The sequence below is a fragment of the Desulfurobacterium pacificum genome (assembly GCF_900182835.1).
Taxonomy (GTDB): Bacteria; Aquificota; Aquificia; order Desulfurobacteriales; family Desulfurobacteriaceae; genus Desulfurobacterium_B; species Desulfurobacterium_B pacificum.
This window is the reverse complement of record NZ_FXUB01000004.1, coordinates 1-114,524: the sequence shown is the minus strand read 5'-3', so window position 1 is coordinate 114,524 and position 114,524 is coordinate 1. Positions and strand designations below refer to the sequence as shown.

The following is a 114,524-nucleotide window of genomic DNA, read 5'->3' as shown; positions in this document are numbered from 1 at the left end:
ATCCTCAATCTCCAAACCCATATATATCTTTTTCAACAACTGAATTAAGTTATTTTGCTGTTGTAGGTCCTGCATCTACTGAAGTTTCTTCAATAACTGTTCCAGAGATTGAAATAAGCAATGTAACAGATAACCAGGTACAAATGAGTGTTTCTCTGCCTGGTATAGGAGAAAGAGAAATAACGGTGAGCGTGGAAGGAGCATCTATTCCATCGGTAACTTCTATAATCACTAATTCTACGTCAATAGAGGAGTTTGCCAAAGATAACAAGCTTTCTGTTATTCTTGTTCCTCCAGTAGAGCTTGAGCCAGATACAAATGCTACGTCTATTACAGTAAATTTTGAGAACGTTCCTCTTCAAGTAGCTGGAGATGTCGAACCTATTGCTGTGAGGGATGGTGAAAAATTGCCTTATAAAATAGTTTCTAAAGAAGAATCTGCATTAACGGTTTCTTTTGATTTATCTTCAAGAAATCTGACTCGTGGAACCTCCACTATTACAGTGGCGCTTGGTATTCCGTCATCAAGTTATATAACAACTTCAACTAATACTGCTTCTGGTGGTGGAGGAGGATGTTCTCTTGCACCTGCAACAACTGCTTCTTCTGGACTGGCATCCTTTGGAGCTATGCTGTCTGGATTGTTGGGACTCATGTTTGGCAGAAGGAGAAAGAAAAAGCAATAGTTGAAATTTAGATGGTAATGTAAGGGGGCTTATTAAGCCCCCTTTTTTATTTTAATGGCTGAAGATTGCCATTATGTATACGGCAAATGCAAGCGCAAAGAGAAGGAGGATTAGATACCATACTGCTTTAAATATGGTTTTTGAACGATTTTCTTCTTTACTTTTTTCTCTGTAGTAGTCTCTGTCGTAAATTCCCATTTTAATCCCTCTTATAGATAGTTCCTGTTGGCAGGTCTTCCAAAGTTATTTCTAACTCTTTTAAACGGTCTCTTATCCTGTCTGCAACATCAAATAGTTTTCTTTTTCTCATTTCGCTTCTGACTTCTATGAGAAGTTTTATCAATTCGTCTTCTATTTGATTGGATTTTTCTTTCTCAAGTTTGAAGCCTAAAGTTTTTAGAGCTTCTTTTACGAGACTCAAGCTATCTAAGATGAATGATTTTCCAGCTTTACTGATTTTCCTGTTTTTGACAGCTTTGTCTTTTAGTGTGTTGGCTTCCTTTACCAGTTCAAACAAAATACCTAACGCTTTTGCTGTATTGAAATCGTCGTCCATTGCTTCTTCAAAGGCTTTTCTGTATTTGGATACTTGAGGTGTGGAAGTGGTTTCTTCTGATTCAGGTAAGGATTCAACTATGTTTTTGCTTTCTAAGAAATTCTGGATTCTTTTAAGGCTTCGTGAAGCGTCTTCAAGTCTTTCAAAGGAAAAATCTATAGGGCTTCTGTAATGGGTGGATAGCAGGAAAAATCTGAGAACGTCGGGATTAAACTTTTCAAGGATTTCCTTGATTGTGAAGAAGTTTCCTAAAGATTTGCTCATCTTTTCTTTGTTTACCATTACAAAACCGTTGTGAATCCAAAAGCGGGCAAACGGTTTACCTGTGTAGCTTTCCGATTGTGCTATTTCGTTTTCGTGATGGGGAAAAATCAGGTCAAGCCCACCGCCGTGTATATCCATCGTTTCGCCTAAGTATTTCATTGCCATTGCAGAGCATTCTATATGCCAGCCCGGTCTTCCAATTCCCCAGGGAGATTCCCAGCCAGGTTCACCTTCTTTTGAACGTTTCCAAAGGGCAAAGTCAAGTGGGTCTTCCTTATTCTCGCCGGGTTCTATCCTTGCACCTGCCAGCAGTTCTTCAATCTTCCTCTTTGATAACTTTCCGTATTCGGGGAATTTTTTGACTCTGAAGTAAACGTCTCCGCCCGATTCGTAGGCGTAACCTTTCTCTATAAGACCTTGAATTAGTTCTATGATTTCTCTTATGTGCTCTGTTACCTTAGGTTTGAATGTCGGTTCTTTAACGTTGAGTGCTTTCATATCTTCTTCGTAAGAGGTGATGTATTTGGCAGCAACTTCGTTCCAGGGGATACCTTCCTCTTTTGAACGTTTTATTATTTTATCGTCAACGTCAGTATAGTTTCTTACGTATATTACCTTGTAACCTTTGTATTCAAACCATCTTCTTATAACGTCAAAGACAACGGCGCTTCTTGCGTGTCCTATGTGTGCGTGGTCGTAAACGGTGGGACCGCAGACGTACATTTTTACCGTGTTTTCTTCTAACGGTTTGAACTCTTGCTTTTCGCCTGTCAGGGTATCAAAAACTTTCATTTTGCACCTCTCATTCTTTTTTCCATCTGTAGCGGTATAGTCTAACTTTTATACCGCCGTTGGAAAAGTTTGTTATCCCTTCTACGTTTTCTGAAACCGATTTTGCAAAGTTTACCTTATCGGTTATGAAGTAAGCTTCGCATTCTGAGAAGTTGTTTCTTATCCAATCGCCTAAATGGACGTATAAAAGCTTTGTTCTGTGTGTTTTTAGTCTTTCCCCGTAAGGTGGATTTGTAATTACTGTTGCTTTTTCAATTGGTAGTGGGGGAAAGGAAGCTTGCTTGAATTCTATGTATTTTGAAACACCGGCAGCTTCGGCATTTTCTTCTGCTGCTTTTATGGCTTCAGGGTCTATGTCAAATCCCAATATGGGAATAGTGATTTCTTTTCTTTTGCTTTCTGCTTCTTTTTTTATCTCTTCCCACAAGGTGAGGTCAAAGTTTTTCCATTTCATAAAGGCAAAGGTTCTGTTTATTCCTGGCGGGATATTGGCAGCTAAGAGAGCTGCTTCTATGGGGATAGTTCCAGAGCCGCAAAAAGGGTCTATTAAAGGCGTTTCTTTATTCCAGTTTGAGAGTATAATCATTGCTGCTGCTATGTTTTCCCTTATAGGGGCTTCTGTTTCTACTACTCTGTAGCCTCTTTTGTGAAGCATAGCGCCGGAAGTGTTTATGCTTATAGTGCAGATGTCGTTTTCAAAGCGAACAATTACGCTCGTTCCTTCGTCTTCATACTTGGCTGTTTTTGGTTGAAATCCTAACTTTTCTGCAATGGCTTTTAGAATGCGTTCTTCTATTGCTTTTGTGTGGTAGAGTTTGGATTTCTTTGAAGTTACCCTCACTTTTATGGGTAATTCAGGGGTTATATAGTTTTCCCAGTTGCACTTTGCTGCTTTTCGCACTAATTCGCCGAAGTGTTTTGCACGGAAAGAGCAGAGCCTCAGCAGGATTCTGTTTGCCGTTCTTAACCACAAGTTTGTTAGATAAATTTCTCTTAGGTCGCCTTCAAACTCAACGCCGCCGGGAACGAGATTTCCGTCTATGTTCAGTTCTTTCAGTTCTCTGTAGGTGGCTTTTTCAAGTCCTGGCTGAGCAACGGCGAACAATTTCATTGCAGTTCTCTCTTTATTTCATCGGCTAAAGTTTTAAGAGCGTTTCCGCGCAGTTGTGAAGTAACTCTTTCTTTGAGAGTTTTTAACATCGTTTCTCTATTTTCTATAACGTTTGCGAACGATTTCTGAATTTTGTCTTTTCTGGCGTCACTCTGTAAAAGTTCAGGAACGATTTTTTCACCAGCAATTATGTTGGGTAGTGAAACGAAAGGAACTTTTACAACTCTTTTAGCTATAAGGTAGGTGAGCGGGTTGAGTTTGTAAAGAACTACGTGGGGAAGCCCGGCGATTGCTGCTTCTAAAGAGGCAGTTCCTGAAGCTATTATGCCTGCTTCTGAATGAAAGAGGAGGTTGTACCTTTCGCTTTCAGGTAGTAACAGAACGTCAGGTTTTATTTTTTTAACTGTTTCTTCTATCTGCTTTCTGTTTACCGATGAAGCTACGGGTATTGCGAACGTTCCTTTTAAATTTTTGACGGCTTCTAACATTGGTTTTAAGAGGTAATTTATCTCTGTCTGTCTGCTTCCGGGCAGCAGGGCGTAGAGGGGCGGTTTGATGGAAAACTCTCTGTAGAACGCTTCTTTTTCTTTTGATGGTTTGACTATATCGACTAATGGGTTGCCTACATAGGTTACGTTCATTCCCCATTTTCTGTAAAAGTCAACTTCAAATGGGAATATGACAAACATTCTGTCAACGTTTTTCTTGACTTTTTTTACTCTACCTTCTCCCCAAGCCCAGAATTTTGGCGATATGAAATAAAGAACTTTGATGCCGATGTTTTTCGCTATCTCTGCAATTTTGAGGTTGAAGCCTGGAAAATCCACCAACAAAACCGCATCCACCTTCTCTTTCTTCAAAAAATCAGCAATTTCCCCTTTCGCTTTTATGAGAGATGGTAGTTTCAACAGAGACTCAAAAAGCCCGAAGGCTATCAACTCTTTTGAATCTATTACTCTCTCTGCGCCGGGTATATCGTCTAAAAACGCTCCGTATATTTTGAATTCATCCTTTAAATACGGAATGAGAGCTTTTGCGTAGTTAAACGCCGACAGCTCTCCGGTAACGATGAAAATCTTCTTCACTGTTAATCCTGCTTAAATGAGGTTAAGGAAATTTTCTATTATTTTTATGCCATCTTCTGTAAGTATAGATTCCGGATGAAACTGAACGCCGTAAATGGGAAGTTTTTTATGCTTTATCCCCATTATCTCTCTGTCGTCTTCGCTCTCTGCCGTTATTTCAAAAACTTCCGGGAGCGTTTCTCTTTCTATTACAAGCGAGTGATAGCGAATGGCGGAAAAGGGGTTTTTCATTCCTTCAAAAAGGTCTTTTTCGTTGTGAATTATATTTGAAGCCTTGCCGTGCATGAGCTTTTTTGCTCTGACGATTTTCGCACCGAAAGCGTATCCTATTGATTGGTGACCGAGGCAGATGCCGAATATGGGGATTTTGCCTGCAAAGTGTTTTATAGCTTCAACGGATATTCCCGCCTCTTTTGGAGTGCAGGGTCCCGGTGATATTACGAGAGCTTCAGGCTTCTTCTTTTCTATTTCATCTATCGTTATCTTATCGTTCCGATAAACTTCAATGTCTGCACCTAACTTTCCGAAATACTGAACTACGTTGTAGGTGAAGGAATCGTAGTTGTCTATCATCAAAATCATCTTACTGCTCCTTTAGAGCGTTGCATATTTCCTCACCCCAGTGAGAAAGGGCGATTACGTAATCTTCATCTGGTAGTGGGTTCATTATGAGCACTTTTGCTCCGACTTCTTTTGCTATGAGCTTTGGAACTTTTTTGTCTGCGAAGGTTTCACCTATTACTAACCTTGCGTGTTTCTCTTTTGCTTCCTTTATGACTTCCTGGAGTCTTGCAGGCGTTATCTGTTCCTCTGGCGTTCTTGCTACTTCTATAACGTTCATTCCAAAGGTTTTAAGTAAAGGTTCCCATACCGGATGGTAGATGACAACCGTTGAATGCTTCGCGCTTCCCAGGCACTTAGAGATTCTTCCTAAGAGCTGGTCTATCATCGCTGCGTAGTCTTCTGCTCTTTTGTCGTAATAGGTTTGGCGGTTTGGATAAAACTTTACCAGCCTGTGTGCCACTTCAAAGTAAACGTCTTCCATAAGAACTGGATTCATCCATATGTGGTATCCGGGTTTTTTGAGGAATGGATATTTCTTTTCAAAGAGTTTCCCGATGTTAAAGACTTTGTTTTTATCAACGTTTTTAATAGCCCAGTTATCAAGTCCAAGTCCGTGGATGATTACTAAGTTGGCTTCCTGCAGCTTTTTCACGTCGGAAGGTTTGGGTTCGTAACCGTGAGGTGATTCGCCGCCTTTAAGGATGGAAAAGTATCTGAAATCGCCACCACCAATGTATTTTGCAACGCTTTTCCATACAGGAATGGAGCTGACTATTAAAGGTTTGTGTTCATCTGATTTGAAACAGGAGAAAACAAAAATTGCCACGGCGATTAGAGCTGCTATTTTTTTCATTGTTCTGACCTCCTTTAAAACAAGGATATTCTATATCAATCTTGGTTTTGAGGCAAATTGATATTGCGCTGTAACGTGGCTATGGGGAAGTTGCTAAAATATTGTGCTGTATGTGGGGAGGTTTTGAGCTTGGACAGAGAAGAAAAGAAAATAGAAGCTTTAAAAGAACGTTTAAAACTTTATTCAGAGATATTGAGGAATTTGGTTATCTTGCTTATTGCTGTTGCAGGTGGAACTGTTGGTTTACTATTTAAATTTTCCAACCCTGTAGTTATTCTTCGGGGATACTGTTTGGAATATTTCGTTTGGTAATTACCATAAAAGAGTGTTTGCAGGAGTTAGAGAAATGGGAAAGGAGCTGATTGTTTCAGTTGTAGTCTCAGTCATTTTAGGAATTACTGTTCTTTTGACTGTTTATGCCCTTGTTTGGATAACTAAGGAAAGTTCTGTTAGTAGAAGCAAATAAGTTGTTTAATGTTAGAATTTCCATTACATAATCTTTTCTTGGGAGAGTTCTTATGCTTAACAGAAAGCCTGCCATTTTAGCCCTTGAGGATGGGACTTACTATAAAGGTTACAGCTTTGGTGCTGAAGGTGAAACTGGCGGAGAGGTTGTTTTTACGACTTCTATGACGGGATATCAGGAGATAATTACAGACCCATCGTTTAAAGGACAGATAGTTACGATGACCTGCCCGCTGATAGGAAACGTCGGTGCGAACAGAGAGGACGTTGAATCTGACGGACCGAAAGCGGAAGGTTTTATAGTGAAAGAGATTTCCGAAATTTATTCCAACTGGCGAGCAGGGAAATCCTTTGAAGACTATTTAAAAGAATACGGCGTTGTAGGGATATGTGAAATAGATACGAGAGAATTGACTAAAAAGCTCCGCTCTGCAGGAACGATGAGGGGCGTTATATCTACAGTTGACTTGGACGTTGACAGCTTGATAGATAAAGCCCGTTCTCTGCCTAAAATGGAAGGGTTAAACCTTGTTGATGAAGTAACCTGCAAAGAACCTTACGAGTGGGAGCTTGGAACGTGGCAGTTGGGAGAAGGTTATCCTGAAAGGGAAAATCTCAAGTATTCTGTTGTCGTTCTTGACTTTGGCATCAGATATAACATTCTGCGCAATTTAGTAGATGTGGGAATAAAACCGATAGTTGTTCCTGCACATACTCCACCTGAAGAGATTTTGAAGATGAACCCTGATGGGATTTTCCTTTCCTGCGGTCCGGGAGATCCTGCTGCTGTTACCTATGCCATTGAAACCATCAGATATTTGATTGCAACTTACAGAAAGCCGATATTTGGGATATGTTTGGGTCATCAGTTAACGGCTTTGGCTTTGGGGGCTTCAACGTATAAGTTGAAGTTCGGACACAGGGGAGCCAACCAGCCTGTGAAAAACAAGAAGACTGGTAGAGTTGAGATAACCGCCCAGAATCACGGTTTTGCCGTTGATGAGGCGACGCTTCCTGATGACCTTGAAGTAACCCACTACTCTTTAAACGATGGAACGGTTGAGGGGTTAAAGCATAAAACCAAACCGTTGTTTACCGTTCAATATCACCCGGAAAGTTCGCCGGGTCCTCACGATTCAAGGTATCTCTTTAGAGAGTTTGCGAAACTCATTTCCGATTACAGGGGGAGATAGTTTTTGAATGATTTATGACGTTATAGTTTCCGGCGTTGGTCCTGCCGGTGCTGCGTTTTTGAAGCAGTTAGAGGGTAGCGGTCTTAAAGTTTTGGCGCTGGAAAAGGAAAGGTTTCCGAGAAAGAAGCTCTGTGCAGGTGGTTTAACTCCTAAAGCTTATGCGCTTATCAATAATCTATTTGGCGGCGTTGATAGAGTTGTCAGGTGTAAAGTTTTCTCTTTTCATCTTTTCAACGGAAGCGATGAGGTAGTTGTCAGCAGTTCTCAGCCCCTTACCTATCTGACCGACAGGGAAGAGCTTGATAACTTCCTCTTTGAAAAAGCAAGCGGTATTTTTGAGATTCATACCGGTGAACCTGTTGTTGACGTTGAGTTAGAAGAAGATATGGTAAAGGTAATTACTGATAGAGGTAGTTATTGGTGCAGATGCCTGATTGCTGCTGACGGCGCAAACAGCAGGATTGCCAGAAAATTGAAAGTAAAGAGGAAGTTCGGATTTACGTATGAGGGTGATTTTGATTGTAAGTGGAATAAAGAGATAGTTATAGACTTTACCGATTTTGAGTGGGGGTATTACTGGCTTTTTCCTAAGGGTGATTTCGTTACTGCAGGATTGGGAGAGTTTAAAAATTACAGGGACTTAAGGAAGCGATTTGCGTTTTTTAACAGGAAGCACGGCATAAAAGATAATTCTTTTTATGAGGGTGGATTTCCTATTCCCGTTGGTCAGAAGAAGAACGACGTTTTAAGGAATAGGGTAATTTTTTTGGGTGATGCAGGAGGTCTTGTTGACCCGCTTACGGGGGAAGGGATTTACTACGCTGTAAAGAGCGGCGTTTACGCTGCTGAAGTTGTTAAGAAGGTTTTTGAAGACGGGAAGTTTGAGAATTTGTCAGTTTATAAGCGGTTGATTGATAAGGATATGGGAAGTGAGTTCTGGTGGGCGAAAGTGGTGGGGGGGATTTTTTTCCACTTTAAAGGACTAAATTTTTACCTTGTGCGAAAGAGCAGGGAGATAGGGGAATTAACCGCCAAACTGCTTTCAGGTAAGATAGGGTATAAGGAAGCAGTTAAAACGTTTTTCAGGCTTGCTCCTAAAGTTTTATTGAGGTGATAGATGCTACAGGTTTCAATTAAAAGAGGTAGAGAAAAAAGGATAAGAGGGTTTCACCCGTGGGTTTATAAGAACGATATTCTTTCATTTTCCAGGAAACCAAAACCCGGTGAACTTTGCGTTGTTAGAGATTATAAGGGTGCTTTCTTAGCAAAGGGTTATATAAATCCTGACAGTTACATCGCCATCAGAATACTTACGTATAAGAAAGATGAAGAGATTGATTTAGAGTTCTTTAAAAAGAGAATAAGGGAAGCGTTTGAGTATAGAAAGAGCTTGATTCCTGAAGATACTACGGCTTTCAGGCTTGTCCATTCTGAAGGTGATTACCTTCCCGGTTTGATAGTTGACAGTTACGACGGTTATTTGGTTATTCAGGTTACCACGTTGGGGATGGAAGTTTTAAAACCTTTTGTTGTAAAGGCTTTGGTTGAAGAAGTAAAACCCAAAGGAATTTACGAAAAATCCACCGTCCCCACCCGCCAGCTTGAAGGTCTTCCGTTGGTTGAACAAACCCTCTACGGAGACATACCGGAAAGAGTCGTTATCAAAGAGAACGGCATAAAGTTTAACGTTCAGATTATCGGCGGTCAAAAGACCGGTTACTTCCTTGACCAGAGAGAGAACAAGCTTCTCTTTGCCAGAGAGTTTGTAAAAGAGGGAGACAGGGTTTTAGATGCATTTTGTCACTTAGGTGGATTTGGAATTCACGCTGCCGTGATAGGAAAGGCAGGAGAAGTTGTTGCCGTTGATAGCTCTCAGCTTGCGCTTGACCTTGCGAAAGAGAACGCCGAGCTAAACGGCGTGGGAGATAGGTTTAAGTTCGTTAAAGGCGATGCTTTCAAAGTTTTAAAAGAGATGCAGCTTTCAGGGGAAAAGTTTGATTCCATAGTCATAGACCCACCAGCTTTTGCAAAGAGCAAAACGGTTGTTGAGCAGGCAAAGAGGGGCTACAAAGAGCTGTTTTTAAGAGGCTTAAAGATGCTCAAACCCGGCGGCAGAATAGTTGTCTGTTCCTGTTCTCACCACATAACGCCGCCGATTTTAGAAGAGATTCTTCTATCTGCAGCTTACGATACCAGAACGCCTCTGAGGGTTCTATATACAACTTACCAGTCAAAGGACCATCCTTTTGTCCTTCAGATACCAGAGTCGCGATACCTGAAATGCATATTCGCCAAATCGTTTGAGTGGCAGGTGTAGGAGGAAAGATGATAAGAAAGGCAGTAATTCCCGTAGCGGGGCTTGGAACGAGATTTTTACCGGCGACAAAGGCGCAGCCTAAAGAGATGCTTCCTTTGGTTGATAAGCCTGTAATTCAATACATAGTTGAAGAAGCGGTAGAAGCGGGGATAAAGCAGATAATTTTCGTTACCGGAAGGCATAAGAGAGCGATAGAAGACCACTTTGACAGAAACTTAGAGCTTGAGAGGGCTTTAGAGGAAAAGGGTAAGCTTGAACTGTTGAAAATGGTAAAAGAGATTTCTGAATTAGCTGACATTATCTATATACGTCAGAAAGAGCCGCTGGGACTGGGGCATGCCATTCTAACGGCGGAACCGGCGGTTGGTAACGAGCCGTTTGCCGTTCTTTTAGGTGACGACGTTATGGTTTCTGAACCGCCTGCCATAAAGCAGCTTATGGATGTCTTTGAAAGGTATAGATGTTCCGTTTTAGGCGTCCAGGAAGTTGCGAAGGAAGATGTCAGCAAGTATGGAATTATTGGCGGCAGAGAGATAGAAAGCGGAACGTTCAAGGTTGATACGCTGATAGAGAAACCGGCTGTTGAAGAAGCGCCTTCCTGCTTTGCCATTACCGGTAGATACATACTCACGCCAGGCATATTTGACGCTCTGAGGAGAACACCTAAAGGCAGGGGCGGAGAGATTCAGCTTACAGATGGTATAAATATCTTAGGTGAAAGGGAAGCTATATATGCCAAAGTTATGGAAGGCAGGAGATACGATACAGGTAATAAGCTCGGATTTTTAGAGGCTACCGTTGACTTTGCACTTGAAAGGGAAGATTTAAGGGAACCGTTCCTTGAGCTATTGAAGAGAAAACTAAAAGAACAGGAGTAAAAACGATGGGAGAAATGGTTCAAAATAAACAGATGGGAGAGATGAAGTTTCCTGAAGAGCTTCCTGTTCTTCCTTTGAGGGATGTCGTTGTTTTTCCGATGATGATTGCGCCTCTTTTCGTTGGAAGACCGTTCTCCCTCAACGCGATAGAAGAAGCTTTGAAGGAGCATAAACTCATCTTTTTAGTGACCCAGAAGGACAAAGAGATTGAAGAGCCTACAAGGGAAGACCTTTACGACGTTGGAACTGTTGCCGTCATTTTAAAAGCGATGAAGATGGGCGACGGCAGGGTAAAGATTCTGGTTCAGGGTCTGGGAAGGGCAAGGTTAAAAGAGCTGAAGTTTGAAGATAACCACTTTAAAGCTGTGGTTGAACACCTTTTGGAGGGCGAATACGTTCCTCAGACTCTGGAGGAAGAAGCCTTAGTTAAGTTGGTTAAAGACCAGATAGAAAGAGTAGTTGCCTTAGGTAAGCAGATTCCACCTGATATGGTAGCGATACTCCGTTCTATAGAAGACCCCGGCAGACTTGCAGACCTTATAGCCGGTCAGCTTGACCTTTCTACGGAAGAGGCAATAGACATTCTTTCAACCGTTGACCCTATTGAGAGACTAAAGAAGATAAGCGAGAAATTGGAGCATGAGATAAAAGTTCTTGAGATTCAGGAGCTTATAAGGACAAAAGCCCGCGAATCTATGGAAAAAGAGCAGCGGGAATATTTCTTACGCCAGCAACTCAGAGCTATCAGGAAAGAGTTAGGAGAAGAGGAGGAAAAGAGCAAGGAGATTGAGGAGTATAGAGAAAAAATTAAAAAGGCGAAGATGCCGAAAGAGGTTGAAGAGTCTGTTTTAAAGGAACTTTCGCGACTTGAGAAGATGCACCCTGAATCTGCAGAGGCTGCCGTTTTAAGAACCTGGATTGAATGGATGATAGAGCTTCCGTGGAATAAGAGAACGAGAGATAAGCTTGATATAGAAAGAGCCAAGAAGATACTTGATGAAGACCACTACGACCTTGAAAAGTTAAAAGACAGAATTCTTGAATACCTTGCCGTTAAATCTCTCATAAAGAAGAGGAGAAAGAAATCTCGCGAGGTTAAACAGCCTACGATTTGTTTTGTGGGACCCCCGGGTGTCGGTAAAACCTCTCTTGCCCGCTCTATTGCGAGGGCTTTAGGCAGGAAGTTTGTGAGGATTTCCTTGGGCGGCGTGAGGGATGAAGCTGAGATAAGAGGTCACAGGAGAACTTACGTTGGTGCTATGCCCGGCAAAATCATTCAGGCTTTGAGAAAGGCAGGAACGAAGAATCCTGTAATACTTCTTGATGAAATAGACAAGATGGCATCTGACTTCAGGGGTGACCCTGCAGCAGCGCTGCTTGAAGTTCTTGACCCTGAACAGAACAGAGAATTCGTTGATAACTACATCAACCATCCTTTTGACCTTTCAGAAGTTCTGTTCATCGCAACAGCCAATACGCCTCATACTATACCTGAACCTCTGTTTGACAGGTTAGAAGTTCTTAACATCCCCGGCTATACGGAACAGGAAAAGCTTCAGATAGCTCTGCGCTACATAGTTCCAAAACAGATGAAGAATCACGCTTTGACGGAAAAGGATATAGAGTTTACGGAATCCGGTATTCTTCACATTATCAGGCACTATACCCGTGAAGCGGGAGTCAGAAACTTAGACAGGAAGATAGCTGCCATCTGCAGAAAGGTGGCGCTGTGGATAAGTGAGGGTAAGGAGAAAAAGTATAAGGTAACGAAAAAGCTTGTAGAGAAAGTTTTAGGAGCGCCGAAGTTTATTCCTGAACTTGAACTCGGCGAGGACGAAGTTGGTGTAGCTACGGGGCTTGCCTGGACGCCTGTTGGCGGTGACGTTCTGTTTATAGAGGCTGTTGTCACGAAAGGGACGGGAAGGTTAATCCTGACGGGGCGTTTGGGCGACGTGATGAAGGAGTCTGCACAGGCTGCGCTGGGCTTTATTAAAGCTAACGCTTCTAAGTATGGGGTAAAGAAGGACTTTTCAAAGATAGACATTCACGTTCACGTTCCTGCCGGTGCAATACCGAAAGATGGACCTTCTGCTGGAATTACCATTGCAACTGCCATGCTCTCTGCACTTACCGGCAGAAAGGTTAAGAAAGAAGTGGCTATGACCGGTGAAATTACTTTAGGCGGCAAGGTGCTGCCTGTTGGTGGATTAAAAGAGAAAATATTGGCGGCGCTGCGTTACGGAGCTAAAACCGTTGTTCTTCCGGAGAAGAACAGGGCAGAAGTTATGGAAGAGCTGCCGGAAGAAGCCAAGAAAAAGGTTAAGTTAGTTTTCGTTGATAGGATTGAACCTGTTTTTGAACTTGCCCTTTATAAGAAGGGAAGCAGGAAGAAGTGAATGAGTTAGAAAGAACCGGTTTGAGAAAAGAATTAGTAGAGCAGATTGTTAAGGTTATTTTGAAACACGACAAACCGAAGAGGGTTATTCTTTTCGGGTCACGGGCGAGGGGGGATTTTTCATCTGTTTCGGATATAGATTTAGCTGTGGAGGGCGTTGAAAACGCTGCTTTGATTAGAGAAATTTTAGATGAAGAGGTTGATACGTTATTAAAGTTTGACGTTGTTGATTTGAATAAGGTTCCTGATTATCTGAAGGAAAAGATAGAAAAAGAAGGGATAGTCCTTTATGATGAGGAAAGAGAAAAAGTTTAAGAATTTTTCCGATGCGCTTGAGAGGTTGAGAGAAGCGGTTGAGAGTGCCGAAACGGAGCTTGAGATAGATGGAGCCATTCAACGTTTTGAGTTTACCTTTGAACAGGCTTGGAAGGCGCTAAAAGCATTTTTGGAAGATGAGGGGATTGAGTGCAGGTCGCCAAAGGGTTGTTTAAAGGAAGCTTACGCTGCCGAGTTGGTAGAGAATGAAAAACTCTGGCTTCAAATGTTGTCAGACAGGAATACCTCTTCTCGTCTTTATAGTTTTGAAACTTCCAGAGAAATTTTTGAAAGGGTGAAAAGGTTTTATTTGGGGGCTTTTGAAAGGCTTTTTCAGACTCTTGCCGATAGGGTTGGAGATTGACTGTAAGAATTGTAAAGACAGAGGATGGTTCCTTAACGTTTTTCTCTGAGAAGTTTAAAGAGCCGTATCATTCCGTTACTGCCGGAGCTTTCAGGGAGGCTGTAGAAAAGTTTTGCGTTCCTGCTAAAGTTTCTGAAAAAGTAAAGGATAGGGGGCGTTTTAACCTTTTTGATTTCTGTTTTGGGTTGAGTTACAACACCGTTGCTTTTTTGGATACGGTTTTTAGAGAAAATCCTGAAGCAAGGGTAAGAATAGTTGGAGTTGAAAGAGATATAAGGGTTATAGAGAATTCTCTGAAAATCCCCTGGCACCGCTTTGAGAAGTGGAAGTGGGTTTTAAGGGAAATTTTGAAGAACAGGAAGGTGGAGGGTGGATTTTTAACGCTAAACTGTTTTATTCCACAGGTTTCCGTAAAAGTCTTTGTGGGTGAAGCAAGAGATTTCCTGAAACGTTTTGCTCAGCGATATATTGAGTTCGCAGACGCCATCTTTCACGACCCATTTTCACCCAAAGTAAATCCAGAACTGTGGACCTACGAGGTTTTTCTTTTAGAAAGAAAAATCTGTAAAGAAGACGGAATATTAGTTACCTATTCAACCTCTTCAGCGGTTAGAAGAGCTTTAATGATGGCAGGTTTCGGTGTGAGGAACGGCGTTGTTTTAGGTAGAAAGACACCTTCTACTGTTGCTTCTCCACTTTTTGAAACAGAAGAAAAAATAAAAAGGAAAAAAGCAGTTCCGTATAGAGACCCAGATTTACGTGATTCTCCTGACCTGATAAAGAACAGAAAAAAGGGATGTGAATATCTTATTGGAAAACAAGCAGTTTTTGAATGCCTATTCTGAAAATCTGGCGGAAAAGACCTAAATTAAAAAGTAGAAAATAAACAACATGGAGGAAACTATGGGAGGATACGTTCCCGCAGGCAGAAAAGAATACGTTTGGGAGAGTGATAACCCTTACTACGAAAAGAAGAAATACCCAGAACCAACTGTGTGTGAAGAGTGTGGAGCTGTTTTTAAGAACGGTAGATGGCAGTGGCCCGAGCAGTTAAAAGAGCCGCTTTCTAAAGAGGTTAATAAGGCTTTATGCCCTGCATGTAGACGTAAAAGGGATAAGTATCCGAGTGGTTTTGTATATCTTTCCGGTAAGTTCTTTGAAGAACATAAAGAGGAAATTCTTAACAGAATAAAGAACGTTGTTGATGAGGTTATGTCTTTAAGACCGCTTCAGAGGATTTTATGGATAGAGGAGAAAGAAGATGGAACAACCGAAATAGCAACTACCAGTGAACACCTTGCAAGGCATATAGGAGAAGCAGTTAATAAAGCATTTAAAGGAGAGTTTGAAGTTAAGTATAACGAAGGTGAAAAGTTAGCAAGAGTTTTCTGGCATAGAGATTGAAATAAAAAAAACGGGCAGGTTCGCAAACCTGCCCGCCAATTCTCTTCTGTAAGAATTAACCAGCAAGTGGGTTAGCGTAGAGAAGGATAAGTGCGATAACGAGACCGTAAATAGCAAGAGCTTCAATAATAGCCAGACCGATAAACATTGTAGTTGTTAACTTACCAGCCATTTGTGGGTTTCTTGCCATTCCTTCACAAGCACCTCTTACAGCTTGACCCTGTCCAGCACCTGCACCACCTGCTGCAGGACCAATAGCAAGACCAGCACCAATGGCGGAAAGACCAAGAATGAGTGCTTTTCCGGATTCACCGCCTTCTCCAGCTAATGCTGGTAAAGCTCCAACTGCAAGAAGGAAAAGTGTGAAGAGAATGCTCTTCAAAGAAGCCTTCTTCATCAGTAACCTCCTGTTTCTCTATTTTAATAACCTACGTGCTCCTCTTCGTGTTCTTCTATTGCTGTAGCGATGTAAACTACTGTAAGGATACAGAAGATAAACGTTTGCAGGATACTGTTAGCGAATACTATGAACTCACCTGCTACTGGAACTAAGAATGGAACAAGCATAAGAGCAACTAAAACGACCATTTCGTCGCCAAACATGTTTCCGAACAAACGGAAAGAGAGCGATAATATACGTGAAAGGTGAGAAACGACTTCTATTGGGAACATTATCGGTGCCATCCATGGAACTGGACCTGCAAAGTGCTTGATATAGTTGATGAGCCCATGTTTTTTGATACCCTCGTAGTTGTAGACCAAGAAAGAAATAATAGCTAATGCCAGCGTCGTGTTGAGGTTAGCTGTAGGCTGAACGAAACCAGGTATAAGTCCCATTAAGTTACCGATTAAGATGAACATGGCAAGTCCAGCTATGAGAGGGAAGAACTTTCTTCCGTAGCTTCCCATTGCATCTTCAAGGGTATATACGATGAATGAGGTTAAAGATTCAAAGACAAATTGGATTCTGTCTGGGAATTTACGTAAATTTCTGCCTAATATGTACGCGAAAACTAAAACAACAGCCATCATAAGCCAGGTCATAGTAACGAAATCAGGTACACCAACAATCTTTATGATGCTTCCTTCCATTCTCCTCTCTCCCTGCTGTGTTTTAGAGTTGCAATAAAAAGCCCTACTGTAGCTGTTACGACCGCCAGAATTATAGCAAAGAAGTTTATACGAGTAAATAAAGAAATGCTTATTAAAAGTAATCCCGTTATTATCAAAAAGCGCCACAGAAAGCCGGTTTTCGGATAAATTCCTTTTAAAACGTGATAAGGTACTGATTTGGAATACTTCATCAACAAGTAATAGTCAATAACAGATAGTAGAAAACCTACTATAAAGGATAGTAAGAACGTTTTGTCAAAATTTAGTATGAATAAAAAGAGAAAAACTGCTGAAAATAGAAAAAGTTCTATCCATATTAGCTTCTTAATGAAACGTTCAAAATAGCTTAAATCTACTTCTTTCACTTTGCTACCTTTTTAAGTTCCCTGTAAAGGTTTTTCAGTCCTGCAGCAAATCCTATCAGCAACCAAAATATTGTCATTAGAGGGAAAGTTTTCAACCACTTGTCAAGATAATAGCCAATTACTAATCCAATAATGATGGAGAGGGCGAACTGCACCCCCACCATCATGTAAGAAGTTCTTTCTATGTAGTCTTTAAGTTTACCCACGCTTTTTGTCCTCTTTTAAAGCAAATTAGCAGCTTCTTTGAAAGCAACTTCTGCAGCTTTGATGGTCTTTTCTATATCCTCTTCTGTGTGGGCTGTTGACATAAATGCAACTTCAAACTGAGAAGGTGCAAGGTAAACGCCCTGTTCTAACATCTTTCTGAAAAAGACGGCGTAGGCTTCGGTATTTGAGGTTAAGGCATCTTGATAGTTCTTGACGTCCTTATTGGTGAAGTAAACGATAGAGATACTTTCTATCTGTTTGAAGCAGAGTTTGTCGTAAATGCCTGCTTTCTTTGCGGCTTCCTTTAAACCTTCAGATAGTTTGTTTGTTTTTTCTCTGAGGCTTTCGTATACACCTGGCTTTTGCAGTTCTTCAAGAGTTTTGATACCTGCAATCATTGCAAGAGGGTTACCTGATAGCGTTCCTGCTTGATAAACAGGTCCTTCCGGTGCGAGATAGTCCATTATTTCCTTCTTTCCACCAAAAGCACCTACTGGTAGTCCACCACCGATAATTTTTCCAAAGCAGGAGAGGTCTGGAGTAATATTGAAGTACTGTTGAGCGCCACCGGGGGAGAGTCTAAATCCGGTTATTACTTCGTCAAATATGAGGACTATGCCTTTTTCTGCAGTCAGTTCTCTAACTTTTTCAAGATAACCTTCTTCTGGAATTATAAGTCCTGCATTTGCCATCACCGGTTCCATGATAACAGCTGCAACATCATTACCGACTTCATCTATAACTTTTTTTAGAGCGTCAATATCGTTGAATGGAACGGTAATTGTGTGTTTTGCAAAATCTTCTGGAATGCCAGGACTTGTAGGAACGCCGAAAGTTGTAAGACCAGAACCGGCTTTTACAAGGAGAGCGTCAACGTGACCGTGGTAACCGCCTTCAAACTTTATGACTTTATTTCTTCCTGTATATCCTCTTGCCAATCTGATAGCTGACATTGTTGCTTCGGTTCCTGAGTTGACCATTCTCACCTTTTCAACGGAAGGAACCATTTCAACAATCATTTTTGCTAATTTAACTTCTAATTCTGTGGGGGCGCCGTAGCTTGTTCCTTTTTCAGCCTGTTCTTTTATGCCTTCAACTACAGACGGGTGTGCGTGCCCTAAAATCATTGGTCCCCAGGAGCAGACGTAATCTATGTATTCGTTGCCGTCAACGTCCCAGATGTGAGAACCTTTCGCTTTTGCTATAAATCTGGGGGTATCACCTACAGATTTAAACGCTCTTACAGGACTGTTAACTCCACCTGGTATGTACTTTTTCGCTTCTTCAAAGAGTTCTTTTGAGCGTCTAACGTTCATTGATTTCCTCCTGTATTATAGATTTCCTTTAGTTGAAGGGATTCCGGTTTCTCTGCTGTTTATTTCAACAGCCATTCTTAGAGCTCTTGCAACGCATTTAAAGGTTCCTTCAGCCATGTGGTGAAGGTTTAGTCCGTAGTGGCAGTTAATGTGTAGGTTGCACATGCAGGAAAAGGCAAAAGATTTCCAGAATTCTCTGAAAAGGTCAAACTCTATTCCATTGAGGGTTGCATTTTGAGGGAAGCCTTTATAAACGAAGTAGGGTCTTCCGGAAAGGTCAACGGCAGATGCAATTAGGGTTTCATCCATAGGTAGAGTGAAAAAGCCGTAGCGGTTAATTCCCTTTTTATCGCCTAATGCTTTTTTAAAAGCTTCTCCTAAAACGATGCCAACGTCTTCTATTAGATGGTGGTGGTCAACGTCTACATCTCCTGTGGCTTCTACCTCAAGGTTGAATAGGGAGTGTTTTGAGAATAGTTCAAGCATGTGAGTGAGGAACGGAATGTCGGTTTTTATTTCATAAACGCCGTTGCCGTCCAAGTTTATCAGTATTTTCACAGAAGTTTCCTTTGTTGTCCTTTCTATAACGGCTTCTCTCAATTTTTCCTCCGCTATTACTCTTTAAAACCTGCAGGATAAGAGCCTAAAATTTTGAAGAAACTGCAGTGTTCTTTGAGTTCATCAAGAGCTTTGGCTACTCTGTCTTCTTTTCTATGACCTTCTATGTCAACGAAGAATACGTATTCCCAGGGTTTTTTCTTTGTAGGACGGGATTCTATCTTTGACAGGTTAACGTCGTATACAGCAAAAGGCTGTAAGGCTTTAAAAAGAGCGCCTGCAACGTGTTTTGTGCTGAACATTACGGACGTTTTGTCTCTTCCTGAGGGGAATTCTGAATCGTTCTTTCCTATAACTAAAAATCGGGTATAGTTTTTTGAAAGTTCTTGAATGTTTTTGGCTAAGATGTTGAGGTCGTAGAGGAGAGCAGCTGCTTCACTTGCTATTGCTGCAGTTCCTTCCTCTTTGCTTGCTATTTCTGCAGCTTTTGCTGTACTTGAAACCTCTTCTATTTCTACGTGGGGTAGATTTTCAGATAACCACTTTCTCGCCTGTGCTATAGCGTGGCGGTGGGAAAGAACTCTTTTTATTTTAGATAATTCGGGTTCTTTGCTCATAAGGTGTAAGTTTACTGAAACGAAGATTTCGCCGCTTATTTTAAGGTCTGTGTCTAAAAACATATCTATTGTGTAGTTTACGATACCTTCTATAGAGTTTTCTATTGGGACAACGCCGTAGTCAACTCTTCCTTTATCAACTTCGTCAAAAACTTCGTTTATAGAGTCCATTGGTCTTAAATCTGAAGATGTTCCGAAGTGGCGTAATGCTGCTAAGTGGGTGAAGGTCGCTTGAGGTCCTAAAAATGCAACCTTTGTTGGTTCTTCTAAAGCTCTGCAGGCGGAGATTATTTCTCTAAATATTGCTCTTATGCTTTCTGGTGGTAGAGGTCCCTGATTGAGTTCTTCAAGGTGGGAAAGAATTTTGGCTTCTCTACCTGGAACGTAAAAAGGGAGTCCTTTTTTCTTTTTAATTTCGCCTACTTCTTGGGCTAATTTTGCCCTTCTATTTAAAAGGATTAACAGCTCTTTATCTATTCTGTCTATTTCTTCTCGTAGTTCTGAGAGGTTTTTCATTTTTTCTCCGAGAGGGTTTGGTGTTAATAATTATAGGGAATTTTACTTTCTTTTAAGGATTTTCTTGAGTTTTTCTGAGATAGTGTCTACGGCTTTGACTATTTCTGGGTCAAAAAGTTTGTCTTTCCCAGCGTTTTCTTTCAAATAGGAAAGAACATCTTCAAAAGAGTAGGCTTTTTTGTAAGGTCTTTCTGTCGTCATGGCTTCTATAACGTCGGCTACGGCTACAATTTTTGCGGGTAGAGGTATTTCGTCACACTTTAAGCCTTCTGGATATCCGGAGCCATTACACCTTTCATGGTGATATAAAACTATAGGGAGAACGTCACGGAGTTCTTGTATTGGGCTGAGAATTTTGTAGCCAATTATTGGGTGTTGTTTTATTTTTTCGTACTCTTCGGGAGTTAGGGGTTCTGGTTTGTTTAGTATGGAACAGGGAATACCTAATTTGCCTATGTCGTGTAAAATGCCGCCGATTTGCAGGTTTCTTATCGTTTCTTCTGGTAATCCGAGCGTTTCACCGATTTCTACTGCTATTTTGGCTACTCTTTCGCTGTGACCTTTTGTCCATGGAGACATAGCGTCTATAGCGTTTGCAAGGGCAAGTATTGTGGACATAAAGAGGTGTTCACCTTTTTTCCTTTCGGTTACAGATAATAGGGCGGAGTCAATGATGTTTTTTACAATGTCTTTTATCTCGTTCCAGCAGGGGACGTCACCTTCAAGGACGATGTAGGTGTGGGGATTTTCCTTTAGTTTTATAACCTTTTGACCTTTTTTGATGGGAGGTGGGGTATAGTCTCTGACGAATTTGACGTAATCTAACTTTAATTCGTTTTTGAGTATAGAAGATACTTCATTGAAGAAATCAAGGACACCAGAAGAGTTTGCAGAAGCTTTTAGTATTTTTGTTGTTAGGTTTAGGAGTAATCTATCTATTTTTCTTTCTTTCTCTATTTCATCGTACATCTCTTTTATTGAGTCTGTAAGAGAGGTGAGTTCATCATTTTCTGTTTGTGTTGTGAGCGTTTTGATGCCTTCCTTTTTCCAGGACTTTACAGAAGAGACAATGAATTTAATTCTGCTTTTTAATAAGTGAATATTGAGTAAAACAAGGAGAATCATAGCTATAAAGAGAACGAGTTCAAACTCCAGGAAAGTTTCTTTTATATTCTTTAGCTTTGTATATAGTCTTTCTGTGGAGTAAGCAATTTCAAGATTTAAAGGTACAGGGTTGGTTTTTATAAGTTCTTTTTTCGTTAGTATACATGGTCTTTCTAAGAAGTCTTTTGTGCACCAAGGTAGTTTATTCCAGTTTTCCTTTTCTGCTTTTATCAATGGAGATGATGGGGAGAATTCGTATATACGTAGATAGAGAGCGTCAGGTTCTTTTTGCAAAAAGTAAGAAAAGAATTTATATAGATAGAAGTAATCGTAGTCTTTTATTTCTACATTGCTTGTTCCTTTTATTAACTGAAATTCCGCATTTACTCTAATTAAAAATTCTGTTTTAAGTTGTTGTTTGAAGAGTTGAGTTACGTATGTTCCAAGTATAACGAAAATTAAGATTGTAATTAGTGTAAAGAATAAAAAAACCTTACCTGATATGGATTTAACGGGAAATTGCATTAGAAAGCTCCACAAGCCTTGAACGATGGGTTATTTCTCTATTTAAGAAAAACTGAAAATCATCTCGGTACTTTGAGGATTCTTTTAAATCTAAGATTTGTTGGTATAGTCTTATGGCTGCTTCTTCTCCACTTATATCTTCTTCTAACAACTGTTTTAGATTTTTACCTGTTTGAGGTGGCCACATGGCCACTGTTGGAGTCGCCCCTTCTTTTATAAGAATTTCAGTTATCCTTCTTGCGTGGTATATCTCATCTCTCATGTTTGAGAGTAGAACATTTTTAATTTTTTTCTGATTGATTAACCCAGCGTGATTAATGTATTGGATAATTGCTCCGTATTCGTGGGAAATTGCTAAATTACAAAGGTTAATGAAAGTTGTAGTATTAAATATCTGTTCGGCAGGGGCTTTTACGGGTATTACAAAAGAAGTTAGGCTACCAAAAAGGATTTTTAAGATTTCTCTTCTTTTCATTTTCCCCTCCATTACCAGGAAGAACACTTAGGTACGTAGTTAAATTTTATTATATTGCAACTCTAAACGGATAGGTTATATTTCTGCTTTGATAGTGAAAGTTCAATTTGAGAGGAGGAATAATATGCCAATATATGAATTTAAGTGTGAGGATTGTGGGAAAGAGTTTGAAAAATTTGTTGTTTCTTTCTCTCAGATTGATTCTGTGAAGTGTCCTGAATGTGGTTCTAGTAACGTTAAGAAGAAGGTTTCTGCCTGTTCTGTGGGAGGTTCTTCCACTTCTGCTGGAAGCTGTACAGCGTTTGGCTGAGGCATTTAGTCAGGCGGAGTTTCCGCCTTCTTTATCTCTTCCAACAGCCTTTTTTCTTCTTCTGTTAACTTTCCCTCTTTAAGAAGGTTCTCAATAACTTGGGGTTTTTTCTTTAGCGTTCTTTTGAGAGATTCTCTCTTTCTCCACTCCTCTATCTTCTTGTGGTGTCCTGAAAGCAGAACTTCGGGAACCTTTAGTCCTCTGTATTCTGCAGGTCTTGTGTAGTTGGGGTAACCCAACAATCCTCTGTCCATAAAAGAATCTGCTTTCAAACTTTCTTTATTCCCCAAAACTTCTGGTATGAGCCTTATTATTGCGTCCATCATTACCATTGCAGGAAGCTCGCCGCCGGTAAGAACGTAATCTCCTATGGAAACTTCTTTGTCCACGATTGTTTTTACTCTTTCGTCAACGCCTTCGTACCTTCCGCAGATTATCAAAAGGTGTTCTTTTTTTGAGAGTTCTACTGCCATTTCCTGATTGAAGGTTTCTCCCCAGGGTTCTGTGAGGATTACAAAAGGTTTTCCGAATTTTTTAGAAATATCGTCGTAAGCTCTGAAAATGGGTTCTGGCTTTAAAACCATTCCGGGACCGCCGCCGTAAGGAACGTCGTCAACCACTTTGTGTTTATCGTAGGCGTAATCTCGGATGTTTATAACATTTACCTTGACCTTTTCAGACTGAACGGCTTTGCCGATTATTCCTTCTTTGAGAAAACAGTCAAAAAGTCCGGGAAGAACTGTGAGAACGGAAATTCTCATTCTTCCATACCTTCAAGCAGGGAAACGACTATCTTCTTGTTTTTCAAGTCTATCTCTTTTACAAACTGCTCTATAAACGGAATCAGGATTCTTTTTCCATCAGTTTTTTCTACTTCTAATACGTGACTTGCAGGCTGTTCAAGTATCTCGGCAATCTTACCTATTTCTCTTCCATCTTCTGTTATAACTTTGCAGCCTAAAAGGTCGGAGAAATAGTATTCGCCTTCTTCTAACTCTACCTGGTTGCTTTTATCTATCCAGATTTCGCTTCCGATTCTCTCTTCTGCAGCTGTTCTGTCGTTTACCCCTTCAAACTTTATTATGTAGAGGTCTTTGTAGGGTTTCATTGATTCTATCTTGAGGTTTTCTTTCTTTGTTCCTCTGTAAATAGGTATCTCTTTTAGCGATTCCATTTGCCTTTCAAATACATCGGATTCTGGTTTAACTTTTACGTCTCCCTTTACGCCGTGAACGCCAACGACTTTTCCTATGAGGACGTCGTTTTTGTGGTCAAAAACTCTCTTAACGCGCCTTTCAAGGATTGCTTTAACGCCTTTCTTTTTCATCGTTCCCCTTTTAATCCCCCCGAGAGGGGGGAGAGGTTACTTGTAGTTTTCAATGGCTTTTTTAATCATCTCTTTGGCAACGTCGCTGCCTTTGAACTCTTTGACCTTTACCCACTTACCGGGTTCTAAGTCTTTGTAGTGTTCAAAGAAATGTTTTATCTCGTTTAGTGTGGCTTCCGGTAAATCGTTTATTTCTTTAACGTTTGTGAATGTAAGGTCAAGCTTGTCAACGGGAACTGCCAATATTTTTTCGTCCTGTCCGCTCTCATCTTCCATCACTAAAACGCCGATGGGTCTGCATCTAATTACGCTTCCCGGAACTACAGGCTGTCTTGAGATTACTAAAACGTCAATGGGGTCGCCGTCATCTGCTAAAGTGTTTGGAACGAAACCGTAGTTTGCTGGATAGAACATTGGTGTGAAGAGGAATCTATCTACGAAGATAGCGCCGCTCTCTTTATCTACTTCATACTTGATGTTAGAACCCTGTGGGATTTCTATTACTGCGTAGATATCTTCTGGTGGGTTTTTGCCGGGGGGGATTTTTTTTACGTCCATAACCTTCCTCCTAATGAAAAATTTTATGTTGCTATTATACTCTAACAACTTATGAGGAGTTTTTATGGCGGTTCGGGAGGAAGGTAATTAGTGGCGGGGACGACGGGACTCGAACCCGCGACCTCCGGCGTGACAGGCCGGCGTTCTAACCAGAGCTGAACTACGTCCCCGAAAAGTGGTGGGCGGAACAGGGATCGAACCTGTGACCTCCAGCTTGTAAGGCTGGCGCTCTCCCAGCTGAGCTATCCGCCCAATTGACGATTGGAAATATAGGAAATACCATTTTTATTGTCAAGACTTCAGAACGTTATTGGAGAAGAAAAATGGAGAGAGTTGAAGCTTTGAAAAAAATCCCCCTCCTCTCCCCCCTCACCGACTCCCAGCTCTCAAAAATTGCATCTATTTCAGTTGAAAAGCTGTATCCTGCCGGCAGTGTCATATTTACTCCTGGAGAATCTGCAGAAGGTTTTTACGTTTTAAAGAAAGGAAAAGTAAAAATTTTCAAAACTCAGAGAGGCAAAGAGCAGATAATAAAGATATTTTCAGAACCTGCCTTTTTCGGGGAAGCAGCAAGCTTTACAGGGGGTAAATTCCCCGCTTGGGCGGAAGCTATAGAGGACTCAGAAGTTATATTTATTCCAAGAAGTGCGTTTATCTCCATAATGAAAGAAGACCCCGATATAACCTTGAAACTTATGTCCGTAATGGCGAATAGGCTGCTCTACCTTACTAATTTAATAGAGAGTTTATCGTTGAAGAACGCCCTTTCAAAGGTGGCTGCGTACATACTGAGAAATCAGAACGATGGAAAATTAACCTTTAAAACGAACCTTGCAGCTCTTGAGTTGGGTTTGACTAAAGAAACGGTTTCCAGAATGCTTTCTAAACTTAAATCAATGGGGGCGATAGAGAAAGACGGTAACGTTATCAAAATAAAAAACCTTCAACTGCTACGGGAAGTTGAGTAGAAGAAACGTTCTTTTAATTCGTGTCTTAACCAGTCTAACGGCGCGTAAACAATCATTCTTGGACCGCTGAACTTCATTACTTCTTTAATTTTTCTTCTCATCGTTTCTTCGTAACAATGAACGGGACATTTTTTACAGGAGGGTTTCTGTTCACCAAAAGGACATAAATCCAATCGTTTATAGGCGTAGCTGAGTAACTCTGCACAATCCTTACAAAGATTTCCCCTTTCTCTTCCATGTTTTTTCCAGCAGTAGATTTCAATCATCTTTTTTATTGTCTCTTTCTCTTTTTCTATCTTTGATGGCATTATTCCTCCGTTGAAACAGAAAAAGCCCCCCTAAGGGGGCGGAAATTAAATTCCTAACTCTTCTCTCTTCTTCAAGATGTGAGCTTCTATGCCGTTTGCAGCTTCAACAGGGTCATCGCCTACTGCAATTTTGCCGCCGGTAAGACCTTCAACTTCTTCAGTTAAAAGTTTAACAACTTTGTCAGAACCTGTTACAGGAGGAACTGGAGATACGTGGGTGTAAAGCCCCATTGCTACTGCAGAAAAGCCGTCTATCACTGCTTTCTGCTCCATATATTCAGGAGCTGTAACTGCAACTGGTAACTGTGACGGGTCAACGCCTAAAGCGTTTGCTATTGCAACAACCGTCATGATAATCCTTCCTGTATCGGTACAGGTTCCAAAAGATAGAACTGGTGGAATACCTAAAGCTTTGCAAACTCCAGCTAATTTAGAACCTGCATACTTATCAACGGCTTCCATCGTTTCAAGTCCTGCTTTTTGAAGACCTGCGTTTCCGCAACCTGCACCGATTACTAAGATATCTCTCTTTATTAATTCTTTGGCAATTTTTACCGTCATGCTGTCCTGAGGACCGTTTGCAAGAGATGTACAGTTAACCAGTGCAACAACGCCTTTAATGTCGCCACTCTTTATAACTTCAAGTAGCGGAGTTAAACTGCCGCCTAAAGCTTTTACGATTGCCTCTGCGGAAAATCCAACCACAGCCTTCTGCTTGAACTTAGAAACGTCAGTTTTAGGAGCGTTCTTCCTTTCCTTAAAGTTTTCAATAGCTTTCTTAATGATTTCTTCTGCTATCTTTTCTTCGTTTCCAGGCTTATACTCAAGCCTTTCTGCTCCCGGAACGCCGATGATGTTGGAAACTGCAATAAGTTTAAACTTATACTTATCTGCATACTCCTTGAGGTTTGCGAGAGAGCAGTTCATATCCATAACGAAAGCGTCAACTGCTCCCGTTGAGAGGAAGTATTCAAGAGAAATCCAGTTTGACGTTAAACCTGCAAAAACGTCATCGCAGTTGAGCCTTGCCATCATTTCTTGTCCGGTTTCTATTGAACCGACAATTTTCAAGCCTTTTGCTCCAGCTTCTTTACCCATCTGCTGGAACTTAGGGTCTTTAGCTAACTTAACCAAAGCCATTCCTACAAAAGGCTCATGACCGTTTGGAAGGATGTTTACGTAGTCAGGGTCTAAAACACCAAAGTCAACCTGACACTCGTGAGGTTCAGGAGTACCGTAAAGCGCGTCTTGAATCATTTCAAGCGGAACCAAGCTACCGAAAGCTGAAGCTACGCCGTTTCTCAACGCTGCCAAAGCTAAAGTGATGTAGTCGCCATCAATGTTCGTCATTGAACGAGTTACAGAGTCAACCAATTCATTCATTGGACCTTTAGGCATAATGCCAAGCTTCCTGAAAACTTCCTTTCTGCTTTCCGGAGCTAACTTTTCAACGAACACTGAGTAGTCGTTTTGGGAGAGACTTTCAAGAACTTTCTTTGCAACCTCTTCTGCTTTCTTTTCAAGTGGCAAGGAAGTATCAACTTCTAAAACTTCTGCCAAAAGGTCTATCTTTGAAGGGTCTTTAATTTCGTAAACTGTGTTGCCTTTAGCTGTTTCAAGGAGCGTTAAGGCTGCTTCTCTGCAGTGGTAGGTGTACGCTGCCAGTCCCATGTTTGCTTTTATCAGCAGGTTTCTCATTACTATTCCGTGAGCGTCTATCCCACATACGCCCCTTGGAGTTTGAGGGGTTATACGGCAGGGACCCATAGAGCAGAGCTGACAGGAAACGCCTTCTTTACAGAACTTACATCTAACCTTTTCCATGGCTTCAAATCTGTCGGCTACGTTTGAGAGACCTGCCTCTTTTACTTTTTGATACATGTAGTTAACGCTTTCGTGGAACGAAGGCATCTTGATTTCTACCTCTTTGCCTTCCTCTTTCTTGAAAAATCCGAACATCTGCGTCCTCCTCTTATAAAGTTTCTTGTTTATTAAGATTAGCAGGACCGAAACGAAATTGCCTTGACTTAAATCAACGAATGGACGATATTTGAGAAACCGATAGATTTGAAAATTACAATTTAATTTAATTAAGATACGCTCCAAGCTCCTTTCCGTAAGGGATGAGATACAGAGTGAACTGTTGCAGCATTGTTATTGACGAGTGTTAGTCCTGAATATAGAATGAGGGTATGGAATATAAACTGGATAGGAAGTTATAAAAATAGAATTATGGGGCGTACTTCATAGCAACAATTGGGTAGGTAAAACTGGAGGACGTAAAGAGATATGTCCAGAGTCAAAGAAGAAAGTAAATTCCTGCTCACCTATAAATTCAGAGCTTATCCTACTGTTCTGCAAGAGTATAAGTTAGAAAACTGGCTTTTTGTTTTATGCTGGCTCTACAACTATGCACTTGAAGAAAGGAAAAAAGTCTGGAAGGAAGAAGAGAGAACTGTAAGTTATTCAGAACAACAAAATAACCTACCAAAGCTTAAGAAAAAAGAACCGATACTAAAGTTTGTTCATTCTCAAGTCCTTCAAGATACGCTCAGGAGAGTAGATAAAGCATTTCAGAAGTTTTTCCACGATTTAGAGAGGAAGAAGAAAGGAGAGAAAATAAAGGTAGGTTATCCTAAAAAGAAACCGATAGCAAAATGCAAGTCTCTCACATTCCCGCAAGTTTGGATGAAACAAAAAGGAAAGTTAGTTCCGATAATCAAGTTAGAGAAGGAAAATAACCGATTTGCATATCTTCACTTACCTAAGATAGGAAAGCTCAAAATAAGACTCCATAGAGAGATAGACTGGACAAAAGCGAAAACAGTAACGGTAAAGAGAGAACCAAGCGGGAACTGGTATGTATGCGTAAGCGTAGAAGTTGACCTTGACCAGATACTCAAAGAGGTAGAAGAGAAAGTAGAAAAGAGAGCAAAAGCGGTAGGGATAGATTTAGGTGTAAAACACCTTGCGGTAACAAGCGAAAAGGAATTCATAGAGCATCCTAAGTTCTTACAAAAGCTGGAAAAGAGGCTCAAAAGAGAACAAAAAAAGCTCTCCAGAAAAGAAAAAGGAAGCATAAACTTTGAGAAGCGAAGGAAGAGAGTAGCTAAGATACATGAAAGGATAAAGAACGCAAGGAGAGATTTTCTCCATAAGCTATCAAAATACCTTGTTGACAACTATGACTTGATAACCTTTGAGAACCTTGACATACCAGCACTTATAGAGAACAACAGATTAGCTAAACTTATACTTGATGCAGGATGGGGAACACTCATCACCTTTGTCACCTATAAAGCTGTAATGGCGGGGGCAAGGGTAGTAAGAGTGAACCCTGCATACACAACTCAAATTTGTTCTGTATGCGGGCAGAAAGTTCCTAAAACATTAGCAGATAGAATACATAAGTGTCCGGTTTGTGGGACAGAACTTGATAGGGATTACAACGCAAGCGTAAACATACTCAGAAAGGGGTTCACCCACCTTACGGGTGGTAGGGTTGGAGCGACCCAAACTGAAGCCTGTGGAGAGGGCAATGGCGGGGCACTCCTAAAAGGGAGTGTTAGCTATCCCTCGTTGAAACAGGAATCCCCTTGCGGGTCTTCTGGATGGGGAGATAATCCTCTACCAGAAGTTCCGTCCGTAAGGGCGGAGTAGTTCACTCAATTTGGAGGATACTATGAGAGTGGCGGTGCCGATTTTAGAGACTGAGGTTAACGGCAGGAGGTTGGTCAATGCGCACTTTGGTAAGTCTAACCTTTTTGCCGTAGTTGATACAGAAACAGGAAAAGTTGAAGTGAAGGAAAATCCAGGACTTCACGTAGAGAGAGGAAGAGGTATCTATATTGCAGAAATGTTTAGGGAAAACGGAGTAGAAGCTGTATTGGTTAAAGAGATGGGACCTGGTGCTTTTGATAAGATAAGGAACCAGTTGGGAATAACCGTTTATTTAATTCCGCAAAACGTTAAGTTTTTAGATGAAGCGATTGAAATGTTTAAGAAAGGGGAGCTTGTGGAGCTTTTGGAGCCTAACGAAGAAGAGCATTGAGGTGTTTTATGAAGTGTCACAGGTGCATGAATCCTGAATGTTATAGAGAGGGAAAAGTTTGTTATCCTGGTGAGTCGGTTAAGGATTTAGATGAAAAAGACCAGAAGCTACTGAAAGTTGCCTGCGATATAGAGAGAGAGTTTTACGGGAAGTTAACGAGAATTGAAGAAATTGTGGAATTTGCAAAGCGGATGGGTTTTAAAAAGATTGGAATTGCTTTTTGCATAGGGCTTTTTGACGAGGCTAAAGTGATAGCGGAGGTTTTTGAAAGCGCCGGTTTTGAAGTTTACTCTGTAGTATGTAAAGTGGGTGCTGTGGATAAATCGGAGTTAAATGTTGAAAAGATGAGACCGGAAGAAAAAGAAGCCGTATGCAACCCGATAGCGCAGGCTGAAGTCCTTAATAGGAAAGGAACAGAACTTAACGTAGTTGTAGGTCTTTGCGTTGGTCATGACATTTTGTTTCAAAAGTATTCAAAGGCTCCTGTGACTACCTTGATAGTAAAGGATAGAGTTTTAGCCCATAACCCAGCGGGGGCTATCTATAGCAGATATTACAAGAGAAAGTTGTTGTCTAAGTAGAAATTATTTCTCTTGCGATGCTTTCGGCTGCCGCTTTTACTCTGTTTCCGTCTCTTGGGTCTATTACTTCAAACGGAATTTTCAGATTTTTAAGCGTAGCAAGGAGTGAAGAAGGGTTTTGTGCAGCATCAGGAAACGTAATAAATATTCTTTTTGCTGCTCCTTTATAGGCTGGTAGTTTTGAAAAGAAACCAACAATCTTTTCTAACTCTTCAGGTTTTTCGTAAGAAGGGTGTAGAAAAACGATTCCGTCAAAATTTCCGCCTGCTATCTCCCAGATGAAGTCAAACCTTTCCTGTCCGGGAACCCCCATAAACATGAACTCATACCCGTTGAGGGAGAGGAAGTTTACCTCCACTCCTACCGTTGTGGTTGTATCTTTTTCTAAAAGGGTTGAAAGGTCAATTTCGTTTACTTCTGTTCCGGTAAATTTTTCTGGATTGATGTTTTTGATAAAAGTTGTCTTTCCGGCGTTGTACTTGCCACAGACTATTATCTTCTTCAAGTTTCTACCTTCCTCCTCTCTTTTTGTTCTCTGTGTTCAACGAATACTTCAAAGTTGGGAAAGGTTTTGGCAACTTCTGTAGCTATCATTTCGGCTAACGCAACTGAGCGGTGTTGCCCTCCCGTGCACCCTACTGCATAAGTTATGTAGGATTTTCCCTCTTTTTCATAAAAAGGCAATGTGAATTTTACAAAATTCATTATATATTCAAGGGTCTTTCTTGTCTCTTCAAACTTTAAGAGGAATTCCTGAACTTCTCTGTCTGTTCCTGTTTTTGGTCTTAATTCGGGAACGAAGTGGGGATTGGGAAGAAACCTTACATCAAATACGTTGTCAGCAGATGCCGGTATGCCGTTTTTAAAGCCAAAGGAAAGAACGGTTACTTTCAGCTGGGGTTTCCCCGTTGATAGTATCTCTTTTAGCAATCTTTTAAGGTCGTGCGTGTTAAGGGAGGTTGTATCTATTACTTTGTCTGCAATCTCTTTTACAGGTGTCAGGACTTCCTTCTCTTGTTCTATAAGTTCTTCCAGACTTTTACCAGGAGAATACCTTTCAAAAGGGTGTGGTCTTCTCGTTTCGCTGAACCTTTTTATCAGTTCCTCTTTGTTGGCTGTGAAAAACCAGAGTTTTACCTGCGGGAAATCTCTTTTCACGTTCTTTAGAATCTCTGCTGCATTGCTACGGAAGGAAGGATTGCGGATGTCCATTACCAAAACGGCTTTTTCTATCTCTGCGTTGTCGTCAATGAGCCTTATGAGGTTTCTTAATAAGTCTGGGGGGACGTTATCTATGCAGTAAAAACCTAAGTCTTCAAGGTGGCGCATGGCGGAGGATTTTCCGGAACCCGATTCGCCTGTAAGGATAATTATCTCTTTCATCTTACTTTACCTTGAAGATTTCAACTTTATTTGCACTGAACTCGGGTACGAAAAGTTTACCGTCGCAGTATCCTATATCCGCAGGGGTTATAAGTCCAGATTTTAAAATCTTTATTTTTCCGTTTTTAAATGCGTAGATTTTCCCTCCTGAAAAGCTTGAGAAAAGGATAGTTCCATCGTTTAAAACCACAACGCCGTCTAAGAATCCGCTAACTTGGGTGAGGACTTTTAAGGATTTGTCTCTATTTATCTGGAAAACTTTTCCGCTGCCGTAACTAACCACTATCATCGTGCCATTTGGGGTAAACGCTATGCCGTTTGGTCCTTCAAGCTCGTTGTTCTGAAGGAATACTTTTACAGAGTAATTTGAAGGGTCTACCTGGTAAATCGTGTTGGTTAAAGTGTCGGAAACGTAGACGTACTTTCCGTTAAATGCTGTGTCGTTTAGGAAGCGGGCGCCGGGGGCGGGGATTTTGCGGAGAATTTTTCCAGATTGTGGGTCTATCACTACTACCGTATCTATGTCTGCAACGAACAGTTTTCCTTTTGCAAAGGTTATTCCTTTCGGAGCGTTTAAACCTTTCGTGAATTTTGTTTTAATTATTTTCCCGTCGAGAGATGCTAAAGTTATATATCCATCTCCATCTTTACTATCCGGCGGTAAATTTCCAATGTTGGAAATGTAAAGCTTGCCTCTGTAGCACTGGCTGCTTTCTGGCGTTTTTAAACCACCGGAAAGAGAATTTAAAAGAATTAACGTGAGCGTTAATGCACCTGCAGCTGCTGTAATTATCCCCATTTCAATTTCTCCCTTAAGGTTTGATAGTAGGATTTTTCCGGGTCTCTCAGTATTAAAAGGTCGTAAGGAGACCTGGTTATTTCTATAATATCGCCCTCTCTTAACTCTATTCCTTCCTGCCCGTCAAATATAACCATAACTGTTTCACTTTCCGTTTTTAGCCTTGCTGTGAGACAGACCTCTCCGGGAATAATAAGAGGTCTCAAAGTTAGCGTGTGGGGGCATATGGGAGTAAGAAGCATAACGTTAAGTGTGGGTATCGTTATCGGTCCTCCGGCTGAGAGAGAATACGCCGTTGAACCGGTTGGTGTTGCGACTATAAGTCCATCACCTCTAAACGTAGTAACGTAAGAGCCGTCGGCTTTTACTTCTACTTCTATTATTCTTGCCAGCGTATCTCTTTTTATTACAACTTCGTTAACGCACCTGTATATGGATATGTGTCCGTTCTTTCTTATAACTTTTACTCTTATAACGGGTCTGTTTTCCTGCTTAAACTTGCCGTTCATAAGTTTGTCAAGGCTCGTATCTATCTCATCTATAGAGATTTCTGTTAGGAAGCCGAGTCTTCCGAAGTTTATTCCCAAGAGTGGAACAGGTTTTTTATCTACTAACTTTGCAACCGTCAGGAATGTTCCATCTCCGCCTAAAACCAGAATGACATCTACTTTGTCGGGAAGCGTCAATCTATCAACTACTTTGACGTTTTCTCTGCAGCCTTTTCCAGTTAAACGGCACGTTTCTTCGTCAGTGTATATTTCAACGTCGTATTTCTTCAGCTTTTCTATTATTTTCCTGACGCCTTTTCCGCTTTCCGTTTTTATTGGATTTGCAACTATGCCGATTCTTTTAAAGAGTATCTGTCTTTCTCTTGTCATCGCCTTCCACCTTTATAATCTTGCACATTTCATGGATTCTTGATTCGGTTCTGCTATCAAACTTTGAGGAAAACTGTTCCAGCCCTCCGTCAAACGAAAGGTTTGTTGTAATAATTGTTGGTAGGTTGTTTATGTACCTATAGTTTATTATAAGGTTAAGTTTCTCTTTTGCCCAATCGGTGTTTCTCTCCGCTCCCACGTCGTCTAAAATTAAAAGGGGAGCTTTCACTACGTTTTCTATTATTTCAACTTCCGATTCGTTGGTATCATAGGTGCTTTTTATGGTTAAGAGAAGATTTCTAAAGTCGCAGAAAACGCCTTTTTGTCCTTTATACTTTATTACGTTTCTAAGAACTGCTGTGGCTAAGTGTGTTTTACCTGTTCCTGGAGGTCCGTACAGGAGCAGCCCCTTTTCAACGAACGGAAAAAGGTAGAAAAACCTTTCACACTCCTTTAAAGCTCTTAATTGGTAGGCTGTTTTCGGAACGTAGTTGGAGAATTTGCAATTCTGATACCTTTTAGGTATTCCTGCCTTTTTGAGGTAAATCTTGCTGAACTTTTCAAACTGGCATTTGCACCTGAAACTGACGCTTCTGCCGTCAATCTCTTTTACTATCCATCCGCTTCCGCCGCATATTTGACAGGTCAATTTTTACTCCTTAAACTCTTCTTTGAATTTTAATCTATTCTTTTTGGAGAAAAGCGTGGATAGGATTATAGAAGAGAAAGTTTTAAGTGGCGAAAGAATAAGTGTTGAAGATGCGCTGAAACTTCTGAAAGAAGCCGATTTGGTGGAATTAGGTCAGCTTGCAAACTTTGTGAGAAATAGAAAGCATCCAGAAAGAGAAGTTACTTTTGTGATAGATAGAAACATAAACTACACGAACGTTTGCATTTGCAAGTGCAGGTTTTGCGCTTTTTATAGGAATAAAGAAGATGCCGACGCTTACGTTATAGATAGGGATACTTTAAGGAAGAAAATAGAAGGGACGGTAAATTTGGGAGGAACTGCTATTCTTCTTCAGGGAGGGCTTCATCCGGATTTAACTATTGAATGGTATGAGGAACTTTTGCGCTTCATAAAGAGGAATTTTCCTGAAATTCACGTTCATGGCTTTTCTGCTCCGGAAATAGTTCATATTGCGAGGGTTTCCAATCTTACCGTTGAAGAGGTGATAAAGAGGCTTAAAGACGCGGGGCTTGGTTCTATTCCCGGTGGTGGTGCTGAGATTTTGGTTGATAGAGTGAGGGAGAGGATAGCACCCAATAAGGCGAAAACTGAAGAGTGGTTGTTCGTTCACGAGACGGCACACAAGTTGGGTTTGAGGACGACAGCAACGATGATGTTTGGCAGTGTTGATACGGATGAAGATATCGTTGAACATTTGAACGTGTTAAGGGAACTTCAGGACAGGACTGGTGGTTTTACGGCTTTCATACCGTGGAGTTATCAGCCGGATAACACGGAGTTAGGTAAAGAAGTAAGAGAAAAGAGCAGTGGAGAGAAGTATTTAAGGGTTTTGGCTGTGGCGAGAGTCTTTCTTGATAATTTTGATAACGTTCAAGCTTCCTGGGTTACTCAGGGAGGAAAGATGGCACAGGTTGCTTTAAAGTTTGGAGCTAACGATTTTGGTTCTTTGATGATAGAGGAAAACGTTGTAGCTGCTGCGGGAGTTAAGTACAGGTTGCCACTTAAAGAGATTGTCAGGTTGATAAAGGATGCAGGTTTTGTACCTGTTCAGAGGGATACTCTTTACCAAAAAAGAGTGAGAGTTTTTGCTTAGGTTTCGTGAAGTTTAAGTATTGCCTTCACAACTTTTATATAGTTGTGGATTAAATAGCTCATTAAGTTGAAGTTTGTTTCTATTATCTTTCCGGCGAAAAAGAGTATATGTCTTGCTTCATTTTCTCTTTTTCTCAATACTTGCAACTTTATCATGCGATTGTCCTGTGAGATTAGCAGGGTGTCACCTACGTTTATCAATGAGGAAGGTATGGTAAGAGTGAATAGTTCTGCCCCCGATAAACTGAGGTTATTTATATAAGCGTCACCGAGTCTTTCTTTACGGGTAGAGAGTATTTCAAAAGGACCTAAATGTTCGGGGCAGAAAGAATATCTATCAAAAGAACGGTTTTCTTTGAACTTTTCTTTCGTGTTTACTTCTATTTTTGCCTTTCCTTTTGAAAATTCTATAACGGTTGCTTTAAGGAGGATTATGTCTCCATTATCTGTTATCTCTTTGAGAAGGAAAATCTCCTTCCCAGAGAGGACGCTTTCCACTCCGGGAGGAGAGAACCTATCTGCTATTATTGAATTGTTTTCTATGTGCTTGACGCGAAAGCTGAAAAATATGGGTATGTTAACGCTATTTACAGAACCTTTGCACCTGAAAGGATAGTAGTAGATACCGTCGTACCTTTTACCTATCTTCATTTATCGTTATCCTTTCAAGGATGTCTTCAAATATTTCAATAGCTTTTAATGCTCTTTCTTCAAATTCTTTGAATTTTTCGTCAACTTCTTCTCCTCTCCTTATAGCTTCAACTATCTCTTTTGCTGAAGCGAAGCAAGATTCAATGACCATTTCTAAAGAGTTAACTACTTCAGAAATACCTTTGACTTCTAAGGTGGCTAAGTCTTTTTTCAACCATTCTTTAATTGATGAACTTTCAAAGTCAAGGAACGCTATAGCGTCTTCTTTCATCTTTGGTAGTTTGGAAATCCAATCGGAGAAGATTTCCATACCTTTTATGACTTTGAGGAGTTTTCCTATTTCAAACTTTGATATGTTATCCTGGACGCTCTTGATGGAAGCCTTGGTTCTGTAAATTCTCTCTTCCAACTTCTTGAATACTTCCTGGAATTTAGCCATCTCTTCGTTAATACTTGCAACGTTCTCTCTAACTGTGTCAAGGGCGCTTAGCTGCTGTTTTAAGGAGAAGAGGACGTTCTCTGTTACTTTTGATAGAGATTCCACTCTTTCTCTAATGTTTGTTAAAACGCTTTCTGTCTTAGCCATTTCTTTCTTAACGTTGAACGCTTCGTTCGCTCTTTCTTCTAAGTCTCTGGAGAACTCCTCTATTAGGTAGATGATGCCTCCAACTATTTCTCCTATCTCTTCAGCTGATGAAACTGTTCTGGTTGCCAATTTTCTCACTTCTTCAGCAACGACGGCAAAGCCTCTACCTGCTTCACCTGCTCTTGCAGCTTCAATGGCAGCGTTGAGAGCTAAGAGGTTTGTTTGGTCTGCTATTACTTTTATGGTTTCTACGACGTCGCGAATTTTGACGGAGCTCTGTTGTAGTTCTTCTATTCTGTTTCTGAGTTTTATTACTTTATCTGCAAGTTCCTGAACGTCGTTTGTTGAACGGGAAACGATTTCTGCCCCTCTTTGCGTTTCTTGGTCTACGTTTTCTACTTCTTTGCTGGCAACGTTTATGAGCTTGTTAACGTCAGATATGGAATTAGCCAACACTTCTGAAGATATGGAAAGTTCAACAAACTTGTCTTTTATTTCGTTGTTTTTAAGACTTGTTCTAAAGAGTTCAAGTGTAAGAATGCTGGCGTCGTTAGAAACTTTGGCAGAAAGCCTTTCTAACTCTTCAAATGTTGTTCTAATCCAAGATATAAACTTGTCAAATTCTTGAGCTAATTGACCTAATTCATCGTCTTTGTTAATAGAAAGCTTTTTGGTGAGTTTTCCTTTCTTAATTTCTCTCATTGTTTTAGCCATTTCTTGGATAGGTATAACGATTGCTCTGTAAGAGGTGAAGGCTCCTATGCCAATAATAATCAAGCTGAATAAAGGAATTATTCTTACGATTTTTTCAGCAAGGTTTAGTATCTGGTCCGCTCTTTCTGCTGTCTTTTGTTTGATGACTTCTATTTGCTGTTCCTTTTCGGAAAGAGTTTTAAGGGCTTCTTCAGGAGTGAGGTTGGATTTTTTAATTACGGATAAAGAAGATAAAAGTATGGAATACACCTTAGAAGCTTCGGGAGAGCTATGTTCGCTTAAAGCCATAAGGTCTTTTTCTATTTGAGCTTTTATAAAGGCTCTGTTTTTTAGCTCATCTGGCAATAAGTAATAGGCTTTTAGGTCGGCTAAGTCTTTTTCTGCTTTAAACATTAAATCGGATAATTCGTGTAGGTGCCAGAATTGGTGAAGCTTGTAGGCTGCAAATTCAGTTAGAAAAAGTATTATGAGGACTTCTACTACTAATGATACCAGCAGTTTCGTTTTAATTCTCATCTCGTTCTCCTTTAATAGAGAAGCTTTTAATTACGGATTCCTATTAAAATTGACTACTGAATATGTTAGCAAAAATTTTCAGGCTTTTGTATGGGCTATAATTCGGGAGATGTTTTTTGGAGGTGATGTGTTGGGTCGTCAAGAGAGGACTTTTAAGCTCTCTATTGAGAAGTTAGTTTACGGCGGCAAGGGACTTGGTAGATATAACGGTAGAGCGGTTTTCGTTCCTATGGTTGCGCCCAATGACGTTGTAATTGTGGAAGAAACTGCAAGGAAAAGTGGATACAGTGAAGCTAAAGTGGTTAAGCTGTTAAATAAAAGTGAGTTTAGGACGAGACCTTTATGTCCTTATTTTGGCAAGTGCGGTGGTTGTGATTGGCAGCACGTCAAGTACGAACATCAGGTAAGGTTTAAGAGGGAAATTGTTGAAGAGAACCTTCAGAAGATAGGAAAAATCCGCAAACCCAACATTGACGAAGTTGTTCCTTCTCCTTCTCCCTGGTATTACAGAAACAGGGCGCAGCTTAAAGTGAAGAGTGGGAGGGTGGGATTTTTTGCCAAAGGAACGCATAACGTAATAGATATAGACAGGTGCTATCTTTTGAAAAAAGAGATTCACGATGTAATGCCTAAGCTGAAGAAATTGCTGAAGTTTCTGCCAACAGAACCTTCAGATTTTCACATTTACTGTTCGTCTAAAAGTGAGGTGCTTCTCAAGATTGTCTATCCGGGAAAGTTCAAGAAGGTGGAGATTTCCCTTGAAAACGTAAGAGAAATTCTAGAATTAAACGTTGTAGGGTTCGGTATTTATAAGTCTGGCAGTGATGGATATCCGGAAAGGATTAAGTTTTTCGGCAGGGATTTTACGTATGAAAACGTTGGTAAGTTTAAGTTCAGAGTGAGTGCTGATTCCTTCTTCCAGGTTAATGAATTTCAGGTTGAGAATCTTATAGATAGAGTTTCAAGAGCTGCCATGGAGTATCAGTATATGCTTGCCGGTGACCTCTACTGCGGGGTTGGGACTTTTACCATTCCTGTGGGAAGATACGTTCACAGGGCTTTCGGAGTGGAAGCCAACTTTTCAGCTATCAGCGATGCTCTCTACAACAAGGATATAAACGGTTTGAGAAACGTAACCTTTTACTGTAAGCCCACGGAAGAAGCCTTAGATATTTTGAGAGAGTATAGCCCTGACTTTATCGTTTTAGACCCGCCGAGGAGCGGTTTGACCCAGAAGGTTCTGAAAGAAATAGCCAACCTGCCGAGGTTGAAGAAGATAGTTTACGTTTCCTGTAACCCTTCCACGCTGGCGAGGGATGTGGCGCTTTTCCATCAGTTTGGAATAAATATGGAAAAGGCAAAAGTCATAGATATGTTCCCGCAAACCTATCACGTTGAAACTATAGCTTATCTAAGGAAGGTGAGATGAGCCTTGAGGTAGAACTCTTTGGAGTTAAGTTTAATAACCCTGTGTGGACGGCTTCTGGAACTTTCGGCTTCGGGATTGAGTATAAAGATTTTGTTGACCTGAACAAAGTGGGAGCAGTATGCGTTAAGGGACTTTCAATAAACCCGAGAGAAGGCAACGAGCCACCGAGAATATGGGAAACGCCGTGCGGAATGCTGAACGCTATCGGGCTTCAAAACCCGGGCGTTGAATACTTCCTTGAGAAGATACTTCCGCAGCTTTCCTCTTACGAGTTTAAGGTTATAGCCAACATTTACGGTTCAACGGTTGATGAATACGTTGCCGTTGCAAAAGCCCTTAACGGCGCTGAGGGTGTTTGTGCCATTGAGCTTAATATATCCTGCCCCAACGTAAAAAAGGGTGGACTTGCGTTTGGCGTTGACCCTGTAGAAGCGGCAAGATTGACAGAAGCAGTCAAAAAGACTTCTGATAAGCCGATTATTGTGAAACTGTCCCCTAACGTTACCGATATAGTTGAAATAGCAAAGGCTGTTGAATCTGCAGGAGCTGATGCTTTATCTGCGATTAATACGCTAATGGGAATGGCAATTGATATATACAAAAGAAAACCAAAACTAAAGAACCGATTTGGAGGGCTTTCAGGTCCTGCAATAAAGCCGGTTGCAGTCAGGATGGTTTATCAGGTAAGCAGGGCTGTTTCTATTCCTGTAATCGGGATAGGAGGCATCTCTACCTGGCAGGATGCCGTTGAATTTTTCTTAGCAGGTGCTTCGGCTGTTCAGGTAGGAACGGCTAACTTCTTTAATCCTAAAGCTGTTGAAGAAATTGTTGACGGCATTGAAAGCTACATGAGAGAAATGGGATATAGCAGCGTAAAGGATATGGTTGGAGATTTAAGGGAGTGAGCTGATAAAATTTAACGGAGATATAGGTTATGGATGGGAAGACCTTGGAGCTTATTGGAGTTTTTGTGGTGGGGGTTGGATTTTCTTTAACGTTTCTCTATTTTGTTTTGAAAAAACTTTAAAGGAGCGGAAATGGTAAAGGATATCCACGAGAGCAAGATTCTGATTTTGGATTTTGGTTCTCAGTATACTCAGCTGATAGCGAGAAGGTTAAGGGAAAAGCATATCTACTGCGAAATCCATCCTTACAATAAGCCGATTGAGAAGATAAAGGAATATAAACCCAAAGGGATAATCCTTTCTGGCGGTCCAGCCAGCGTTTACGCTCCCGATTCTCCGAAAGTATCAAAGGAGATTTTTGAGTTAGGCGTTCCTGTTTTAGGTATCTGCTACGGTATGCAGCTTATTACCTACCTGTTTGGCGGTGAGGTTGTAAGGGCTGAAAGGCACGAATACGGAAAGGCTGTTTTAAAGGTTATTGATAACTCTGACCTCTTTAAGGGACTTCCTGAATCCTTTACCGTCTGGATGAGTCACGGCGATAGGGTTTTGAGAATTCCTGAAGGTTTTGAGCCTATAGCTGAAACAGAGAACGCGCCTTTTGCGGCAATAAGGAATAGAGGGAAGAATATATATGGTGTTCAGTTCCATCCGGAAGTAAAGCACACGCAGTTTGGAGACAGGATTTTAGAAAACTTCGCCGTTGAGATTTGCGGCTGTGAACCATCGTGGACCATGGAAAACTTTATAGATTACGAGGTCAAAAAGATAAGAGAAACAGTTGGAGATAAGAACGTTATATGCGCTCTTTCAGGTGGAGTGGATTCTTCCGTCGTTGCAGCTTTGCTTCATAAGGCGATAGGTGACCAGCTTTATCCGATATTTGTTGATACAGGTCTTTTGAGGAAAGGTGAAAGGGAATCGGTTGAGAGGACGTTTAAAGAAAAGTTTCATATGAAGAACTTCAGGACGGTTGACGCTTCAGAGCTTTTTCTTCAAAGGTTAAAAGGAATTACAGACCCGGAACAAAAGAGAAAGATAATCGGTCATACTTTCATTGAAGTTTTTGAAAAGGCTGCGAAAGAGATTCCTGACGCTGAATTTTTGGCGCAGGGGACGTTGTATCCTGACGTTATAGAGAGCGTTTCTGTAAAAGGTCCTTCAGCTACCATAAAGTCTCACCACAACGTTGGGGGTTTACCTGAAAGACTTAACTTTAAATTGATAGAGCCTTTGAGAGAGCTTTTTAAAGATGAAGTAAGGGAGCTTGGAAAAGAGTTGGGGCTTCCTGATGAGATAATAAAACGTCAGCCGTTTCCAGGTCCTGGGCTTGCCATAAGGATTGTTGGAGAGATAAAGCCTGAATACCTTGAAATTTTAAGGGAAGCAGATGCAATAGTTCTTGAGGAGATAAAGAAAGCGGGACTTTACGACAAAATCTGGCAGTCTTTTGCCGTCTTTCTGCCGGTGAGAAGCGTTGGTGTTATGGGAGATGAGAGAACTTACGATTACGTTATTGCCATAAGGGCAGTTGAGAGCGTTGATGGTATGACGGCAGATTGGGTTAAACTCCCTTACGATGTTTTAGAGAGGATTTCGAACAGAATTATTAATGAAGTTGAAGGAGTTAACAGGGTTGTTTACGATATTACGTCTAAGCCGCCAGGAACAATTGAGTGGGAGTAAGGTTTGATGGAAAAGCTTGCTGAGAGAATAAGAGAACTTAAAGAGCGGAAGAATGCAGTTATTTTAGCTCACTACTACGTTGATGGTTTTATTCAGGACGTTGCGGATTTCGTGGGAGATTCTTTAGAACTTGCGAGGAAGGCTAAATCTACCGATGCTGATATCATCGTTTTCTGCGGCGTTTACTTTATGGCTGAAACGGCAAAGATATTGAATCCTGAAAAGAAAGTGCTTATTCCTTACTATAAGGCTGGTTGTTTGATGGCTGATATGGCTATAGCTGAAGAGATTGAGGAGTTTAGAAAACAGAACCCCGATTTTGCTGTTGTTACCTACGTTAACAGCTCTGCTGACGTTAAGGCGGTTTCTGACGTTTGCTGCACCTCTGCCAATGCAGTTAAGATAGTTGAATCTCTTGAAGAGGAGAAGATACTTTTCGTTCCTGATAGGAATTTGGGTAGTTACGTTGCTTCAAAGGTTAAAGGTAAGGAGATTTACCTATGGGAAGGCTACTGCCCCATTCACGATAAACTCAGGGTAAGGGATGTGGAAGAGAGGAAGCGTAAAGGTGGTGTTTTTATAGCCCATCCTGAGTGTAGGGAGGAAGTGAGGAAACTTGCCGATTTTGTCGGTAGCACCTCTCAGATAGTCAGGTTCGTTAAGGAAACGGATGCAAGCAGGGTGATAGTTGGAACCGAAAGGGAAACGATACATCACCTGAAAAAGGTCAGACCTGACGTTGAATTTGAGGTGGCTTACGATGGTTTTATATGCGACCAGATGAAGTTGATTACGCCGGAAAGACTTTTGAAAGCTTTGGAAAGAGAACAGTTTGAAGTTTTCGTTGATGAAGAAGTTGCAGATAAAGCGAGAGAAGCGATAGAGAGGATGTTAGCGTTATCTTAAGAGGGGGATAATGAAGGGATTGAAAGAATTCAGGGTAAAGCAGGATCCTTTATTCATAGGATTACCTTTGTTTGTTGATTTGGTGCTTTTGATTTTAGCGCTGTTTTTGCCGGGAATCTGGAAAGTTATTGGAGTGGTTCTGGCTCTGGGTTTTGCCGGTTACGTTTTATGGCAGTCAAGACCTATATTGAAAAACTATGAGCTCGTTTTAACGCCTAAAGAGGTAATTGTTAAGGATTTTAGAGGTAACGTTGTCAGAAGGGTTGAATGGAAAAAGGTGGAGGCTGCAGCTGCCGGCGTTAAGAAAACGTGGAAAATGCTGACTTATAGCTTTTTCTTCAGGGTGAGGGGTGATGAGGATATTATGTTTGCCCTTGTTACGAGGGAAGAAGGATTAACCGGGAAGTTTCAGAGCTTTATGAAGGTAACGCCGAGGAAGAAAGTTCCGGTGCAGATAGTAAAAGCGTAGCAGGAGAGTTGAATTGAAAGAGACTTCAACAAGGTTGGTTTTACACTTTCCGAAAGAGACGTGGGATAAGCCAGTTATTTATAAGCTGGTGAAGGATTATGACTTAGTCGTTAACATTCTTCGTGCCCAAATACTTCCGAGAATGGAAGGTTCTGCCGTTGTTGAGCTTAAGGGCGATAGACAGAAGATAGGTGAGGCTGTAAAGTTTCTGAAATCTTTAAAAATAAAGATAAAACCTTTAGAACTTGATATTTTCAGAGAAGATGAAAAATGCGTTCACTGCGGTGCGTGTATAGCGCCGTGCCCTACAAACGCTTTCTACCTTGATAAGGAAACGTTTAGAGTTGAATTTGATAAAGATAAGTGTGTTGGTTGCGGTCACTGTATTCCTGCGTGTCCTTTGAGAATTATTTACTCTGCCGAGTTTTAAGGAGGCGTTGTGAAAGTTCTTTTTATATTTAACAGACAGCCCTACGATGGAACTGACGTTACCTGGAACGGTTTGAGGCTGGCTAAGGTTTTGCATGAAAGGGGACATGAGGTGAGGATTTTTCTTATGAACGATGCTGTTGACCTTGCAAGAGATTGCAATAAGAAGCCGGAAAATTACGATATTGATCTTGTAGCTATGCTTAAAGAAATGTATGAAGGCGGTGTAAAACTCAAGGTTTGCGGAACGTGTCAGGTAAGGTGCGGGATTTTTAGGAATGAACCTTACTTTTCACCTGAAATCAAGGCAACAATGAAGGATTTGGCTGACTGGGTGGAAGACAGCGATAAAGTGCTGACGTTTTAGTTTATTTCTTCAGGAATTACGGCATAAACTTTAGATACCTTTCTTGATAGCGTTTTCAGCGCATCTGTTGGTGCAACGCTTGAAAGTTCTTCTATTCCGTCTGGTGTTTTTACTTTGATGATTTCTGCTTCTGAGGGGGAATAGTAAGAGTAGGCAACTTTTGATGGTTCTACTATGTCAAAATAGTATTTAGGGTTGAAACCTGCTTTTTCTACCTTTTCTCTTAGTTCAAGAACTTCTGCCGGTTTTACCTCTACGGTTCTGAAGAAGTTTCTCTTTACGAGTCTATTGCAGAGGTCTTTCAGGATTTCATCTTTTGATTCACAGGAAAGATTGTAGATAGAGGCTATTACATTGCTGTCTGTCAAACGGAAGAAGTGCTCTAAGCTCTTTTCTTTTAAGGTTTTATAGAGGATGCTGTCTATTTCGGGTTTTTCTCCGTTTTCTATCAGTTCTTTGAGCCTTTCTATGATTTTCTTCATTAATACCTGAACGGAAAGGTTTACCTTGTGGAAATAAACTGCCCAATACATCTGGTAGCGGGACATAACGTAAGCTTCTAACGCGTTAAAGCCTTTGTAACTCCAGACCAGCTCGTTGTTTTCTATGAGAGCTGAAACCAGAATTCTGTTAACGTCTATTTTCCCGAAAGAAACGCCGGTGTAGAAAGCGTCTCTTCTTAAATAGTCAAGCCTGTCGCAGTCAAGTTGACTGGATACTAATTGGTATGCAAAAGGAAGAGGGTGGGTTTTGGTGAGGATTTTTGCTGTGGAGTCGTAAATTTGCTCATTGAGGTTGATTTCTTCTTTAACGAGGTTTAGAGCTTTGAGAGTAAGGGTCTCGTGTTTTTCAGGAAGGATTACGCCTTCTAAAGCGTGGGAAAAGGGAGAGTGTCCTAAGTCGTGGACGAGAGCTGCTGTCAGTATAGAGAGTTCCAATTCTTCAGTAATTGTGTAGTCCTTCATTTTCAGGAAGTTGAGCGTTTTCCTTGCAAGCCACATTACGCCGATGGAATGCTGGAATCGTGTGTGTTCTGCACCGGGATAGACGTAGTGGCAGGGTCCTAACTGGCGGATGTATCTGAGGCGCTGGAGGTAGTAGGAATCAAGGAGCTTTTCTAAGACGCTGTTTCTCTCTATGAGTATGAATTCATCGTAAACAGGATCCATAAGGAGTTTGTGTTTTTTCACTTTTCCCTCTCTTTTAGTTGCCTATGTTAGTATATTAAATCTATTCTCGTCTGGAGGGCAAATTTTGGAAAAGTTTAAGCTGACTCAGACGGTAAGAGCTTCTGGCTGAGGGGCAAAGCTTAGCCCGGTCGGGCTTGAGAAAGTGCTGAAAGGTATTGATTTTCCGACTGACGATAACGTTTTGGTTGGTATTGAGACGGCGGAAGATGCTGGCGTTTACAAACTAACAGAAAGTCTTGCCTTGGTTCAAACTGCTGACTTTATTACTCCGGTTGTTGATGACCCTTACGTTTACGGTCAAATAGCGGTAGCAAATGCCCTTTCTGACGTTTACGCTATGGGAGCAAAGCCTGTTACGGCTATTAACCTTGTTATGTTTGCTTCGTGCAAAGTGCCAGAAGATTTCTTAAAAAAGATTCTGGAAGGCGGTGCTTCTAAATTGAGGGAAGCAGGTGTAAGCCTTGTTGGCGGTCATACCGTTGATGACCTTGAGACGAAATACGGGCTTGCCGTTACCGGAGTGGTTCATCCTGAAAAGGTTGTGAGGAATTGTGAGGCGAGGGTGGGGGATTTTCTGGTTTACACTAAGCTTCTTGGGATAGGCGTTCTAACTACTGCCATCAAGGCTGATATGGCTTCTGATGAAGAAATTAAGATGGTGTCTGATGTAATGGCTACGCTGAATAAGGAAGCTTGTGAAGTTATGGTTGGCGTTGGCGTGAATGCCTGCACTGATGTGACGGGTTTTGGGTTTTTGGGACATCTTTTTGAAATGGTGAAGTTTAGCGGTGTTGGAGCTGAAATTTACGCGGATAAGTTAGAGTTTCTGCCGGGAGCTTATGAATACGCTTCTATGGGATTGCTTCCTGCTGCAACGTATGAGAATATTGATTACGTTGGTGATAGCGTGGTTTTTGAGGATGTTGATGAAACTGTGAAGTCTTTACTGTATGACCCTCAAACCTCTGGTGGATTGCTTATTTCTGTGCCTGAAGAGAAAGTGGAAAAGTTAGTTGACGAAATGAAAAAGAAAGGTGTGAAGTGGTGCTCTGTTGTTGGAAGGATTACCGATGGTAGTAAAATAGTTGTTAGGAAGAGTTGAGGTAGAAAAATTGAAGAAGAAAGTTGCAGTTATAAGTTTAGGGTGTCCTAAAAATTTGGTTGATACGGAGTTAATGGTTGGCCTTTTGAAAGCTACGGGTGACGTTGTTTTCGTTAATAATCTTGAAAGTGCCGATGTGATAATTGTTAATACCTGTGGATTTATCCAGCCTGCAAAGGAAGAATCTATAGATGAGATATTGACTGCTATTGAGGAGAAGAATAAATCACCTGAGAAAAAGGTGGTTGTTGCTGGTTGTTTATACGAGAGATATAAGGAAGAGCTGAAAAAAGAACTACCTGAAGTTGACGCATTTATAGGGGTGAATGAAATTCTTGATAGCGTTGAAAAAATCCTCTCCCGCAAAGCCGCCTTCACCAAACCCTACCTCCTGCGCGAAATCCTCACTCCCAACCACCTGGCTTACTTAAAAATCTCAGAAGGCTGTTCAAACGCCTGCACTTATTGTGCAATTCCTTTAATAAGGGGCGGGCTTAGAAGCAGACCGATGGAGGAGATTTTAGAAGAAGCTAAGATGTTAGCAGACAGAGGCATTAAGGAGCTCTACGTCATAGCTCAGGATACGACAGCCTACATGCACGACCACGGCGACAGGGAAGGTCTTGTTAAACTGCTTGCAGAGTTAGAGAAGATAGAAGGTATTGAATGGATAAGGCTTATGTATACCTATCCTTCGCACATTACCGATTCTCTCATAGATTTCGTTGCCTCTTCAGAGAAGGTGCTTCACTACTTTGACGTTCCTCTCCAGCACATAAGCAACAAGGTTTTAGCTTCTATGGGTAGAAAGTACACGAGGCAGGAAGCTGAAAGGCTTATAGAGAAAATAAGGAAAAGGATACCTGACGTTGTTTTGAGGACTACCTTTATCGTTGGATTCCCGACCGAAGATGAGTCTGACTTTGAAGAACTTCACGCGTTTTTGAAAGATGTGGAGTTTGAGTGGGTGGGATTTTTCAAGTATTCAAGAGAGGAAGGCACAGCCGCCTATAGGTTGGGAGACTTGCCGGAAGAGGTGAAAGAGTCAAGGCTTTCACTTCTTGAAGAAACGCAGTTCTGGATTTACGAAAAGAAAAATAGAGAGTTGATTGGTAGGGAGCTTGAGCTTATAGTTGACGGCAGAAGTGAAGAGATGCCTGGGTATGTGGAAGCCCGCAGTTACAGGAACGCTTACGAGATTGATGGGATTGTGTTTTTGAGGGGGGATTTTCAGCCGGGGCAGATGGTAAAAGCAAAGGTTACAGACCTTGCAAGTAACGTTGACCTTATAGCAGAACCTTTAAAAGAGTAGCTTAATGGCAAAATCCGTTAAACCATTAACAGATGAGGAAATTCTTAAAAAGGTTGTTGAAATCGTTTCTTGCAGGTTACCGGAAGTTTCTGTTTATATTTTCGGTTCAAGAGCTAAAGGAACTTATAAATATAATTCTGACTTTGACATAGCTTTAGAAGGGGAAGAAAAAATCCCCCCCGCCACCCTCGCCCAAATAAGAGAAGAACTTGACAATCTTCCTACACTAAAAAGTTTTGATTTAATAGATTTAAAGAGAACTTCCACCAAATTTGCCGAAGCCGTAAAAAGAACGGGAGTAATCTTATATGACGGCAGAAGAGTTAAAGACAAAGCTTAAAACGTTAAAAGAGACTTACAATCGCCTGAAAGAAGCGTTAGCCATGAACCCAGAAGAAACAGGCATAGTCATTGACGCTACCATTCAGCGCTTTGAGTTTACCTTTGAATTAGCCTGGAAGACAATAAAAAAATTTGCAGAAGCTCTCGGTGCGGGTGAATGTAATTCCGGCAGAAATTGTATAAAGTTAGCCTACAGGTTGGGCTGGATAGAAGATGAAGAAAAATGGCTTTCGCTGTTAGAAGCCAGAAACCTTACTTCTCACACGTATAATCAGGAAATCGCTCTTGATGTGTATGAGATGATAAGGAGCCAGCACACCGCCTTTAAAAATCTTATACTTTCCCTTGAAAAAGAGCTTTCGGAACTACAAGGAGAGCGTTGATGGAACAACAGTTTAAAGTTAACAAGACCTACGAAGAGATTAACGAAAAGATACGCAAAGGTGAAGCGGTAGTTGTTACCGCCGAAGAGATGATAGAGATAGTGGAAGAGCTTGGAGTCGTAAAGGCGGCAGAAGAAGTTGACGTCGTTACAACCGGAACTTTTGGCGCAATGTGCTCTTCCGGAGCTTTCCTCAACGTTGGGCATACTAAACCGCGAATGAAGATGGAAGAGATATACTTAAACGGCGTTCCTGCATACGGAGGTATAGCAGCCGTTGACCTTTACATCGGCGCTACTGCACTGCCGGAAAACGACCCTCGCAACGAAGTCTATCCGGGAAAGTTTGAATACGGCGGTGCACACGTAATAGAAGAACTTTTATCGGGCGAAGATATAGAACTTGAAGCCTACGGATACGGGACGGACTGCTATCCCCGTAGAGAGATAAAAAAGCTGATTAACATAAACACCATAAACGATGCAATACTCTGTAGCCCGCGAAACGCCTATCAAAACTACAACGTTGCCGTTAACAAATCTTCCCGAACTGTCTATACCTACATGGGAACTTTAAAGCCCAACTTCGGTAACGCTACCTATTCAGGTGCAGGACAGCTTTCGCCCTTAATGAACGACCCATTCTTTGAAACGATAGGTATAGGAACGAGAATATTTTTAGGCGGCGGTATAGGATACGTTGCCTTTCACGGCACCCAGCACGCACCTTTCGGAGTGAAGCGAAGCAAGAAAGGGCAACCGATGGAAGGTGCTGGAACCCTTATGGTTGTTGGTGACCTGAAGCAGATGTCAACAGACTTTATAAAGGCAGCGTCTATATTGGGCTACGGTGTATCCATGTTCGTTGGAATAGGCATTCCCATTCCTATCTTAAACGAGAGGATAGCCTACTACACTTCTGTAAAAGACAGCGAAATTTTTGCCCCTGTAATAGACTACTCTGTTGACTACCCGTCTGGAAACGCCAAGCCGTTAAAATACGTAAGCTACGCAGAGTTAAGGAGCGGTGTCATAGAGCTTGAGGGTAAGAAAATCCCCACCTCCCCCGTCTCTTCCTACTATAAAGCAAGGGAGATAGCCAACATACTTAAAGAGTGGATACAAAAGGGAGAGTTTGAAATATCAAAACCGGCAGAACGCCTTCCCGCTCCAGAACCGGACGTCAAATTTGAAAGAGAGGAGGAAGAGTAATGGAAGCAACTTACAATCCAGCAGCTTTTGAAGATAAGTGGTATAGGTTCTGGCTTGAAAAAGGATACTTCCACGCAGACGAGAAGAAAGTTCTTTCCGGCGAAAAGAAAAAGTTCAGCGTAGTTTTACCGCCCCCCAACGTTACCGGAGTTCTTCACGTAGGTCACGCTCTTAACTCTACCCTTCAGGACATCGTTTGCCGCTGGAAAAGAATGAAAGGCTACGAAGTTTGCTGGGTTCCCGGAACAGACCACGCCGGCATAGCGACTCAGTGGGTCGTTGAAAGAGAACTGGCAAAGGAAGGATTAACGAGACACGACGTCGGCAGAGAAGAGTTCGTTAAAAGAGTGTGGAAGTGGAAGGAGCAGTATGGAAGCAGAATCATAAACCAGCTCAAAAAACTTGGAACGTCGTGTGACTGGGAAAGAGAACGCTTTACGATGGATGAAGGCTTTTCAAAGGCAGTCCGCAGAGCATTTGTAACCCTTTACAAAGAAGGATTGATATACAGAGGTAAGAGGCTTATCAACTGGTGTCCCAGATGCCACACGGCTCTTTCAGACCTTGAAGTTGAATACGAAGAAAAGCAGGGTAACCTCTGGTATATCCGCTATCCTTTGGCCGACGGCAGCGGCTACATAGTCGTTGCAACTACAAGACCTGAAACGATGTTAGGTGACGTTGCAGTAGCTGTTAACCCGAACGATGAGCGCTACAAAGACTATATCGGCAAAAAAGTCGTTCTTCCAATAGTTAACAGAGAAATCCCCGTAATTGCAGACGAATACGTTGACCCGGAATTCGGAACGGGTGCCGTAAAGATAACGCCTGCCCACGACTTTAACGACTTTGAAGTCGGCACGCGCCACAACCTTCCCGCAATTCAAGTAATGGACGACTGGGGCAGGATAACGGTAGAGCCGTTTAAAGGGATGGACAGATTTGAAGCAAGAGAAGCAATCGTTTCAAGGCTGAAAGAGGAAGGACTGCTTGAAAAAGTAGAACCCCACATTCACGCCGTCGGTCACTGTTACAGGTGTAAAACGGTTGTGGAGCCTTACCTTTCAGACCAGTGGTTTGTAAAGACAAAACCTTTGGCGGAAAAACCTATAGAAGCGGTAAAAACTGGCGAGATAAAGTTCATTCCAAAGCAGTGGGAGAACACCTTCTTTGACTGGATGTATAACATCAGAGACTGGTGCATCTCAAGGCAGATATGGTGGGGGCACAGAATTCCCGCCTGGTATTGTCAGGACTGCGGTCACGTTAACGTTTGTGAAGAAACGCCCGTAAAGTGTGAAAAGTGCGGAAGCCAGAACTTAAAGCAGGACGAAGACGTTCTTGACACCTGGTTCAGCTCCGCCATGTGGCCCTTTGGCGTTTTCGGCTGGCCTGAAGAAACCGACGACCTCAAAGCTTTTTACCCAACAGACCTTTTAGTTACCGGCTTTGACATTATCTTCTTCTGGGTGTCCCGAATGATGATGATGGGATACCACTTTATGAAAGAAAAGCCGTTTTCCGACGTTTACGTTCACGCTTTGGTTAGAGACGAAAAAGGTCAGAAGATGTCAAAAACGAAGGGGAACGTCATAGACCCCCTTGAGATGGTTGAAAAATACGGTGCAGATACGTTGCGCTTTACCCTTGCTGCTCTTGCCGCTCAAGGTAGGGACATAAGGCTTTCAGAAAAAATCATTGAAGGTTATAGACACTTTGCCAACAAGGTATGGAACATTGCCCGCTTCGTTCTCAACGCTCTTGAAGGTGTAAACCTTGAGGGAAAAAAGTTCTACAAACCAGAAGACAGGTGGATTCTTACGAAGCTTTCCGAAACAATAGAAACTGTTGACAGGGAACTTACAGCTTACAGGTTTAACGACGCTGCCAAAGCCATCTACCAGTTCCTCTGGAACGAGTTTGCAGACTGGTATATAGAGTTTTCAAAACAAAGGCTTTACAAAGGGACTGAAGAGGAAAAGAGAACCGCTGCCTACGTTCTTGCTACCGTTTTAAGAGATGCTTTAAAAGTTCTTCACCCAATAATGCCGTTCCTTACAGAAGAAATCTATCAGAAGCTTCCTAACAAGGATGCGGAATCTATCGTCATTGCCCCGTGGCCCTGCGCTACGTGCTGGAACTTCCCCGAAGATGCAAAATTAGTAGAGGTAATTAAAGAGATAGTAAGGGGAATCAGAAACGCCAAAGCTGAACTTAACATTCCTCCTTCTACCAGAGTGCCGGTATTTGTTCGCGTGAAAGAGGAAGCGCTCCGCGGCGTTTTAGAAAGTATGGAGGAATCCATAAAGCAGCTTGCAAGGGTTTCAAAAATAGAAATTGTTGCGGAGAAACCTTCTAACTCTGTTGCTTTCTTCCTGCCGGAAGCAGAGGTTTACGTTCAGGTTGCTGACGTTATAGATGTTGAGAAAGAGATAGACAGAATTTCTAAAAAGCTAAAGTCTTTAGAGAAAGACATTTCCAAACTTGAAAAGAAACTTTCCAACGAGAACTTTCTGAAAAAAGCACCAGCAGACGTAGTTGAGAAGGCTAAAAGCGAGTTGACAGAGCTTAAAGAGGTTTACGACAGATTTACAGAAACGCTAAAGCAGTTAAAGGAGCTGGTTTAATTGAACATAAGAGCTCAACTGTTATATGAAATTTATAAAGCGTTGTTAACGCTGCAAATTGCCTTAATTTCTGGTATTGCTGTTACTGTTATTAAGTATGGTTTTGAGAAATTATCGATAGAATTACTGGGGGTGTTTGTTTTTGTCGTTTTAAGTTGGTTGACGAAGAGAGTAAAGTGCATTAGCGGGGGTGTGAATGCTTATATCTATTTTACTTTTGTTAGCGGTGTTTGTGGTATTTTTTGTATTCGTCTTATCAATGATTAGAACTCTTGAGCCTAAAACTGACGTTAAATAAATTTCCCCTCCGACGCGGAGGGGATTTATCTTAAAAAGTTGTTTTCCTCACCAATTTCAGCATCAGCGCTTTTTGAGTGTGTAGTCTGTTTTCAGCCTGGTCCCAAACGACGGAGCGTTCACCTTCAATTACTTCGTTCGTTACCTCTTCTCCTCTGTGAGCAGGTAGGCAGTGCATAAATAAAAAGTCTGGCTTTGCGTGTTTTACCAGTTCGGCATTTACCTGATAAGGCATAAATATTTGTTTCCTTTTTTCTGCTTCTTCTTCCTGTCCCATAGATGCCCAGACGTCAGTATATATTACATCAGCATCTTTTACCGCTTTTACGGGGTCGTGAGTTAATACTATCTCCGCACCTGTTTCTTTTGCTATCTCTTTTGCTTTTTCCACATATTCTTTTAGCGGTTCAAAACCTTCTGGCGTTGCTGCGTAAAACTTCATTCCGGCGTATGCTGCGCCTATCAGCCAGGAGTTGCACATGTTGTTTCCGTCGCCTAAGTAGGCAACTTTTAATCCTTTCAGATTTCTCTTGTATTCCCAAATGGTAAAGAGGTCTGCTAAAACCTGACAGGGGTGTTCTTCGTCCGTTAGAGCGTTGATTACTGGAACGTTTGAATACTTTGCTAACTCTTCTACTCTTCCCTGACCGAACGTTCTTATTACTATCAGGTCAACGTATCTTGAAAGAACTCTCGCTGTGTCCTTTATCGGTTCTCCCCTTCCAAGTTGAGAGCTTCTTGTATCCATATAAACGCCGTGTCCACCCAATTGGTAAACGCCCACTTCAAAGGAAACTCTCGTTCTCGTTGACGGTTTTTCAAAAATGAGCGCTGCTGTAAATCCTTTTAAAGGTCTGTAAAGTTCGCCTTTTTTCTGCTTCTCTTTTAAGAAAGAAGATAGTGAGATGATGTTTTCTATAAACAGCGTGTCTGCTTGAACCATTGATATAAAATCTTTCATTCTTCCCTCTCTTTCGTTAAGTTTTGAATTTGAGATAAGAGTAGTTTTAGCCTTTCTTCAAGGTCACTGGTTTTGACTTCTAAGTCTGAAATCTGCCTTTTAATTTTAACAATTTCGCTTTCTGTCTCTTCCCACTTTCCAATAATTTCTTTGAGCGTGAAAAGAAGTTTTATAGAAAAGATAAAAAGTCCCCCTACCGCTATGAGTAAAATGATTAATAGGAGTTGAACCATTCTAAAATCCTCCCCTTACTTACCTTATCCTTAAACGTTTCTGCTTCAGCTTGGTCGGTTTCGGAAAATTCTACTTCTCCTACCGGTAAAAACATAGCGATTATTAAATAATGGTCTTTACTTTTTGCAATAAAACCGGCAACTGTTGGTTTTGAAGCTGTGAAACAGAAAGAGTTATGGTTTTCACCGGATATTAAAGTATAAGGTTTCACAAAAGTTGTTAGTTGAAAGGGGGTAGGAAGGGGGATTTTGGCTTTACCAATAGAAATGGAGTTATTCTTGAAATCCGCACATATACTTTCTTCCGTAGAGTGAAGAGAAATTTGGTCCATTGCGCTTTTAACCTTATTCTTAAAAGACGCCATATCGCTGAGGTTTTCGTTTATTACTGCAGGTAGTATTAAAGTTAGAATTAGAGATAGTATTACCAATACTATAAGAAGTTCTAAGAGAGTAAATCCCAATTTTTTCACGTTTCTATTTCCACCTTTTTAGAAGTTACTATGACTTTTCCGTCAACGCAGAAATCTTTAACAGGACACTCTTCTAATTTTGGTCTTTCTCCGTTCTTTCTGTAATGGCATCCGTGCTTGCTGAGTAGCCATAGTGGGCGAAACATCTCTATCGGTGAAATTCCCGTTCCTTCAAGTCCCTTTTCCCATACTTCTATTACCTTTTTTCTGAGTGTTTCAGTTATACCTTTTGCCTTATACTTTCCTGTAATGCAGCCGGTTGTAAAAGTTGCTCTTGCTACGTGAACGTCAACAGGTATGGGCAGTTTTTCTACATTCTTAAAGGGTAGGTTTTTTTTATCTTTCAAGCTCCTTATCCAGTGTGGAAAAATCTTTATACCTGATAAACTCGGAAAATTCTCTTTTTCTTTTTTGTGTAGAGTTTCAAACATCTCCTTTACATCGTAGTTAAACCTTTCAAAAAACTTCTTTATACTGCCATTAAACTCTTTAGTTAACGTTTCCGATATCCGATACCATATTTCTGTGTCTTTGTCTTTTTTCGCTGCAAGACCATGTTTCATTAAAGCTTTTTTGAGTTTCTCCTTTCCTCTTTTCGTTACCTCTTTAGGTGAGAAAACCCAGTTTACCTCTTCATCTTTTAACGTATTTATGGAGCTTTCCCACAACTTGTTCGCGTTCCTCATGTAATCTAAAGATGTTGTAAGAGTTACCATAGATAGAAAAGCCTCTTCATCTATCTCATTCATTATTTTTTGGGCGACATCATCCGGTAAGTCTTTTTCACCAAAGATACCTTCTTCCTTTAGAGCTTTAAGTAAGGTAAAAGCCACTTCTCTTGCTCTTTCTATATTGAGTTGGAGGTCTATTTTTTTCATGACTACCCTCTAAAAGTCTCTTGAGTATAATTATACTTGAGAACCTGTTGGTCACCTCAAAGGGAGGAAAGTTGGGGTTATTTGATTTTTTTAAAAAACCAAAATCTGAAGAAGAACAATTTCAGGAAGCTGTTGCTTCCAAAGATTATTTTAAAATAGCTGAAATAGGGAAAAAAATCATAAAACGTAATCCAAATTCATTATCTATTCTTAACTTCTACGTTGATGCCTTGGTTAGATTAGGGAAAAAGAAAGAGGCTCTGCAGTCAATAATAGAGTTTGCGGAAAAAAAGATAAGGGAAGAGTACTACGATATTGCTATTGCTGTATTAAAGAAAGCACTTCGTATAGACCCATTTAATGTTAAGGTTTTAAGACTCTTGGCGCATGCTTATGAAAAGAAGGGTTTGTATTATGAAGCATTTAAACTTCTGATTAACACTTATAAAACAATGATGGATGCTTCTTCAGATACGACTCGAATAGTAGAACTTATTCAAGAACTATTGGAAAAAAGGTTTCATCCTTTCTTTTATGAAAAATATGCGGATTTACTTGCTGGGAATGGAAGTTTGGAGGAAGCTTTTAAGAATTATGTGTTAGCTGGAAATATGTACGTAAATTTGAAAGATTATAAAGGAGCTTTAAGGTCTCTTTTTAAAGCTCGTAACATTAGAAGAACTGAAAATATGGATAGACAGTTAGTTGAAGTAGTTTCTCATTTGAAAGGAGAGGATGTTTCTTCAATATTGTTAAAAATTTTAGAAACTAATGCTTCCAATCCAGAGTTTCTGAAGTTTGTCATAGAGACGTTTAGAAGTTCAGGTTCTTTGGAATCTCTTAGAAAGGTTGCATCGGTAATTTCATCTCCTAAGGCTAAATATTATCTGCTTTCGGGAATATCCTTTGAAGAAGGGGAGATAGAGGACGCTAAAGAGTATCTTCAGAGACTGAAGTTGGTTGATGATGGTTTCTATAACTCCATGCTATCCTTTGCGAGTTCCAGGTATGATATTAACATTTCCTCTATTGATAGTAGGCAGGTAGAGAAAGAGTTGCCTGAAGTTAAGGACATTCTTGAAGCATTTGATGAAGCGTTGAACGTTAATGATTTAATATCGGACTACGTTGATGATATTTCTTTGGGTGTAGAGACGTTTAGAGATGTAGATAGGGAAGTTGAACAAATAGAGAAAGATGGAACCAAATACATATCACTTGCTGAAGCTATGTTAGGGCTTGAAAAGTATCAAGAGGCGATAGAGAATGCTAAAAAGGTTTTAAAAAATTCCAAGCATTTTCTCAAGGCGGTTTCTATAATTGTTCAATCGTTAAAGTCTCTTGGAAGGTATAACGAGGCATTAGAGTTTTTAACAGATATACTTCAGAGAGAAGATTTAACTTCGGATAAGGCGGCAAAAATCAAGGCTTTAATGGGAGAAATATATGAAGCTTTAGGCGAGAAGGATAGAGCTCTTTTATGGTATAAAGAAGCAAATAAAGACCTTCACGAGGAGGAACTATCAAGGAAAATTGCTCTACTTTCCACCAACCGATAAAAGCCCTTTACGTTCATGTTCCTTTTTGCAAATCTAAATGTCCTTACTGCGATTTCTTCTCAGTTTCTCACTTAGAGTACGTTAAGGAATATGAAAAGTTTTTACACAAAGAATTTTCTCTCAAGCAGCCGGTACTGGAAGCTTTCCCAACTATATATTTTGGAGGCGGAACCCCTTCTCTTATGCCTCCAGAATTTTTCTACTCTTTTTTATCAAGAGTATCACAGTATAGCGAAGTTACTGTAGAGGTTAATCCAGAAAGCGCAACGCTTTCTTACTTGAGAGAATTGAAGGATGCAGGAATTAATAGAATTAGCATAGGGATTCAAACGCTTTCTGAAAAACTATTAAAGTTTTTGGGGAGAAGACATTCTTCAAAGCAGGCTTTAAGAGCTTTGGAGAACGCAGTTTCAGTGTTTAAGAATGTTTCAGTTGATATTATGTTTGGAATACCGGGGCAAACTGTTTGGTCAATAGAAAAGGAATTAAAACAGATTCTGGAGTTTCCTATAAAGCACGTTTCTGCTTATGCGCTGACGATATATGAGAATACTCCGTTCTTCCATCAGTTATCTGAAAACGATTTGGTTGGAGACGAAGAAACTAAAAAAATGTATGATTTGATAAGGGATCTTTTAAAAGCAGAAGGGTTTTTGCATTACGAAATATCTAACTTTGCAAAAGCTGGTTTTGAATGTAGACACAATATCCATTACTGGCGGTTGGACAATTATGAAGGATTAGGACCCTCAGCGGCTTCGTTTGTTGGTAATGTTTATAGAAAAAACTACGCAAATTTGAATAGATACTTTCTTTCTTTAGAGTCTAATCTTACACCGATTGAAGAAGCTGTTGCATTTTCAGTAAAAGAGCTTAAAGAAATGAAACTTGCAATGGGACTTAGATTGATGTCAGGAGTTAATCTAAAGTCTTTAGGAATTAAGGAAAAATTAGAAAAGGAAGAACTGCAAGTTTTAGAAGAAGCTGGATATATTGAATATGACTTTCCTATTCTCAAACTTACAGAAAAAGCTTGTTTTGTTTCTAATTACGTTATATCTAAGATAATCAAGGCTTTGCTGTAGGATTCTTGTAGATAGAAAATTTGCTTTGGGAGTATTGACACTGTTTGTGATGTGTCCTATATTTCTGCATAGCAAAGCTCCCCGGTAGCTCAGCTGGTAGAGCGGGTGGCTGTTAACCACCAGGTCGCTGGTTCGAGCCCGGCCCGGGGAGCCATTTTTATTTTTGGGCAATAAAATTCCATTCTTCTCTTGAAATATCCCTCCTTTTGCTTATCATAAGAAGTATTATCCTTATTCGGAGGTTAGGTCATTGGAAAGGGAAAAATTATTCATTTTTGATACTACATTGAGGGATGGAGAACAAACGCCGGGCGTTAACTTAACGGTAGATGAAAAAGTTCAGATAGCAAAGCAGTTAGAAAAGTTAGGAGTTGATGTAATAGAAGCAGGTTTTGCCATTAGTTCTCCGGCTGATTTTGAAGCTGTTAAAAGAATAGCAAAGGAAGTTAAAAACTCTACCGTATGTTCTCTTGCTCGTGCAGTTGAAGCCGATATAAAAACAGCCTGGGAAGCACTAAAGGAAGGTAATAGAGTAAGAATTCATACCTTTATAGCTACTTCAGATATTCATCTTAAATACAAATTGAAAATGAGTAGAGATGAAGCTCTAAAAAGAGCTGTAGAAGCTGTTAAGCTTATTCAGGATGTAAGTGAAGGTAAGGCAGAAGTAGAGTTTTCTGCTGAGGATGCTGGGAGGACAGATTTAAAATATCTATTTGAGGTTTTAGAAGCAGTAATAGAGGCAGGTGCGAAAGTTGTAAATATACCTGATACTGTTGGATACGCTGTACCTGATGAATGGTATGAGAGAATTTTGGCTATTAAAGAGAACGTTCCAAATATAGACAAGGCTATTGTAAGTGTTCATTGTCATAACGACTTAGGTTTGGCAACAGCGAACTCACTGATGGCTGTAAAGGCAGGGGCAAGACAGGTTGAATGTACCATCAATGGTATAGGTGAAAGAGCGGGTAACGCTGCAATGGAAGAGATAGTTATGGCGATAAAGGTACGTCCCGACCAATTTCCTGTTTATACAGATATAGATACAAAACAGATATACAAGACTTCTCAGTTAGTTAGTAGATTGACGGGAGTGTTGATTTCCAGAACGAAACCTATAGTTGGAGATAACGCTTTCGCTCATGAATCTGGTATCCATCAGCACGGTGTTTTGGAATGCAGAGAAACGTATGAAATTATGAAGCCAGAGGATATAGGCTTAAAAGAATCAAAGATAGTTTTGGGCAAACACTCTGGACGTCACGCTTTCAGGAAAAAGTTAGAAGAAATGGGTATTGAGTTAGAAGAAGAGAAATTAGAGGAAGCGTTTAGACGTTTTAAAGAGTTGGCTTCAAGGAAAAAAGAAATTTACGATGTAGATATAGAGTTAATAATAGAGGGATTGGAAGGTGAGAAAAAGGAAAAAGTTTACGAGCTTGCGTCCAACCAGGCTATAAGTGGTGAGGGAGTTATCCCTTCTGCTACAGTTAAGGTTAGAACACCAGATGGTGAAAAATTAGGATTGGCTGTAGGGAATGGTCCTGTAGATGCTACGTATAAAGCTATAAAGAATGCTCTTTCTGTTGGAGACGAAGTTGTCCTTAGAGATTTTAAGATAAGGGCTTTGACTGCAGGAACGGATGCTCTTGCTGAGGTTTACGTAACAGTGGAGAATGAAGGTATAAGGGTTAGTGGTAGGGGAGTAGACCCAGATATAGTTAGAGCCTCAGCTTTGGCTTTCTTGGAAGCTCTTGATAGGTTGGTAAAAAGAAAGCGAAAAAAGTAGAAGGATAGATAGAAGATGTTTAGAGCCCCCTTGTAAAGGGGGCTTTTTGTTTTATATAAGGTTGTTTTTATTCTTTTAAGCATCTTAATAAATATCTAATGGTGTTGATATTTCTAAAAATAGAGTTAAAATTCTATTTTCAAAGAAATTATTAAAGCAGGAGGTGAGGCGTGAAAAAAATATTAAGAGCTTTTTTTATGTCGGATTTGCCTATAAGGTTAGCGTATCCTGTTAGAATGGGGCTGTTCTACTACACGACTGCGTTTATTTTTCTCGTAGTTGCTTATTTTGTGGTAGCTGATACTGTTAAAGAGCCTGCTCTTGCAAAGTTGGTTTTTGAGAAGCTTCTTGTGGCAATAATTGTCGTTGGTTTGTTTTTCTTTGTAGTTACGTATGTTTATTCCCGAATTGTTTCAGAGGATTATGAGAAAATAACTAACTTTGCAGAGTCGTTGTCAAAAGGTAATTTAGATAAAAATGAAGTAAAGCTAAGCAGTTTGGCTGATGTAGATTTGATAAAGATAAAGGAAGCTTTAGAAAGATTGAGAAATAGTTTGCTTATTTCTAAAGAGTTGCTTAAAAAGAAAGGTAGGGGGTAAAATCCCCCCTCTTCTCCCCTTCTTCTTACTTCCCCACCTTGATTTTTCCTTCCCTTTGCATATCATTCCTTGACAAAATCTTACGCCTTTGCTTATATTCAGCCTGTCAAACTACAATAGGAGGAGTAATATGCCCACAATTAACCAACTGGTGAGGAAGGGGCGCGAGAAGAAGGTAAAGCGTTCCAAAGCACCTGCTCTGCAGGGGAATCCGCAAAAGAGAGGTGTTTGTGTAAGGGTATTTACAACAACCCCTAAAAAGCCGAACTCTGCTCTTCGTAAGGTTGCGAGGGTAAGGCTTTCTAACGGTATTGAAGTAACTGCTTACATTCCAGGAATCGGACACAACCTGCAGGAGCACTCGGTTGTTCTTGTGAGAGGTGGAAGGGTAAAGGACCTTCCAGGTGTTCGTTACAAGATTATTCGTGGTGCCCTTGATGCAGCAGGGGTTGAAGGTAGAAGACAATCCCGTTCCAAGTATGGAACAAAAAGACCTAAGGAGAAAAAATAATTAGGAGAGGAAGGACATGCCAAGGAAAGGACCTGTTCCACCAAGAGAAATAATTCCTGACCCTGTTTACGGTGACAAGCTTGTAGCAAAGCTTATCAACAAGGTCATGAAAGACGGCAAAAAAAGCAAAGCAGAAAAGATTGTTTACGGCGCTTTTGACATTATTAAGGAAAAGCTTGGTGAAGACCCATTAGCAGTATTTCACAAAGCTGTTGAAAATGTAAAGCCAATTATGGAAGTACGTCCACGCCGTGTTGGTGGTGCCACTTATCAGGTACCTATGGAAGTAAGACCGGAAAGGCAAATTCACCTTGCATTAAAGTGGATCGTGGACGCTGCACGTGCTCGTTCTGAGCGCGGAATGGTTAACAGACTTGCGAATGAACTTATTGACGCTTATAACGAGCGTGGTGGTGCTTTCAAGAAGAAGGAAGATACCCACAGAATGGCAGAAGCAAACAAAGCTTTTGCTCACTACAGATGGTAACACTTATTGCGGGAGGCTAAGTTGAGTAAGAATCAAGCACTTATTAAGCAGATTAAAGTTCCTCTTGAAAAGGTGAGGAACATTGGAATTATCGCTCACATAGACGCCGGTAAAACTACAACTACCGAGCGTATTCTTTACTATACCGGTCGTATTCACAAGATTGGTGAAGTTCACGAAGGCGCCGCCGAAATGGACTGGATGGAGCAGGAAAAGGAAAGAGGTATTACCATTACCTCTGCTACAACTACCTGCTTCTGGCGTGACCACAGAATTAACATCGTTGACACGCCGGGTCACGTTGACTTTACCATTGAAGTTGAGCGTTCTTTGAGGGTTCTTGACGGTGCGGTAACTATTCTCTGTTCCGTTGGCGGTGTTCAGCCTCAGACGGAAACTGTCTGGAGACAGGCGGACAAATACCGCGTTCCAAGAATAATCTTTGTTAACAAGATGGACAGAATTGGTGCTGACTTCTTCAAGGTTGTTGGAGAAGTTGAAGAAAAACTTGGTGCTAAGCCTGTTCCTCTTCAAATACCTGTTGGTGCTGAAGATGAATTTAAAGGTGTGGTTGACCTTATTACTATGAAAGCAATTATTTGGGAAGAAGAAACTCTTGGTGCGAAGTTCCACTACGAGGATATTCCTGAAGACCTTGTACCTGTTGCTGAAGAGTGGCGCGAGAAGATGCTTGAGGCGATTGCTGACGTAGATGAAGAGATAATGATGAAGTACCTTGAAGGTGAAGAGATTACTGAAGATGAGATAAAAGCCGCTATCAGAAAAGGAACTATTGAGCTTAAGTTCTTCCCGATGCTTTGCGGTTCCGCGTTCAAGAACAAGGGCGTTCAGCCACTTCTTGATGCAGTAGTTGATTATCTTCCTTCTCCGCTTGATATTCCTCCTATTAAGGGTATTAATCCGAAAACTGGCGAAGAGGAAGAGAGACCTGCTTCTTACGACGCTCCGTTCGCAGCTCTCGCGTTTAAGATTCTTACAGACCCCTACGTTGGACAGCTTACGTTCGTGAGAGTTTATTCCGGTTTGATGGAGTCCGGTTCCTACGTTTACAACGCTACAAGAGATAAAAAAGAAAGACTTGCAAGAATTCTCCGTATGCACGCGAACAAGAGAGAGGAAATTCCGGTTCTTGGTGCCGGTGATATCGCCGCTGCTGTTGGTTTGAGAGAGACTTACACAGGTGATACTCTTTGTGACCCTGACCATCCAATTCTTCTTGAAGCTATGGAGTTCCCAGAGCCGGTTATCTCTGTTGCGGTTGAGCCTAAGACAAAAGCTGACCAGGAGAAGCTTTCTCTTGCATTACAGAAGCTTGCCAAGGAAGACCCATCTTTCCGCGTTTCTATGGATCATGAGACCGGACAGACGATTATTTCCGGAATGGGTGAGCTTCACCTTGAGATTATCGTTGATAGATTGAAGAGAGAATTCGGCGTTGACGTTAACGTTGGTAAGCCTCAGGTTGCTTACAGAGAAACAATTAGAAAAGAGGTTACTTCTGAAGGTAAATTCATCAAGCAGACAGGTGGTAGAGGTCAATACGGTCACGTATGGCTTAAGATAGAGCCTCTTGAGCCTGGTAAGGGATTTGAATTCCACGAAACAATTAAGGGTGGTGTTGTTCCTAAAGAATACATTCCTGCCGTTGAGGCTGGTGTAAGAGAAGCTATGGAAACTGGCGTTGTTGCCGGATATCCTATGGTTGATATCAAGGTTACGCTGTTTGACGGTTCATACCACGAGGTTGACTCTTCTGAAATGGCGTTTAAGATTGCCGGTTCTATGGCGTTTAAGGAAGGTGCTAAGAAGGCTAATCCTGTTCTCCTTGAGCCTATAATGGAAGTTGAAGTTACTACGCCTGAAGAGTTTATGGGTGACGTTATTGGTGACCTTAACAAGAGGCGTGGTCGCGTTCAAGGAATGGAAGCCCGCGGTAACGCTCAGGTAATTAGAGCGCTCGTTCCACTTGCTGAGATGTTTGGTTACGCTACAGACCTTCGTTCTATGACGCAGGGTAGAGCTACCTACATCATGAAGTTCAGCCACTATGAGGAAGTTCCGCCAAACGTTGCAGAGCAGATTATTGGTGAAAGAAGTAAGTAAGTAGTTTTTAAAAAGCGTTATAATCCCCCCGTGCCGAGTAGGAAGGTGCGGGGGGATTTTGTTTTTGGATGAAATTATTTCTGTCATTCTGCTTCAGGAAGTCAACTACCAGAAATTGAAACAGGGATTGGAAAGGATACCAGAAACACTAACCTTTAGAAAGCATAGCGAGTGAAATATGGACAAGCTTATTAACGACGGCAGTCATAGCCTTCTTTTAGCTTCTGAGGGGGGAATACTTCCGTCACGGTTCCTTGGTTATAGACCATATTTTCTTCAAGAGATTCTATATACAATTTTAATAATATTGACTTTATGTTTATAACCACATACCATATAGCAATAGAGAAAATAACCATTATTATTGATAAGAAGTTCGCAGAAGAACTGAAAAGAATAGCAAAGGACAAAAGAGAGAGTTTCTGTAAGCTTATCAGAGATTCTCTCCAGAAATGGCTTATAGATAGGGAAAGAAGAAGGCATGGTGTTTTAAAGTTGATTGAAGAGAAAAAAACTTGTTTTTGACGAGGCACTAAAAGAAATTGAAACAAAAAAATTATAACTCAATATTAGGGAGGGAGATTTGGGTTATCAGCTACTGTGGGAGATTCCAGGTATATGGAGAGAACTAGAAAAGCTTAAAAAACTGAAGTCTGAAATTTATCGAGAGTCGAGGAGTTTACGCGGAAGAACAGTTGAAAAGATGGTTGCTTTTGCTAAGGAATATTTAGGAATGAATGAGAGAATTGCTAATAGTTGTATAAAGGATTTAAATAGGTTTGTATATCTACTCTTCTTAGGTGAACAATACGGGGAAGACGGTCGAGAATTTTGGAAAGGTCTATCATTAAAAGAACAAAACGAATTTTTTGAGTCTTTTAAGAAAATACTGGACAAGGCAAATCTATTCTGTCCAGAAAAAGTACCTGGAAACGGAAAAGTAAACCTAATCCTTCTCCATGTTTTAGTTCCTCCAAGGTTAAAAAATAAATTCGTTAGAATGGCTTACTTCATTTATAGTAGGTTAAAAGGTGATGAAGAACATCTCTATGTTTTAGAAAAAGATAAGCTTGAGGAACTGATCAAAAAATCCCAATACAAGATACAAACATTTATCTATGCCTGCCAGTTTGAAGAAACCTTTGTTCCTTTAAAGAAGGTTTTACGTGAAGTCTTTTCCTTTTTTAATGGAGATAGCAACAACTATGATCTTCCAGATTGGTTAATAAAAGCTTTACATGATTACAAGCTCCAAAAGCTTAAAACTGTTAAAGACCAGACAAAAGATAATCTATCTAATTTGTTAAAAAAGGAAGATTTCTTATTCCTATCTATAGATAAAAAAGGAATAAGAAGTTGGAAGGATGAAAAAGAAGAAATACTGTATCTTTCAGAAGAACCGTCCTACCTATTGATTAAGAAAGAGCTTTATGAGGAACTTGATGAAAATTGGCTTAATGACTGGTATTTTCCAGAGGAAAAAGAGGTAAATGGATGTAAACTTGTAAGAATCGAGGATTCTGTTGAAGGTTTAGAAATTGATGGTCTAAAAATTCAGGTTGAAGATTTAGGAAGACTTATTGAATTTGAGGGAGAAGATATAGACTTTCTTGTCCCAGTTGGAGGTAAGGGAAAAGTATTCTCTAAAAAATTCTTTATAAAAGTTTCTCCTGCTGTAAAGGATCTTCTATTGGAAACACCGGAAGGAATCTATACCTTAGATGATCTTCCTTCCCATTTTTCCAGAGCAGGAATTTACAAAGTTTCCTACCGTAGCAAGAAGAGAATAACCCAGAAAATTTACCTTCTTCCAGAAAGACCAAAGTTAGAAAAAAACTTTAACATCTCCTATAAAGGAAATTTTTATCAACTTGGCGAAAAGATAGAGGAAGAGTTTGGAAGTTTCAAGGTTTCTCATCCTGCCATTGAGAAACTCCAATCTGGAGAAATTTACGATGATGTTAAGAAAAAGATTCTCCTTCCCAAGCTTCCAAAAGGAATATATGCTTATCTCTACAACAGATGTGGAGAAGAGATTTATAAGTTTTCTGGGGAAAAAGAATTGGATCTGTCTCAACTATCTCCCAAGAAACTTGTTTATCCTTTGTCTCTCGTGTTATATTCCGAAAATAGGCATGTAAAAACCCTTACTATTGGTAGAAAGAGTAGAAAGAGAAAATGTTCATTACAAAGAATTCTTGAACTTTTGTTGAAAAGCAGCATGGTTAGAAATAATGGATTTGTTTCTAGGAGACTAAAATATAAAATTCCAAGAGAACTTAAAGAAATAGAAAAACAGAAAATTCGCGAGTTTCTATACCTTTCTCTTTCAGAAACCGATGAGTTGGGGAAACGATTTATTGAGTTTGTCATTAAATGTATAAAAATCGTTGATAGAGAAATGAAAGGAGATAGAGAACTTTCTTTAAAAATTTTGAAGCAGATAAAAAGAAATATATACCTTCGCAGAATCGTTAATAAATATTTGACTATTGAGGAGGAATAGATGCAGATCGATCCCCTTAAACTTACGGAAGAAATAAAAAAAGTATTTAATCTTTATCTTGATACCATTTGTAGAACAAAATATTCCTATATAAACGACAAACTAAGAGAAAAAATGGATGAAGAGAAAGAAAAGTTTTTTAAGGGGCCATATGTTCAAGCTACTCCCAACTATAAACAAGGTGCAAACTTGGAAGATCTCGTTTCTGAAGGGATTTTAGAACAAGAAACGAAGGAAATATTCAAAAAAGAATTTAAGCATTCTCTCTATAAACACCAAGAAGAAGTTATAAGAAAAGTTCGACAAGAAAAGAACGTGCTTGTTTCTACCGGAACTGGAAGTGGAAAAACTTTGAGTTTCTTAATTCCGGTTGTTGACTACATAGTCAGAAGCGGTAAAAGGGAAAGCGGAGTTAAAGCGATATTCATCTATCCGATGAATGCACTTGCAAATGATCAAATAGAGGAACTTCGTAAATTTCTTGCAGGTACAGATATAACTTTTGCAAGATATACGGGTGATACTTATTACACTAAAGAAGAGTTTGATAAAAAGAGAAAAGAAGGAGAGAAAAGTTATAAGGAACGTAAGAAAGAGTGTAGAGAAGAACTTTTAGTCCGTGAAGATATACTTTCAAATCCACCAGATATATTAATAACCAACTACTCCATGCTGGAATATCTACTTCTGAGACCAAAGGAGTCTCCTCTTTTTGAGGATAAAGCTTTAAAATTCCTCGTGCTTGATGAAATTCATGTTTACGATGGAGCTAAAGGAGCAGAAATAGGTTGTCTCCTTCGTAGATTGAAACAGAGGGCTTGTTTTGAATCTCCAATATGCATTGGAGCAAGTGCTACTCTGGGAGGAAAAGACGAAGAAAAAGTTAACGAGAAAGCTGCAAAATTTGCCACTGCAATATTTGGTGAGAATTTTGATAAAGAAGACGTAGTTAGAGCTCAGTTTGAAGATGAAAATGAGAAGGATATCTTGGGGAAGATTAAAGAATTTATTTCTAAACCAAGAGAATTTTCCGAAGTTCAAAAGAAATTCTCCAATATCTTTCCATCGGATAAAGAACTGCTTCCACAGCTAAGAAAACTTCAAGCAAGATATCACTTTTTTGTCAAAGCACCTGATGGAGTTTTCGTTACTTTAAGTAACGATGGGAAGATAGAAAATCTTAGTTTCAAAATGGAAAGAACGAGAAATGGAAAGAAAGTTTTTCAATTGGCTACATGCCGCTATTGCGGGGAAGTCTTTATAACAGGCTATATAAATAACAAAAAGAACGAAAAGAAATTAGAACTATACTCCGGCGATCCAGTCGGTCTTGACAAAGTGAAAAAAATCTTTCTTGCAATACCGAACGAAGTAACGAGAGATACCCTTGAGCTGATGACGAAAGAAAAAAGAAAATCAGCATCAAAATGTTATCTTAATGTAGAGACTGGTGAACTTTCCCGTAAAAAGAAAGAAGGAAAAAACTGGCTTGAAGTTTTCGAACTTAAAGAAGAAGAAAACAGTGTATTTCCTCAGCCTAAAAAATGTCCCTCTTGTGGAGTTGAAGGGAAGAAGCACAGAAAAGGAATGTGGCTCAGTTATTTTACTCCTCCTCAGGAAAGACCTCAGACCGTTCTCATGGAGGTTTTATTTAGACACTTGGTCGAAAAATCGAAAAAGAAAGAGGATAGGAAAATAATAGCTTTCTCGGACAGTAGGAGAGATGCCGCTTTCTTTGCTACTGGCTATCAGGATTTTAACAATGAAATGTGGAAAAAATGGTTATTTTACAGGAATCTAAGTTATGAACCGGTAGACAAGAGGTTTCTTGAGAAAAAACTTAAAAAATATTTAGAGGACCAGGAAGATATAGACACTGTTTTTATGAGAGAATTTGCTCTTATTTATGATTCTTTGGAAAGGATAGGTCTTGTTAAGTTTCTTTTACCGAAAGATAAAGAAGAAAAAATTCTGGAACGAATTAGAGCTTTGAGAGGTTATCCAATATCTAATCTAAATAAGGAGGAGATTAAGTCTCTTATCTATAACCTCCTTGCAGGTTTGAGAGAAAATAGAATTATTAGAGATGACAATGAAGTATTAGACTATCGAGGGATAATAGAGTTTGAAGATAAAGGCGGAAGAAGAAAGGGAGGTCTTGCTTCTTGGATACCATACCGAAGAAAAGATGATTCTTTTTCTACTAATAAAAGATTTCACCTCTTGAAAAGAGTGTTTTCAGAAACCACTCTGAATGACGGTGAAATTGTGGAACTACTCAAGGAAATATGGGAAATTTTAAAAAGCGAAAGGGTTCTGGTTCATCATGATGATGAATATGAAGGATTTGTCATCGAACCGCATAGGTGGAGAGTTCAGAAAAACAGAAAAGTTTATGTCTGTAATAAATGTGGAAGAATCCATACTTGGAATGTTAAAAATGCCTGCACAAATTCAGGGTGTAGTGGGAATCTAATTGAGAAGAGTATTGACGGTGTTCCCGTTTCTAAGTTTTACCTAAATTTCTTCTCAGATGTGGAGAAAGGAAAAGCAAAGAATTACAAAGCAATAGTTGAAGAACACACTGCTCAGTTGTCTAAGGAAGAAGCTGAGGAAATTCAGAGAAAATTCACAAATGGAGATGTAAATATCTTAAGTTGTTCTACTACATTTGAGTTAGGAGTGGACATAGGAGCTCTTCAAATGGTCTTTCTCCACAACGTTCCACCGAGACCCGATAACTATGTCCAGAGAGCAGGTAGAGCCGGAAGAAGGGGAACAAACGCTTACATTTTAACCTACGTTCTCAACAGACCTCACGATTCAAAAGTTTTTGAGAATCCTATCAAAATGATAAAAGGAGAAATAAAACCTCCAGCAATCAAGTTGAATAACAGGAGAATTCTCTTAAGACACTTTAACGCTGTCGCTTTGTCCTACTTTCTTAGAAAAGAATTCACTGGTCGTAGAGTCTTTGTTAAAGATTTCAGAGACAATGACGCCTTTAAAAAGTTTGAAGAGTTTATGGAAACAAAACCTGTTGAAGTTAAGGAGGAGCTAAGAAATATCCTTTCCAGTTTAAATATGAAGGAAAAGGAGGTAAAACTTATAGGAAATGAAGTCGATTTAGAGAATTGGAAATGGTGGAATGGAAAACTACCAGAAGATTACGGAAGTAATTCTAAAACTTTATGGGAAACTATAGAAGAGGAACTGAAAGAGGATATTTCAGAGCTGGAAGAAGTTATAAAGAAAATTAAGTTGGAGATTCAAAAATCGTTTGGAGACTTTGGAAAAGTAGGTTATTTATCTACCATAGGAAAAGCGTATGAAACCTATCTTGAACAAATCAAAAGGCAGGATATCATTAGTTTTTTCAGTAGAAAAGTTTTCATTCCGAAATATGGTTTTCCCGTTGATGTAGTTCCTTTAAAAATAGTTGGACATAAACTATCAAAGAAAATACAACTAGATAGAGATTTGAAAATCGCCATTAGAGAGTATGCTCCCGGGGAAAAAGTAGTTGTTAGAAAACACATGATCATGCCAACTAACGTTAGGATTCTCCCTAAGAAAGAACCGGAGATTCGTTATTTCTTCGTATGCCGGAAGTGTTTGTATTTTAAAGATGCATGGGATAAAGACAAGATAGAATTTACAACTTGTCCAGCATGTGGGGGAGATAAGGTAGAAATTAATAAATATCTTGTTCCTTCTTTTGGCTTTGAAGTAAAAGATATAAGACATTTTTTTGATAAAGTTGAGTTCAACGAGAAAAAGCTCAAAGAAGTTTTTGATATAGTCAATTTTAAGAGCAAAAATAAGAAAAAACTTCCTATTTCAAAAGATGTTTTCTATAAACCTATCCCAAGAGCCGTAGTTAGAAGTTTTGTTAGTGGAAACATAGAAAATAACAGAAAAGTGGATAAGAAAACGGTTGGAAAATTTGAAATATCTCGCTTTATGAGAAATAGAATAACTGTTATAAACTTTCATGAAGATAGGCGTGTAGATAGAAATACCGGTCTCCTGAGCATAGTTCTTAAAGAAGGAAGAAAAAAGAAAGATGAGAACAGCTGTTATCTTGGTTACCAGTTCTACACTGATATCCTTGTAATCAATCCTCCTCCAGTTACACCACAACTTACAAGCTATAAGCAAGAAGCTTACTACTCCCTCCTCTACGCTATTTTGGAAGGAGCTTCTGAAGCTCTTGACATAAAGAGGGAAGATATAGATGGAACAATTTATAGAACAGAGGATAACGAAAGCAGGTTGATCATTTATGACAACGTTCCAGCTGGAGCCGGTTTTATAACAGAGATCTATGAAAACTTTGAAGATGTTCTTGATAAAGCGTTAGAAATTGTTTCAAATTGCAGTTGCGGAGAAGATTCGTGCTGTCCTTCATGCCTTCTTAGCTATTCAAACCAGTACTTTGCAGATCTACTGCAGAGACGTTTTGCCAGAGATTTGATTGAAATTGGAAAGGCAGGAGTTAGAGGATGATTATCATTGGTGTTGATACTGGCGGAACGTTTACAGATTTTATATATAAAAAGGACAATGAATGGGGCGTTTTAAAAATCCCCTCCACCCCTCACAACCCTGCCGAAGCAGTCCTCAAAGGTATTCAACTCATTGCCGAAAGTGAAAAGAAAAACGTCGTTCACGGTTCAACCGTTGCCACAAATGCCGTTCTTGAAAGGAAAGGGGCAAAAACTGCTTTTATCACAAATAGAGGTTTTGAAGACATCCTTTTTATAGGAAGGCAGAACAGAGAAAAACTTTACGACCTTCACTACCGAAAGCCTGTTCCTCTTATTCCTTCCTCTTTGGTTTTTGGCGTTAAGGGAAGAATAACTTCAAAAGGCGAAGAGATAGAACCGTTAGATGTTGAAGAGTTACAACGCATTGCTGAAGCTCTAAAAAAAGAAAAAGTTGAATCTGTTGCCGTTTCTTTCCTTTTTTCTTTTCTCAATCCTTCCCACGAAGAAAAAGCTTTTGAAATTTTAAACTCTTATGGTTTTGATGTTTCTATATCCAGCAGAATAGTTCCAGAGTTTAGAGAGTTTGAAAGGAGTTCTACTACGCTAATTAACGCCTACGTTATGCCGAAAATGAAGAAATACATTTCATTTCTTGAAAGCCATCTTGGTAATGAAGACAGACTTTCCATCATGCAGTCAAACGGTGGGATTATTTCTTCTACAACTGCAAAAGAGCAACCTGTAAGAACGATACTTTCAGGTCCGGCAGGTGGCGTTACCGGCGCCTGGAAAATCGGCAGCGCAGCAGGATACGATAAACTGATAACCTTTGACATGGGCGGAACTTCTACGGACGTTTCCCTTATAGACGGAAAGCCGACAATAACGACAGAAGCAAAGATAGAAGGCTATCCGATAAAAGTTCCCGTTATAGACATTCACACAGTTGGAGCAGGTGGCGGTTCAATAGCAAAGATAGACGCTGGCGGGGCTTTATCCGTTGGACCAGAAAGTGCAGGTGCAGACCCGGGACCTATATGCTACGGAAAAGGCGAAAAGATAACCGTTACCGATGCAAACCTCTTTTTAGGGCGACTCGTTCCTGACTACTTTTTAGGCGGAAAAATGAAACTCTATCCGGAAAGGATTATTCCTTACTTTGAGAAAATGGCAGAAGAGGCGGGGCTTTCACCCGTAGAGCTTGCTAAAGGCATTATTGACGTTGCCAACGCAAAGATGGAAAAGGCTATAAGGGTAATTTCTATAGAAAGAGGATACGATACGAGAGAGTTTTCTCTCTTTTCTTTCGGCGGAGCAGGCGGGCTTCACGCCGCGTTTCTTGCAAAAGCGCTTAACATTCCCCAGGTTATCGTTCCGCTGAATCCCGGGATACTTTCTGCTATGGGTATGCTTTTGTCGGATGTGGTTAAGGACTATTCCCTTACGGTTATGGTCAGGGATGAAGAATTATCCTTGCAGACGCTTGATGAATTCTTTAAGGTTCTTGAAGATAGGGCTTTTGAAGAGCTTATAAGTGAAGGGATTGAAGAGGAAAATATTTTTTTAGAAAGGTTTGTTGATGTCCGTTATAGGGGACAGTCTTTCGAACTGATAGTTCCCTTTTCAGAAAACTTTGTAGATGACTTCCACAGAGAACATGAAAAGGTTTACGGATATTCCTCGCCAGAAAGGGAAGTTGAAGTAGTTAATGTAAGGTTAAGGGCAACTGGAAGAGTTGAAAAGCCAAAACTGGAGAAATTTTCTTTAGCTTCAGAGAAAGTCCCTGATGAGGCTGTTCTGTGCAGAAGAAAAGCGTTCTTTGATGATTGGATGGAAGTTCCCGTTTACGACAGAAGTAAACTTCTTCCAGGTAATAGAATAAAAGGTGCAGCGATAATTGTTGAATACAGCTCAACGACGGTTGTTCCACCCTTTGCAGAAGTTTTTGTAGATGAGTATAAAAACTTAATAGTTGGTGTTTGATGGATTTGAAGAAAGAAGAACTGAAGTATTCCTGGGACGGCAACAGAACGAAGAGCGTTTTGGTTGCAAGGAGAATGATGTATGACAACCCGAGGGATGTTTACAGAGAATACGGCGAAGAGTATTTGAAGGAGGTTTTCTTAAGGCACTACAACTTATTTAACGATGTTAACAGAGTTTTCTGGAAAACGATTTTGGGAATTTCCGATGAAGAAATTGAAGAAAAAACAAAGGGAAGTTTTAGAAACGCTTGTAAAATCTGGAATTACTGAAGGATTTTATCTTGCTGGTGGAACAGCGTTGTGACGGAGGATTCTAAGTTGCAAAAAGTTAACCCCATACTTCTTGAAATTTTTAGAAATAGGTTTTCTTCTGTTGCTGAAGAGATGGGCGTTGTGCTTCAAAGGACGGCGTTTTCACCAAACATAAAGGAGAGGCGGGATTTTTCCTGTGCTGTCTTTGATGAGAATGGAGAATTAGTGGCGCAGGCTGCACATATTCCCGTCCATCTTGGTTCCATGCCCCTCTCTGTTAAATCGGTTATAGAAAACCTTGACCTTAAAGAAGGTGACATGGCAGTTTTGAACGACCCGTTTATGGGAGGGACGCATCTTCCGGACGTTACGGTTGTTGCGCCTGTTTATGTTGGTGGAAAAGTTGCCTTTTACGTTGCGAATAGAGCACACCACGCAGATATAGGGGGATTTTCGCCCGGTTCCATGCCTCTTTCAAATTCCATCTTTCAGGAAGGTTTGAGAATTCCGCCGCTGAAGATTGTGAAAAGTGGTGAGATTAACGAAGAAGTTATGAACTTTATATGTGCCAACGTGAGGACGCCGGAAGAGAGGCGGGGGGATTTTGCTTCTCAAATAATGGCTAACAGAACGGGAATAAAGAGGCTCAAAGAAATCATTGAGAAGTATTCGCTTGAGGAAGTGAAAAGATACAGCGCTGCTTTAATGGATTATTCTGAAAAGATAATGAGAAAGACAATAGAAAACATACCAGACGGCGTTTACGAGTTTGAAGATTTCATGGAAGACGATGGGCTTGGGGCAAAAGACGTTAAAATCAAAGTAAAAATTGTTATTAAAGGGGATAAAGCTGTTGTTGACTTTTCTGAATCTGACCTGCAGGTTGAAGGCAGTATAAACAGCGTTAGAGCCATAACTCTTTCTGCGGTTCTTTACGTTTTCAGATGTCTTGTAAAAGAGGATATCCCCGTAAATGCAGGTTGCATGAGACCTATTACGGTTATAACGAAAAAAGGGACGATAGTTGATGCAGAATTTCCGGCTGCTGTATCAGCAGGTAACGTTGAGACATCGCAAAGGATAGTGGATGTTCTGTTGGGCGCTCTATCTAAAGCTCTTCCAGATTTTATTCCTGCTGCCAGTCAAGGGACGATGAACAACGTTACGTTTGGCGGAATTAATCCTGAAACAAGGAAGCCTTTTACTTACTACGAAACGATTGGCGGTGGAATGGGTGCCTGGGCAGGTGGCGACGGTGAAAGTGCTGTTCACTCTCATATGACTAACACTCTAAATACGCCGGTAGAAGCTATTGAGTTTGAGTATCCGGTGAGAGTTTTGAAATACAGGATAAGGAAAGGTTCTGGCGGTAAAGGTCTGCACAAGGGGGGAGACGGGATAGAAAGAGAATTTCTCTTCCTTACAGATGTTGAAGTAACGGTAATTTCCGAAAGGAGAAGGATTCCCCCTTACGGCTTATTCGGCGGAGAACCGGGGCTCGAAGGGGAAAACGAAGTTGTAAAAGGTGGCAAGAGAGAAAAGAGAGGAGGAAAGTTTACAGAAAAACTTTCTGCCGGCGACATCCTAACGATAAAAACTCCTGGTGGTGGCGGTTGGGGTAACCTAAAATGAGAAGTTTGTCGACAATAACCTGCTGATGCTTCCAAAGTATCCTAAGTGATTTGATAAAATCTTTCCAAGTTAGCTGTTCTGTTCCAGCTGGTAGTCCAGCTGGGGGACTTCTGACATAACTTGGTTGGTGTGTGTTTTTCTTTGTATGCTGAGATTGCAAAGCGTAGCTCCCATGGACTATTCTTGTCTTCTAAAGTGGAGCAGGAAAAAGCACAGACAAGTTTTTTCTGTTCAGCCTCTTGTGCCTCCAGCGGGGACACGGAAAACAGAAGGGGCAGGTAAGTATTCCCAGCGATTGTCCAGCTATCTAATGGAGGATGAACACTCTACCAAGGTGGACACGAGGATTAAAGGAAGGTTACTGTGAAAAATAGTTTGTGTGAGAAGCTAGAAAAATTTAAGAGAGAGTTATACTCGATATCTGGAAGTTCTTTATTTAAAAATATCGACTATGAAGATTGTAAAAGGATTTGTGAAAAAGCTGGTCATGATGATTTTATAGGCTCGGCTTTATTGGAGCTTGAGAAAGTTATTGACTCTATGAAGTTGGATTATGACGAGACTCATAATAATTTTCACAAAAAATACTGGGAATTATTCACTTACCACTTTCTAAAGTATGAAAAAAGGATTTGCATAGATAGGATAAAGGAAACCTCGAGTAAAACGCCGGACTTTCAAGTTACTTTTAATGATAAACGGTTTAGTTTGGAGGTAAAAACCTTAAATCGAGTCTATCCAAATCTAAGATATAAGGAGGAGCAGGAAGAATTTTTAGAAACAAAGGTAAAGTTGGAGGAGAAACTTCGGGAGGAAAAAATAGCTTCTGCTGTTAATATTATTCAACCTTACAAAGGTAGAGATGAAAACTACAACGATTCATCGGTAGCTCTTGTAATAGAAACTTTAATAAGTAAGATTGAACATAATTTAAAACTTGGGCAACATCCAAGTTCCTTTGATAGGAGAATTTTATGGGTAGTTTTGGAGCAACTTCCTCTCTTTAATGAAGGTAAGAAAGTTTCTGTTCCAGTGTATCCTGACTTTTCTTATTCATGTGCATGTATAAGTGGAGAACTATGGTATACCTGCTTTGGTGAAAGAGGTGATTTAATTTTTAAACCGCCGGAATTTGAAGATAGAAGCAATATTGATAGAAGATTAGAAAAAGATGGCATTATGAAAACTCACAAAGAAATAGACGGAGTAGTATTTCTAATAGTTCAATTGGATGGAAAAAAAGAAACAGTAGCTTTTCATAGGTATGATGATTCATTGCTTAAAGAATTCTTTTATACGTTTGCTGATTATACTAATAATGATATAAATGAGAATGATTATTACTATAAACTGTTTCCTAAAAAGAAAAAGAGATAAATTTGCGCGGTAGCATCGTTGGTCAAGTCCAAGCTCTCTCTATAGACTTTCAGGAATAGCACAAATTAGGACAGAGCAAACACAAAGCTAAAACTCGGCACGAAATAGATAAGCGCCTTAATATTTACTCCTACTCAACTACTGATGCTTTCCGAGATGTTTGGAAGTAAACCCTTTTTCTACCGCAAAAATTTTAGCATCAAAAACATTAAAAAAATCCGATGTTGACACAGTTCACAGCTCTTTGCATTCAAAAATAAGATTTGCGCCTTCCCGAAAACAGCATAAAATTCTATTAGCCGCAGGGGTGGAGCGTTGGCTCCTGAGACCCGAGCAGGGAACCCTTTGAACCTGAACCGGGTAATACCGGCGTAGGGAGCGGCACTCACTCCCCCCACGGCAAAAAATCCCCGGAGGTAAAAATGCAAAACCTAAACGAAATTACCATTTCTAAAGCTATCATCAAGACGTTTATGGAAAAGTTGGAAGAACATCTTGAAACGGACGTTGCCATTGTAGGGGGAGGACCTTCCGGACTTGTGGCAGCTTATTACCTTGCCAGAAAGGGATTCAAAGTTTCTCTCTTTGAGAGAAAGCTCTCCATCGGCGGTGGAATGTGGGCTGGTGCTATGTTTTTCAATCAGATTGTTGTTCAAGAAATGGGAAAAAGCATTTTAGACGAATTCGGCGTTTCTTACAGGGAGTTTGAACCGGGTTATTACGTTACCGACGCGGTTGAAGCTGTTACCACGATAGCTTCAAAGGCTGTTAAGGCAGGCGCTGTCGTTTTTAACGGCGTAACGGCTGAAGACGTTGTTCTTAAAAAAGTTGACGGTAATTACAGGGTTTGCGGGCTCGTTATAAACTGGTCAACGGTTGATATGAACCACTTAATGGTTGACCCTCTTGTTATTACTGCTAAATACGTTATTGATGCTACTGGTCACGATGCGACGGTTGTTTCTACACTGCAGAGAAAAGCGGGTATAAGACTTAACACCGAAACGGGCTGTGTTGTTGGAGAGAAACCTCTGTGGGCTTCTGTTGGAGAAGAAGATACGGTTAAGAACAGCAGAGAAGTATTCCCAGGTATTTACGTGAGCGGTATGGCAGCAAACGCTACGTGCGGAAGCCACAGGATGGGACCAGTCTTTGGCGGAATGCTCATGTCTGGTAAAAAGGTTGCGGAAGAGATAGCGGAAAAGTTAATGAAGGAGGTGTAATGGCTACACTCGTTGAACTTGCCAAAAAAGGCGTTGTCACGAAGGAAATGAAATTTTGCGCTGAGTATGAAAAAAGGGACGTTGACTATATAGTGGAAGGGCTTATAAAGGGAACGATTGTTATCCCGGCTAACGTTTTTCACAGGGAGAGGGGGGATTTTTCGCCGAGGGCGATAGGAAAAGGATTAAAGACGAAAGTTAACGTTAACATAGGAACATCCGGAGATATTGAAAGTATAGACCTTGAGCTTGAGAAGCTGAGAGTTGCCTTAAAGTATGGCACGGACGCTGTAATGGACCTTTCAACCGGGAAATTTATTGATGAAACAAGAAAAGCGATAGTTGAGAACTCTCCGGTGATGGTAGGAACCGTTCCTATCTATCAGGCAGCGAAAGAGGCGGCTGAAAAGTACGGGTTTATCGGTAAGATGACCGTTGACGATATATTTGCTGCCATTGAAAAGCATTGTAGGGATGGGGTGGATTTTATTACCGTTCACTGCGGCGTTACGCTTTCTTCCCTTGAGAGGCTCAGGAACGAAGGGAGAATTATGAACATCGTTTCAAGGGGCGGTGCTTTAATAGCTGAGTGGATGGTTTACAACGAGCAGGAAAATCCTCTCTACACCCACTACGACCGCCTCTTAGAAATTGCCAAAAAGTACGATGTTACGCTCTCTTTAGGCGACGGAATGAGGCCGGGCTGTATAGCAGACGCCACAGATAGGTGTCAAATAGAAGAATTAATAACTTTAGGTGAGCTTGTTGATAGGGCAAGGGAAGCGGACGTTCAGGTTATGGTTGAAGGTCCCGGGCACGTTCCCCTTGACCAGGTAGAAGCTAATATAGTTTTGCAAAAGAGGCTATGCCACGAAGCGCCGTTCTACGTTTTAGGACCAATTGTTACAGACATCGCCCCGGGTTATGACCACATAACAGGTGCCATTGGTGGAGCGATTGCGGCGAAGGCGGGGGCGGATTTTCTCTGTTACCTTACGCCTGCTGAACACCTTGCTCTACCGGACGTAGAAGACGTTAGAGTTGGCGTTATAGCTGCAAGAATTGCAGGGCACGCTGCAGACATCGTGAAGGGCGTTCCCGGTGCAATTGAGTGGGACATTGAAATGGCTAAAGCAAGAGAAGCTCTTGACTGGGAAAGACAGTTTGAGCTTGCCATTGACCCTGACATTGCAAAGAAGTATCGTGAAGAGAGGAAACCTCAAGAAGATGAGAAGACTTGTACCATGTGCGGTAAACTCTGTTCAATAAAAAGAGTAGAAGATTACCTTAAAGGTAAATAATTTGACCCTTCCCTCTTGACAGGGTAGAATAAAGTTATAAGTTCAGATTTGCTGATTAAGTAGCGAAGGCAGCACGGAAACAGATTAGCCCCGGAAGGCATGCCGTTTCTGCCTTCTGGGGCTTTTAAATTTTAAGAGAAACTTTTAAGAGAGGTAAGGACACATGGAGAAGCTCACAGGAACAGTAAAGTGGTTTGATTCTAAGAAAGGTTACGGCTTTATTACAGCCGACAACGGACAGGACGTATTCGTTCACTACACAGGTATTTCTGGAAACGGTTTTAGAACCCTTGAAGAAGGTGAAAGAGTAAGCTTTAACGTAACAGAGAGCGACAAGGGTCTCAAAGCTGTTGACGTTGAAAGACTATAACGGAACAAACAAATAGTGCTGCCTCGGTGGCCGTCTGAAACGGCGGCGGTTGCCGGGGCAGTTTTTATTTTGACCTAAGAAAAAATAACAATAATAACCAATGAGGAGAATAAATAATGGAATTTTCTTTTTCACAATTATCACCAGAAACGCAAAAGTCCCTTGAAGAAATGGGATTTATGGAGCCTACACCGATACAAAAAGAAGCCATTCCTGTTGCTTTGGAAGGACATGACATAGTAGGTCAGGCTCAAACGGGAACCGGTAAGACGGCGGCCTTTGGGATTCCTTTAGTGGAGAAACTATCGCCAAAAGAAAGAGGCGTTAAAGCGATAATCCTTACTCCTACAAGAGAATTAGCAATACAGGTTGCTCACGAGATTTCTCTTATCGGGAAGAATAAAGGGATTTCTGCCTACCCCATATACGGCGGCGTCTCAATAGAGAGGCAGATATCTACGTTAAAAAGGGGTAGAAATCAGGTAATAGTTGGAACGCCCGGCAGAATTAAGGACCTTATAAACAGAGGCGTTTTGAACCTTAAAAACGTTAAGTTTGCAGTTCTTGATGAAGCCGACCAGATGCTTGATATGGGATTTATAGAAGACATAGAGGATATCCTATCTGAAACGCCAAAAAGTAAGCAAACGATGCTTTTTTCGGCTACCATGCCTTACGAGATAAGAAGGCTTATAGATAGATACCTTAAGAAAGGTTACAAGACTATAAAGGTTGGAAAGCAACTTGTTACGCCAAAGGTGAAGCAGAAGATAATTTTCGTAAGGAACGAGGACAGACTTAAGGCGCTCGAAAAAATTCTTAAGGAATATAAGGGCGTTCCAGCAATTGTTTTTGTTAAAACAAAAAGAGATGCCGCCGAAGTTGAGAAAAAGCTTCAAGAAAGAGGCATAAACGCCAAAGCCATTCACGGTGACCTTTCTCAAAGACAGAGAGAATTTGTAATGAATTCCTTCAGAAAAGGAAGGACTGACGTTTTGGTGGCTACCGATGTTGCAGCAAGAGGAATTGATATTAAAGACGTCGGGCTTGTCGTTAACTACGAGCTTCCCGAAAATCCTGAAAGCTACGTTCACCGCATAGGCAGGACGGGAAGAGCTGGAAAAGAAGGAACGGCAATTAGTCTGGTTACGGATTCTGAAAAGAGAAGAATGTACAAGATAAAGAGCTTGAAGGGCGTTAGGGGAACCAAATTTAAGCACAACACCTTGAAAGAAATTGAAAAAGAGATAGTTAACGCTGATACTTCAAGAGTTCCTAAAGAGCTTAAATCTTTGGCCCAAAAGCTTGCAAAAGAGAAAAATCCAGAAGAGGTTATTGCTTATCTTCTTTCCCGCCTTGCTCGCTGAGGCGGGACTTCATCCACTTCATATAAAAGTCTAAAATCTTTTCGTATCCGATGTGAGAACTTTCATAGTACTTTCTTTTTTCCGTCAGGTATTCCTGTTTTACCCAGTGGCGGGGGAAGCGGTGGGGATTTTTATAGCCTTTATTTTTAAAGCCGGATTTAAGATGTTGAGGAACGGGCAGGTTTAATCCTTCTTCTACCTCTTTTAAAGCTTTTTTTAGCGCCCTGTAAGAGGAATCGCTTTTAGGGGAGCAGGCTAAAAACACCGTTGCGTGGGCCAAGTTTATGGCGGCTTCCGGCATCCCCACATTTTTAACCGCTTCAAGAGCAGCAGTTGCCACTAACAAACCTAAAGGGTTTGCGTTGCCGATGTCTTCAGATGCAGAAATTACGAGCCTTCTTGCGATAAAAAGAGGGTCTTCTCCGCCTTTTATCATTCTTGCTAAGTAGTAGATGGCTGCGTCCGGGTCGCTACCTCGTATGGACTTTATAAACGCCGATATGATGTCGTAGCGGTTATCCCCTTTATCGTAAACTACGGCAGTTCTTCCTGTTACTTCCTCTGCTAACTTTAGGTTTGGCGTTTTCCCTTCAGATAAAACGTATAGCTCTTCCAGGTAGGTAAGAAACTTTCTGCCGTCGCCGGCTGAAGACTCTATCAGGTGTTTTAAAACTTCTTCGGGAACGGAAAAACCTTTTATACCTCTTTCATCGTTTACTGCTAATTCGTAAAGCTTTTTAAGGTTTTTTTCTGTTAGAGGTTTGAACTCGTATATTTTCGTTCTTGAGCGGAGTGCTGGCGTTAGGGAAAAGAAAGGATTTTCGGTTGAAGCACCTATTAAAATTACGTTTCCTGCTTCAACGTCGGGAAGGAGTGCGTCCTGCTGAGCTTTGTTAAACCTGTGAATCTCGTCTATAAATAGGATTGTTTTCTTTCCGAATTCAGTGTTTTTCCTTCCTTTTTCTAAAGCTTCTCTTATATCCTGAACTGTTGACGTTACTGCGTTTATCTCAATGAATTCTGCGTTTGTCAGCCTGGAAATTAGGCGGGCTAAAGCTGTTTTTCCCGTTCCGGGAGGTCCGAAGAAAATGGAAGAAAAGAGCTTGTTTCTTTCAATTAACTTTCTTAACGGTTTTCCCTTCCCTAATATGTGCTCCTGCCCTACGAACTCTTCAAAGTTTTCAGGAGATAACCTGTAGGGCAGGGGTCTGTCAAAGTTTTTTGAAAAGAGCGTTTCCATTAAACGCCCCAGCTCCAGGGATTTTTCTTTTCTGGAGGGGAGGGCAAGCCAAGCTTATCCCAGATTTCGTCAACCTTTTTCTTAACGTTTTCGTCCATTTCAATATCTGGTGGCCAGTCTCTGTTGAATCCTTCGCTTCTCCACTTTCTTGTTGCATCAATGCCCATTTTGCTTCCAAAGAACGGCAAAGGTGAAGTGTGGTCAAGGGCGTCAACTGGTCCTGTGGAAAAGATAACATCTCTTTCCGGGTCAACGTTGTTACCCCACCGCCACAGAACCTCTCCTATGTCGTGGACGTTTGTGTCTTTATCAAAGATAATTATGTTTTTGGTGAAGCTCATCTGCCCCATTCCCCAGAGGGCAGATATGACTTTCCTTGCATGCCCCGGATATCTTTTATCTATGGAGACAAATGCGAAGTTGTGAAAGACCCCTTCAATGGGCAGGCACATGTCAACTATTTCGGGAAGCTGTGTTTTTAGCAGGTGAAGGAATATTCTCTCTGTTGCCTTTCCTATGTAGCAGTCTTCCATCGGCGGCTTTCCTACAATTGTTGCTGGGTAGATGGGATTTTTCCTTCTCGTAACGCAGGTTACGTGAAAAACGGGATAGAAGTCAGGCAAAGAGTAGTAGCCCGTGTGGTCGCCGAAAGGTCCTTCAAACTTTAACTCTGTCGTATCAACGTAACCTTCAAGAACGATTTCCGCGTTTGCCGGCACTTCAAGGTCAACTGTTTCGCACTTCACCATTTCAACAGGTTTGCCCCTCAAAAATCCGGCGAAAACCATTTCATCAACGTCTTCTGGCAGTGGTGCAGTTGCAGAGTAGATTACCGCCGGGTCTGAGCCGATTGCTACGGCAACGGGGAACTTTTTTATTCCCATTCTTTTTGCTTTTAGAAAGTGCTTTGCGCCAACTTTGTGCCAGTGCCAGTGCATTCCTGTGGTTTTTTTATCGTAAACGTGGAGGCGATACATTCCGCAGTTTCTCTCGCCCGTTTCCGGGTCTTTGGTAAAAACTAAAGGCAGCGTGATAAACCTTCCGCCGTCGTGGGGCCAGCAGAAAAGTATTGGAAACTTTGAAAGGTCTGGCTCTTCAATTACTTCCTTACAAGGAGCTTTTTTTCTGTCAACCTCTTTCGGGAAGATGTCTGAAAGTTTCTTCAGCTCAACTAACTTTTTCAGTTTATCTAAAAATCCTGAAGGCTTTTCTGGCTTTAAGAGTTTTGCAGCTCTCTTCCCTATTGAATCCGGGTCGTCTTCAAGCGCTAAAACCATCCTTTTGTAGCTGGCAAAGAAGTTTATCGCTACCGGAACATCTCTGCCGTCAACGTTTTTGAAAAGGAGGGCTGGACCGCCTGCCTTTACCACTCTATCGGCAATTTCTGTGATTTCAAGGTAGGAACTTACCGGGTGGTCAATTTCTTTTAGCTCACCTTCTTTTTTGAGTTTTTCAATGAAGTCTCTTAAATCTTTGTAAGCCATTACCGCTCCTTTCAAATTTTTGTAGAATTCTACCACCCTTGACGGAGGAAGATAATGAAACTTAAAGAAATAGTTGCATTCCTTGAATCTTTGGTTCCACCGGAAGCTCAGGATAGCTGGGATAACTCAAAGCTTCAGATAGGTGACCCTGAAAAGGAGATAAAAAAGGTAGGTTTTGCCCTTTCTGTGAGTCTTGACGTTGTAGAGCAGGCAGAGAGAGAAAGTGTGGATTTAATCGTAGCTCACCATCCAGTTACGATAAGCGGTATAAAGTCTATAACTCCTTCGTTTTATCCTGAAAAGTTGTTCTTTCAGTTACTTAAAAAGGATATTGCCGTTTATTCTATGCACACCAACCTTGACGTTTCACCTTTGGGTCCAACGGCTATAATAGCTGAAAAGCTGGGAATAGAAAGTTATTCTCCGATAGTTGAAAATCCCCCCTACGGCGCCGTCGCCCCTCTACCAGAGCCTGTTACTCAAAAAGAGCTTTTTGAAAAGCTTTCCTCTTTACTGCCAGAAGACGTTTTCAGAGTTATCAACTACTCTGCCGATTCTTTAGTTGAGAGAATAGCCATCTGTTCTGGCAGCGGAGCGTCGCTGATGGACGCAGTTATCGGCAAGGTTGACGTTTACGTAACGGGGGACGTAAAGTATCACGACGCCTTAAAAGCCGTTGACTGCGGGCTTACCGTTTTTGACATGGGACACTTCGGCACCGAAAGACTTTTCTACGAAAAACTCAATCCACTTCTTGCTAAAAACTTTCCTGACGTTATCTTTATATTGCTTCACGAAAAATCTCCCTTTGAGGTAATCAACCGATGTTGAGAGAAGAGCTGTTAGACCTGCAGAAGAAGGAAGTTGAGCTTTTAAGGTTGAACACCAAGATAAAAGAGCTTGAAGAGAAGAAGAAAAAGTTGATGGAAAAGCTTAATTCCATAGAAAACAAGATTCTTTCAGCTAAAAAGAAATTGGAAGAGAAAGAGAATAAACTCAGAGAGCTTGAGAGCTTTATAGAGTATAAGAAAGAGAGGATAGAAGAGTTAAAAAAGCAGAAAGAAAGCGTTAGAAGCAGGGATGAGTTCAAGAAAATCCTCCGCCTCATCGCCAAGAATGAAGACGAAATAATCAAGACGAAGCAACAGATTACAGGTGTGGAAACGGAAGTTGAAGCTTTAAAAGACGCTTACGAAAAGGTGAAAACTCAATTTTCTACTGAAAGAGAAAGATTAATAGAAGAGATAGAGGATATTGAAAAAGAGATAGAGGCGGTTAACAAGAAGAGAGAGAGGGTTCTTTCTGAGATAGAAGAGATAAAGAGTCAAGTACCTGAGGAGGAACTGAGAAAGTTTGAAGAGTATAAGAACAAGTTTAACGGGCTTGTTTTTGCCGATATCTCTTCCGGTTCTTGCGAAGGTTGCGGAATGACCTACTCAAGCGTTGAGTACAGAGAACTTTTAAAGAACATAAAACCTGGGAAAACGAGATGTCCCTATTGTGGGAGATTTATATACGCTAAAAAGTCTATTGTTAAATGTTAGTTAAACCCTCCCGAAAGGGAGGGAGAATTTACAGGCTACATCCAGAACAGCCGGAACACTGATGCCCGTGCGGTTTAGGTCCTTCAATAGCTTCCTGAAGGAGAGAGTTAACCGTTTGAATCATATGAGCAAACTTTTCGTTTGCTTCTAAGTAAGCTTTTGCCACTTCGTTTTCGGAGAACTTTTTAAAAGCTTCCTCTAACTCTTTTAAAGCTTCTGGCGTTCCAGACATCTGCGCCATCTGCTGGAGTCTTTGAACTTCATTTAAAAGCTTCATAGCTTCAGGGTCTTTTTGGAGTTTAGCCTCTGCTTCTCTTAAGGCTTTTAGCTCTTCCGACTGAGCTATAGCCTGCGCTAATTCTGATGCTTTTTTAATTACTTCTGCTGACATAACTACCTCCGAAAAAATTTAACCCCTCCACTTCCCGCCGAAGGTTTAGAAAGTGGTTGGGGGAAGGGAGGGGATTTTTTGCTGCATTACTCTGCAGAAATTGCATCTGTTGGGCAAACCTCTACGCAGGCACCGCAGTCAATACATTCTTCTGCAACGATTTCATACTTTCCGTCGTCAGTTGGGTGGATGCAGTTTGTTGGGCATACGGAAGCGCAAGCGCCGCATCCAATACAAAGTTCAGCGTCAATTTTGTGTGCCATTTTTCACCTCCTTAGATAGTGAGAATTTCCTCCTCTTTCTTTGAGAGGAGGTCATCTACAGCTTTTACGTATTTATCTGTAACCTTTTGGAGTTCATCTTTAGCTCTTTTAATGTCGTCTTCAGAAAATCCCCCCTCTTTCTTCAACTTATCAAGCTCCTTCATAATTTCGTGTCTGATGTTTCTTATCGCTATTCTTGCCTGCTCTGCCAATTTTCCTGCTTTCTTAACTAATTCCTTTCTTCTCTCTTCTGTAAGTGGAGGGAGGATTACCCTTATAATGTTTCCATCTCTCTGCGGTTGAACGCCAAGGTCTGATTCCCTTATGGCTTTTTCAATGTTGGGAATAACGGAAACGTCCCAGGGCTGAATTACTATCTGATTTGACTCGGGAACTGAAAGCTGTGCAACCTGTTTAATTGTCATCATAGAGCCGTAATAATCTACTTTGATGTCTTCTACTAAAACCGTTGAAGCTCTACCTGTTCTTAAACCTGCAAATTCACCTTTCAAAACGTCAACAGCTTTCTTCATTCTCTTTTCAGCGTCTTTGAGCAGTTCCTCTATCATAGCGTCTCCCCTTCTACAAGTGATCCAACCATTTCTCCTTTAACCACTTTTGCCAGATTACCTTCTTTTCTAACGTCAAAAACAACTATTGGAATTCTATTTTCCATGCAAAGACTAACAGCAGCTGAGTCCATAACTTTTATACCATTTGTAATTACTTCTTTATAAGATACTTTGTCAAGCTTTTTAGCGTTTTTATCTTTTACAGGGTCGGCTGTGTATATGCCGTCAACCTTTGTAGCTTTTAATAAAACGTCTGCGTTTATCTCTGCAGCTCTTAAAGCAGCGGCAGTGTCAGTTGTGAAGAACGGATTCCCCGTTCCAGCTCCGAAGATAACAACACGCCCCTTTTCTAAGTGTCTGATAGCTCTCCTTCTAATGTAAGGCTCAGCTATCTCTTTCATTTCTATTGCTGTCAAAACTCTTGTGTGTAAGCCTTCCTTTTCAAGAGCGTCCTGAAGAGCAAGAGCGTTTATCACAGTTGCTAACATTCCCATGTAATCCGCCGTTGCTCTATCCATTCCCTGAGTTGCCCCGGAGACTCCCCTGAAGATGTTTCCTCCACCTATAACAATTGCGACCTGGGCACCTAAGTTAACTACCTCTTTTATCTCCTGAGCGAGCCTTCGGAGAAACTCAGGGTCTATTCCGTAGTTTTTGTTTCCTTGAAGAGCTTCACCGCTGAGTTTGAGGAGAATTCTTTTATACTTTAGCCCCATTTCCACCTTCACCTGAAAAATTCAAAAAGAATTATAAACAAAAAAGCCCCGCTTGAAGCGGGGCTTTAGGGATTTACTTTCCGACTTCAAACCTGCAAAATCTCTTGACTTTGATGTTCTCACCTAACTTGGTGATGTATTCTCTAACAAGGTCAGCAATTGTCTTGCTGTCATCTTTAATCCAAGGTTGTTCAAGCAAACACTTTTCAGAGTAGAACTTATTCAGTCTTCCTTCTACGATTTTCTCAACTATGTGTTCAGGCTTTCCTTCTGCAAGTGCCTGCTCTTTGAGAATTTCTTTTTCCTTTTCAATAACTTCAGCAGGAACGTCTTCTTTGCTCACATACTCTGGAGACATAGCAGCAATCTGCATAGCTATTTCGTGTCCGAGAGTTTTAAAGTCTTCTGTTCTTGCAACGAAGTCCGTTTCGCAGTTAAGCTCTAAAAGAACTCCAACTTTACCGCCTGCGTGAATGTATGAAACAACCAAACCTTCAGCCGTTGCCCTGTCGGCTTTCTTAGCAGCTTTTGCAGCACCTTTCTTTCTTAGGATTTCAACGGCTTTTTCCATATCGCCGTTTGCTTCCTGAAGCGCCTTCTTGCAGTCAACAATTCCTGCACCTGTTTTTTCTCTTAACTCTTTTATCATTTGAGCTGTTATTTCAGCCATTTTTCTCCTCCATTACTCTTCTTCAGGAATGAAATCTACTTCTTCAACTTCTTCGCCTTCAGCTAATTTGATGGCATCTCTTCTCATCTTTCCTTCTAAAACCGCATCAGCAATTCTTGAGGTTAAGAGTTTGATTGCTCTTATAGCGTCATCGTTTGCGGGGATTGGAATATCAACAAGGTCAGGGTCTGCGTTGGTGTCAACCAATGCAACTATTGGAACGCCCGCTCTTCTTGCTTCTCTTACAGCGTTTTCTTCTCTTACTATGTCAACTATGAAGAGAGCATCCGGGATTCTGTTCATATTTTCTATTCCGCCGATGTACTTTTCAAGCTTTTCCTTCTTTCTGCGGAGCTTCATTGCTTCTTTTTTAGGAAGCCTTTCAAAAATTCCTTCCTCTTCCATCTTCTTGAGCATCTTTAACTTGAAGATGGACTTTCTGATTGTCTGGAAGTTCGTGAGCGTTCCACCGAGCCAGCGCTTGTTAACGTAGAACATTCCGCAGCGCTTGGCTTCTTCCTCTACGATATCCTGTCCCTGCTTCTTTGTGCAGACAAAAAGAACTGTTCCGCCGTTTGCAACTAAGTCTGCGATGTAGTCGTAAGCTTGTTCAAAATACTTGAGCGTTTGCTGAAGGTCAATGATGTGAATGCCGTTACGCTCTGTGAAGATAAATCTTTTCATTTTGGGGTTCCAGCGTTCCTTCTGATGACCGAAGTGAACCCCTGCTTCTAACAGTTCTTTCATCGTTACTCTTTGACCTGGAGGTCTTGGCTTGAACGTTTCCTGTTCAGCTACTTCTTGAGTTTCTTTAGCTTCTTCCTTCACCTCTTCCTGAGGTTGTTGCGTTTCTTTGATTTCTTCAGACATCTTCTCCTCCTATTTGGGTTTAGCCTCCCGGGTTATCGTCCTTCGGAAGAACTTCCCTGCGGGAAGCACCCCTCCCGAAGTCAAACCCGGTGAGTTTTCAGGTGGAAATATAGTAAAACCTATTCGTAAATGGAAGGGGGATTTTTACGTTCTGAACTTATCTAACTGCTCCTCAAGTTCTTTGATTTTATCTGAAATTCTCTTTATGTTTTCAGCAACGTCCTTCAGCTCTTCAATATTTTTCACTGCAACTTCGGCAACTTCTTTGACTATGTTTTCAACTTCTTTAACAGATTCCGATTCTTCCATTGCCTTTGAAGATACCTTTATGACTATCTCTTCTAATTTCTTCATTGATGTTTCAATGTTCTGGAACGTACCGGAAACGTTCTCCATAATCTTTTCTTTAACGTCGGAGTTGATGTTTTCTATAGTTTCTTTTATCTGGTCGGTTGCAGAAACTACCTTCTGTGCCAACTTTCTTACTTCATCTGCGACGACGGCGAAACCTCTACCTGCTTCACCTGCCCTTGCAGCTTCAATGGCAGCGTTGAGGGCTAAAAGGTTTGTCTGTTCTGCGATTTGAAGGATTAAATCTATTATGGAGTAGAGTTCCTTCATTCTCTTGTTTAAAGTCTTTTTAATCTGTTCAAGGGATTCGGTGGATTCTGTTATCACTTCAAGGTTTTTTTCAGATAGGTTGGAGAGTTCTTTTATCTCCTCTGCAAGAGAGGTTATCCCTTCTGCAACTTTTTCTACCGATTGTGAAGCAACTTCCGTTTTCTCCGTTTGAGAGGAAATACTTTCCATAACTTCATATAGGCTGTTTACTTTTTCTTCCAAGAGTTTTACTGCCTGTTTGAGCGTTTCTACCGATTCTCCTATGGATTGTCTTAAAGCGTTTATACCGCAGTTAAACGATGTGGCAATCTCTTTAAGTTCTCCTTCAAACGCATCTTCTGGCAGTCTAACCGTTAAGTCTCCTTTTGCCAGTCTCTTTATGGCAGCTAAGATGCTGTTTTTGAATGAAGCGAACGTGTTTCTTATGCTTCTCAGGGCTTCTTTGAGCGCTGATAAGGCTTCTGGAAACTTACTTTCATCAACGTCAACGTGGAAGTTTCCTTTGTTTAGGTTTTCTACAAATCTATCAATTTCATTTATAACGTTGCGTATGGAAAGGGTAAATTCGTTTGCAGCTTCCGCAATTCTCTTTAGCTCTCCAGAAAGTCCGGTTGTATCTATCGTTTCGTTTATGTTTCCTTCTTGGAGAATCTTTATCAGAGAATCAATTGCCGTTTTGGTTTTTATTGAAGCCTGATTGATGTTTATTATTATGTTCTGTAATTTGCCTGGTAGTAGGCTTTCGTCGTATACTTTAAATTCGCCGTTTGAAAGGTCTTCGGCGATTTTTTCCATTATTTCTGCAAGGTTTTTGAAGTTGTTGACGATGTCTATAAGTTTTTCGTTGATTTCTTTAAATTCTCCTTTGAATTCTTTGTGGTCTTTTATTTCTATATCTACGTTACCGTTTGCTAATTGAGTGGCAACGGTGTTGAGTTCTTCCACGAAGTCTTTTAAGGTGTTGATGATTTGAGATAGGTGCTTCTCAAGTTTTTCAAAGTCTCCAACGAAGATTTCTTTGTTGATTTCTATGTTCCTGAAGTTTCCGTTGGATATGTTGCCGGTTATGTGGATGATTTCTTCTACTATCTTTTTGAACGTGCTGATTATTTCATTTATGCCTCTCTTTATTTCTGCAAATTCATCGCTGCCTTTTGTGTCTATTTTGACGTTGAGGTTTCCTTTCTCTAATTCTGTGATTGTTTGGTGAATGGATTTAAGCGAAGAGGTAAGTTTCCTTCTTAGAATTATTAGAAATGCGGAAGCAACGATGAGACCGATTAGTATTAGTGAAAGTAAAATCATTTCCCATTTTGCGTCTTGATAGATTTTAAGCTCTTTTGCGGTTAAGTCGTTTACGAACTTATCCTGAAATCTCTTTAGCTTTCCTAAAAAGTCTGTGTATATCTGAAATACCTGGAGGGGCTTATATTTTTCGGCAAAAGATTTAAAGTTGTTGGAGAAGATGAGGTTTTCTATGTTTTCTATCTGGGCGTAACTTCCATCTTCTCTTAGTTTTTCAAAGTTTCTGAGTTCCTCTTCCCAAAGAGTTAGTTTAAGAGTGCGTAGCATAGAGTTTTCTTCACCTTTTATCTTTGATAGCCAGTTGAGGAGTTGAAGGGGGGGATTTTCACCTTTTTGTGCGTAAGCGTTGATACTTGATGCCAAAGCTCTTTCTATTCCCATTCTGTCTTTGTATATCAAGAATGAAACGATGGCTGTTATAGGTTCTTTAAAGATTGTTCCTGAAAGGTTTGTGTAAGCAGGTTTTTCTACGTAGTTAGATATTATGTAATCAATTAGTTTTGTGTAGTTCTTTAAAACGGCTATGGGAGTGAGGTTTGGGTCTTCATCAACGGAGTTTCTCAATGATGAGAGGAGGTTTTTTATCTGATAATCTTGAGAAAAAGGGGGGAACGAGCTTATGTCTCTGTTGACTTTTTCTCTTTGTTTGAGAAGTTTTTCATATACCTTGCTGTGTTTGTCTTTTCCTTTTGCTGTGAATACTGAAGATAGTCCTCTTTCAACGGCGAGGTCGTGAACTAAAGAAGAAACGTGTTCTATTACGGGGATTTGTTTAATCATTGTTTCGGCGGGGAGGTAGGTGGTGTGGTGGATTTTTCTAACTTCTTGTGCCATGTTGAAAATGCAGAAGATTAAGGGAAGCAGAATAAGGAATACTATCTGGTTGGAAATTTTTTCCATTTTTAGAAATTTCATTAAGCTCATACACCCTTCCCCCTGAAGAAATTTTGAATTTTGATTATAGTAAATAAAATTTTGATTAGTCTACCTTAATTAAGTTTAAATCTGTTTATCTATGAAATCAAAATTCTTATAGCTATTACCAGTAGTAATAGGGCAAACCATCTTTTTAAATTTTTCCCTTCTACACGATATAAGACGTTTAGACCTATCTTACTTCCGACTAAAGCTCCCAGTGAAACAAAGATGGCTGCAGGTACGTATACGTAACCTATCTGGTAAGGAATTTGAGTTTCCGGTTTTACTAATAGATAACCAATGGAACCAAATAGGGCGTTTAAAAATGAAACAGTAGAAGAAAGAGCGACGATTTTTGTTACATCTCTGTTTGTAAAAGAGAAGAGAGAGGAGTTTACTATTACTCCCCCTCCAATACCTAAGAGAGCGCTAAGTAAGGCGGAGGAAAATACGGTTAGAGGAAGGATTAAGTTTTCATTTAATAAGTTTTTCTTTTTTGTAAGTTCGTTCTTTTTAAAGTGTTTTATGGAGGTAATAATTAAAAGTAAAGCGAAAAATTTTTTCAAAAGTTTCCCTGGCAAAACGTGGGATAGATATATACCTATGCCAACTCCTCCTAATATCCATATGAGTAACCAACCTATTTCTTTAAGGTTTAAATTGCCTTTTAAGAGGTGGGTACCGGAAGTAAACAGCGTAATTATTGTGATTATTGCTAAGCTTGTTCCTATTGAAAGTTTTATAGCTTCGCTTTCTGGAATTCCTAAATGAGAGAATATTATCCAAAATGCAGGTACTAATATAACTCCACCGCCAATACCAAAAAGCCCTGCTAAGAATCCAGATATTAAACCTGTGGTTATGAAGATAGGAATATTCCAGATTCCCAAGTTTGCCTCCAAATGGAAAAAATTGTATACAATATATACTTGATTAAACTACTTGAGGAGGGTAGGAGGAAAAGTATGGAGACAAATCTCATCAAAGAAATTAAAGAACTTCTTGGACTGGTAGAGTCTTTCAAACAAGAGCTTTCTAAAATTCCTGCAAAAGAAGGATTTAAAGCAGTTAATCAGCATATAGATACTGCTATATCGGAGAGCGAAGAAGCAGCTAAGAAGATAATAGACCTTATAGGTAACTCTTTGGACTCTGTTCAGGAAGTTATTTCAGAGGTAGAAAAACTTAATGGCATTGAAAAGGAGAAGGTCTTAAAGGCGTTAAATAACATTCTTAATAATCTTACTATGGCTTTAACGCTTCTTGAGTTTCAGGATATTCTTGCTCAGCGTTTACTTAAAGTAAAGCAGTTTCTGTCCGATATTGAAAAAAGTATAGTAAAAATTGCTCTTTTAGCTGGAATAGAAGAAACCGCTCAAGAGTCTGAAAAGCAGGAGTTAAAGAAGAAACTTGAAGAGTTGGAGTGGAAAAAAGAAGTTTCCCAAGATGAAGTTGATGAAATCATGAAGCAATTTGGGATGTAGGGGAAGTCATGAAAGTGAATATTCCTGAAGAACTAAAAGAGATTCTTGAAGAGTTTTTGGTTGAAGCAGAGGAGATTTTAGAGAACTTAGACCAAGATTTGGTAGATTTAGAGAATAATCCTGACGATAAGGAACTCTTAAATAAAATATTTAGAGGGATGCATACCCTTAAAGGGGGAGCGGGCTTCTTAAATCTTACTCCTATTGTTGAGATAGCTCATAGAATAGAAGACATTTTCAATAAGCTCCGTAACGATGAGATGTCCCTAACTCCTGAAATAATGGATGTTATTTTAGAGGGTATAGACCACTTAAAGAACGCACTTCAGATGCTTAAGGAAAGTGAAGAACTACCGGATATGGATGAAATTGCGGAAATTCTTCAAAAGTTAGACGTTATTCTTAAGGGAGAATCGGTAAAAGAATCTTCTGAGAAAGAGAGAAAAGAAGAAGGGAATGGAAAAGAAGAGGCAAAGGGTGAGGAGATAGAGTTTGTTGAAGGTATCTCGGATAAACTAAAAGAGTTGATACTCAAATATCCAGATAAAGACCTTGCCGGTATTCTTGAAGAAATAATTCTTATGCCTCCAGATGAAAGACCTATGGAGGTTATTCCGGAGATAGAAAAACTTATTGAAGAAGGTAAAGATGTAAAAGATTTAATTAAGAAGAAATCATCCACGAAAGAGGAACAGAAGTCTGAACCTGTGAAAGAGGAGAAAGCTACATCGGTTAGTCCTTCTCCTAAACAGAAAGATAAGTCTACTCAGAAGAAACAGGAGAAGAAAACCTCAGAAACTATCAGAGTTGATGTTGAAAGAGTTGAAAATCTGATGAACTTAGTTGGAGAGATAGTTCTTGATAGAAATAGAATTCTAAGAGTTACTTCAGATGTTGAAAAGGAGTGTAGAACAGAAGCTGTTGAAAAGCTGATAGAAGCTGTTACGAGCCTTGATAGAACGGTTAGTGACCTTCAAGTTGCTGTTATGAAACTAAGGATGCAACCGATTAAAAAGATATTTAGTAAGTTCCCGCGACTTGTTAGAGACTTAGCAAGGAAATTAAACAAGAAAGTTCAGCTAATTATAGAAGGTGAAGACACAGAGCTTGATAGGTCTATCCTTGATAAACTTGAAGACCCTCTTATTCACCTTGTCAGGAATGCCCTTGACCACGGTATAGAGCCACCTGAAGAAAGAGTAATGATGGGTAAACCGGAAGTAGGTACAGTTCGTCTTTTTGCTTATCACGAAGGAGACCATATAGTTGTTGGTATTCAGGATGATGGTAGAGGTATAGACCCAGAAAAAGTCAAAAAGAAGGCTCTTGAAAAGGGATTAATAACTCCCGAGCAGGCTGCTCAAATGTCAGATAAAGAAGCTTATGAGCTTATTTTCCTTCCTGGATTTTCCACTGCTGATAAGGTCAGTGATGTTTCAGGTCGTGGTGTTGGAATGGACGTTGTTGCAAGCACGATTCATGCTCTTAGAGGTTCTATAGAAATAGATAGTGAGTTGGGTAAGGGAACAACTATACTTCTCAAGCTACCGCTTACTGTTGCCATAATTAGAACTTTAATGATAGGCGTTAATGGACAGGTATTTGCTGTTCCTCTACATTCTGTTGTAGAGGTTGTAAGATACGATGATTCTTTAGTTAAAGAAGTTGGTAGTTTTAAAAGCTTTATGTTGAGAGACGATGTGCTTCCTCTCTTTTCTCTCAACGAGCTGTTAGAACTTTCAGATGAGGATGAAAAACATTTTGTTGTTATTGTAAAAGTCGGAGAGCGTCTTATTGCTGTTTCTATAGAGAACCTGTTTGGAGAAGAAGAGATAGTTATTAAGTCTTTAGGAGAACTTCTTTCCGATATTCCTGGAATAGCAGGTGCTACGATAGCTGGTGATGGTAAGGTAGTTCTGATAATTGACCTTAACTCGTTGCTTTCCGATTATAAGACGAAATTGATAGGAACAGCTGGGGTGAAAAAATGAGCAATGACCAGAAAGAGATGAATATTTTGGGAGTTGAAGAATTAATAGGAGAAGTACACGAAAAGGAGATACAGGTTATTGCTTTTAAATTAGGGGAAGAGCTAATTAGTGTTCCCATAGAAAAGGTTGTTGAAATAACAAATGATAGAGATATTACGCCTGTTCCCAAAGCTCCCAGTTTCGTTATTGGTGTGATGAATTTGAGAGGAAAAATTGTTCCAGTTATAAATCTTAAAGAGCATTTAGGTATTCCTGGAGTGATTCCTGAGGATATATATACGAATAACCGTATAGTTATACTTGATACGCCGAAAGGGGAGGTAGGGGTTATAGTTGATGAAATAGTTGGTTCCATTAAGTTCCTTGAAGGGGATATTCTACCTGAACCTATAGGAACAATCGGTATAGATGTTAAGTTTATCTCAGGTGTTGTTCAGTTGGAGAAAGATTTATTAATAATTCTTAACATAGAATCTATCTTTAATCAGGAGGAACAGTGATGTTTTGTTCACAGGAGAGGGAGGAGATTAAGAAATTAAAGAAGGAAATAGAGTTACTGAGGTCTGAAAATTCAAAGTTAAAGGAGAAGTGTGAAGCTCTTGAAGAGGAGAGAAACTCTTTGAAGGAAGAGCTTACCCGTTTTTCTAAGAGAACTACTGAGTTGCAAAAAGAAATTGAATTGATGAAAAAGGAAGTTGAGGAAAAGGACAACGACGTTTACATGTATCAACAAATATTGGATTCTCTAATGGAAGAAGCTATTTTCATAGCGACTCCTGACTTTAAGCCCGGAAGAGCGGGGAATGAAATTATATACGCTAACAGGAAAGCTTTAGAGATTGCAAATAAATGGAGAGACGTCTTTATTTCAGAGTTTGGTATAGACCCGGATAAACTTATTGGAACGAGTATTCACCTTTTCCATAAAGACCCCGAAAGGGTGAAACAGCTTCTCAAAGAGACTAAACCCGGAGAACATAAGAAAAATGCCGATATTCCAGTAGGTCCTTATATAATGGCATCCTATAGGCATGCGATAGCTAATAAAGATGGTTCTGTACGTTATTACATGGCTACCTGGAAGGATGCAACTGCTGAAAGAGAAATTGAGAAGCAGCTTGAAAATGCTCAAAAGATGTTCTTACAGAACTTAAGAGCTACGAAGCAATCTCTTGTTAACAACTTGGCTACTATAGTGGCTGTTTCTATTGCCATAAAAGAGTTGCAGGAAACTTTGAAGCTTTCTGAGAAGCAAATAGAGGCTACTGATGAAATAGAGAAAACGGTTAAAAAGCTTGTGGAAGTTTCGGATAGGCTTTTAGAAAACTATCGCTTTGTTCTAAAAGAACTTGAAACAGCAGAGAAGAAAACGGTTGAGTCTATTGACCAGATGCAGTACATAAGAGAGATTACAAGAGAAATGGAAGAAGTTGTTAAATCTCTCCAAGTTCAAACAGAACAAATTGATAGAGTAGTAGAGGTTATTACCTCTATTACGGAACAGACAAACCTACTTGCGCTCAACGCTGCCATTGAGGCTGCAAGAGCAGGTGAAGCAGGTAGAGGATTTGCCGTCGTTGCAGATGAAGTAAGAAAGCTGGCGGAGAGGACGAACAAGTCAGCTATTGAGATTAGAGAAGTGGTGAAGAACATGAGAGAACAGATGAGCAGGACTGCAGAAATTACAGATAGAAGCGTTAAGGCTGTAGAGGAAGGTATGAACATATTTAAGGAAAATCAATCCACTTACGCTTCCCTGAAGAATTCCTCCAAAGAAGTCCTCTCTGTTATAAATAATCTCTCTGAAGTTGTGACTGTTCAGAAGAACACCATAAGTGATATTGTTAGCAACATACATCAGTCAAATAAGCTAATTAACTCTGTTAGGGAACAAGCTAATAAGATAATTAAGATTGCAGAAAGAACGGATGCGAGCCTCCATAAGATATGGGAGACGTTCTACCTTGTTGATATAGGCGATGCTGCTGTGATTCTTGATAGACTTGCTAAGTTGGGTGAGTTTACGAACAAAGTTAACGACGTTATTAAAGGTAAGTTCATAGATGGATTCAATCCTGATATTTCTCTGATTGCTGATGTTGAGACTTTAACCAGAATTATGAGTCCACAGGATAAGGAAATAGCTGCTTTGATTCAGAAATATCCAGAAATTGAGAAGTACTTCTCTACTCTTGAAGATATGTTCTTTGATGTTAAGCTACTTCTGAAAGAGCTGTTCCTTGCCATTAATAATGAAGATATAGAAGAAATTAAGAATAAGGAAAGAGAGATAACAGAGATTACTAACAAGATAGCCGAAAACTTGATAGAAGCTATTGCTTTTGTTCTGTCTCACTCTGAGAAAACGAGAGAAAGGAAGCAGTAATGGCGAGAAAAAAAGAGCTATTACCTAAAATACTTGAAACAGGTGCCAACGAATTAGAGATAATAGATTTCCGTATGTTTGAAGTCCAGGATGACGGTAGCTTGTATGAATGGATACTCGGTGTTAACGTTGCGAAGGTAAAAGAGGTAATATTCCGACCAAAAGATATTATTAAGGCACCTGGATTACCGCCGGAGGCGGAGGGACTTGCGAAAATAAGGGGACAGATGGTCCCGATAATCAATCTTGCCAGATGGATGAAGATAAAAGAGCCGCCTAATGCGGGTAAGTACGTTATTGTTATGGAATTTTTAAGGGAGATTGTTGGTGTTATAGTTCACGAGGCTAAAAGGATAAGAAGGATAAGGTGGGCTGATATTAAAAGACCGCCTAAGAGTATTGATGAAAAGTTAGGTGGTAAAGTTATTGGAGTTGTTGAAATAGAAGACAATAAACTTCTTTTACTTCTTGACTTTGAAGGTATCTTAGATGAGTTGGGAATGATAAAAATATTTGGTGTAGAAGAAGTTAAGAAGATAGAAGGTATAGAGAAAAGAGGACACTTTAGAATTCTTATATTAGATGATAGTCCAGTTGCCAGAAAGATTATTAGGAGAATATTAGAGGCTGACGGGCATACAGTATTTGAAGCCCAGAACGGTATAGAAGGATTGCAAATGCTTCATAAGTGGCTTGAAGAAGCGAAAGCTACGGGTAGAGATATTACAGATTACGTTCAGCTTATCATCTCTGATATTGAAATGCCGGGTATGGACGGTTTAACGTTTACGAGAAAGGTGAAGGAAGACCCCGAATTGTCCAAAATTCCTATTATTATTAATACATCTCTTAGTGATAGAGCAAACGTGGATAAGAGTAGGTTTGTAGGTGCCGATGCACATCTTGTAAAATTTGACGCTCCAGATTTAATTAAGCTTGTTCATCAGTACGCTGTTACAAAAAGTGGAGGTTAAACAAAATGGGAATGCCTGATACGAACATTAATATCTTGGTTGTTGACGATATGGCAGCTATGAGAAAGATACTTAAAACGTTGTTAGCACAGCTTGGTTATAAAAACGTGGATGAAGCCGAAGATGGTAAACAGGCTTTAGAGATTTTAAAGAAGAATCCCAATAAGTATGGCTTGGTTATCACCGACTGGAATATGCCGAATATGACGGGTATTGAGCTGGTTCAGGAAATAAGGAAAGACCCAGAATTAAAGCATTTGCCTATTCTTATGGTTACGGCAGAGGCTAAAAAGGAAAACGTTTTAATGGCTATAAAGGCAGGTGTAAATAACTATATTGTCAAACCTTTTACTGCTGAAACTTTGAAGGAAAAAATAGAGAAAATTTTCTCATCCCTGAAGAAGTAAGCGGTTAGTTTTGCCGCTGCTTCTTAACTTTTTTCATTTCATACATTCTTTTATCTGCTAACTGGATAAGTTTTTGTACGTCCTTTCCTTCATCGGGAGAAACTGCTATTCCATAACTTATGGATAAACCAAATTCTTGAAATTCCTTTTCAATGTCGTTTTCTACTCTTTTTAAGATTTTTTCTATCTCTTTTCGGTTGGAAGATGGGGGCAGTATTATTCCAAGAATAAATTCATCGCCACCGAATCTTGCCAATATGTCGTACTTTCTAAAGTGTTCTTTTAGCATTTGGGCGACGTGCCTTAAAACTTCGTCACCTTTTTTGTGCCCGTATATATCATTTACTCTTTTAAAATTGTCAAGGTCAAGGAATATTATAAGTAGCCTGTTTTCTCCTCTTTCTACTTTGGCTGTTTCTCTCTCAAGGAAGGAAAAAAGAGCGTTTCGGTTGTATAGTCCTGTTAGACTATCAAACAAAGCTTGATATTCTAACTCTTTCAATAATTGTTCTTTAATGTGAAAAATTTCATCGTACTTTCTGGTCAGTTCGTCTAAGTAATTGACTAAAAGTTGGAGTTTTACTTTTTCTCTCATAACGCCTCCTTCATTGCTACTAATACGGAGGTTTGGTTGTGTAGCTTTAACGTTCCTTCAGATGGGGCTATTTCTCCGTGAGTGAAAAATCCGAAAAGGGGGGCGTTTAAAATCTGGGCGTAAATCTTGGGTTCTAATTCTGCTTTTTTTTCTAAGGTATATTGCCTTGCAACGCAGGAGAAGTTAAAGATAGCTTCTACACAGGAAAGTTTTGCTTTGACCCTTTTGGCAGAACTTTCAGTGTCTTTTAGGATTTCTTCTGGTACTACGAAAGCCAGCTTGAGTTTTTGCCCTTCTTCAATGGGAGCCCATACTTCTATTTTTCCTGGAGAGAAGTCTTTGAAGGTTCTGACCGTTGTTATCTCTTCTTTTTCGTTAAGAACGGCTAAAGGTGTGTACCAGAGGTGTTCTTTTTTATAGTTCTCAATGTTTTTAAGGAGCCTTTCGGGAAGGTAATGTGCCGGTTCTCCATCAAGTTCGTAAATGTCAAACATGCTTCCTGAAGTTACAGTGTAGACAGGACCTCTCCTAAATATACCTGTGGATAGAGCTATTTCAAACGTTAAGTTACTGAAGGATACTATTACAAAGCCTTCTGAAATCACTCTTCCATTTGCGAATACGTAGCCAGATTCGGGTCTTCCGTTCTTTATAGGGGTAGAGACTATTCCTCCGCAGATGTTTTCAGCGTTTATGTTTTCTTTTTTAAGCTGTTTTCCTAATTCGCATAGGAATACGGGAAATACTCCACTTGAGTAATCTCCGATTATCAAGTTTAAGTTATGGCTTTTTTCTTTTAGAAAGGAAACTGTTTCTCTAATAGTTTCTTCAAGGTTGCTACTTGGCAGGTTTTCGCAACAGAAAATTTCAACGGAGGCGTTCCTTTCAAAGAAAAAGAACATGCCACTAACGCCTTTGTTCATTATTTTAGTGTTGCAGAAAGAATCAATTGCGTTGAATGCAACGTAGTTTTCTATTCCTAAAATAGATTCAATGCATGATGGAACGTCTTCGTAAGGATAGCAGGGGCAAACGGATATCATGGCAAAATCAGGGGTTTGGAATAGGTTTTCTTCAATTTCTTCTAATGCTAACTGTAAAACGGGATTGTTGGAGGAAATAACTTTCGTTCTCATCTCTCACCTTTAAAGTTGTTTTTTTCCTCTCTCTGTTTTTAAATATAATCTCACTTTTTTCTTATTCTACTGCGCTTTGAAGGGGATGGCGTTGAAAGAACTTATAAGGGAGCTTAATCAGCAACAAAGAGAGGCTGTTCTTTATTTTGACTCTCCACTTTTAATACTTGCGGGTGCAGGTTCAGGAAAGACACGGGTTATTACTTACAAGATTGCATACATGATAGAAGAATTGGGATTTGAACCTGAAAGGATTTTGGCTGTTACGTTTACAAATAAAGCTGCCAACGAGATGAAAGAGCGTCTTGAGGGTTTATTGAAAAGAGAAGTTCCCGTCTGGGTTATGACTTTTCACTCTTTTTGCGTCAGACTCTTGAGGGCTCACAGCGTAAGGTTGGGGTATAAGCCGAACTTTGTAATTTTTGACTCTGACGATAAAAAAAGATTGATAAAGGAAATTATTAAAGATTTAAATCTTGACCCAGACCTTTACAGCCCTTCTACGATTGCCTCGGTTATAAGTAACGTGAAGAACGGTACTTATTCGCTTGATTCTATGAACCTTTATTACGAGAACATAGGTCAGATTTTTGAGCTTTATAATAAAAGGCTAAAAGAGAGTAACGCCCTTGACTTTGACGACCTGCTTATATGTGGAAGAGACCTTTTAGCGCAGGAAGACCTAAAGAGGCGGTATTCGGACTATTTTAGGTACGTTTTGATAGATGAGTATCAGGATACGAACAGGATTCAATACGAGATAGCGCTTTCTTTGACGAAGGAAAAGGGAAACATCTGCGTTGTTGGTGATGAAGACCAGTGCATTTACACCTGGAGAGGTGCTAACATAGAGAACATTCTTTCTTTTGAAAGGGACTTTCCCAACGCCAAGGTTATTAAGCTTGAAAAAAATTACAGATGTTCTGGAACGATACTGAAGGCAGCAAACGCCGTTATAGCTAACAACAGAAAGAGAAAAGGAAAAACGCTGTTTACGGAGAATCCTGACGGGGAGCCTATAAGACTTTTCGCTGCGGAAAGTGACGTTGAAGAATCTCAGTTTATCTCTTCTACGATAAAGCAGTTCTTGAAAAAGGGAGTTAAGCCTTCTGACATTGCTGTCTTTTATAGGACGAACGCACAATCCCGTATTTTAGAAGATGCTTTGAGGAAGGAAGGAATAGCCTATCAGATAGTTGGTGGCGTTAAGTTCTATGAGAGAAAAGAGATAAAAGATGTTATTGCTTATTTGAGGGTTGCTCTGTTTGATAGCGACGTTGTTTCGCTTTTGAGAATTTTGAACGTTCCCAAACGAGGGCTTGGTGATGCGGCTGAAAAGAAGTTGAAGGAGATTTTAAAGGTTGAAAAGGGCAATTTAAAAGCGCTTGAAAAACTTGCTGAGAGCGTGAGTTCTGCAAGGCAAAGAAAAGCAGTAGAAGATTTGATTGAGATTATAAGAGCTATAAGAGAAAAAATCCCCACCCTTCCCCCCTACGACCTCATAAAGTTCATAACCACCGTCAGCGGATATAAGGAATACTTACAGAAGGAATACAGAGAAGACTGGGAATCGAGATATGAAAACATAGAGGAACTGGGGAATACCATTCAGGACTTTGCAGAAAGAGAAAAGTTAGAAGGCGAAGAGCTTTACGTTGAGTTTTTAAGCACAATTACCCTTTCTTCCGACCAGGACGAAATGGAAGAGGGCGAAAAAGTTACGCTGATGACCGTTCACGCTTCAAAAGGTCTTGAGTTTCCCGTTGTGTTTATTGCGGGGTTGGAGGAGGGGATTTTTCCCCACGTCAGAAGTCTTGACTCGGCAGACGGCGTAGAAGAAGAGAGGAGACTTTTCTACGTAGCTGTGACGAGAGCAAAAAAACTTCTTTCTCTTTCCTACGCTAAAAGGCGCAGGTTCTTTGGAACTTACAAGTCGTCGCAAAAATCCCGCTTTTTGGATGAAATCCCCTCTCACCTTATAAAAGAAGTGAAAAAGAAAGAAAGGTCAGGGCAGCCTGCATTACAGAAAACTTCCTCAACTTCTGACAAAAAGCCTAAAATTGTTTTCCATAAAAAGTTCGGCAAAGGCGTTGTAAAAAGAGTGGAAGGTTCTGGAGACAACGCCAAAGTTACGGCTTTTTTTGCCAACTACGGAGAAAAAACCGTTATTATGAAGTTTTTAAAAGTTTTAGCCTGAAAACCATTAAAGGAGTTGCGATATGAAACCTTTAAAGAAAAGACTGCTGACCCCAGGACCTACAATGGTTCCAGAGAGAGTTCTTGAAGCACTTTCAAGACCAACGCTCTACCACCGTTCACCTGAGTTTAAGGAAATCTTCCTTGACACCAGAGAGAGGCTTAGGCGCCTTTTTAAAACTGAAGGGGAAGTGTTAATTCTCACATCTTCAGGAACCGGCGCCATGGAAGCTGCCGTTGCCAACCTCTTTAAGCCGGGAGACAGCGCTGTAGTCGTTGCTGGCGGAAAGTTCGGTCAGAGGTGGGAAGAACTCTGCAGGGCTTTTGGCGTTAAGCCTATAACGGTAGAGGTGGAGTGGGGTAAAAGCGTTTCCGTTGAGGAGATAGGAAAAATCCTCACCACCACCCCCGACGTCAAAGGCGTTTTAGTTCAAATCTGCGAAACTTCAACAGGAACTATTCACGACGTAAAGGCTATAGGTAAGATAACGAAAGAGCTTCCCGATTGCCTCCTCATAGCAGACGGTATAACAGCTTACGGCGTTTACGACATTCCAACAGACGATTGGCACATAGACGTAGCAATAACCGGTTCGCAAAAAGCTCTTATGACGCCGCCCGGTTTAGCCGTGATTTCCTTAAATGAGAAAGCCGTTAACAGATTAAACGACAATCCAACTGCTTATTACTTCAACCTGAAAAAAGAGTTAAAACAGCAGCCCAAAGGTCAAACTGCCTACACTACCGCTACAAACTTGGTTATAGCCCTCAACGAAGCCCTCAAAATGATAGAAGAAGAAGGACTTGAGAACGTTGCTAAAAGGCACGAGATGCTCGCAAAGGCAACAAGAGCCGGCGTTAAAGCTTTGGGGCTTGAACTGCTATCTGAAAATCCCGCCAACGGCGTTACGGCTGTCATTTCACCGGAAGGCATTAACGGACAGGACGTTGTGAAGATAGCGAGAGAAACCTTCGGAATTACGATAGCCGGCGGGCAGGAGCACCTTAAAGGAAAAATTTTCCGCCTTTCCCACATGGGATACGTTGACATCTTTGACATTCTTACAGGACTTGAGGTAACCGAATTTGCACTTAAAAAGTTAGGTTATAACAGGTTTAACTTTGGCGATTCTGTAAAAGCTGCAATGGAGGTTTACGAAAAGGAAACTTTGTAGTATAGTGGCAAAAACACTAAAAGGAGATGTTATGAACTACGTTTGCACCGTTGAGTACACCTTAAAAGACCAGAACGGGAACGTTATTGACTCTACAGAAGGTAGAGGAGCGTTCACCTTTACTACAGGCAGGAACGAAGTAATTCCTGGCTTTGAAAGAGAAGTTGCGCCTATGGAAGAAGGTGAGGAGAAAACTTTTTCCCTTCCACCAGAAGAAGCCTACGGCGAATACAGAGAAGAACTCCTTGAAACTGTTCCAAGAGCTGCTTTAGAAGGTATAGACCTTCAAAAGGGAATGGTTCTTCAAGGGCAAACTCCGGACGGACAGACCTTTTTGGTAAGAGTTGTTGACTTTGACGACGAAAAGGCGGTTCTTGACCATAACCACCCACTTGCAGGACAGACTCTTACCTTTACGGTTAAAATGCTCAAAAAAGAGCCTACAGAATAAACAGGTGGCTGCCTTTCGGCAGCCTTTCTCTTCAAGGAGGGCATATGAAAACCCTTCTTCCCGGAAAGGATGAGCAGAAAGAAATCAGCAAAGCCATTTTCTCTATCGTTGTTCCAAGACCTATCGCCTGGATATCAACAGTTTCTAAAGAGGGTGTCGTTAACCTTGCGCCTTTTTCCTTCTTTAACGCCGTTACCACAAAACCGCCGATAATAATGGTTTCCATCGGAAAGAGAAAGGACGGTACTTTGAAGGATACCGACAGAAACATAAGAGAAACCGGCGAATTTGTCGTTAACTTCGTTAGTAAAGAATTTTTAGAAAAGATGCACCTATCCGGAAAGGACTATCCCCCTAACGAAAGTGAAGCAGAAATTTTAAACGTTCCGACCGAACCTTCTAAAATCGTTTTACCGCCTAAAGTGAAAGGCGTTCCTGCGGCTTTAGAGTGTAAGCTTAAAGAGATAGTGGAAATCGGCGATACGCCTATGTCTTTGATTTTTGGAGAAGTGGTTGCTATTCACTTTGAAGAAGAGCTTCTTGAAACTTCAAAAGGCATCGTTGGAAGGCTTGGCGGTAAAAGGTACACGATAATAGACAACGAAATTGACCTTTCAAATCTGTAGTTTTGTTGCAATTCCCCTAATATAACGATAAATTAACAAACAAGGGTGGTCAAATCTTTTAAGGGGGAATCTATGAGAAAAAATCTACTTTTAACCAGTCTTACGTTGTTTTTTTCTTTTTCTGCTGCTTTTGGGGTACCTCCTGACCCTTTAATGGGAAAGAGAGTAGTTGAGAAGGTTGACCTTGCTTTTGGGAGTACCGAAACTGGAAAAGTTTTCTTCTTTACTATGAAGGAAGGGGAAGTGGTTTCTTACGGGAGTTTTAGTGGAGTTCCTTTTGTTAAGGGTAGTAAGTTGGCTGCAGGTAACGTTGAAGGTTTTGATTATGAGGAGCTTTTAGTGGGAGTTCCTAAAGAGGCGAAACATTGGGATTTCTACAAGGGTAGTCTTCAAGTTATTGAGAATAAAGGGGATACGTTCAAGAGAATCGCTTCTTACGCCTACGGAATCTCAAAGTATGATGCAATAGTTATGGCTTACCCGACTTCAAAGAGGTTTAAAACTTTGGTTATTAGAGGGAATGCTAAGAAGGATACGCTTGAAGTTTACGACCTTGATAGGTATTTACTTTCAAAAATTAACGTCGGCTTTGAAAGGCACGATAGACTTGCTGCTGGTGATGTTGATGGTGATGGGGCTGATGAGGTTATCTTCGGTGATGCCAATAAAAACCGTTTGGTTGTTTACGAGATTGTTAAGAATAAGCTCCTTTCCAAGAGGTTTATCTCAAACAGGAAGATAGGTTTAATAGATAGGGAGGACAGGTTAGCCTGTGGAGATGTAGATGGAGACGGGAAAGAGGAGATTATTTACTTGAATGGGAAGAGGGGGAGGATTTTCTTTCTGGATGAAAGAGGAAAAGTTAAAAGGGTCGTTAGGGCGGCAAAAGATGCCGTTGCCTTAACCAGCGGCGACCTTGATGGTGATGGGTTTGCAGAAGTTTTCTGGATAAATCCAAAAAGAGAGAAAATAGAGGGAGGACATCTTGTTCCCACTTACAGAGGATTGAAGTGGAAATATTTCACAGTTAAGGGCGTAAAAGCTGGAGAAGATGATGTTCTGGTTACAGGTGATTTCAGAAATACCAAGTTGGTTTTAGGTGAACCTTTTGTTAAAACGATAACGTTAAAACAGATACCTGTTGTTGTAATTAATGACCCGCCTAAGGAGAAAAGCCTTTTTGGACCTCCTAATGAAGCTTTGGGTAAGTTTTTTGCTACTTATGAGCATTCAAAAAGTACCGATTCTACTACTAAAGTGGAGTTGAAATCGTCTGTTTCTTTTTCCCATACTATAAAAGGGGAAAAACGTCCGCTAACTTCTTTGTTTTTAAGGAAAGTTAAGTACAACATTGAAAGAACGGTTAGTAAAAGTATTGAAGAAGGTAACTATAAGAGAATAGTGGAAACTGTTGAAGAAGGGTTAAGTGCTGATGGTTATCAAGATAAAGCTGTAGTTTTGATAAGCAGTTACTACGCTTTCTTTTATCCTATCCTCTCGCCTAAAGAGTTGGCTTATGTTAATGGAAAACAGCAATATCTTCTTGTAACTGTTCCAAAAGCTACGGTTAAAAGGATAGGGGTGATATATAAATCACCAGTTCACCTTACTGGCTTTGTTGGTAGTTATCCGCAGCACGAAGATGAGCTTTATCACTATTCACCCGATAACGTTATAGCCAGGGGAGAGATGGTTATCTCTTGCGGAGAAACGAGGATAGGCTACACGAAAGTTAAAGAAACTGGAATGTCTTCCCAGTCTTCAATTGGAAGTTCTACTGTGAAGGAGGAGAATGGACAGCTGAGAATTCCTCTTTACAGTACTGTTAAGAAGCTATTGCCTGTTAATCCTTCAAATAAGCGTTCCAGTAAGAAGGAGTATTACTCCTTTAAAGTGGAAAGTCACGATTTATATCTGACCGACGTCAACGCAATAGCTGTGAAATCTCTTGGTAACTGGAGCTGGTGTTCTGAACAGGATAAAAGGTACACGGTTGGAGTTGTGATATACACAGATAGTGAAGATGGGCACCTTATAATTGATTACTACGTACCTGAGAGGGGAAGTTATTACAAACCGCTCCCTAAATTGAATCTTCCACCGGTTCCGTTGTTGCTGAATCCTAAATCTGGTAAGCCTTTAAACTTTCGTTTAAAGCTGTAAATAAAAAAGGGCGCCGAGAGGCGCCCTTTTTTATTACGTTCAACTATCTCTTAGAATTCAGGCATTCCGCCTGGAGTTTTCTCTTCCTTTTCAGGAATCTCTGTTACAGTAGCTTCAGTTGTGAGGAGCAATCCTGCTGCAGATGCAGCGTTCTGGAGAGCAACCCTTTCAACCTTTGTTGGGTCAATGATTCCAGCTTCTACAAGGTTTTCAAAGTCACCCTTCCTTGCGTTGAAGCCCCACTCAACGCCTTTTTCTTTGATGAGTTCCTTAACTTTCTCAACGATTACCTGTCCTGCAAATCCAGCGTTGTCAGCAATCTGTCTGAGCGGAGATTCAACAGCCTTCTTAACGATTTCTACTCCGTGCTTCTTGTCTATTTCGCCAGCTTCGTCAAGCTTCTTGATGAGGTCTTCAAGTTTTTGAGCAGCAGCAATCAACGCTGTTCCACCACCAGGAACGATACCCTCTTCTACTGCAGCTCTTGTTGCGTGAAGTGCGTCTTCTACGCGAGCCTTCTTCTCTTTGAGCTCAGCTTCAGTAGCAGCACCTACCTTGATGATAGCTACGCCACCAGCAAGTTTTGCAAGTCTTTCCTGAAGCTTCTCTTTGTCATATTCAGAAGTTGCCTTCTCAAGTTCAGCCTTGATTTGCTTGATTCTTGCTTCAATGTCTTCTGGCTTACCTTTACCGCCGATGATTGTTGTGTGCTCTTTGTCAACAACAACCTTGTCAGCCTGACCGAGCATATCAAGTGTAACGTTTTCAAGCTTAATACCGAGGTCCTCAAGAATTGCAGTTCCACCTGTGAGTATTGCGATGTCCTGGAGCATAGCCTTTCTTCTTTCACCAAATCCAGGAGCTTTAACAGCGCATACCTGGAGTGTTCCACGGAGCTTGTTAACTACAAGTGTTGCAAGAGCTTCGCCTTCTACGTCTTCAGCGATAATGAGAAGTGGTCTTCCTTCTCTTGCAACAGCTTCAAGCACTGGTAAGAGTTCTCTGATGTTGCTGATTTTCTTGCCGTAGATTAAGATGTATGGATTTTCAAGAACGCACTCCATCTTGTCTGGGTCTGTTACGAAGTATGGGGAGAGGTATCCTCTGTCAAACTGCATACCTTCAACAACTTCTAATGTAGTCTCAAGACCTTTAGCTTCTTCTACTGTGATAACGCCTTCCTTACCTACTTTGTCCATAGCTTCGGCAATAAGTTCACCGATTTCTCTGTCGTAGTTTGCAGAGATTGTAGCTACCTGAGCAATTTGCTCTTTTGTTTCTACTGGCTTGGAGATGGATTTGAGTTCATCAACGATAACCTTAACAGCTTCGTCAATTCCTCTTTTAACTTCAATTGCGTTGTCGCCAGCTGTAACGAACTTGAGACCGTCGTTGAAGATTGCCTGAGCTAATACGGTAGCTGTAGTTGTTCCGTCACCAGCTTTGTCAGCTGTTTTTTGAGCAACCTCTTTTACAAGCTGAGCGCCGATGTTTTCTACTGGGTCTGGAAGTTCAATTTCCTTAGCGACAGTAACACCGTCTTTTGTTACTACTGGAGAACCGAACTTTCTTTCAAGAACAACGTTTCTTCCACCTGGTCCCATTGTAGCTTTAACGGCGTTAGCCAATTTATCTACACCAGCTTTTATTTTTTGTCTTGCTTCATCTGCAAAGAGTATTTCTTTTCCTGCCATTGCTCACCTCCTCCATTGGGTTTTGGATTACTCTTCAACGATTGCGAGGATGTCCTCTTCTCTTAGGATGAGGAGTTCTTCGCCGTCAATCTTCACTTCGTTTCCTGCGTACTTGCTATAGAGAACCTTGTCGCCTTCTTTAACCTTGAGAGGTCTTATTTCGCCATTCTCAAGGAGTTTTCCTTCACCTACTGCAATAACTTCTCCGAGCTGAGATTCTTCCTTAGCAGTATCTGGAAGGATAATACCCCCTGCAGTTTTCTGCTCCATTTCAATCTTCTTTACTACAACTCTGTCGTAGAGTGGCTTGAGCTTCATCCCGTCACCCTCCTTATCTGGTTTTTAGCACTCACCTAAGGTGAGTGCTAATTGTCTGCACTTAAATTTAAAGAGAAGGAGAGAATTGTCAAGGGGGAAGTATGCAGGTAAAATTGTTGCGGTAAAAAGTTTTCTGGAGAGTAGAATGCTTGCTAAGAGGATTATTCCCTGTCTTGATGTTAAAGAAGGTAGAGTGGTTAAGGGTGTGAACTTCGTTAACCTTATAGATGCAGGTGACCCTGTTGAAAATGCCAAAGTTTACGATGAGCAGGGCGCTGATGAGCTTGTGTTCCTTGATATTACGGCAAGTTACGAGAAGCGTTCCATAATGATTGATGTTGTAAAGAGAACTGCTGAAGAAGTTTTTATGCCTTTAACTGTTGGCGGTGGTGTGAGAACGGTTGAAGATATAAGAAATCTTCTTCATGCTGGAGCGGACAAGGTTTCCATAAACACTGCTGCCGTTAAAAATCCGGAGCTTATTACGGAAGGGGCGAAGCTTTTCGGCTCCCAGTGTATAGTTGTTGCGATAGATGCAAAAAGGGTTGGAGACCACTGGGAAGTTTTTATTCACGGCGGTAGAACGCCTACCGGGATAGATGCTGTTGAGTGGGCGAAGGAAGTGGTGGACAGGGGAGCCGGAGAGATTCTTTTAACTTCTATGGATAGAGACGGAACGAAGGCAGGTTACGATATAGAGCTGACGAGAGCGATTTCTGAAGCTGTTTCTGTTCCGGTTATCGCTTCTGGCGGTGCTGGAAAGAAAGAGCATTTTTACGAAGGACTTGTTGAAGGTAAGGCTGACGCTGTTCTGGCGGCTTCCGTTTTCCACTTTAGAGAGATTTCTATTCCTGAACTTAAAAGATATTTGAAGGAAAGGGGCGTTTGGGTGAGGATTTAACTACCTTCCTCCTGCGCCTCCGCCTCCTGCGCCTCCACCTACGCCGAATCCTCCGCCTCCTCCTGATGATGGAGCCACATTGGAGATGGCAGTATTTAAATTAGTATGGGTTATCGCAAGGTGGGTTCTGAGCGTTCTTAAGTTTTTGACTTCCGGTATTTCTATTTTGAGTTTTTTGAGGCTTTCTTCAACTTTGTCTGCTACTCCTAAGGCTGTGCCGTAGGTTAGCCATTCTTTCCAGATTACGATGTCTTCGGGAGTGTACTTCTGTATCATTGCAAAGTTTGATAGGAAATTTTTGAACGCTTCCCATTTCAGTTTCTCTCTGTAGTAATTTTTCTTCCACCTTCCCAATAGTTGGGTGGGAGAGGCTGCGATTATCGTTATCTGCAGCGTTAAGGTCATAAAGAGTATGAAGATTTTGACTGAGTTTACCCAGGTGATTTGGCTGTGTATGGCTATTAAGAATACGATTGGTATGAAGAGAAGGAACAGGATGAATATGATTTTTCGCAAGAGTTTGGGTAGTCTCATGTCTATGAATTCTTCTGTGGTTTTAAGGTCTGTGTATTTGAATACTTTTTCCCACTCTTCTTTGAGGGATTTTAGGGTTTCTACATCTTTTGTTGCTTCGGCAATACTTATTGTTCTTTCTATGAGGGAAGGAGAGAATACTGCTTTGCCGTTCTCTTTTTTTGAAAATTTGAGCATGAAGGAGAGGGCGGATTTTTCGTATGGGTCGTTTGTGTTTGTGCTGTAGATTTCAACTTTGCCGTTTTCTTTGAGCTTTATTAAGCCTCTTTCTTGAAGGTCTAAGAGGGTTGCGTAGAAGGCGTTTTCATCTGCTTCTGCTGCATCTCCCTGAAAAATCAGGTTTACGAGGTAGGGCTTTCTGTTTTTGTTGGGGATGAATGAAAGGTATTTGGGAATGAGGAAGTATTTTTCTGTTCCTAACTTTAAGTAGGATAGAAAGATGAGTAGTGGAAGAAGGAGGATGGTGAGGGTGAGGATTTTTTGTGTATAGATTGAGATATAAACAGTGGGATATACCCAGCGGTTACTCATCATAAGAGTTAGTTCTTTTACGTTGTTCACTTTTTGGAGGAAGGGGGAGCCGGGATTTTTCTTTAGGAGTAGTTCTACTTCTACCAATTGGTTTTCAAACGCTGTTCCTGTGAGCGTTATCTTTCCTTTTTCTTTTTTGAGTGATGATACGGGGAAGTGAGGGAATACCTGCTCTACGGCGTTGTTTGGGTCTAAGATTGTTAGCGTTATTTCTTTGTATGGAACGTGCTTGTCAGCGATTTTAAAGTTCATATGGTAGAGCTTGCCGTCTGTGTGAGCTGGGAGGAAGAGGAGGTAGGAGGCTTTTAGCGTGTAAGTTCCTTTTTTGAAGAAGGAAGGGTTTACCGTTCCCACTTCATTTTTCTGGGCAAGGGATTTAACTAAAAAGACACTACGGGGGTTTTTGAACTTTCCGTAGATTTTGCCTTTGTAGTCTTTGATGTACCAGTCATACTTGGATTTTACGTTGGTTACTTCTATGTAAGGCGAATTTGGGGTTGGTTGCTGGTTAGAATGGGTGGAAGATGGAGAGTGGAATGAGGTGAGAGGGGAGAGGGAAGAGAAGGAGGAGAAGGAAGGGGAAGGTAAGAGGGGGATTTTCCAGAATCTATAAAGCATTCTGTAGCTATTGTTTGACTTGACTTTGTAGACGTATTCTTCCGAGAAGTACGTTTTATTGTCCAATTTCAACGTAAATTCTGCTTTAGAGCAATAAAGAGAATAGAGAAATAGTAAAGGTGATAAGTTAGAAGTCCAAATACCGATTATTCCAATAATGAAGATAGTTAACAGGTATTTAATTAAATTTTTGATTTCATTCATCAAATGTTCCAGTTAAGGTTGGGTCTCTTTTCAATTTCCTCTTCAAATTCAAGGTATTCCATTTTCTTAAAACCAAAAATCCCCCCCACCACATTCGTCGGAAACGTATCTAACATCGTGTTAAACTCTTGAGCAATATTATTGTAGGTATATCTAAACCTTGCTATTTCAGATTCAACGTTTTTAACCGCATCCATCAATTCCTGAACGAGACTTGAAGTTTTAAGCTCAGGATAACTTTCTACCGTAACTAAAATATTTCCCAACAATCCCCTTGTTTCCCTTTCAACATCTTTGATTTCTTGCGGAGAATTAGCTTTTAAAACAGAAGCTCTCATCTCAGTAACTTTTTCTAACGTTTCCTTTTCAAAAGATGCATAGCTTTTTACAGACTCTAAAAGCTGAGATATAAGGTCAAGTCTCTTTTTTAACGCTACTTTAATCTGTCCAAAAGTAGCTTCTGCACCGTTTTTAAGCTGTTGAAACCTGTTATAAACTGATACGGAATAAAAGAATAGTAAAACAATAACCGCAATAGCGAAAATAAAGAAATAAAGCATATCTTCCCCCGAAGTTAGTTCCAAGTAAGATTTTATCAGCTTTCGTGATAAAATCCCCCCAATCCCAACAATCCTTAAAAGGAGGAAACGATGAAAATAGGAATCATCGGTGGAAGCGGACTTTACGATATTGAAGGACTTACAGACGTTGAAGAAATCTACCTTGAAACGCCTTTTGGCAAACCTTCCGACGCTTACATTCACGGAAAACTTGAAGGCAAGGACGTTTATTTCCTTCCAAGGCACGGCAGAGGACACGTATTCCTCCCCTCAGAAGTTCCGTACAGGGCAAACATTTACGGTTTCAAAATGCTCGGCGTTGACTGCATAATCTCTGTTAGCGCTGTAGGTTCAATGAAGGAAGAAATCAAGCCAGGTGATTTCGTTATAGTTACCCAGTATTTTGATAGAACGAAAAACCGTCCTTCAACGTTTTTCGGAAACGGAATAGTTGCGCACATTCCTTTTGATACGCCCACCTGTCCTTTGCTCAACAAAATCATTTACGATGCATGCGTTGAAGAGGGTATTCCTGTCCATAAGGAAGGAACTTACATCTGCATTGAAGGACCTCAGTTTTCTACGAAAGCTGAATCCAAGATTTACAGAAGCTGGGGCGTTGACGTTATAGGAATGACCAATATTCCAGAAGCCAAGCTTGCCAGAGAAGCAGAAATACCTTATTCAGCAGTTGCCCTTGCGACAGACTACGACGTCTGGAAAGAGGGTGAAGAGGTTAACGTAGAAAAGGTTCTGGCAACTATGGCTAAAAACATTGAAAATGCTAAAAAGATGCTTAAAAGAGTTATCAGCGTGATAAAGGAAGAGGATATAGCGGACTCTCCTGCTAAGAACGCTCTCGCCGGTGCAATTCAAACGAAGCCGGAGTATATTACAGATGAGGTAAAAGAAAGATTGAAACTCTTGCTGGAAGGGCGAATATAATCCCGGAGGAGCTATGCTCTTAGACTTAAATAGTGGAAGATTTTTAGTAAAACTTGCCAGAGAAGCAGCGGAAAACTTCGTTAAATATGGAATAAAGATAGACCCTCCGGTAGAAACGCCGGAGGAACTCTTTGAAAAGAGAGGCGTTTTTGTAACTATAAAAACCTATCCGGAAAAAGATTTGAGAGGTTGTATAGGCTATCCAGAACCTATAATGCCTTTGGTTTTAGCCACTATAGATGCTGCAATCTCAGCAGCAGTAAAAGACCCCCGTTTTCTTCCTGTTCAACCGGAAGAATTTGATTCTCTAATTTTTGAAGTGACCGTCCTTACTCCTCCAGAACCTATTACCGTTCCTCCTGCTGAAAGACCTAAGGCAATTAAAATAGGAAGAGATGGGCTTATCGTCCGTTGCGGATACGCTTCGGGACTTCTGCTTCCCCAGGTTCCGGTTGAGTGGGGCTGGAACGAAGAGGAGTTTCTCAGCCATACCTGTTTAAAGGCTGGTCTTCCGGCAGACTGCTGGTTAAGACCTGAATGTCAGTTTTACAGGTTTCAGGGACAGATTTTTACAGAAGTGGAACCTTACGGAGAAGTTGTAGAAGAGAAACTTTAGGAGGAAACAGTTGCAAGAGTGGATTATGTCATTTTTAATATCTCTGCCAGCGATTCTCTGGGCTATTACGGTTCACGAATTCGCTCACGGTTACGTAGCGTATAAATTAGGTGACCCGACGCCTAAAATTACGGGAAGGTTGACCCTTAACCCTTTAGCTCACATTGATATTTTAGGTTTTGTTGCTTTGGTTATTGCTCACTTTGGATGGGCAAAACCTGTAATGATAAATCCTGCAAACTTCAGAAAACTTGGCAGGAAATGGGGCGAAGTTGTAGTTGCTTTTGCAGGTCCATTTGCCAACTTTGTAAGTGCTTTTCTAAGTATTTTGCTGATTAAGTATTTGCCATTTTCTTCCCTGCCGCCTCAGATTGCCCAGCCTTTGTATCTGATGCTTAAATACAACGTTTTTATTAACGTTGCTTTCGGCGTTTTTAACCTGCTTCCAATTCCTCCGCTTGATGGTTCAAAAATCCTTGAAGCTTTTCTGCCTCCAAGACTTTACGCAACTTATAAACAGATAGAGCCTTACGGTTTTATTATTCTTATAATACTGGTTATAAGCCCAATACTTAACTGGATTTTAGTTCCTCTTGTTAACGCTGTAATTAACGTAATGCTGGCGGTAGCGTGATTTTCAAGGAACTTATAAAAAGAAAAAGGGACGGGCAGAAACTTTCATCGGAAGAGATAGACTGGATAGTTAAAGAATTTACTTCAGGAAAAATCCCCTCCTACCAGATGTCCGCTTTTCTAATGGCTATCTACTTTCAGGGGTTGGACGACCAGGAAACCCTTGCCCTTACAAAGAGTATGCTTGAAAGTGGAGAGACCATAACTATACCTTCCGATTTACCTTTAGTGGATAAACACAGCACAGGGGGGATAGGCGACAAGGTTTCTCTAATTTTATCTCCCGTTTTAGCAGAGATGGGGCTCAACGTAGCAATGCTTTCAGGCAGAGCTTTAGGTTTCACTGGCGGAACAGCAGATAAGTTAGAAAGTACAGGAATGAAGGTAGAACTCACTCCTGAAGAGATTGAAGAATCGGTTAAGCGCTTTGGCTTTTCAATATCCACTCAGACGGAGAACGTAGCGCCGGCGGATAGGAAAATTTACGCTTTGAGAGATGCGACAGCTACCGTTGAAAGCATTCCTCTGATAGTGGCGAGTATCCTGAGTAAAAAGCTTGCAATAAACACAGAATCAATCGTGTTTGACGTCAAAGTCGGAACCGGTGCCTTTATGAAAACACTAAAAGATGCAGAAAAGTTAGCTCAAGGACTTGTTAACGTTTCTAAACTCTACGGAAAAAAAGCTGCTGCTCTTATAACGGAAATGTCTCAGCCCTTAGGCGAATACGCAGGTAACGCTTTAGAGGTTAAGGAAACACTTTCAGCCCTTTCAGGCGAAATCTCTCCTGACCTTTTAGAAATTGTTACTTCCCTTTGTGGAAGCTTATACCAGCTGAGTGATTTGGGGACTTTTGAATGTGGTAAGAACTTAGCAAAAGAGGTAATACTTTCGGGAAAGGCTTACGAAAGGTTTGTAAACTGGATTGAGTTCTGGGGAGGTTCATTAAATCTTCCGACTGCTAAAAATATTATAAAGGTAAAATCGGAAAAGGAGGGTTGGATTTCAAACATAAACGGAGAGCGTTTGGGCTATTTGATAATAGAGATGGGCGGTGGCAGAAAGAAAGCTGACGACGCTATAGATTACTCTGTCGGTTTACGTTTCTTTAAGAAAATTGGGGATTTTGTTAAGAAAGGGGAGGTAATAGGAGAAATTTACTGCAGTGAAATTAAGCACGAATATATCAATAGTTTTCTGTCAGCTTACGAATTCTCATCAAGTCCTGTTGATTCTCCCAATTTAATTAAGAAAAGTATCGTTTAACCTCTTTACTTTTTCAAAAGTTTGCATATAATTCCAGCCTGCAAGCTTCTCTTTGCTCTTTTACAAACCAATAAGGAATTTTAGGAGGATAGAACCATGGCGAAGCAGAAATTTGAAAGGACCAAGCCCCACAAGAACGTGGGAACCATAGGGCACGTAGACCACGGCAAGACCACACTAACAGCAGCCATCACCCACTGCTTAGCACTCAAAGGAAT

The 114,524-nt window shown here is 40.6% G+C and carries 115 protein-coding genes, 3 tRNA genes and 1 riboswitch (1 of these 119 running past the window's edge); of the genes, 68 read left to right on the top strand and 50 right to left on the bottom strand.

The window, feature by feature from the left end; all coding sequences use genetic code 11:
- Positions 1-686, top strand: partial view of a cytochrome c3 family protein gene (locus QOL23_RS07165; RefSeq protein WP_283400903.1) — the end only. Its footprint begins 3,274 nt before the window's first position; only the last 686 of its 3,960 coding nucleotides appear in the window; its start codon lies off the left edge, out of view; the stop codon is at positions 684-686.
- A 51-nt stretch (positions 687-737) separates the two neighbouring features.
- Here the strand turns inward: QOL23_RS07165 and QOL23_RS07160 are convergent, their stop codons facing one another.
- Genes QOL23_RS07160 through QOL23_RS07135 form a run of 6 tightly spaced genes read right to left on the bottom strand, consistent with a single transcriptional unit; the run spans position 738 to position 5,911 of the window.
- Entirely contained in the window at positions 738-884 is a 147-nt protein-coding gene (locus QOL23_RS07160) for a hypothetical protein (RefSeq protein ID WP_283400902.1), read from the bottom strand.
- Between the two features lies 1 nt (position 885).
- Complete coding sequence (gene cysS, locus QOL23_RS07155; RefSeq protein WP_283400901.1) at positions 886-2,298, bottom strand: cysteine--tRNA ligase; 1,413 nt, start codon at positions 2,296-2,298, stop codon at positions 886-888.
- Between the two features lie 10 nt (positions 2,299-2,308).
- The gene (locus tag QOL23_RS07150) at positions 2,309-3,409 is read right to left on the bottom strand and encodes a THUMP domain-containing class I SAM-dependent RNA methyltransferase (RefSeq protein WP_283400900.1); all 1,101 of its coding nucleotides are present in this window, start codon (positions 3,407-3,409) and stop codon (positions 2,309-2,311) included.
- Positions 3,406-4,494, bottom strand: a complete 1,089-nt coding sequence (lpxB, locus tag QOL23_RS07145) for a lipid-A-disaccharide synthase (protein ID WP_283400899.1) — start codon at positions 4,492-4,494, stop codon at positions 3,406-3,408. The genes QOL23_RS07150 and lpxB overlap by 4 nt, the downstream gene beginning before the upstream one ends.
- 12 nt (positions 4,495-4,506) lie before the next feature.
- Positions 4,507-5,076 (bottom strand): anthranilate synthase component II, encoded by a 570-nt coding sequence (locus QOL23_RS07140; RefSeq protein WP_283400898.1) that lies wholly within the window; start codon positions 5,074-5,076, stop codon positions 4,507-4,509.
- A 1-nt stretch (position 5,077) separates the two neighbouring features.
- A complete protein-coding gene (locus QOL23_RS07135) occupies positions 5,078-5,911 on the bottom strand; it encodes a metal ABC transporter substrate-binding protein (protein WP_283400897.1) in 834 nt (277 codons plus the stop codon).
- A 129-nt stretch (positions 5,912-6,040) separates the two neighbouring features.
- On the opposite strand from QOL23_RS07135, the gene QOL23_RS07130 reads away from it, so the two are divergent.
- From QOL23_RS07130 to QOL23_RS07085, 10 genes are all read left to right on the top strand, one after another.
- A complete protein-coding gene (locus QOL23_RS07130) occupies positions 6,041-6,223 on the top strand; it encodes a hypothetical protein (protein WP_283400896.1) in 183 nt (60 codons plus the stop codon).
- 206 nt (positions 6,224-6,429) lie between these two features.
- Positions 6,430-7,569 (top strand): glutamine-hydrolyzing carbamoyl-phosphate synthase small subunit, encoded by a 1,140-nt coding sequence (gene carA / locus QOL23_RS07125; protein ID WP_283400895.1) that lies wholly within the window; start codon positions 6,430-6,432, stop codon positions 7,567-7,569.
- Positions 7,570-7,576: 7 nt separating this feature from the next.
- Positions 7,577-8,683 (top strand): geranylgeranyl reductase family protein, encoded by a 1,107-nt coding sequence (locus QOL23_RS07120; RefSeq protein ID WP_283400894.1) that lies wholly within the window; start codon positions 7,577-7,579, stop codon positions 8,681-8,683.
- Positions 8,684-8,686: 3 nt separating this feature from the next.
- Positions 8,687-9,886, top strand: coding sequence for a class I SAM-dependent rRNA methyltransferase (locus tag QOL23_RS07115; protein WP_283400893.1), 1,200 nt, complete (start codon positions 8,687-8,689; stop codon positions 9,884-9,886).
- Between the two features lie 8 nt (positions 9,887-9,894).
- Positions 9,895-10,764 carry a UTP--glucose-1-phosphate uridylyltransferase GalU gene (gene galU, locus QOL23_RS07110; RefSeq protein ID WP_283400892.1) on the top strand — a complete coding sequence of 290 codons (870 nt, stop codon included), beginning with the start codon at positions 9,895-9,897 and terminating at the stop codon, positions 10,762-10,764.
- Positions 10,765-10,769: 5 nt separating this feature from the next.
- Complete coding sequence (gene lon, locus QOL23_RS07105) at positions 10,770-13,160, top strand: endopeptidase La (RefSeq protein WP_283400891.1); 2,391 nt, start codon at positions 10,770-10,772, stop codon at positions 13,158-13,160.
- Positions 13,157-13,474 (top strand): nucleotidyltransferase family protein, encoded by a 318-nt coding sequence (locus QOL23_RS07100; protein WP_283400890.1) that lies wholly within the window; start codon positions 13,157-13,159, stop codon positions 13,472-13,474. The genes lon and QOL23_RS07100 overlap by 4 nt, the downstream gene beginning before the upstream one ends.
- Entirely contained in the window at positions 13,452-13,838 is a 387-nt protein-coding gene (locus QOL23_RS07095) for an HI0074 family nucleotidyltransferase substrate-binding subunit (RefSeq protein ID WP_283400889.1), read from the top strand. Before QOL23_RS07100 ends, QOL23_RS07095 begins: the two co-directional genes overlap by 23 nt.
- Positions 13,835-14,683 carry a tRNA (5-methylaminomethyl-2-thiouridine)(34)-methyltransferase MnmD gene (locus QOL23_RS07090; protein ID WP_283400888.1) on the top strand — a complete coding sequence of 283 codons (849 nt, stop codon included), beginning with the start codon at positions 13,835-13,837 and terminating at the stop codon, positions 14,681-14,683. Before QOL23_RS07095 ends, QOL23_RS07090 begins: the two co-directional genes overlap by 4 nt.
- 58 nt (positions 14,684-14,741) lie before the next feature.
- Positions 14,742-15,242, top strand: coding sequence for a BCAM0308 family protein (locus QOL23_RS07085; protein ID WP_283400887.1), 501 nt, complete (start codon positions 14,742-14,744; stop codon positions 15,240-15,242).
- Between the two features lie 55 nt (positions 15,243-15,297).
- On the opposite strand, the gene atpE is transcribed toward QOL23_RS07085, so the two are convergent.
- The 9 genes from atpE to QOL23_RS07040 are packed head-to-tail and all read right to left on the bottom strand — an operon-like array spanning position 15,298 to position 22,038.
- Positions 15,298-15,639, bottom strand: coding sequence for an ATP synthase F0 subunit C (gene atpE / locus QOL23_RS07080; RefSeq protein ID WP_283400886.1), 342 nt, complete (start codon positions 15,637-15,639; stop codon positions 15,298-15,300).
- 23 nt (positions 15,640-15,662) lie between these two features.
- Positions 15,663-16,334, bottom strand: a complete 672-nt coding sequence (gene atpB / locus QOL23_RS07075; RefSeq protein WP_283400885.1) for a F0F1 ATP synthase subunit A — start codon at positions 16,332-16,334, stop codon at positions 15,663-15,665.
- Entirely contained in the window at positions 16,316-16,720 is a 405-nt protein-coding gene (locus QOL23_RS07070) for a hypothetical protein (protein WP_283400884.1), read from the bottom strand. The genes atpB and QOL23_RS07070 overlap by 19 nt, the downstream gene beginning before the upstream one ends.
- Positions 16,717-16,926, bottom strand: a complete 210-nt coding sequence (locus QOL23_RS07065; RefSeq protein WP_283400883.1) for an AtpZ/AtpI family protein — start codon at positions 16,924-16,926, stop codon at positions 16,717-16,719. The genes QOL23_RS07070 and QOL23_RS07065 overlap by 4 nt, the downstream gene beginning before the upstream one ends.
- A gap of 15 nt (positions 16,927-16,941) precedes the next feature.
- The gene (gene hemL, locus QOL23_RS07060; protein WP_283400882.1) at positions 16,942-18,243 is read right to left on the bottom strand and encodes a glutamate-1-semialdehyde 2,1-aminomutase; all 1,302 of its coding nucleotides are present in this window, start codon (positions 18,241-18,243) and stop codon (positions 16,942-16,944) included.
- A gap of 15 nt (positions 18,244-18,258) precedes the next feature.
- The gene (gene hisB, locus QOL23_RS07055) at positions 18,259-18,843 is read right to left on the bottom strand and encodes an imidazoleglycerol-phosphate dehydratase HisB (protein WP_283400881.1); all 585 of its coding nucleotides are present in this window, start codon (positions 18,841-18,843) and stop codon (positions 18,259-18,261) included.
- A 14-nt stretch (positions 18,844-18,857) separates the two neighbouring features.
- The gene (pheA, locus tag QOL23_RS07050) at positions 18,858-19,934 is read right to left on the bottom strand and encodes a prephenate dehydratase (RefSeq protein WP_283400880.1); all 1,077 of its coding nucleotides are present in this window, start codon (positions 19,932-19,934) and stop codon (positions 18,858-18,860) included.
- Between the two features lie 42 nt (positions 19,935-19,976).
- A complete protein-coding gene (locus QOL23_RS07045; protein ID WP_283400879.1) occupies positions 19,977-21,563 on the bottom strand; it encodes an HD-GYP domain-containing protein in 1,587 nt (528 codons plus the stop codon).
- Positions 21,547-22,038, bottom strand: a complete 492-nt coding sequence (locus tag QOL23_RS07040; RefSeq protein WP_283400878.1) for a ferritin-like domain-containing protein — start codon at positions 22,036-22,038, stop codon at positions 21,547-21,549. Before QOL23_RS07040 ends, QOL23_RS07045 begins: the two co-directional genes overlap by 17 nt.
- Positions 22,039-22,162: 124 nt before the next feature.
- Between QOL23_RS07040 and QOL23_RS07035 the strand changes: the two genes are divergently transcribed.
- Positions 22,163-22,348: an FmdB family zinc ribbon protein gene (locus QOL23_RS07035; RefSeq protein ID WP_283400877.1), complete on the top strand. Its 186-nt coding sequence runs from the start codon at positions 22,163-22,165 to the stop codon at positions 22,346-22,348.
- A 5-nt stretch (positions 22,349-22,353) separates the two neighbouring features.
- Here the strand turns inward: QOL23_RS07035 and trmD are convergent, their stop codons facing one another.
- The 5 genes from trmD to QOL23_RS07010 form a co-directional block, all read right to left on the bottom strand.
- On the bottom strand, positions 22,354-23,109 hold the full coding sequence (trmD, locus tag QOL23_RS07030; RefSeq protein WP_283400876.1) for a tRNA (guanosine(37)-N1)-methyltransferase TrmD: 756 nt from the start codon (positions 23,107-23,109) through the stop codon (positions 22,354-22,356).
- Positions 23,106-23,675, bottom strand: coding sequence for a ribosome maturation factor RimM (rimM, locus tag QOL23_RS07025; protein WP_283400875.1), 570 nt, complete (start codon positions 23,673-23,675; stop codon positions 23,106-23,108). Before rimM ends, trmD begins: the two co-directional genes overlap by 4 nt.
- Before the next feature lie 36 nt (positions 23,676-23,711).
- Positions 23,712-24,233 carry an inorganic diphosphatase gene (ppa, locus tag QOL23_RS07020; protein ID WP_283400874.1) on the bottom strand — a complete coding sequence of 174 codons (522 nt, stop codon included), beginning with the start codon at positions 24,231-24,233 and terminating at the stop codon, positions 23,712-23,714.
- Positions 24,234-24,324: 91 nt separating this feature from the next.
- Positions 24,325-24,403 (bottom strand) — tRNA-Asp (locus QOL23_RS07015).
- Positions 24,404-24,409: 6 nt separating this feature from the next.
- Positions 24,410-24,485, bottom strand: a tRNA-Val gene (locus QOL23_RS07010).
- Between the two features lie 71 nt (positions 24,486-24,556).
- Between QOL23_RS07010 and QOL23_RS07005 the strand changes: the two genes are divergently transcribed.
- On the top strand, positions 24,557-25,201 hold the full coding sequence (locus tag QOL23_RS07005) for a Crp/Fnr family transcriptional regulator (RefSeq protein WP_283400873.1): 645 nt from the start codon (positions 24,557-24,559) through the stop codon (positions 25,199-25,201).
- On the opposite strand, the gene QOL23_RS07000 is transcribed toward QOL23_RS07005, so the two are convergent.
- Positions 25,177-25,509, bottom strand: coding sequence for a nitrous oxide-stimulated promoter family protein (locus QOL23_RS07000; RefSeq protein WP_283400872.1), 333 nt, complete (start codon positions 25,507-25,509; stop codon positions 25,177-25,179). The two genes, QOL23_RS07005 and QOL23_RS07000, sit on opposite strands and share 25 nt — an antisense overlap.
- A gap of 45 nt (positions 25,510-25,554) precedes the next feature.
- A complete protein-coding gene (gene cooS / locus QOL23_RS06995) occupies positions 25,555-27,468 on the bottom strand; it encodes an anaerobic carbon-monoxide dehydrogenase catalytic subunit (RefSeq protein ID WP_283400871.1) in 1,914 nt (637 codons plus the stop codon).
- Positions 27,469-27,798: 330 nt separating this feature from the next.
- Between cooS and QOL23_RS06990 the strand changes: the two genes are divergently transcribed.
- The 3 genes from QOL23_RS06990 to QOL23_RS06980 are packed head-to-tail and all read left to right on the top strand — an operon-like array spanning position 27,799 to position 30,141.
- Positions 27,799-29,169 carry an RNA-guided endonuclease InsQ/TnpB family protein gene (locus QOL23_RS06990; RefSeq protein ID WP_283400870.1) on the top strand — a complete coding sequence of 457 codons (1,371 nt, stop codon included), beginning with the start codon at positions 27,799-27,801 and terminating at the stop codon, positions 29,167-29,169.
- A gap of 22 nt (positions 29,170-29,191) precedes the next feature.
- Positions 29,192-29,560: a NifB/NifX family molybdenum-iron cluster-binding protein gene (locus QOL23_RS06985; RefSeq protein ID WP_283400869.1), complete on the top strand. Its 369-nt coding sequence runs from the start codon at positions 29,192-29,194 to the stop codon at positions 29,558-29,560.
- A gap of 8 nt (positions 29,561-29,568) precedes the next feature.
- Positions 29,569-30,141, top strand: a complete 573-nt coding sequence (locus QOL23_RS06980) for a DUF1847 domain-containing protein (RefSeq protein ID WP_283400868.1) — start codon at positions 29,569-29,571, stop codon at positions 30,139-30,141.
- Here the strand turns inward: QOL23_RS06980 and QOL23_RS06975 are convergent.
- The 5 genes from QOL23_RS06975 to QOL23_RS06955 are packed head-to-tail and all read right to left on the bottom strand — an operon-like array spanning position 30,134 to position 33,850.
- Positions 30,134-30,646 (bottom strand): hypothetical protein, encoded by a 513-nt coding sequence (locus QOL23_RS06975; RefSeq protein WP_283400867.1) that lies wholly within the window; start codon positions 30,644-30,646, stop codon positions 30,134-30,136. The genes QOL23_RS06980 and QOL23_RS06975 overlap by 8 nt on opposite strands.
- On the bottom strand, positions 30,643-31,524 hold the full coding sequence (gene rapZ, locus QOL23_RS06970) for an RNase adapter RapZ (RefSeq protein ID WP_283400866.1): 882 nt from the start codon (positions 31,522-31,524) through the stop codon (positions 30,643-30,645). Before rapZ ends, QOL23_RS06975 begins: the two co-directional genes overlap by 4 nt.
- Position 31,525: 1 nt before the next feature.
- A complete protein-coding gene (locus tag QOL23_RS06965; protein WP_283400865.1) occupies positions 31,526-32,323 on the bottom strand; it encodes a Vgb family protein in 798 nt (265 codons plus the stop codon).
- Entirely contained in the window at positions 32,314-33,201 is an 888-nt protein-coding gene (locus tag QOL23_RS06960) for an NAD(+)/NADH kinase (RefSeq protein WP_283400864.1), read from the bottom strand. The genes QOL23_RS06965 and QOL23_RS06960 overlap by 10 nt, the downstream gene beginning before the upstream one ends.
- Positions 33,173-33,850 carry an ATP-binding protein gene (locus QOL23_RS06955; RefSeq protein WP_283400863.1) on the bottom strand — a complete coding sequence of 226 codons (678 nt, stop codon included), beginning with the start codon at positions 33,848-33,850 and terminating at the stop codon, positions 33,173-33,175. The genes QOL23_RS06960 and QOL23_RS06955 overlap by 29 nt, the downstream gene beginning before the upstream one ends.
- A gap of 55 nt (positions 33,851-33,905) precedes the next feature.
- Here QOL23_RS06955 and mqnC point away from each other — a divergent pair, with 55 nt between their 5' ends.
- A complete protein-coding gene (mqnC, locus tag QOL23_RS06950) occupies positions 33,906-34,985 on the top strand; it encodes a cyclic dehypoxanthinyl futalosine synthase (RefSeq protein ID WP_283400862.1) in 1,080 nt (359 codons plus the stop codon).
- On the opposite strand, the gene QOL23_RS06945 is transcribed toward mqnC, so the two are convergent.
- Together QOL23_RS06945 and QOL23_RS06940 are read right to left on the bottom strand one after the other, a co-directional pair.
- A complete protein-coding gene (locus QOL23_RS06945) occupies positions 34,982-35,635 on the bottom strand; it encodes a hypothetical protein (protein WP_283400861.1) in 654 nt (217 codons plus the stop codon). The two genes, mqnC and QOL23_RS06945, sit on opposite strands and share 4 nt — an antisense overlap.
- Entirely contained in the window at positions 35,622-37,451 is a 1,830-nt protein-coding gene (locus tag QOL23_RS06940; RefSeq protein ID WP_283400860.1) for a methyl-accepting chemotaxis protein, read from the bottom strand. The genes QOL23_RS06945 and QOL23_RS06940 overlap by 14 nt, the downstream gene beginning before the upstream one ends.
- 127 nt (positions 37,452-37,578) lie before the next feature.
- Between QOL23_RS06940 and QOL23_RS06935 the strand changes: the two genes are divergently transcribed.
- From QOL23_RS06935 to QOL23_RS06905, 7 genes are all read left to right on the top strand, one after another.
- On the top strand, positions 37,579-38,880 hold the full coding sequence (locus tag QOL23_RS06935; protein ID WP_283400859.1) for a class I SAM-dependent RNA methyltransferase: 1,302 nt from the start codon (positions 37,579-37,581) through the stop codon (positions 38,878-38,880).
- The gene (locus QOL23_RS06930) at positions 38,877-39,785 is read left to right on the top strand and encodes a dihydroorotate dehydrogenase (protein WP_283400858.1); all 909 of its coding nucleotides are present in this window, start codon (positions 38,877-38,879) and stop codon (positions 39,783-39,785) included. The genes QOL23_RS06935 and QOL23_RS06930 overlap by 4 nt, the downstream gene beginning before the upstream one ends.
- 132 nt (positions 39,786-39,917) lie before the next feature.
- Entirely contained in the window at positions 39,918-41,471 is a 1,554-nt protein-coding gene (guaA, locus tag QOL23_RS06925; RefSeq protein ID WP_283400857.1) for a glutamine-hydrolyzing GMP synthase, read from the top strand.
- A gap of 6 nt (positions 41,472-41,477) precedes the next feature.
- Positions 41,478-42,377, top strand: a complete 900-nt coding sequence (nadA, locus tag QOL23_RS06920) for a quinolinate synthase NadA (protein WP_283400856.1) — start codon at positions 41,478-41,480, stop codon at positions 42,375-42,377.
- A 10-nt stretch (positions 42,378-42,387) separates the two neighbouring features.
- The gene (locus tag QOL23_RS06915) at positions 42,388-42,846 is read left to right on the top strand and encodes a hypothetical protein (protein WP_283400855.1); all 459 of its coding nucleotides are present in this window, start codon (positions 42,388-42,390) and stop codon (positions 42,844-42,846) included.
- 13 nt (positions 42,847-42,859) lie between these two features.
- Positions 42,860-43,276: an NIL domain-containing protein gene (locus QOL23_RS06910; RefSeq protein WP_283400854.1), complete on the top strand. Its 417-nt coding sequence runs from the start codon at positions 42,860-42,862 to the stop codon at positions 43,274-43,276.
- A gap of 9 nt (positions 43,277-43,285) precedes the next feature.
- Positions 43,286-43,642, top strand: coding sequence for a DsrE/DsrF/TusD sulfur relay family protein (locus QOL23_RS06905; RefSeq protein WP_283400853.1), 357 nt, complete (start codon positions 43,286-43,288; stop codon positions 43,640-43,642).
- Here QOL23_RS06905 and QOL23_RS06900 read toward each other — a convergent pair.
- A complete protein-coding gene (locus tag QOL23_RS06900) occupies positions 43,639-44,832 on the bottom strand; it encodes an HD domain-containing protein (RefSeq protein ID WP_283400852.1) in 1,194 nt (397 codons plus the stop codon). The two genes, QOL23_RS06905 and QOL23_RS06900, sit on opposite strands and share 4 nt — an antisense overlap.
- Before the next feature lie 64 nt (positions 44,833-44,896).
- Between QOL23_RS06900 and selD the strand changes: the two genes are divergently transcribed.
- Genes selD through QOL23_RS06870 form a run of 6 tightly spaced genes read left to right on the top strand, consistent with a single transcriptional unit; the run spans position 44,897 to position 51,809 of the window.
- Positions 44,897-45,934 (top strand): selenide, water dikinase SelD, encoded by a 1,038-nt coding sequence (selD, locus tag QOL23_RS06895; protein WP_283400851.1) that lies wholly within the window; start codon positions 44,897-44,899, stop codon positions 45,932-45,934.
- Between the two features lie 10 nt (positions 45,935-45,944).
- Positions 45,945-47,246: a 30S ribosomal protein S12 methylthiotransferase RimO gene (gene rimO / locus QOL23_RS06890; RefSeq protein WP_283400850.1), complete on the top strand. Its 1,302-nt coding sequence runs from the start codon at positions 45,945-45,947 to the stop codon at positions 47,244-47,246.
- A 4-nt stretch (positions 47,247-47,250) separates the two neighbouring features.
- On the top strand, positions 47,251-47,586 hold the full coding sequence (locus QOL23_RS06885; RefSeq protein ID WP_283400849.1) for a nucleotidyltransferase family protein: 336 nt from the start codon (positions 47,251-47,253) through the stop codon (positions 47,584-47,586).
- Positions 47,555-47,971 carry an HI0074 family nucleotidyltransferase substrate-binding subunit gene (locus QOL23_RS06880; RefSeq protein WP_283400848.1) on the top strand — a complete coding sequence of 139 codons (417 nt, stop codon included), beginning with the start codon at positions 47,555-47,557 and terminating at the stop codon, positions 47,969-47,971. The genes QOL23_RS06885 and QOL23_RS06880 overlap by 32 nt, the downstream gene beginning before the upstream one ends.
- Positions 47,971-49,182 (top strand): homocysteine biosynthesis protein, encoded by a 1,212-nt coding sequence (locus QOL23_RS06875; RefSeq protein ID WP_283400847.1) that lies wholly within the window; start codon positions 47,971-47,973, stop codon positions 49,180-49,182. Before QOL23_RS06880 ends, QOL23_RS06875 begins: the two co-directional genes overlap by 1 nt.
- On the top strand, positions 49,182-51,809 hold the full coding sequence (locus QOL23_RS06870) for a valine--tRNA ligase (RefSeq protein ID WP_283400846.1): 2,628 nt from the start codon (positions 49,182-49,184) through the stop codon (positions 51,807-51,809). Before QOL23_RS06875 ends, QOL23_RS06870 begins: the two co-directional genes overlap by 1 nt.
- Before the next feature lie 328 nt (positions 51,810-52,137).
- Here QOL23_RS06870 and argF read toward each other — a convergent pair whose 3' ends face one another.
- The 4 genes from argF to QOL23_RS06850 are packed head-to-tail and all read right to left on the bottom strand — an operon-like array spanning position 52,138 to position 54,651.
- Entirely contained in the window at positions 52,138-53,067 is a 930-nt protein-coding gene (gene argF / locus QOL23_RS06865) for an ornithine carbamoyltransferase (RefSeq protein ID WP_283400845.1), read from the bottom strand.
- Entirely contained in the window at positions 53,064-53,300 is a 237-nt protein-coding gene (locus tag QOL23_RS06860) for a hypothetical protein (RefSeq protein ID WP_283400844.1), read from the bottom strand. The genes argF and QOL23_RS06860 overlap by 4 nt, the downstream gene beginning before the upstream one ends.
- Entirely contained in the window at positions 53,282-53,773 is a 492-nt protein-coding gene (locus tag QOL23_RS06855; RefSeq protein ID WP_283400843.1) for a prepilin-type N-terminal cleavage/methylation domain-containing protein, read from the bottom strand. Before QOL23_RS06855 ends, QOL23_RS06860 begins: the two co-directional genes overlap by 19 nt.
- Positions 53,770-54,651 (bottom strand): N-glycosylase/DNA lyase, encoded by an 882-nt coding sequence (locus QOL23_RS06850; RefSeq protein WP_283400842.1) that lies wholly within the window; start codon positions 54,649-54,651, stop codon positions 53,770-53,772. The genes QOL23_RS06855 and QOL23_RS06850 overlap by 4 nt, the downstream gene beginning before the upstream one ends.
- 71 nt (positions 54,652-54,722) lie before the next feature.
- Between QOL23_RS06850 and QOL23_RS06845 the strand changes: the two genes are divergently transcribed.
- The 19 genes from QOL23_RS06845 (at position 54,723) to QOL23_RS06755 (ending at position 79,308) form a co-directional block, all read left to right on the top strand.
- A complete protein-coding gene (locus QOL23_RS06845; protein ID WP_283400841.1) occupies positions 54,723-56,210 on the top strand; it encodes a tetratricopeptide repeat protein in 1,488 nt (495 codons plus the stop codon).
- A complete protein-coding gene (gene hemW, locus QOL23_RS06840) occupies positions 56,174-57,295 on the top strand; it encodes a radical SAM family heme chaperone HemW (protein WP_345782587.1) in 1,122 nt (373 codons plus the stop codon). The genes QOL23_RS06845 and hemW overlap by 37 nt, the downstream gene beginning before the upstream one ends.
- Positions 57,296-57,373: 78 nt before the next feature.
- Positions 57,374-57,449, top strand: a tRNA-Asn gene (locus QOL23_RS06835).
- A 96-nt stretch (positions 57,450-57,545) separates the two neighbouring features.
- Complete coding sequence (locus QOL23_RS06830) at positions 57,546-59,084, top strand: 2-isopropylmalate synthase (RefSeq protein WP_283400840.1); 1,539 nt, start codon at positions 57,546-57,548, stop codon at positions 59,082-59,084.
- Between the two features lie 170 nt (positions 59,085-59,254).
- Positions 59,255-59,683 carry a histidine kinase gene (locus tag QOL23_RS06825; RefSeq protein ID WP_283400839.1) on the top strand — a complete coding sequence of 143 codons (429 nt, stop codon included), beginning with the start codon at positions 59,255-59,257 and terminating at the stop codon, positions 59,681-59,683.
- A 130-nt stretch (positions 59,684-59,813) separates the two neighbouring features.
- The gene (gene rpsL, locus QOL23_RS06820; protein ID WP_283400838.1) at positions 59,814-60,194 is read left to right on the top strand and encodes a 30S ribosomal protein S12; all 381 of its coding nucleotides are present in this window, start codon (positions 59,814-59,816) and stop codon (positions 60,192-60,194) included.
- Between the two features lie 16 nt (positions 60,195-60,210).
- The gene (gene rpsG, locus QOL23_RS06815) at positions 60,211-60,681 is read left to right on the top strand and encodes a 30S ribosomal protein S7 (RefSeq protein ID WP_283400837.1); all 471 of its coding nucleotides are present in this window, start codon (positions 60,211-60,213) and stop codon (positions 60,679-60,681) included.
- A gap of 21 nt (positions 60,682-60,702) precedes the next feature.
- Complete coding sequence (fusA, locus tag QOL23_RS06810; protein ID WP_345782585.1) at positions 60,703-62,805, top strand: elongation factor G; 2,103 nt, start codon at positions 60,703-60,705, stop codon at positions 62,803-62,805.
- A 315-nt stretch (positions 62,806-63,120) separates the two neighbouring features.
- Positions 63,121-63,330 carry a hypothetical protein gene (locus tag QOL23_RS06805; protein WP_283400836.1) on the top strand — a complete coding sequence of 70 codons (210 nt, stop codon included), beginning with the start codon at positions 63,121-63,123 and terminating at the stop codon, positions 63,328-63,330.
- A gap of 58 nt (positions 63,331-63,388) precedes the next feature.
- Entirely contained in the window at positions 63,389-65,311 is a 1,923-nt protein-coding gene (locus QOL23_RS06800) for a hypothetical protein (protein WP_283400835.1), read from the top strand.
- Positions 65,312-69,820 carry a DEAD/DEAH box helicase gene (locus QOL23_RS06795; RefSeq protein WP_283400834.1) on the top strand — a complete coding sequence of 1,503 codons (4,509 nt, stop codon included), beginning with the start codon at positions 65,312-65,314 and terminating at the stop codon, positions 69,818-69,820.
- Complete coding sequence (locus QOL23_RS06790; protein ID WP_283400833.1) at positions 69,817-71,784, top strand: hydantoinase/oxoprolinase family protein; 1,968 nt, start codon at positions 69,817-69,819, stop codon at positions 71,782-71,784. Before QOL23_RS06795 ends, QOL23_RS06790 begins: the two co-directional genes overlap by 4 nt.
- Positions 71,784-72,056: a hypothetical protein gene (locus QOL23_RS06785; protein WP_283400832.1), complete on the top strand. Its 273-nt coding sequence runs from the start codon at positions 71,784-71,786 to the stop codon at positions 72,054-72,056. The genes QOL23_RS06790 and QOL23_RS06785 overlap by 1 nt, the downstream gene beginning before the upstream one ends.
- A gap of 48 nt (positions 72,057-72,104) precedes the next feature.
- On the top strand, positions 72,105-73,670 hold the full coding sequence (locus QOL23_RS06780) for a hydantoinase B/oxoprolinase family protein (RefSeq protein WP_283400831.1): 1,566 nt from the start codon (positions 72,105-72,107) through the stop codon (positions 73,668-73,670).
- 363 nt (positions 73,671-74,033) lie between these two features.
- Positions 74,034-75,047, top strand: a complete 1,014-nt coding sequence (locus QOL23_RS06775; RefSeq protein ID WP_283400830.1) for a hypothetical protein — start codon at positions 74,034-74,036, stop codon at positions 75,045-75,047.
- 293 nt (positions 75,048-75,340) lie between these two features.
- Positions 75,341-75,442: riboswitch (TPP riboswitch) on the top strand.
- Between the two features lie 27 nt (positions 75,443-75,469).
- Positions 75,470-76,270, top strand: a complete 801-nt coding sequence (locus QOL23_RS06770) for a sulfide-dependent adenosine diphosphate thiazole synthase (protein ID WP_283400829.1) — start codon at positions 75,470-75,472, stop codon at positions 76,268-76,270.
- The gene (gene thiC / locus QOL23_RS06765) at positions 76,270-77,571 is read left to right on the top strand and encodes a phosphomethylpyrimidine synthase ThiC (RefSeq protein WP_283400828.1); all 1,302 of its coding nucleotides are present in this window, start codon (positions 76,270-76,272) and stop codon (positions 77,569-77,571) included. The genes QOL23_RS06770 and thiC overlap by 1 nt, the downstream gene beginning before the upstream one ends.
- A gap of 163 nt (positions 77,572-77,734) precedes the next feature.
- Positions 77,735-77,941, top strand: a complete 207-nt coding sequence (locus QOL23_RS06760; protein ID WP_283400827.1) for a cold-shock protein — start codon at positions 77,735-77,737, stop codon at positions 77,939-77,941.
- Positions 77,942-78,057: 116 nt separating this feature from the next.
- Complete coding sequence (locus tag QOL23_RS06755; protein WP_283400826.1) at positions 78,058-79,308, top strand: DEAD/DEAH box helicase; 1,251 nt, start codon at positions 78,058-78,060, stop codon at positions 79,306-79,308.
- On the opposite strand, the gene QOL23_RS06750 is transcribed toward QOL23_RS06755, so the two are convergent.
- Together QOL23_RS06750 and QOL23_RS06745 are read right to left on the bottom strand one after the other, a co-directional pair.
- A complete protein-coding gene (locus QOL23_RS06750; protein ID WP_283400825.1) occupies positions 79,274-80,548 on the bottom strand; it encodes a replication-associated recombination protein A in 1,275 nt (424 codons plus the stop codon). The genes QOL23_RS06755 and QOL23_RS06750 overlap by 35 nt on opposite strands.
- Entirely contained in the window at positions 80,548-82,032 is a 1,485-nt protein-coding gene (locus QOL23_RS06745) for a menaquinone biosynthesis decarboxylase (protein ID WP_283400824.1), read from the bottom strand. Before QOL23_RS06745 ends, QOL23_RS06750 begins: the two co-directional genes overlap by 1 nt.
- A gap of 54 nt (positions 82,033-82,086) precedes the next feature.
- Here QOL23_RS06745 and QOL23_RS06740 point away from each other — a divergent pair, with 54 nt between their 5' ends.
- Both QOL23_RS06740 and QOL23_RS06735 read left to right on the top strand, forming a co-directional pair.
- On the top strand, positions 82,087-82,863 hold the full coding sequence (locus QOL23_RS06740; protein WP_283400823.1) for a Nif3-like dinuclear metal center hexameric protein: 777 nt from the start codon (positions 82,087-82,089) through the stop codon (positions 82,861-82,863).
- Entirely contained in the window at positions 82,857-83,576 is a 720-nt protein-coding gene (locus tag QOL23_RS06735; RefSeq protein ID WP_283400822.1) for a zinc ribbon domain-containing protein, read from the top strand. The genes QOL23_RS06740 and QOL23_RS06735 overlap by 7 nt, the downstream gene beginning before the upstream one ends.
- 28 nt (positions 83,577-83,604) lie before the next feature.
- Here QOL23_RS06735 and QOL23_RS06730 read toward each other — a convergent pair whose 3' ends face one another.
- From QOL23_RS06730 to QOL23_RS06695, 8 genes are all read right to left on the bottom strand, one after another.
- Positions 83,605-83,967, bottom strand: a complete 363-nt coding sequence (locus QOL23_RS06730) for a YlbF/YmcA family competence regulator (protein ID WP_283400821.1) — start codon at positions 83,965-83,967, stop codon at positions 83,605-83,607.
- Positions 83,968-84,053: 86 nt separating this feature from the next.
- Complete coding sequence (locus tag QOL23_RS06725; protein ID WP_283400820.1) at positions 84,054-84,230, bottom strand: ferredoxin family protein; 177 nt, start codon at positions 84,228-84,230, stop codon at positions 84,054-84,056.
- A gap of 11 nt (positions 84,231-84,241) precedes the next feature.
- Positions 84,242-84,799 carry a ribosome recycling factor gene (gene frr / locus QOL23_RS06720; RefSeq protein WP_283400819.1) on the bottom strand — a complete coding sequence of 186 codons (558 nt, stop codon included), beginning with the start codon at positions 84,797-84,799 and terminating at the stop codon, positions 84,242-84,244.
- Entirely contained in the window at positions 84,796-85,518 is a 723-nt protein-coding gene (pyrH, locus tag QOL23_RS06715; protein ID WP_283400818.1) for a UMP kinase, read from the bottom strand. Before pyrH ends, frr begins: the two co-directional genes overlap by 4 nt.
- A gap of 73 nt (positions 85,519-85,591) precedes the next feature.
- On the bottom strand, positions 85,592-86,188 hold the full coding sequence (gene tsf, locus QOL23_RS06710) for a translation elongation factor Ts (RefSeq protein ID WP_283400817.1): 597 nt from the start codon (positions 86,186-86,188) through the stop codon (positions 85,592-85,594).
- A gap of 12 nt (positions 86,189-86,200) precedes the next feature.
- Positions 86,201-86,935 carry a 30S ribosomal protein S2 gene (gene rpsB / locus QOL23_RS06705; protein ID WP_345782586.1) on the bottom strand — a complete coding sequence of 245 codons (735 nt, stop codon included), beginning with the start codon at positions 86,933-86,935 and terminating at the stop codon, positions 86,201-86,203.
- A 267-nt stretch (positions 86,936-87,202) separates the two neighbouring features.
- Positions 87,203-89,908: a methyl-accepting chemotaxis protein gene (locus QOL23_RS06700; RefSeq protein ID WP_283400815.1), complete on the bottom strand. Its 2,706-nt coding sequence runs from the start codon at positions 89,906-89,908 to the stop codon at positions 87,203-87,205.
- 89 nt (positions 89,909-89,997) lie between these two features.
- Entirely contained in the window at positions 89,998-90,792 is a 795-nt protein-coding gene (locus QOL23_RS06695) for a sulfite exporter TauE/SafE family protein (protein WP_283400814.1), read from the bottom strand.
- Positions 90,793-90,867: 75 nt separating this feature from the next.
- On the opposite strand from QOL23_RS06695, the gene QOL23_RS06690 reads away from it, so the two are divergent.
- Genes QOL23_RS06690 through QOL23_RS06665 form a run of 6 tightly spaced genes read left to right on the top strand, consistent with a single transcriptional unit; the run spans position 90,868 to position 97,144 of the window.
- Positions 90,868-91,386 carry a hypothetical protein gene (locus tag QOL23_RS06690; protein ID WP_283400813.1) on the top strand — a complete coding sequence of 173 codons (519 nt, stop codon included), beginning with the start codon at positions 90,868-90,870 and terminating at the stop codon, positions 91,384-91,386.
- A gap of 8 nt (positions 91,387-91,394) precedes the next feature.
- Positions 91,395-93,377, top strand: coding sequence for a chemotaxis protein CheA (locus QOL23_RS06685; protein ID WP_283400812.1), 1,983 nt, complete (start codon positions 91,395-91,397; stop codon positions 93,375-93,377).
- Positions 93,374-93,877 (top strand): chemotaxis protein CheW, encoded by a 504-nt coding sequence (locus QOL23_RS06680; protein WP_283400811.1) that lies wholly within the window; start codon positions 93,374-93,376, stop codon positions 93,875-93,877. The genes QOL23_RS06685 and QOL23_RS06680 overlap by 4 nt, the downstream gene beginning before the upstream one ends.
- Entirely contained in the window at positions 93,877-95,763 is a 1,887-nt protein-coding gene (locus tag QOL23_RS06675; RefSeq protein ID WP_283400810.1) for a methyl-accepting chemotaxis protein, read from the top strand. The genes QOL23_RS06680 and QOL23_RS06675 overlap by 1 nt, the downstream gene beginning before the upstream one ends.
- Entirely contained in the window at positions 95,763-96,737 is a 975-nt protein-coding gene (locus QOL23_RS06670) for a chemotaxis protein (RefSeq protein ID WP_283400809.1), read from the top strand. Before QOL23_RS06675 ends, QOL23_RS06670 begins: the two co-directional genes overlap by 1 nt.
- A gap of 5 nt (positions 96,738-96,742) precedes the next feature.
- Complete coding sequence (locus QOL23_RS06665; protein ID WP_283400808.1) at positions 96,743-97,144, top strand: chemotaxis response regulator CheY; 402 nt, start codon at positions 96,743-96,745, stop codon at positions 97,142-97,144.
- Positions 97,145-97,148: 4 nt separating this feature from the next.
- Here the strand turns inward: QOL23_RS06665 and QOL23_RS06660 are convergent, their stop codons facing one another.
- Positions 97,149-97,739 carry a GGDEF domain-containing protein gene (locus tag QOL23_RS06660; RefSeq protein ID WP_283400807.1) on the bottom strand — a complete coding sequence of 197 codons (591 nt, stop codon included), beginning with the start codon at positions 97,737-97,739 and terminating at the stop codon, positions 97,149-97,151.
- Positions 97,736-98,875, bottom strand: coding sequence for an FIST C-terminal domain-containing protein (locus tag QOL23_RS06655; RefSeq protein WP_283400806.1), 1,140 nt, complete (start codon positions 98,873-98,875; stop codon positions 97,736-97,738). Before QOL23_RS06655 ends, QOL23_RS06660 begins: the two co-directional genes overlap by 4 nt.
- A 91-nt stretch (positions 98,876-98,966) precedes the next feature.
- Here QOL23_RS06655 and QOL23_RS06650 point away from each other — a divergent pair, with 91 nt between their 5' ends.
- From QOL23_RS06650 to QOL23_RS06630, 5 genes are all read left to right on the top strand, one after another.
- Positions 98,967-101,072, top strand: a complete 2,106-nt coding sequence (locus QOL23_RS06650; RefSeq protein ID WP_283400805.1) for an ATP-dependent helicase — start codon at positions 98,967-98,969, stop codon at positions 101,070-101,072.
- Between the two features lie 22 nt (positions 101,073-101,094).
- Positions 101,095-102,246 carry a pyridoxal-phosphate-dependent aminotransferase family protein gene (locus QOL23_RS06645; protein ID WP_283400804.1) on the top strand — a complete coding sequence of 384 codons (1,152 nt, stop codon included), beginning with the start codon at positions 101,095-101,097 and terminating at the stop codon, positions 102,244-102,246.
- Between the two features lie 31 nt (positions 102,247-102,277).
- Complete coding sequence (locus QOL23_RS06640; protein WP_283400803.1) at positions 102,278-102,697, top strand: FKBP-type peptidyl-prolyl cis-trans isomerase; 420 nt, start codon at positions 102,278-102,280, stop codon at positions 102,695-102,697.
- A gap of 44 nt (positions 102,698-102,741) precedes the next feature.
- Complete coding sequence (locus QOL23_RS06635) at positions 102,742-103,323, top strand: flavin reductase family protein (RefSeq protein WP_283400802.1); 582 nt, start codon at positions 102,742-102,744, stop codon at positions 103,321-103,323.
- A 72-nt stretch (positions 103,324-103,395) separates the two neighbouring features.
- Positions 103,396-105,486: an FG-GAP repeat domain-containing protein gene (locus QOL23_RS06630; RefSeq protein ID WP_283400801.1), complete on the top strand. Its 2,091-nt coding sequence runs from the start codon at positions 103,396-103,398 to the stop codon at positions 105,484-105,486.
- Positions 105,487-105,536: 50 nt separating this feature from the next.
- On the opposite strand, the gene groL is transcribed toward QOL23_RS06630, so the two are convergent.
- Positions 105,537-107,180, bottom strand: a complete 1,644-nt coding sequence (gene groL, locus QOL23_RS06625) for a chaperonin GroEL (RefSeq protein WP_283400800.1) — start codon at positions 107,178-107,180, stop codon at positions 105,537-105,539.
- A gap of 27 nt (positions 107,181-107,207) precedes the next feature.
- Entirely contained in the window at positions 107,208-107,498 is a 291-nt protein-coding gene (gene groES / locus QOL23_RS06620; RefSeq protein WP_283400799.1) for a co-chaperone GroES, read from the bottom strand.
- Between the two features lie 145 nt (positions 107,499-107,643).
- On the opposite strand from groES, the gene hisF reads away from it, so the two are divergent.
- Positions 107,644-108,399: an imidazole glycerol phosphate synthase subunit HisF gene (gene hisF, locus QOL23_RS06615; RefSeq protein WP_283400798.1), complete on the top strand. Its 756-nt coding sequence runs from the start codon at positions 107,644-107,646 to the stop codon at positions 108,397-108,399.
- Here the strand turns inward: hisF and QOL23_RS06610 are convergent, their stop codons facing one another.
- Both QOL23_RS06610 and QOL23_RS06605 read right to left on the bottom strand, forming a co-directional pair.
- Positions 108,400-110,286, bottom strand: coding sequence for a DUF2207 family protein (locus QOL23_RS06610; protein ID WP_283400797.1), 1,887 nt, complete (start codon positions 110,284-110,286; stop codon positions 108,400-108,402).
- Positions 110,286-110,846, bottom strand: coding sequence for a LemA family protein (locus QOL23_RS06605; RefSeq protein ID WP_283400796.1), 561 nt, complete (start codon positions 110,844-110,846; stop codon positions 110,286-110,288). Before QOL23_RS06605 ends, QOL23_RS06610 begins: the two co-directional genes overlap by 1 nt.
- A 90-nt stretch (positions 110,847-110,936) precedes the next feature.
- Here QOL23_RS06605 and mtnP point away from each other — a divergent pair, with 90 nt between their 5' ends.
- From mtnP to QOL23_RS06580, 5 genes are all read left to right on the top strand, one after another.
- Positions 110,937-111,791 (top strand): S-methyl-5'-thioadenosine phosphorylase, encoded by an 855-nt coding sequence (gene mtnP / locus QOL23_RS06600; RefSeq protein WP_283400795.1) that lies wholly within the window; start codon positions 110,937-110,939, stop codon positions 111,789-111,791.
- A 13-nt stretch (positions 111,792-111,804) separates the two neighbouring features.
- Positions 111,805-112,407 (top strand): TIGR00296 family protein, encoded by a 603-nt coding sequence (locus QOL23_RS06595; protein WP_283400794.1) that lies wholly within the window; start codon positions 111,805-111,807, stop codon positions 112,405-112,407.
- 10 nt (positions 112,408-112,417) lie between these two features.
- The gene (locus QOL23_RS06590) at positions 112,418-113,041 is read left to right on the top strand and encodes a site-2 protease family protein (RefSeq protein WP_283400793.1); all 624 of its coding nucleotides are present in this window, start codon (positions 112,418-112,420) and stop codon (positions 113,039-113,041) included.
- Positions 113,038-114,306, top strand: a complete 1,269-nt coding sequence (locus QOL23_RS06585; RefSeq protein WP_283400792.1) for a thymidine phosphorylase — start codon at positions 113,038-113,040, stop codon at positions 114,304-114,306. Before QOL23_RS06590 ends, QOL23_RS06585 begins: the two co-directional genes overlap by 4 nt.
- A 96-nt stretch (positions 114,307-114,402) precedes the next feature.
- Positions 114,403-114,524: GTP-binding protein (locus QOL23_RS06580; RefSeq protein WP_283400546.1), on the top strand; the 122-nt coding region annotated here is incomplete at its 3' end.

What these genes read in the sequence shown, in the direction of transcription:
- QOL23_RS07160 (WP_283400902.1), bottom strand. Translation starts at nt 884, where the DNA reads ATGGGAATTTACGACAGAGACTACTACAGAGAAAAAAGTAAAGAAGAA.
- cysS (WP_283400901.1), bottom strand. Translation starts at nt 2,298, where the DNA reads ATGAAAGTTTTTGATACCCTGACAGGCGAAAAGCAAGAGTTCAAACCG.
- QOL23_RS07150 (WP_283400900.1), bottom strand. Translation starts at nt 3,409, where the DNA reads ATGAAATTGTTCGCCGTTGCTCAGCCAGGACTTGAAAAAGCCACCTAC.
- QOL23_RS07140 (WP_283400898.1), bottom strand. Translation starts at nt 5,076, where the DNA reads ATGATTTTGATGATAGACAACTACGATTCCTTCACCTACAACGTAGTT.
- QOL23_RS07135 (WP_283400897.1), bottom strand. Translation starts at nt 5,911, where the DNA reads ATGAAAAAAATAGCAGCTCTAATCGCCGTGGCAATTTTTGTTTTCTCC.
- carA (WP_283400895.1), top strand. Translation starts at nt 6,430, where the DNA reads ATGCTTAACAGAAAGCCTGCCATTTTAGCCCTTGAGGATGGGACTTAC.
- QOL23_RS07120 (WP_283400894.1), top strand. Translation starts at nt 7,577, where the DNA reads ATGATTTATGACGTTATAGTTTCCGGCGTTGGTCCTGCCGGTGCTGCG.
- QOL23_RS07115 (WP_283400893.1), top strand. Translation starts at nt 8,687, where the DNA reads ATGCTACAGGTTTCAATTAAAAGAGGTAGAGAAAAAAGGATAAGAGGG.
- galU (WP_283400892.1), top strand. Translation starts at nt 9,895, where the DNA reads ATGATAAGAAAGGCAGTAATTCCCGTAGCGGGGCTTGGAACGAGATTT.
- lon (WP_283400891.1), top strand. Translation starts at nt 10,770, where the DNA reads ATGGGAGAAATGGTTCAAAATAAACAGATGGGAGAGATGAAGTTTCCT.
- QOL23_RS07095 (WP_283400889.1), top strand. Translation starts at nt 13,452, where the DNA reads ATGAGGAAAGAGAAAAAGTTTAAGAATTTTTCCGATGCGCTTGAGAGG.
- QOL23_RS07085 (WP_283400887.1), top strand. Translation starts at nt 14,742, where the DNA reads ATGGGAGGATACGTTCCCGCAGGCAGAAAAGAATACGTTTGGGAGAGT.
- atpE (WP_283400886.1), bottom strand. Translation starts at nt 15,639, where the DNA reads ATGAAGAAGGCTTCTTTGAAGAGCATTCTCTTCACACTTTTCCTTCTT.
- atpB (WP_283400885.1), bottom strand. Translation starts at nt 16,334, where the DNA reads ATGGAAGGAAGCATCATAAAGATTGTTGGTGTACCTGATTTCGTTACT.
- hemL (WP_283400882.1), bottom strand. Translation starts at nt 18,243, where the DNA reads ATGAACGTTAGACGCTCAAAAGAACTCTTTGAAGAAGCGAAAAAGTAC.
- pheA (WP_283400880.1), bottom strand. Translation starts at nt 19,934, where the DNA reads ATGAAAAACCTCTCAGAACTACGAGAAGAAATAGACAGAATAGATAAA.
- QOL23_RS07045 (WP_283400879.1), bottom strand. Translation starts at nt 21,563, where the DNA reads ATGCAATTTCCCGTTAAATCCATATCAGGTAAGGTTTTTTTATTCTTT.
- QOL23_RS07040 (WP_283400878.1), bottom strand. Translation starts at nt 22,038, where the DNA reads ATGAAAAGAAGAGAAATCTTAAAAATCCTTTTTGGTAGCCTAACTTCT.
- QOL23_RS07035 (WP_283400877.1), top strand. Translation starts at nt 22,163, where the DNA reads ATGCCAATATATGAATTTAAGTGTGAGGATTGTGGGAAAGAGTTTGAA.
- trmD (WP_283400876.1), bottom strand. Translation starts at nt 23,109, where the DNA reads ATGAGAATTTCCGTTCTCACAGTTCTTCCCGGACTTTTTGACTGTTTT.
- rimM (WP_283400875.1), bottom strand. Translation starts at nt 23,675, where the DNA reads ATGAAAAAGAAAGGCGTTAAAGCAATCCTTGAAAGGCGCGTTAAGAGA.
- ppa (WP_283400874.1), bottom strand. Translation starts at nt 24,233, where the DNA reads ATGGACGTAAAAAAAATCCCCCCCGGCAAAAACCCACCAGAAGATATC.
- QOL23_RS07005 (WP_283400873.1), top strand. Translation starts at nt 24,557, where the DNA reads ATGGAGAGAGTTGAAGCTTTGAAAAAAATCCCCCTCCTCTCCCCCCTC.
- QOL23_RS07000 (WP_283400872.1), bottom strand. Translation starts at nt 25,509, where the DNA reads ATGCCATCAAAGATAGAAAAAGAGAAAGAGACAATAAAAAAGATGATT.
- cooS (WP_283400871.1), bottom strand. Translation starts at nt 27,468, where the DNA reads ATGTTCGGATTTTTCAAGAAAGAGGAAGGCAAAGAGGTAGAAATCAAG.
- QOL23_RS06990 (WP_283400870.1), top strand. Translation starts at nt 27,799, where the DNA reads ATGTCCAGAGTCAAAGAAGAAAGTAAATTCCTGCTCACCTATAAATTC.
- QOL23_RS06985 (WP_283400869.1), top strand. Translation starts at nt 29,192, where the DNA reads ATGAGAGTGGCGGTGCCGATTTTAGAGACTGAGGTTAACGGCAGGAGG.
- QOL23_RS06980 (WP_283400868.1), top strand. Translation starts at nt 29,569, where the DNA reads ATGAAGTGTCACAGGTGCATGAATCCTGAATGTTATAGAGAGGGAAAA.
- rapZ (WP_283400866.1), bottom strand. Translation starts at nt 31,524, where the DNA reads ATGAAAGAGATAATTATCCTTACAGGCGAATCGGGTTCCGGAAAATCC.
- QOL23_RS06965 (WP_283400865.1), bottom strand. Translation starts at nt 32,323, where the DNA reads ATGGGGATAATTACAGCAGCTGCAGGTGCATTAACGCTCACGTTAATT.
- QOL23_RS06960 (WP_283400864.1), bottom strand. Translation starts at nt 33,201, where the DNA reads ATGACAAGAGAAAGACAGATACTCTTTAAAAGAATCGGCATAGTTGCA.
- QOL23_RS06945 (WP_283400861.1), bottom strand. Translation starts at nt 35,635, where the DNA reads ATGAAGATAGGTAAAAGGTACGACGGTATCTACTACTATCCTTTCAGG.
- QOL23_RS06940 (WP_283400860.1), bottom strand. Translation starts at nt 37,451, where the DNA reads ATGAGAATTAAAACGAAACTGCTGGTATCATTAGTAGTAGAAGTCCTC.
- QOL23_RS06930 (WP_283400858.1), top strand. Translation starts at nt 38,877, where the DNA reads ATGAGCCTTGAGGTAGAACTCTTTGGAGTTAAGTTTAATAACCCTGTG.
- guaA (WP_283400857.1), top strand. Translation starts at nt 39,918, where the DNA reads ATGGTAAAGGATATCCACGAGAGCAAGATTCTGATTTTGGATTTTGGT.
- nadA (WP_283400856.1), top strand. Translation starts at nt 41,478, where the DNA reads ATGGAAAAGCTTGCTGAGAGAATAAGAGAACTTAAAGAGCGGAAGAAT.
- QOL23_RS06915 (WP_283400855.1), top strand. Translation starts at nt 42,388, where the DNA reads ATGAAGGGATTGAAAGAATTCAGGGTAAAGCAGGATCCTTTATTCATA.
- QOL23_RS06885 (WP_283400849.1), top strand. Translation starts at nt 47,251, where the DNA reads ATGGCAAAATCCGTTAAACCATTAACAGATGAGGAAATTCTTAAAAAG.
- QOL23_RS06880 (WP_283400848.1), top strand. Translation starts at nt 47,555, where the DNA reads ATGACGGCAGAAGAGTTAAAGACAAAGCTTAAAACGTTAAAAGAGACT.
- QOL23_RS06875 (WP_283400847.1), top strand. Translation starts at nt 47,971, where the DNA reads ATGGAACAACAGTTTAAAGTTAACAAGACCTACGAAGAGATTAACGAA.
- QOL23_RS06870 (WP_283400846.1), top strand. Translation starts at nt 49,182, where the DNA reads ATGGAAGCAACTTACAATCCAGCAGCTTTTGAAGATAAGTGGTATAGG.
- argF (WP_283400845.1), bottom strand. Translation starts at nt 53,067, where the DNA reads ATGAAAGATTTTATATCAATGGTTCAAGCAGACACGCTGTTTATAGAA.
- QOL23_RS06860 (WP_283400844.1), bottom strand. Translation starts at nt 53,300, where the DNA reads ATGGTTCAACTCCTATTAATCATTTTACTCATAGCGGTAGGGGGACTT.
- QOL23_RS06850 (WP_283400842.1), bottom strand. Translation starts at nt 54,651, where the DNA reads ATGAAAAAAATAGACCTCCAACTCAATATAGAAAGAGCAAGAGAAGTG.
- rpsL (WP_283400838.1), top strand. Translation starts at nt 59,814, where the DNA reads ATGCCCACAATTAACCAACTGGTGAGGAAGGGGCGCGAGAAGAAGGTA.
- rpsG (WP_283400837.1), top strand. Translation starts at nt 60,211, where the DNA reads ATGCCAAGGAAAGGACCTGTTCCACCAAGAGAAATAATTCCTGACCCT.
- QOL23_RS06805 (WP_283400836.1), top strand. Translation starts at nt 63,121, where the DNA reads ATGTTTATAACCACATACCATATAGCAATAGAGAAAATAACCATTATT.
- QOL23_RS06795 (WP_283400834.1), top strand. Translation starts at nt 65,312, where the DNA reads ATGCAGATCGATCCCCTTAAACTTACGGAAGAAATAAAAAAAGTATTT.
- QOL23_RS06790 (WP_283400833.1), top strand. Translation starts at nt 69,817, where the DNA reads ATGATTATCATTGGTGTTGATACTGGCGGAACGTTTACAGATTTTATA.
- QOL23_RS06785 (WP_283400832.1), top strand. Translation starts at nt 71,784, where the DNA reads ATGGATTTGAAGAAAGAAGAACTGAAGTATTCCTGGGACGGCAACAGA.
- QOL23_RS06770 (WP_283400829.1), top strand. Translation starts at nt 75,470, where the DNA reads ATGCAAAACCTAAACGAAATTACCATTTCTAAAGCTATCATCAAGACG.
- thiC (WP_283400828.1), top strand. Translation starts at nt 76,270, where the DNA reads ATGGCTACACTCGTTGAACTTGCCAAAAAAGGCGTTGTCACGAAGGAA.
- QOL23_RS06760 (WP_283400827.1), top strand. Translation starts at nt 77,735, where the DNA reads ATGGAGAAGCTCACAGGAACAGTAAAGTGGTTTGATTCTAAGAAAGGT.
- QOL23_RS06755 (WP_283400826.1), top strand. Translation starts at nt 78,058, where the DNA reads ATGGAATTTTCTTTTTCACAATTATCACCAGAAACGCAAAAGTCCCTT.
- QOL23_RS06750 (WP_283400825.1), bottom strand. Translation starts at nt 80,548, where the DNA reads ATGGAAACGCTCTTTTCAAAAAACTTTGACAGACCCCTGCCCTACAGG.
- QOL23_RS06745 (WP_283400824.1), bottom strand. Translation starts at nt 82,032, where the DNA reads ATGGCTTACAAAGATTTAAGAGACTTCATTGAAAAACTCAAAAAAGAA.
- QOL23_RS06740 (WP_283400823.1), top strand. Translation starts at nt 82,087, where the DNA reads ATGAAACTTAAAGAAATAGTTGCATTCCTTGAATCTTTGGTTCCACCG.
- QOL23_RS06735 (WP_283400822.1), top strand. Translation starts at nt 82,857, where the DNA reads ATGTTGAGAGAAGAGCTGTTAGACCTGCAGAAGAAGGAAGTTGAGCTT.
- QOL23_RS06730 (WP_283400821.1), bottom strand. Translation starts at nt 83,967, where the DNA reads ATGTCAGCAGAAGTAATTAAAAAAGCATCAGAATTAGCGCAGGCTATA.
- QOL23_RS06725 (WP_283400820.1), bottom strand. Translation starts at nt 84,230, where the DNA reads ATGGCACACAAAATTGACGCTGAACTTTGTATTGGATGCGGCGCTTGC.
- frr (WP_283400819.1), bottom strand. Translation starts at nt 84,799, where the DNA reads ATGATAGAGGAACTGCTCAAAGACGCTGAAAAGAGAATGAAGAAAGCT.
- pyrH (WP_283400818.1), bottom strand. Translation starts at nt 85,518, where the DNA reads ATGGGGCTAAAGTATAAAAGAATTCTCCTCAAACTCAGCGGTGAAGCT.
- tsf (WP_283400817.1), bottom strand. Translation starts at nt 86,188, where the DNA reads ATGGCTGAAATAACAGCTCAAATGATAAAAGAGTTAAGAGAAAAAACA.
- rpsB (WP_345782586.1), bottom strand. Translation starts at nt 86,935, where the DNA reads ATGAAAGAACTGTTAGAAGCAGGGGTTCACTTCGGTCATCAGAAGGAA.
- QOL23_RS06700 (WP_283400815.1), bottom strand. Translation starts at nt 89,908, where the DNA reads ATGAGCTTAATGAAATTTCTAAAAATGGAAAAAATTTCCAACCAGATA.
- QOL23_RS06690 (WP_283400813.1), top strand. Translation starts at nt 90,868, where the DNA reads ATGGAGACAAATCTCATCAAAGAAATTAAAGAACTTCTTGGACTGGTA.
- QOL23_RS06685 (WP_283400812.1), top strand. Translation starts at nt 91,395, where the DNA reads ATGAAAGTGAATATTCCTGAAGAACTAAAAGAGATTCTTGAAGAGTTT.
- QOL23_RS06680 (WP_283400811.1), top strand. Translation starts at nt 93,374, where the DNA reads ATGAGCAATGACCAGAAAGAGATGAATATTTTGGGAGTTGAAGAATTA.
- QOL23_RS06675 (WP_283400810.1), top strand. Translation starts at nt 93,877, where the DNA reads ATGTTTTGTTCACAGGAGAGGGAGGAGATTAAGAAATTAAAGAAGGAA.
- QOL23_RS06670 (WP_283400809.1), top strand. Translation starts at nt 95,763, where the DNA reads ATGGCGAGAAAAAAAGAGCTATTACCTAAAATACTTGAAACAGGTGCC.
- QOL23_RS06665 (WP_283400808.1), top strand. Translation starts at nt 96,743, where the DNA reads ATGGGAATGCCTGATACGAACATTAATATCTTGGTTGTTGACGATATG.
- QOL23_RS06660 (WP_283400807.1), bottom strand. Translation starts at nt 97,739, where the DNA reads ATGAGAGAAAAAGTAAAACTCCAACTTTTAGTCAATTACTTAGACGAA.
- QOL23_RS06655 (WP_283400806.1), bottom strand. Translation starts at nt 98,875, where the DNA reads ATGAGAACGAAAGTTATTTCCTCCAACAATCCCGTTTTACAGTTAGCA.
- QOL23_RS06645 (WP_283400804.1), top strand. Translation starts at nt 101,095, where the DNA reads ATGAAACCTTTAAAGAAAAGACTGCTGACCCCAGGACCTACAATGGTT.
- QOL23_RS06640 (WP_283400803.1), top strand. Translation starts at nt 102,278, where the DNA reads ATGAACTACGTTTGCACCGTTGAGTACACCTTAAAAGACCAGAACGGG.
- QOL23_RS06635 (WP_283400802.1), top strand. Translation starts at nt 102,742, where the DNA reads ATGAAAACCCTTCTTCCCGGAAAGGATGAGCAGAAAGAAATCAGCAAA.
- QOL23_RS06630 (WP_283400801.1), top strand. Translation starts at nt 103,396, where the DNA reads ATGAGAAAAAATCTACTTTTAACCAGTCTTACGTTGTTTTTTTCTTTT.
- groL (WP_283400800.1), bottom strand. Translation starts at nt 107,180, where the DNA reads ATGGCAGGAAAAGAAATACTCTTTGCAGATGAAGCAAGACAAAAAATA.
- groES (WP_283400799.1), bottom strand. Translation starts at nt 107,498, where the DNA reads ATGAAGCTCAAGCCACTCTACGACAGAGTTGTAGTAAAGAAGATTGAA.
- hisF (WP_283400798.1), top strand. Translation starts at nt 107,644, where the DNA reads ATGCTTGCTAAGAGGATTATTCCCTGTCTTGATGTTAAAGAAGGTAGA.
- QOL23_RS06610 (WP_283400797.1), bottom strand. Translation starts at nt 110,286, where the DNA reads ATGAATGAAATCAAAAATTTAATTAAATACCTGTTAACTATCTTCATT.
- QOL23_RS06605 (WP_283400796.1), bottom strand. Translation starts at nt 110,846, where the DNA reads ATGCTTTATTTCTTTATTTTCGCTATTGCGGTTATTGTTTTACTATTC.
- mtnP (WP_283400795.1), top strand. Translation starts at nt 110,937, where the DNA reads ATGAAAATAGGAATCATCGGTGGAAGCGGACTTTACGATATTGAAGGA.
- QOL23_RS06595 (WP_283400794.1), top strand. Translation starts at nt 111,805, where the DNA reads ATGCTCTTAGACTTAAATAGTGGAAGATTTTTAGTAAAACTTGCCAGA.